Origin of the sequence: Mucilaginibacter sp. SG538B (assembly GCF_013376065.1) — a bacterium.
GTDB classification, from domain to species: Bacteria; Bacteroidota; Bacteroidia; order Sphingobacteriales; family Sphingobacteriaceae; genus Mucilaginibacter; species Mucilaginibacter rubeus.
In genome coordinates this window covers 64,001-179,343 of the sequence record NZ_JABMJI010000001.1, presented here as the reverse complement: position 1 = coordinate 179,343, position 115,343 = coordinate 64,001, and the positions used below count along the sequence as shown (strand labels likewise).

Here is a 115,343-nt window from a genome sequence, read left to right as displayed (position 1 = left end):
CCCCCTTTTGCCGCCTGGCCATGCGTATTTGACCTGTAAAACTTTTCGAAGATATGCTTCCCCGCTTCCGGGGATATTCCCGGGCCATTATCGGTCACATTGATCACCACCTCACCCGGCCCCGATTGCAGGCCAACGCACACGGCTTTCCCGGCTGGCGTATATTTAATAGCATTAGATATAAGATTAAACAGGATAATCTCAATCTTTTCCCTGTCTCCGTAAATCAGTACCGGCTCTTCCGGTACCTTTAATTCAAAACTGATACCCGAAAGCCTGGCCTGCTGCACAAAACATAAAAATACCTCCCGGCAAACAAGGGTAATGTCCATTGGCGCAATTTGCAGGACCCCGGCGCCAGAATCGGCCTTACGAAACAGCAGCAGCTGATCAACAAGGCTTAACAGCCGCCTTGAATTACGATAAACAATATTAAGTTCCGCACGGTTCTCAGGGCCAATTTTTGCAAGCAGATCCCTTAACGGGTTGATGATGAGCGAAAGGGGGGTACGAAACTCATGAGAAACGCCCGTGAAAAACTCTACGCGCCGGTCATTCAATTCGCGTTCCTTTTCCTGCAGGTCGCGCTGGTGTGCAGCGGCGGCATTGGCCAGTTGTACTTCATATTTAAGCCGCGTTTCCCTGAACCTATAACGCAGGTACCAATAAACAACTGCCGCAAGCAACATCGCGTAAATCATGTAAGCCCAGATGGTACGATACCAGGGCGGCAAAATAATGACATGAAGGAGGACTTCACGGCTGATCCATTGCCCTTCGGCATTGGTACAGTTAATTTTCAATGTATACGTACCGGGCGCTAAACGGGTATAAAGCGCATTACGCTGATGCGCTGCATACACCCATCCCCTGTCCCAGCCCTGGAGCGTATAACGGTAACCGATCCTATCCTGCGCGGTAAATTCGATAGCTGCGAAACTAACGGCTATTGATGCCTGATCGTAAGGAACCTCTAACGACCGGATAACATTCCCGGCAACCGTCTTCACATAGTCCGGATAAGTACTTATGGGCTTATTGTTAATTTTAATATCAGTTATAACAATGTTGGGAGCATCATGCAAGGGCAGGATTGCCTGCGGATGAAACATCGTGACACCATTGATTCCCCCAAACGCAAGCTGACCATTGTTTAGCCTTAAGCCAGCGTTAAAGTTAAACTCATTGCTCGCCAGGCCATCGCTTTCAAAAAAATTGGTAAAACTAACAGCTTTGGGATCAAAGCGGCAAAGCCCGTTGTAAGTGCTTAGCCACAAACGCTTTTGTGCGTCTTCCAAAATGGCCAGTACCGTATTATTACTAAGTCCGTTACTGGTGGTATAGTGGTGAATTATTTTTTCCTTAGACGCTGAAAAATACAACAAGCCGGCTTCTGTACCCAACCACATGTCGCCGTTGTTTGCTTTCTGCATTGATCTTACCGCTTTACCTACTGGATAAAACTTATGTGCGTTGCTTTTTTGATCAATCTTATAAACACCTTCAAAGTTTCCTGCCCAAAGGTTTCCAAAAAGGTCTTCGCCCATTGACAGGATGTTGGTCAGTGCCGCATCATACAACCTGAATTGGTTGTTGTGCTTATCATATAGAAACAGCCCGTCCTGTAAGCCGCTGGCCCAAAGATTTCCAGCATGGTCCAGGTACAGGCACCAGAACACTATCCGGCTGGCAACTCCCTGCCTGTCTATACCCCGAAATGTAGTGAATGTATTGGAACCCGGCTGGTACAGGTTAATACCGCCTCCATAAGTGGCAATCCAGGTCCTCCCTTCCCTATCCCCGGCAATACTGGTTACAAAATTTGAGCTTAGGGTTCCCGGCTGTGAAGCATCATGGCGAAAATTGGTGAAGTGATGCGCCTGCCGGTCCCAAATACTCAATCCGCCGCCGTCGGTACCTATCCACAGCCTGCCATCGGGGGCTTCATATAACGATTTAACAAAGTTACTGATAAGGCTATTGGCGTTCAGGTCATTATGCCTGATATTTACAAATCGTTCTTTCACCTCATCAATAACATTTACTCCGCCCCGTAATGTGCCGATCCACTTTCTGCCTTCGCGGTCTAAAAATAAAGCATAAACAGCACCACTTGAAAGTGAGTGCTCATCACTTCCCGCAGGCAGATAGCTGATCTTGTCGCGTCTGCTATCCAGGATCTGGATCCCGCCGCCATCAGTACTCACCCAAAGTGTACTATCGGGCATGACTTGCAGGCTCGTTATCCTGCCCGATTTGAAAGGCCCGTTAAACTCATCAAAAAGACGGTCATATTGCCCTGTTTTGAAATCATAATGGTGCAGGCCCTGGGTTGTGCCTACCCATAAACCATTGCCCTCCGGATAAATACAGGTAGCGCCGGTAACCGAAGGGTTCAATAACTTCAGACTACCGTGTGCGGCATCGTATTTAAAAAGGCCGGCGGCGCTGATCAGCGCATAGATCTCGTCGCCAGGCCCAACATACAACGCGTTAACGCTATAACCCTGTACAGCTTTTCCGTTATCATAGTATGGTATAACACGGCCGGTTCGTTTGCCCTTATCCATAACAATAAGGCCGTTGGAAAGAGTGGCAATGAAAATACGCCCGGAGCGGTCCGTTTTGATATCCCTGATAAAGGATGTCACGGGTGTTTCTTTGCCGGCCAAAATTGCATACGCCGGAGAAAACTCTTCTGTTACCGGGTTTAAGATACTTATGCCCTGGCGCGTACCTACCCATAAATTATTGGCCGCATCCTCTGCAATACAATTAATAAAATTATGAATAATTGATTGTTGCTTTTCGGGCTGATTGCGGTAAATACGGAAGTCATATCCGTTAAAACGGTTCAGGCCATCATAAGTGCCAAACCACATATAGCCCGAATGGTCCTGGAAAATACATCGTACTTCGCTGTTGGAAAGCCCGTCTTTGAGGCCAAGCCGCTGAATATTGGGTAAAGCAAGCGCCGCGGCATTGCTGTTTAAAATCAGTGCTCCTAAAATAATTACACAACACCAACGTGCGGCCGCTTTAAATGGCCGCATACAGGAGGATGCCGGTTGTTGAATACTGCTCAATTTGAATATAAGTGCCGCGAAACGTTTGGTTCTTGTTTCAAAAACTGTCCCGTCAGGTTAAACATTACTCCTGGCGCTTCTTTTTAGGTTCCTGATTTATTTTCTGAACAATTGAATTCCAGCTTTTTTTGATCGTTTGTTCGTCTGCTTTCGGATTCTTTATCTGAAATAGCTCTAAGGGTTCCGCTTCGTTTCGCTTTTTTTTCATAAATCGATACACTATCATGTCTGCACCCTGTAACATTTTACTCAAAACAAAAATATAATTATCTGACAAATAAAGAACAAGGATTATATCCGTGCCCCAACCGATCATTTTCCTCAATATTCCCTACTGTTTATCCTTAACAAAAAGGGCTTCCTTTCAGAAGCCTTATTATAACCAACTTAGCTAAACCGGACGGTTTATTAGGGGAGAGTTACAACAAAGACAATCCCAAACAGGTTTGATACTCATTTTTTTATTTTTTTTATTTCGGATAAATTACACCAGTAACCTTGCGGATGAATCCCTTATGATCAGTTTGGTTTTCAATAAAATATTTTGCGAATCGATCATGTGGTTATCCTGAAGCTCTTCCAATAAAATTTTGGTAACCCTGAGGCCGATCTCTTTAATTGGCTGGGCTACAGCGGTTATGGCCGGGTTAAAAAGGGCAAAATTGTTAATATCATCAAATACAGCAACACCGATGTCCCTGGCAATTATCAGTCCTGATTCTTTCAGGGCCTGCAGGCCGCTTAAGGCGAGATAGTTGGTTGCAAAAAAAATGGCATTTATATCCTTTTTACTTTTCAGGAGGCTTTTAAGGTTCTGGACGGTTTTGTGTGGATCTTCATTATAGATAATTTCTTTTAGGATAGATGGCAGCCCGTGTTTTTGGAGAGCCGCGTGATAACCGTTAACACGTTCGTTCATTTGATCCTGCCCGGCCGCAAGCGTAACCATGGCAATGTTCCGGAAGCCGTTATCTATCAAATGTAAAACAGCAGCCTCGCTGCCGCGAAAATTATCGACAAGTACTTTAGAACATTGCAGATCAGGCGAGGCGCGGTCGAACGCCACTACCGGGTAACCTTCCTTTACAAGCTGGTTGATATCATCGTCCAAGCCGGCAGTAGGCGCCACGATATACCCATCCACCTGGTAATTTTTAAAGGTTTGCAGCAGGTCACGGGCGATAACGGTCGAATTTTCAGAGCTGCCATAAATAACGCGGTAACCTTCTTTATAAATATGCTCTTCCACAACCCTGGCGATGGCCGAAAAAAAAGGATCGCTGATATCTTCCACAATCATGCCCACCGTTTTACTTTTTCCTGTCCGCAGGCTGGCTGCCAGCCGGTTTGGCCGGTAACCTACCTTTTCAACAAACCTCAGTATTTTATTTTCCAACGCCACGCTGATGCCATATTGCCTCGCCTTGCCATTAAGAACATAGGAAACAGATGCTTCTGACACTTTTAACGCGGCAGCAATATCTTTCAAAGCCAATTTTTTTTTCATTTCGCCCAAAGCAGGATCCTCCTTAAGTCAAACTAACACAATCATTAATAACGCAGCACAACAACATCTCCGCCCCCTATTTTATTTGAGGTCTTAAGATAACCGCCTGGCCCCCTTTTGCATCCAGGTCAACAACAAAAGCATCATTGTGCCTAAGCTCAACCTTTTTTACCTGTATGCCGCCCTGTCCGTCATCGCCATAAACAGTAGCGGTGTATACCTGATTTTTTTCCAGGAAATCGAGCTTGAAGCTTCCTCCCCATTTCTGAAGGCCTGCAGCGCTACCGAGGTACCAGATACGGCCTTTACGGCGTGCTACGGTAATGCCTTCGCCTATCTCTCCCTGTACATATTTGCTTTCGTCCCATACAGTGGGCACATATTTAAAAAATTCAATGTCTGCCTCATCCTTATAATCCTGCGACCGCCCGTACCAGAAAATCGCCTGGAGCGGGTCAAAGTATACAATGGTCAGGGCCATTTGCTGGGCTTTGCTCACCTGGATATTTTTACTGTAATCATTCACCTTGTTGGGGTAGCAAAAGGTAAAATCGGCAGGGCCGGCCAGGTAACGCGTAAATGGCAATACGGTATTATGGAAAGCATCAGGACTGTTTTCATCGCCTCTGATCCCTTCCTGGCTCAGCACACACGGATACCGGCGGCTTAAACCTGTGGGTTTATAATGATCATGTACGTTGAGTATCATGCCATAATCATTTCCTTTTTTCATGGCCGAATCAAGCCAGGCAAGGCCTTTCTGCGTGCCGCCATCTACAAACCCAAACTTTAGCCCGCTAACTCCCCACTTTTTATAAAGCGGCAATATGATATCTATCTTAGCTTTGAGCCCCACATAATTTACGTATAAAATAACGCCGATGCCTTTTTGCCGGGCATGGGCAATGATATCCGGCAAGTGGAAATCAGGTAAGTATCTGGTAGGATCAGAGGTAGTTCGAAATTCGGCACCGTACCAGCCTGCATCAACCAAAATGTATTGAAAGTTCATTTTTTGAGCAAAATCAATTCCATCAAGGGCGCCTTGCGTATTGATAGGTACCCTGAAAACCTTTCCGGGTTTTACATAATCAGGCACCTCATTACTAAGTGGTTTAACCAGTTTAAGATTAAGCTGACTAAACGCGTGCAAACCTATGGCAGTACTGCTGCAACTGATGGTTCGCCAGGGAGTAATGAGACTATCGGTGAACCGGATTAATGAATCCTTCCGAACCGATTTAACGCGATGGTCGCGGTAAATGGTATCCGTATAAAATTGTAACGACAGGCTATTGGGGCGGCTGCCGTGAACCAATACGCATTTGGTGTAATTGCGGTTATCGGCTTCGCCTATACTTATATATGACTGTGCGGCGGTAAGCGTTGAAGGAAGGTCACTGGTACCCGGCAATGAATCGACCATAACCGGCCGGAAAACAGATTCTTCGTGATACTGGTAAATGCGATAGCTTGTTGCAAGGTTAAACTCCGTTAGTTCCGATTTAAGTTGTACAATGCTATCACCAAGCTGCTTACAGACATACCTAAACGCCAGGCTTCCATCATATACCCTTACGATAATATCATAATTACCTCTGCCAGAGGTGCAATGAAGCATGAGCTCGTTACAATGGTTTACCAGGCTGGCATCTTCTCCCAGCGGCCACAAAAACTTTTCATTGATTTCTTTTTTGGCCGATCCCTTTAACGTGATACCCCGAACTAATGAAGAACCGGTAGTTTCGATCCCCAAACGCGACCAGTTAACAATTAACCGTGTATTGAAAATTAACCGATAATACAGCTGCCCTTGCTCATCCAGTGAAAATTGCGCCCGCGTACGGTTATCTGGTGAATAAAGCAGTGCAACAACCTTTTGTTTTGCGGACACAGCATTATTGCAAAAGGGAGAAAGGGCTATAAAAAAGGCAAAAAAAAGGTATTTATTCTTCATTGTTTAGGATACGGGGCAACAACAGTAATAAGGACAAGCAATGCTCTTAAATATACTCAAAGAGATTAGTGATTTAGTTCAAATTGTTCAGGGTATTTCATTAGGGCACATTATCTCCGGCAAATGCAGTTATTTTTTCGATATAGTTTTTTTATTGAGTATGAGAATCCGCCTTTATTGTCTTCCTCTATACACTATAAAAACTTCTATGAACAAATTCCTGGCACTGACATGTGCAGTCGTATTTTTATTAAAAACAGTCAAGGCAGAAATCATAACTTATAAAGCACCCGAAAGTAACTTAGTTAATCATACAATTAAAGTAGATGTGCGGCAGGGCACAGGCAACTGGCAGCCCTTAGATGTATATACCGCCGATGTAGCGGCTCGTTTTGACGCGCAGCGCATTATTAAAAAAACCACTTTTACTTATTTTGATTGTTCCGGTTCGATAAAGCTTCGGGTTAAGCTAAACCAGGGGAATATCAAAGAAGTAAGGATCAGACCTACGGCATACGGCATCAAGCCCGAGGTTAAAGGCAACGTTGTGGAATTTGAATTAAACGCTTCGCAATATGTTTCATTAGAGGTAAACGGCAACATTTTTGAAAACCTGCAGATTTTTGCTAATCCTATAGAAAACAGCCGTCCCACAAAAGCCAATGCGCAAACACTTTATTTCGGCCCGGGCATCCATAAAATCGGCCGGATGGTGATCCCCTCGGGTAAAACCGTGTATGTGGCCGGCGGCGCTATTGTTGAAGGCTCATTTGTTATAGATCATGCAGAGAACGTCAGGATCTGCGGCCGCGGAATCCTTACACAGCACCCGGTACAGGGCGACAGCGTTAAACCCCAAAATACTACAGGAACAATCTCAAAATTAAGGAATGACCATTTGATCATCCAGAACAGCAATAACGTCAGTGTCGACGGGATCATTGAATTACCAACGGGTTATTCTATTTTGATGGGCGAATCAAAGCATGTGAGTATAAGTAATTTCAAAGCTTTCAGTGCAACCGGTAATGCCGATGGTATCGACATCTTTTGCAGTCAGGATATTAAGCTTGATCATATATACATGCGAAACTCTGACGATTGCATCGCCATTTACGGTCACCGCTGGAACTATTACGGCAATACCTCAGATATCTCAATTAACAACGCCATTTTATGGGCTGATGTAGCCCATCCCCTGCTGATTGGTACGCACGGCGATACTGACCACCCGGATACCTTACAAAATATCCGGGTTCAGAATATGACTGTACTTGACCATAACGAAAACCAGCTTGATTACCAGGGCTGCATAGCACTTAATGCCGGCGACAGCAACCTGATCAGGAATGTCAGTTTTGAAAACGTGGAGATTGAGGATATCCGCAAGGGGCAACTGTTTAATTTAAGAGTGATGTACAACCGAAAATATAACACCTCTCCCGGGCTGGGGATCGAGAACATACTGTTCAGGAATGTTAATTATAACGGCAAGCGGGCTAATATGTCTGTTATAGCCGGCTACGATGACAAACGCGGCATCAGGAACGTTATATTTGAAAACCTGAAGATAAACGGCACCCTGATATTCGATAAGATGCCGGGCAAACCCGGCTTTTATAAAACAAGTGACATGGCCAATATATTTGTGGGTGAACATGTGGATGAGATCCAATTTTTGCGCAAGGATTGAGCCGGATAAACGTAAGGCTTATTGACCATCTCGTCATACGCATTATTTTCTTACGCCTCCAATTTCATAAACGGTGTTCGGAATAAAAAAGCGCAGCAGTGTGTGATTTTTTTCCTATCAATAATTGAAAAAATGTTCCGAACAGCTATGTCTTTTTCTCTTCTCCCCCCACTTAGCTCCCATACTAAAGAGACTTATTCCGAGCGATTTAAAGTCGAAAGCCTGGCTTAAAAATTTCAAAAACACCACGTTGCTGTGAGTATCATTTACAGCAGTCATTGTCTTTGATGTGTCCGATTATAAAACTGTTTTGTTCCACGTCCTTACACGACTTCCAAACATACCGGAACGGCAGTAAATATGTTTACCTAAACAATTAAACCATGAAAAAACTTTTTACGCTTTGTAATTATTTGACAGGTACGCACCGGCGGATAAGGCTGCTGTTGTTTTCGCTGTCGATGTTTGTCACGATGGGTGTATGCGCCCAACCTTTTGTCCATCCTGGCGTGGCCTTTAACCGGGCCGATTTGGATCAATTGAAAGCCAACATTAGCCGCGAACCATGGCTATCCGGTTATAATGCATTTAAAAACGACTCGCATTCACAATTGGGCTATGGGCAAAAGGGTCCTTTTGCAACGGTTACCAGGGCGCCCAATCTCAACAACAGCGCCTGGATTGATGATATGCAGGCTGTTCACAACCTGGCCTGGATGTGGTGGTTTACGGGCGACTCTACTTATGCCCGCAAAGCTACCAATATGTTGGATGCCTGGGCAGTAACCAATACTACCTGGGGCGGCGGAGAATCCATGCTGGATATTGGCGATTATGCCCAGTATTGGGGCGTAGGTGCTGAAATCCTTCGATCTACTTTTCCTGGTTGGACCCCAGCCAATACACAGCATGTAAAAAGTTATTTTGCCAATGTTTTGTTTCCAACTTCCTGGGTACCTAGCCCCTTGCGCGATGCGAATAAAGGGGCTCTTCAGTTAAAAATTGCCCTTGCCGCCTCGGTTTTTTGCGATGATGCAACCCGGTTTAACCAGGCGGTGGAAGTGTACCGGATGGATGCCGGAGGTGGGATGCGCAATTCATTGCCCGGTGGTGAAGTAGGAGATTCGGGCCGGGACGACCATTGGCGTGTGCAGGCAGCAGCATTGGCCTGGGGCGCAGAAGTTGCCTACAAGCAAGGTGCAGATATGTTTGCCGAATTGGATAACCGGGTATTAGCTATCGGTGAGTTGTATCATAAATACGCTTTTGACGGCGCAACAATGACCTTTATCCCGTTGGGAGGGTATGCAAGTTACTGGACCGGCTGGGGAATTCAGCCCGGAGCAAGGACCGGCGATATGACTAATCTTATTTACAGCGCTTATGCTGTACGCAAGGGCATACCTACTCCTAATACCGACAGGATGAGGGCTGCGTTAATGCAGCCCGGTGCAACCAATTATTCTCCGGCCGGCGGCAATTTCTTATACCTGAAATCATCAGATACGTCTACCGCTGTTAAATTGCCACAGGTGTATTATCCTGCTGATCATGTGCAGCCGGTGAGCAATCTAACAAATATAGATATCGGTAATACCGGATTGGCGGGCAGCGCCTCCTATAATAACGGGGTTTGGACACTTCAAGGTGCCGGAACTTCCACCAGTAATGCCTTCAGCTTTAATTTTAAGAAAATTAGCGGCGATGCGGGCCTGGTGGTAAAAGTTGAGAATATGTCGTTAAATACCGGTGGTTGCGGGGTCATGTTACGCCAATCGTTGGCGCCCGGTTCGGCTTTTTATGATATTTTCCTTAAAGCGACAGGCGGTGCCGGAAACCACTACCAACCCAAAGCCCCCTGGTGGTTAAAAATTGAGCGTGTAGGTACCCGCATATTTACATACCATTCGCAGGATGGCATTAGTTGGACCGGGCTCGGTTGCTGGTATTCTGCAACAGGTTTCCCCACTGATTTGTATGCCGGATTTTATACCCTTTCCAGTAATAACTCGGCACTAAATACCGCCACGTTCAGTAATGTGGCCTATAGTCAATCTGCACCTGCCGGGTCTCCGGAGATTAGCAGCGCTACCACCGCCACAGCTACCAGTGGTGCGCCTTTCAGTTATAACATCGTAGCCAGTGCTAATCCATCTTCTTATAGTGCCACTGGCTTACCATCGGGGCTTAGCATTGATGCGGTTACCGGTATCATCTCGGGTACACCTACCACGTTAGGGCAAAGCGAAATTACCATAGCAGCCACTAATGCCAGCGGCACCGGCACGGCAACGCTCATGCTGAATGTGGTCAATAACCAGGCGCCGGCAGCGCCCGCTTCAGCTGCGGCAGCGGTTGTTAACGCTACACAAATTAATATTTCCTGGGTAGCTTCAGCCAATGCTACCAGCTATTCGGTAAAACGGTCGTCGTCATCCAACGGGCCGTTTACCACTATACAATCAGGTATAACCAACACATCATATATAGATGCCAGCCCTGTACCCGAGGTAAGCAATTATTATGTTGTGACCGCGCTTGCCGGAACATTGGAAAGCGGAAACTCGAATGTTATTTTCTCATCCGTACCACCGGCTGCCCCGGCGCAGCCTGCGGCTGTTAATAAAAACAAGGAGGTTGACTTGAGCTGGAATGCAGCAGCAGGGGCGGCTACTTATAATGTAAAACGCGCTACCATAAGCGGCGGTCCTTATACTACCGTAGCCAATGTTTCAACTACGGTATACGCGGATCTGAATGTAAGCAACGGAAGCCCATACTATTATGTTGTTTCATCTGTTGGCCAAACCAAAGAAAGCTCCAATTCGGCCGAAACATTTGGCGTACCCGGCTCAAGCACTTCAACATGGAGCCAGCAGCCCGAGTCCGACTCGCTTACCCTGGCCCGGAACTGGCAGGAAAACGCGACACCTGTTAATCCAGCCATTATTACTTTTCAAAACAGTGCAGATACCGTACTGACCAACGACATCCCAAACCTTGTAGCCTCGAGAATTCAGTTTAATGCAAACGCCGGCAGCTATACCATTGACGGCGCAGCAATTCATTTGCGAAATGACCTGGTTAATAACAGTTCTGGCTACCAAACCCTGAAGATGCCTGTAACACTCGATACATTACTTAATGTAAACACCCCCAATGCGAGCGGCACTGTAGCATTAACCGGGCAAATAACAGGCACAGGCAGCCTGCTCAAGAACGGTATCGGGTTTCTGTATGCAGGGGGCAACAACACCTACTCCGGCGGTACTATCCTCAACGGAAACGGGCAAAGCTGGCCGCCGGTTTATGGCATGGAAGTATCGGGAACAAGTACAGGAGCGCCTTCCGCCCCTACATCAGGCCCGCTCGGTACCGGAAAAATAACCATGAACGGCGGCGCGCTTTTTTCGGCCAACGGCGATGCTACCTTGTACAACGATATTGAAATCGCTGCCGGAAAAACCAGTTATTTTTACCAAACCAGCAACGCCCTGAACCTTTACGGGCGGCTTACCGGCAGCGGAACAATTATTCAGGATGGTAACGTGTATGCCGGTTTACATTTGTTTGCCGATAACAGCAGCTTCACCGGGTACTTTGTATCCAAATTACGCAGCGGCAACTCACGTACCCGCTTTGAAGTACCCCAGTCAGGCAGCGCGAATGCTTCATGGAATCTTGACGCCAATGGTAATGATTGTCAGGGCATCATGTTCCCTACCGGTACTATCAGTTTTGGTGCGTTAAGCGGCCGCGGTGCTATCCGTACTGATGGTGGCGGCAGCCCAACCATCAGCATCGGTGCACTGAACATAACTACCACCTACGGCGGAACGATGACCGGCAGTATGAACGTAGAGAAAGTTGGTACAGCTATTCTGACATTTACCGGTAACCAGGCTTATTCCGGAACAACGACGATAAAAAACGGCACTTATTTGCTCAATAACGATCCTAACAGCGGCACATTCACCAGTCCGGTGGTTGCCACGGCCGGCACGTTTGGCGGCAGTGGCAAAAGCACGTCATCGGCTACTATTGGTACCGGTTCGGGTATAGGAGCGGTACTGGCACCCGGTAACCAGGCCATTGGCACCATAAAAGTGGGTACCCTCACCATGAATGCCGATGCCACCTATAAAGCAGAGTTAAGCACCAGTTCGGCCACCAATGATAAGGTAAGTACAGCCGTTGTTAATTTAGTGAACCAGCCTAAACTGCAGATCACGGCTATCGACTCGACCAGCCTGGCCCAGGGAAGTTCGTTCACTATCATTGATAACACCGGAAGCGCGGCAATATCCGGTACATTTAAAGGCTTGCCCGAACTTGCTCCGGTAACCGTTGGTAGTTTTACACTGCGCATCAGCTATAAAGGCGGTACGGGCAATGACGCTGTGCTGCTGGACGACCGGCCATTACCGGTAATTATCACCAGCGCGCCAACGGATACCACGCTGATAGGAAAACCTATGACTTATACGGTAACCGGAATTAAGTCGCCCAACCATTTTTCGGCCAGCGGATTGCCGGCCGGGTTACAAATTGATTCTTTATCAGGCAAAATTTCAGGAACACCAACGGAATCAGGCACCTTTAATGTAAGCCTGTCGGCAGGCAACGGCAGTACAACAGGTACTTCGACATTGGTACTCACGGTACTTAGCAGTGCTGTAAACTCTTTGACAGTTGCCGCGGGCGATGCCAAAAACATCCTTGAATGGCAATCACTTCCAGGCTACAGTTATAACGTTAAACGTTCAACAACTTCCGGCGGGCCATATACCGCACTTGGCTCGGTTAGTAACCTTACCTTCACCGACAGCAATGTAAGCAATGGCACAACCTATTTTTATGTGATAGCCCCTGCAGACAGTACCGGCGAAGGTACCAAAAGCACAGAAGTGGTTGCTAAACCCAATGCCGGGCAACGCGACTTTTATCAATTTGATGAGGTAAGCGGCAGCAAAGGCATTGATGCCTGGGGTGCCAATCATGCTGCACTCGCGGCAACAGCAAGTCGTGCTGCGGGTAAATATGGAAAATCTTTGCTGCTTGATGGTTCGGCGAACGCTTATGCAACATTGCCTGCCGGTATTTTCAGTACCTTGAACGATTTTACCATATCTGCCTGGGTGCGGATGGACGCCATAAGTACCTGGATGCGTGTTTTTGACTTTGGCTCAAGCACCACACAATACATGTTCCTTACTGTACAGGCCGGTGTTACCAACGGGCAGTCAACCATTCGTTACGCTACTAAAAACGGCTCGGCTGCAGAACAGAATATCAATTACAATTACACCTTCCCATTAAATACCTGGACCTACCTGGCGGTAACCCGGGCGGGCACTACTACTACACTTTATATAAATGGTACATCAGTTGCCTCCTCAACAAACATTACCATCAAACCATCGGCGCTCGGCAGCACCACACAAAATTACCTGGGCAAATCGCAGTTTGCCGATCCGATGTTCAAAGGCTCCATTGATAATTTCAAGATCTACGGCAGGGCATTAAGCAGCACCGAAATTGCTGCCGATATATTGGGCGATCAAACAATTACCTTCGCCTCCTTCAGCGGAAAAACATTCGGTGATGCAGATTTTGTACCCCCGGCGACAGTTTCATCAGGTTTAGCGGTTTCTTACAGCAGTTCAGATACTACTGTTGCCAGTGTGATCAATGGCAACATCCACATTAAAGCGGCCGGAACAACAACCATCACTGCTTCCCAGGCCGGAAACAGCAGTTTTAAAGCAGCTACTTCTATTAATCAAAGCCTCACCATTAGCCAAAACGCACAAACCATTACGTTTAATGCGATCCCTGCAAAAACAGTTGCCGACAGCGATTTTGCGGCCGGTGCTGTAGCCAGTTCTGGCCTTGCGGTAAGCTATAGCAGTTCGGACAGTACGGTAGTTCATATAGCGGGCGGAAAGTTGCACATAACCGGTGCGGGTACCGCCGTGATCACCGCGTCCCAGGGTGGGAATACTAATTATCTTGCGGCATCACCGGTTACACAAACACTTACCGTTAACAAGCTGAGCCAAAGCATCAGTTTTGCCGCGTTACCTCTAAGCAGGCCTGGCGATGCAGATGTCAGCCTGAATGCGACAGCTACTTCCGGGCTTACAGTTGTTTACACCAGCTCAAACTTAAACGTAGCTACGATAATCAATAATAAGCTGCATATTGTAGGCGCGGGCAGCAGTGCTATTACAGCGCAGCAAGGTGGCAACACTCGTTTTGACACGACAGCCTCAAGCAAAACCTTCATCGTATTGCCATACAATGTCCAGGTACAATCCTCCGACGGCGATAACAACCAGCCTGTAAACAATCTCATTAAGCCATTTCTGAAAATTGTTAACCAGGATTCTGTCGCCATTAATTTAAACGAACTGACCATGAGGTATTGGTTTACCGCGGAAAATTATGCCGGGATCAATTCGTGGATTGATTATGCCCAAATGGGGAACAGTAACGTTACCATGAAATATGTTCAGTTACCCAACCCGCGCACAGGCGCCCTGGGTTATATAGAATATGGTTTCTTGAATAACGGCCAGCTCAGCGCAGGCGGCAATTCCGGGGTTATTCAGTCGAGGTTTGCCAACCAGGACTGGTCAAACTTTTCGGAGGCCGATGATTATTCATACCTGCCATACACCGGGAGCTATGCCGCAAACAGCCATATCACCCTTTACCGCAACGGGCAGTTAATTTACGGTACCGAGCCTGCTGCAGTTACAGCTACCACGGCTTTTACTGTATCTTATCAAAACCAAAATCAAAGCACTTCCGGAAATACGATCAGTACCTACCTGGCGCTTAACAATACCGGAAACGTGCCTGTCAATTACAGCGATCTTTCCGTTCGTTATTGGTTTAGCCGCGAAGGCACAGCAGGATTGAATTTCTCGGTAAGCTATGCCAAACTGGGCAACAGCAAAATCAACAACCGGTTTGTTACTTTAAGTCCCCCTTTAACCGGGGCAGACACCTATCTTGAATTAACCATCGATCCATCGGCCGGTTCGCTTTACCCCTTAAGCAATACCGGTAACATTCAATGCCAGGTTAATAAAACAGACTGGTCGGCATTTAACGAGGCCAATGATTATTCGTTTGCTGCTAAAGCTGCTATGGCGCTTAACAGCCATATTACCGTTTACTATAAAGATCAGCTGATTTATGGAACTGAACCTACATTGCTCAGCAGCAATTCGCTGGCTTCAACCATAGGTCAAAAAACCGGTATTGTACAGGATAACAGCGTACCTATCGGTACTGTTCAAAACAATGTGATCTATCCAAACCCGGTGGCTGCACGCAGCTTCAACATTAAACTAACGCCCGACCTGGAGCAGAAAGAGATCAACCTGGTTATCCGGGATAATTTTGGCAAGGTTATGCAAAGCGGCAGGTATCGTGGTTTTGGCGGTAACCTTGGGGTTCAGTTAACCCGCTCGTATATGACCGGTGTTTACTTTGTTCAGATCAACAATCTGGCACCATTGCGCATGATAGTAAGCCCATGATTTTAGCTAAAAGCAGAATGCACGAAGCTTAAAGCTAAAAACTTTAAAACGCAAAAAGGGATGGCAGGGTTGCCGTCCCTTTTGCTTTTACAGAAATTCCCTTTGCCCCTGACAGAAACGCTTGGTTTATTAAATATTAATACTCGGTAGCCCCAATATCAAAAGCCGTACCCGATGGGCGTACAGCATTATAAAAATCAAATTTTATGCCGTATGATAAAACGTTTGCCCCCTGATCAATAAGCGGCGATGACGGTTGTAAATGGAAATCATCTCCGTTATAATCTACAAACCCGCAAACACTTACATCTGTGTTTATATAATTATTTGATTCGGTAAGTTTAACGCTGGTGCTTTTTAAAATTATCGGCTGTACCGATGCCGATTGTATGATAGCATTATTAATAACGGTATTCATGGGGATAGTTTCGGAGTTTAACTTTATACCTCCTAAAACAGAGCCCACAATGGTATTATTGATAAACTGAAAATCCGGGCCCGGCGTATACCGTGAATCAGCAAAAATACCGTAAGCTTTTGAGTCAATAATATAATTATTGAATACCTGGTTATCCCCAAGGCCAAGAACAATGATGCCGTTGCCGGGCGCATTCTTAACCAGGTTGTTATAGCATTGTCCGCCGGTACCTTCTCCTATTTGTATGCCATTATTTTGATAAGAAGCAAACGGACTTATCCCCGGATTTTTAACGGTGTTACTATAGATCATGCACCCCGACGTAGCACTGCCAACCTGGATCCCTTCGGCACCGGTAGAGTCAACAAGGTTTTTGTAGATCCTGGCATTCACGATATCGTGAGGTAAAACTGTACCGCAGGAAGTTGAAACGCCATTCTGATAAAAAGAATTTCCTATATAAAGGCCCTCCCCTCCTGTTTTGTGAACGTAATTATCATGAATTATTACATTACTCATGGTAAAATTGCCCCGCCAGGTTGCAGCGTCGCATGTTGGATCGGTTTTTGCCATGATCCCCGCAAACCCGCTGTTACGCACCTCAACATTCGCGATCTCAAAGTCCGAGCTCAGATAGTCCATCGTCATACCGATGTTGCCGCCGTTTATATCAAACCCGTACTTAATTGAGGAAACGCCATTTCCCATTACCTTAAAGTACTGGCAGTTTTGTGTCTTAAATGCATACGAGGCGGTAGTTTCAGCAGTGAATGACACCCTTCCGCCCTGGTTAACAATTAAGATAGGAGCGGCGGCTGTACCTTTAAAGTTTTTAAGCAGCAAAGCCCCGCGTTCACCGGCGGGAATATATATTATAGCCCCCGCGGGGATATTTGTACCGTCAACCATCCATTCGGTAGTTTTAACGGTATAAGTATAGGTAGTTACCGGCCTGGTTTTCAAACTTTGCAGTTTTCCATCCTGCTCCGGAATTGAACTTGCCGGTGTCTCAATTTTGTTTATACTTTTTGAACACGCCAAGCATGATATTACCAGCATACCAGCTATCATGCTTAGTAAGTAATTGTTATTTCCCATTTATTAATCTGAAAGAGTTTTGATAATCAACCTGTCCCTGTTGTGCGGAACCGGCAGTTCTACGTTATTTTTTCAAATATTGTTGCCCGCACAATTAAATCGCCCGCTTGCAACGTTTAGGGACTTCGGTAATAAACAAAAATTGTAAAAAAGGGGGTTACTTTAACAGCACATGCCTTGCAGAGGGCTATCGCCGATGCAAAAGGCTTGCAGCTTATAACTGAGTGGAATTACCCTCCCGGACGCCCGTATGATTATATAAAGACCATTGTCGCTGACTTAGCCCCAATGGTCCATCCTGGTAAGATTAAACCTGTTTTACTTTACTGCGCTTAGCCTGCTGGTATTCAGTTGGTGTTGTACCGAATTGTTTCAGGAAATTACGGCCCAGGTGTGATTGAGAACTGTAACCTACCATGTTGGCTACTTCGTAGATCTTATAATCACCTTCTTCCAGTAATTGCGCGGCAGCCTTGAGGCGGGTGATATTGATAAGCTCGTTAATAGTAAGATTGGATATAGCTTTAACCTTGCGGTACAGCGTTGGCTTACTCATATTCATGAGATTGGCTATCTGCTCTACATCAAGCTCGGCGTTTTGGATGTTTTTGTAGATAACACCGTTTAGCTTATCCAAAAAGCTTTCATCAGGTTTTGAGTAGGCCATCGACTTGATATGCGCCAGCGGCGAGCTCGCAAAATGCTCCTTAATTTTATTACGGTTAATAAGCAGGTTAGCTATCTGCACCTGCAAATGTTCGGGTGAAAACGGTTTTTCGATATAGGCATCGGCACCAACTTCCAGTCCTTCAATTTTACTTTGCAGGGTATTTTTAGCAGTGAGCAATATGATAGGGATGTGGCTGTAATCGAAATTGGTTTTAATGGTTTTGCACAGCTCAAACCCATCTATTCCCGGCATCATTACATCGCTTATAATAAGCTGGATGTTCTCGATGGCTATCATATCCAACGCTTCCTGTCCGTTAAGGGCTTTAATAACCGAATATTTGTCGCTCAGATCATCCGAAATAAAATCAAGTATTTCAGGGTTATCATCCACTAAAAGTATAACTGGTTTCATAAAGTCAATATTCTCCTCTCTGTTACTTAGGTCTGCCTGCTCATATTCATCGGGGGTAATATGAAGGTCGAATTCTTTTTCCTGGTGAACAGGCAAAGTAAGGTTAAATATATTAAAATCGTTAACAGATTTATTCAACACTAATAAACCTTTATGCAATTCGGCTAAAGAGCGCGATAACGAAAGTCCTATCCCGGTGCCAATTTGTTTTTCCGACCCTTTCATCCTGAAGAAAGGCTCAAAGATCTTTTCGCGCATTTCGTAAGGGATCAGGTGCCCGTTATTCCTTATTTCGATGGTAAAGGTAGGGTCGTTAACCGGGTGGTCAAGCAATTCGATCTCAACAACAGAGGTGCTATATTTGATCGCGTTGCTAATAAGGTTGCTTATAATTTTAGTGAATGCCTCGATATCGACATAAGCATAAACAGTTTTAGCCGGGTGTATGAAGGTATAACTGAGGTTCTTTTGCTCGGCGATAGGTTTAAACCGCATAAAAGTATCGGCAAGCAGATCGGTGATATCGGTTTTAACAAAGCTGAGACTGAAGCCATTAGTCTCGGTTTTACGGAAATCAAGCAGCTGATTGGTAAGGTCGAGCAGGCGGTTGGTGTTTTTTTCCATGATCTTCAGGTTGTTTTGAATATCCGGAACATGCTCCGCCCGCCTGATTACTTTTTCCATCGGCCCTTTAATAAGCGTTAAAGGTGTACGGATTTCATGGGCCACGTTGGTGAAAAATTCAATCTTAGCATTATAGATCTGTTTTTCCTTATCATTTTCAAGGGTTTCGATAATGCGCTTATTTTTTTCGCGGGTTTTACGGTGATAGCTTCTGAGCAGGTAGTAACCTGTTAGTAAAAATAACAGGCAGTAAGCAATGTATGCCCAAACGCTTTCCCAAAAAGAAGGTGCTATATCAATTTCAATACTTGTTTCTTTTTGGGTCCAGATGCCGTTATTGTTTGCCGCTTTTACTACAAAGGTGTAATGTCCGGGCTGCAGTTGCGTAAAATAAACTTTTCGGTTGCGTTTAAGTTCGGTCCAGCCTTTATCCAAACCTTTCATCGTGTATTTATATTGGGTCATTTCGGGCGATGGGAAGCTCAGCGCAGCAAAATCAATACTGAATGAAGATTGGTTATAATTAAGGTTGATCTTTTTTGTGGTGATGATAGATTGTTTTAATAATGAATCGGCACCATTAACAGAGATCTCTTTATTGTGCACCTGGAAACCGGTTATATAAACCGGGGCTATAAAGTAATTCTGCTTAAAACTGGCAGGGTTAAAGCTAACCATACCACGCACACAACCAAAGTACATGGTACCGTCGGCATCTTTAAAAGACGAGTTGTAGTTAAACTGGTCACTTAATAAACCGTTGGCTTTTGTATAAATTTTTATGCTCCCGGTATTATCATTAAAGCAAACCAGCCCCCGGGTAGTGCTGATCCATAGGTTTTTATGGCTGTCTTCTTCCAGTCTGAAAATGTAATTGCTCGGAAAGCCGTTATTGGTGTCATAAAACTTATAGCTATCCGCTTCGGGATCATATCTCCATAAACCCAAACCTTCGGTAGCAAACCATAGTTTGTGGTTACTATCCTCAAAAACGCCGTTAACCGTGGTGGTGTTAAGCACATTTTTAACGGGGTAACGATAGTTTAGCTTAGTGCTTGTATTGTTTGCCGGATTGTAGCAGTAAATACCATCCCTTACGGTGCCAACCCAAATTTTGCCCTTATGGTCTTCGGTTATGGCGTAAATGAAATCATATGGGGGTAATTTATCTATCAGGGTAAAATCCTTGCTTGCCAAATTATACCTGTAAATGCCACGGGTAGTACCAACAAAAATGAGCCCGCTGCGGGTTTTGCAAAAGCAAATTATAAAGTTGCTTTTGAGTTCATTATTTCTGCTTCCGGCCAGGTAAACGCGTTCAACCTTGCCGGTTTTAATGTTCATGATATCCAGTCCCCGTTCAAAAGTACCTACAAACAGTTCATTGCCTAATGCTAATATACCGTGGATGTTGGTATTGGAGATGCTGGCACTTCCGCCGGGATTATAATGGGTCCAGGTGTTATCGGGAGCCAATTTGTTTAACCCGTTATCTTCGGTGCCCATCCACAGGTTGCCATACATGTCTTTGGTAATTTCGCGCACCACGTTTCCTTTAAGGGAATTTGGCTCAGTGTCGGGGTAAAATTTGTTAAAGGTTGAATATTGTTTAGGGTAATAGTTGAGGCCGCCAAAATAAGTGCCTGCCCAAACCCCGCCTTCCGAATCCTTATAAAGGCAATAAACGGCATTATCCGATATGGAGTAAGGGTCATTGAAATGCTTTCTGAGATTAAGAAATGTGCCCTTTACCGGGTCATAAATAAATACGCCCGATTCTGTGGCTATCCAATATTCTGTATCGCTGTATTTTAAAAAATCGCGCACGTAAACAGCCGTTTTATCCGGGTTGTAGTTAAGCAGGTCCTTGTAGGTATAGGTTTCAGCATTAAATTCCTTAAAACCATGACTATTGGTACCTACAAATATTTTGTTGTTACCGGCATAATAAATCTTCTCAATAAACTTTGAGGTAACTTTATCAGTTGGCTTAAACACGTTGTAAGCGGTAAAAGTGCGGCTTGCCCGGTCAAATTTCTCCATTGCGCCGGTTGAAGAAGAAGCCCACACTGTACCATTAATGATTACTACAGACGTAGCCTCAAAATGCTGCGAAGGCCAGTAATCAGTTCTTTCGCCGGTTTTTGTGTTATATCTTATTAATGAAGCTCCGGCTACAAACCAGCAATTATCATGTTCATCAAAAGTGATACTGCGCACACCGTTAATATTTGCCGTATTGATATGTGTAAATGTTTCTGACAGGGGATCATACTTATCAAGGCCCTCGTCGGTACCTATCCAAAGCGTACCTTCTTTATCAAGGCACAGGGTATGCACCATGTTGTTGGAGATGGTGCTCTTATTTGCAGGGTTATGTCTGAACGTTTTAAAGGTATAACCATCAAAACGGTTCAGGCCGTCCTTAGTACCAAACCACAAAAAGCCGCGCCTGTCCTGCATGCTGCAGTAAACGGTATTATGCGATAACCCATGCTCAACCTGGTAATGCTTGAAGTAGTAGGTCTGGGCATTGCAAATACCGCATGATACTGTAAAAAATAATAGAAATATGTATAGTGGTTTCAAAATAATCAGCTTAACGCAAATATAGCCAATCTGTTGCAGCGTTTCCCTTCTCCCGAAAATTGATACTTTTTGACTAAGTATTGATATGATTTGGTTAAGCGCCGGGGCCAAAATCCTTTTTCTTTACAACATGATTTTAGATATGTCAATTGTACATTTTTAAAATCAAAACTTAACCAATTAATAGATCATTTATGAGAAAATTTTTACTACTCAGGCATGGGGGAAACCCTCATGTGCAGTGGCCGCCCAGTAAATGGAGCCCCAAAGTAATGCTAATCGCTTTTTTCATCATGACCGGTTTCCTTTTTTCGTTTAGCGCATCCGCGCAAAATAAAATTAAGGTAACAGGCAACGTGGTTGACACCACCGGCCAGGTACTTACCGGCGTAGCCGTACGGGTACAGGGCACACAGGGGGGCACCACAACCGATGCACAGGGCAATTTCAGCATTAACGTACCAGGTGCAAACAGCACTTTGGTTTTTACTTACATCGGTTTTACTACACTCGAATTACCATTAAACGGCCAAACAACCGTAAAAGTGCGTTTGCGTGCCACAAACTCGGCTTTGCAGGAGGTGGTTGTTACCGGTTACGGTACGCAAAAGAAGGCATCTATCACAGGTGCCATCTCAACTGTTACCAGTAAAGACCTCGACCGCGTACATGCCGGTTCAACTGTAAGTACAGGTTTGGCAGGTAAAATTCCGGGTGTAACTTTCAGGATGTCTGAAGGCAGGCCTGGTGCCAGCGCCAGCATCCAGATCCGTAACATGGGTACGCCTTTATATGTAATTGACGGGATCCAGCAGGATGAAGGCCAGTTTAACAACCTTGCTCCTAACGATGTGGAAAGCATTTCTGTTTTGAAAGACGCTTCGGCAGCTATCTACGGTGTACGTGCGGCTAACGGCGTAGTGGTGGTAACCACCAAAAAAGGCGCTGGTGAAGCCCGCATCAATATTGATGCTTACACCGGTTACCAAAACTGGTACAGGTTCCCCAACGTGTTAACCAATTCATATGATTACATGCGTTACCGCGCTGATGCCGAGGTTAACAGCAATGGCTCAACCAGTATTACCCAAGCCGAGCTTGATAAGTATAAAGCCGGCACCGAAAAAGGTTACCAAAGCTTTAACTGGCGTGATTATGTTTTGAAGGCCAATAACAACGCCCCGCAAAACTCGGTAAATGCCAATTTTACCGGCGGTAACGACAGGGTTAACTATTATGTTTCGGCAACTAACCTTTATCAAAATTCGCAGTTGGGTAAAGAGTATAAATTTAACCGTTCAAATATCCAGTCGAACGTTTCGGTTAAAGTGGCCAACGGTTTAAAAGTAAGCCTGGACATTAACGGGCGTATCGAAACCCGCGAAAACCCTGGTGTACCGGGTGGCGATGATTACTTCCTTGCCCGTTTTGCCGTATTAAGAAATACGCCTCTTGAGCGTCCTTATGCTAATGATAATCCCGCATACCTCAATGATATCGGTCATACTGAGTCAAACTATGCCTTCCTGAATAAAAAGCTTTCAGGACTTTATCACAGTGATTGGCGAGTACTTCAAAGTAACTTTGGCGTTGAGTATCAAATACCGGGAGTAAAAGGATTGAATGTGAGAGGTTTGTACTCTTATTATATTGCTGATTATTTGCTTAATAACCAGGAGTACACGTACAATGCGTATACCTACAAGCCGGCTACCGATACTTATGATGTAACCGGCGGCAGCACCAACCCATGGCGCGAACGTGAGCAGCGTAAAGAGTTTGCCAAAACTTACCAATGGCAAATTAATTATAACAACAGTTTTGGTAAACATACCATTGGCGCTACGTTTGTTTCTGAACGTATTGAGTTAAAACATTTACGTAACTGGATCCATGCTTCGCCAATTTCAAATAACCTGCCATTGATCTACTTCCCAACAGCCGATCAATACCAGGATAGTGATAATACCGAAACCCGCATAGGTTACATTGGCCGTGTAAACTATAACTATGACAACCGCTATTATTTGGAAGCTTCGGCAAGGCGGGATGCATCATACCTGTTTGCCCCTGATAAACGTGTGGGTTATTTCCCTGGTGTATCTGCCGGCTGGCGCATCACACAGGAAGGTTTCATGAAAAAACTATTAGGCGAAAACAGTATCCTGAATGATTTGAAATTCCGTGGTTCATACGGTGTGTTAGGTGACGACCGTGATCCGGGAAATTCAGCTAATCCTATTGTGGCCCCATATGCTTATTTGCCAGGTTACAACTACAACCAGGGCACTTATATTTTTGATGGCAACGCGGTTATCACTTCAAGGGATAAAGGGATCCCTGTAACCCGTATTTCATGGCTGAAAAGTAAAATTACCGATGTTGCTGCCGATTTCAGCTTGTTTAACAGTTCACTGAATGGTACTATCGATTATTTCTATCGTAAACGTACCGGCTTGTTAGGTACTAAAAATGATGTTGTGGTACCTATTGAAATAGGCTACTCTTTGCCGAAGGAAAACGCGAGCAGCGATTCGCAACGCGGTTTTGAGATCTCGCTTAACTATAACGGTAAAATTGGCAAAGCAAGCTATAATATAGGCGGTAACTTTGGCTACACCCGCCAAAAAAACCTGCAAAGCTATAACCCGCTATTCTTTAACTCATGGGATCAATACCGCAACTCGACCGAAAACAGGTACTCGCATATCGACTGGGGCTACCAGGTTATTGGCCAGTTTACGTCGCAGGAACAGATCAACAACTATACTATCAACAACGATGGCAAAGGTAACCGTACCTTATTGCCGGGCGACCTGATGTATAAAGATCAGAATGGCGATGGAAAAATTGACCAGTATGACGAGCGCCCTATAGGTTTCGGTTATGGTACACAGCCTAATATCAACTTCGGCTTTACAGTTGGTGCTGCTTATAAAGGCTTTGATTTCCATGCCGATTTTTCAGGTGGTGCAGGTTATACCTGGTTCCAGAATTATGAAACCCGCTGGGCGTTCCAGAACAATGGTAACCTGAACTCGATATTTGAAGACAGGTGGCACCGCCAGGATATGTTTGATTTAAACAGTCCGTGGGTACCGGGTAAATATCCGGCAAACAGGGTGAACCCAGGTTTTGGTCATAGCGATTACGAGCTAAACGGCCAGCGTAACTCAACTTTTTGGTTGCATAGTGTAAGGTATTTAAGGGCCAGGACTTTAGAACTGGGCTATTCATTGCCGACTGATATGCTTAAGAAAGTGAAGATCAGGAGAGCGAGATTTTATGTTAACGCGTACAACATGTTTTCATTTGATAACCTGAAACAGTATGGCGTTGACCCGGAAACTACCGATGATAATGGTTTACAGTTTCCGCAAAGTAAGGTACTCAACTTCGGCGTTAATTTAACCTTTTAATTAATTCCTAAAGTTTAAAAGCAAATGAAAAAGATTTCAATTATAACAATGCTGGCAATCTCGGTAGTAGCGGGATCGTGCAGAAAAGATAGTTCATTTTTAGATGTGCCGCCTAAACAGGTGCTGCCAACAGATCTGGCATTTTCAGACCCTGCCCTGGTACTTTCAATCCTTGGCGATCTTTATGACAGACAACGCGATTTCTCAAGTTTAGATGGTTATCCCTCAAGAGAATATCCTCAGTCACCAAATGGTGACAGGGAGCCGGGATGGCGCACATTCGCTGATTTCAGCGAGGCTTTCCCTTCAGAAAATGGCAGCAGCTTCCTTGTGCAACGTACAGGCTGGGGCTACGGCGAATGGGCAATATGGGATTATGGTTATATCCGCGACCTGAACCTTTTTATACAACGTGCAACCGCGGCCACCAAACTTACCGAAGGTGATAAAGCGCGTTTTATTGCCGAGGCCCGCTTTTTACGCGCTAACTATTATTTTGAAATGGTTAAACGTATGGGTGGCGTTCCGTTAATTACCGATCCGTTGGCTTATGATTACTCCGGTAACGTTACCCCGCTTCAAAGGCCGCGTGCTAAAGAATCAGAAGTATATGATTTTATTATCAGCGAAGCAGAGGCTATTAAATCAATACTCCCGGCAGATGTTAACCAAAAATCAAGGGCAACTAAAGCGGCAGCATTAGCCATGGAAGCAAGGGCTGCACTATATGCAGGTTCAATTGCAAAATATGGCGCCACTACGCCCCAGGTATCATTACCGGGGAACGAAGTTGGTATTCCTTCTACGCAGGCTAATGCTTATTATACCAAAGCATTGAGCGCTTCTCAGGAAATTATTAACGGTTCGGCAGGCAGCTACCAGTTATACAAAGTACTTCCTGACCTGAGCGATAACTTCGCTGCTATTTTCCTTGATAAAAGCAGTGTAAACCAGGAAGCTATATTTGTTGAGGACTTTAAAGCCAACGGCGGTAAAGTACACGGGTTTACCACTAATGATCAGCCATTCTCAATGTCCGACGAAGGTTTGGACGCAGGTCGTTTAAATCCGTCGTTGAACCTGGTTGAGGCTTTTGAAAAGCTGGATAATACCTACGCGCCAATTGCAACAAAAGATGCGGGAGGTAATCCTGTGTATTATACCAACCAGCTTGACGCTTTTGCAGGCAGGGATGCACGACTTGCAGGTACCGTATTGTTACCAAACGGCTTATTCAAAGGTAAAAGGACTGAGGTTTTTGCAGGCTACCAGCTTGGCGATGGTACAGTGATAAGCAGCGGCGACGCTACTATAACACAGGATGTACCGGGACTTGGTAAAAATATCCAGGTTGTTGGCAAAGACGGCCCTGTTAATGGATTGGAGTTTCGCACGCAAACCGGGTTTTATATCCGTAAGTATCTTGATCCAACGGTAGGCTCTGGCCGTCGCGGCCGCGGAAGCGACGTTAACTTTATCCGTTACCGTTATGCCGAAGTGCTGTTGAATGCTGCAGAGGCTGCCTTTGAACTTGGCCAAACAGGTACTGCGCTTGGTTATATTAACCAGGTAAGGTCACGTGCAGGATTAACCACTCCCCTGGCTGCACTCACCTTTGACAGGATAGTGCATGAGCGGAGGGTTGAGCTTGCATTTGAGGGGCACACCCTATATGATATGAAACGCTGGAGACTTGCCACAAGAGTTTGGGATGGTGCCCAAATGTCGGTTGCTGATCTGGTTAGCAATATTGGTAGTGCTACCAAACACAATACCCAGCCTTTCGGTTTATGGCCTTATAAGTATTTCAATCCGGGTAATCCTAATAGCGGAAAATGGATCTTTAAAGAAGTAAAACCGAGTGCTGTAACGGGTGCCAACAGGTTCCAGATAGGTAATTATTATTCACAAATAGGTGATGATATATTATCAGCAAATCCTAAAATTGTAAAGCAACCAAATCAATAGGTATTAATAATTAACCATCATGAAAATAAAATTTCATCATATCATACTTGGGCTCTTACTTGCTACCATGGGTTGCAAGAAGGATAACTATGATGCGCCCTCATCAAAACTTACCGGTCGTCTTACTTATAAAGGGGCGGCAATTAACGTTGAATATAATCAGGTCCCTTTCGAGCTTTATCAGCCGGGCTTTGGTAAAACAGGTGCAATTAAGGGCACCTTCCAACAGGATGGCAGTTACTCAACGCTTTTGTTTAACGGTAATTACAAATTTACCATTCCGCCAAATCAAGGCCCATTTATGTGGAAAGAACTTGCCTCGGGTAAAAGGGATACATTGGCTGTAACTGTCAGCGGTAGCCAAACTCTTGATATTGAGGTAACTCCATATTACCTTATTAATAATACCAAAATAACGGGTGCCAGTAAAGTTGTTACCGCCGTATTTGATTTACAAAAGGTTATAACCGATGCCAATGCCAAAAATATAGAAGCTGTTGTGTTGTATATTAACAAAACTCAGTTTGTATCAGCAGGTGATAATCAAATTGCATCTACTAATATTGCTGGTTCGGCAATTACAAACATGAATAACGTCAGCATAAGCGTAAATGTGCCAACTATAACACCTACGCAAAATTATGTGTTCGCTCGTGTAGGACTTAAAGTTGCAGATGTTGAAGATATGATTTTCTCGCCTGTAGTGAAGGTTAACTACTAAAATTATAATAAGGCCCCGCTTCATGGCGGGGCCATTTTTTTCTCCCTGCATAATTAATTACATAATATCCTTACACTTCAAAACTGATGAAGAAACTATCGCTTTGCCTGTCTCTTTTTATTACTACTTATCTATCTGCCAATGCACAGCAAGGCGAATGGCATTTGATAAAAGACAGGATCACTACCCCATGGGCCGAAAAGGTTGACCCTAAGGCACCGCTTCCCGAATATCCACGCCCGCAAATGGTACGTGGCAACTGGCAAAATCTTAATGGTTTATGGAACTATGCCATAGTGCCTAAAGCAACTACAGGGCCTGCCAAATATGAAGGAAAGATCCTGGTGCCTTTCGCGGTTGAATCTGCCCTGTCGGGAGTGGGTAAAACGGTGGGTAAGGATAGCATGTTGTGGTATAAAACAACCATCAGCTTAAATAAAACATTAAAAGGTAAAGATGTACTGCTGCATTTTGGTGCGGTTGACTGGCGTACCGAAGTATTTGTAAACGGTAAAAGTGCCGGCATCCATGAAGGCGGCTTTGATCCTTTTACATTTAACATTACCCCTTATTTAAAAGGCGGTTCAAAACAGGAAATTACCGTAAGCGTGTGGGACCCGACAGATGATGGTCCGCAGCCGCGTGGTAAACAGGTAAAAAAGCCCGAAGGAATCTGGTATACTCCTGTTACCGGCATCTGGCAAACTGTTTGGTTGGAAGGTGTAGCTAAAACACACATTGAAGCCACCAAACAAACCCCTAACATTGACGCTCACACACTATCGGTTTCGGCCGAAGTTACCAATAGCCAACCGGGCGATAAGCTGAAGATCAGTGCCTGGAACGGCAAAACCCTCGTATCCGAAAAAACAATTGACGCCGGCGAAACTGCCGTGCTGGATATCAAAGATCAGCACTTATGGTCAACTACCGATCCTTTTTTGTATGACCTGAAAGTTGCCGTTATCCGCAATAACAAAGCTGTTGATGAGGTAGGCAGCTACTTTGCCATGCGCAAAATTTCGCTTGGAGCTGATGCCAACGGCATTCAGCGCATGTTGCTGAACAACAAATTTGTGTTTCAATACGGCCCGCTTGATCAGGGCTGGTGGCCTGATGGCTTATACACCCCGCCAACATATGAGGCTATGAGCTTTGATATTGATAAGTTGAAGGAAATGGGCTTTAACATGATCCGCAAGCACATTAAGGTGGAGCCGGCACGTTATTATGCTTATTGCGATAAAACAGGTATGCTGCTTTGGCAGGATATGCCGAGCGGCGATTTAGGCAACCATTGGGAAAATCGTCCCGGCGTGCTTGACCGCGCAACTGACCAGCAACGTACTCCCGAATCTGAAAGCTACTATCGCAAAGAGTGGAACGCTATCATTAACTCATTATATAACTATCCATGCATCGTAGTCTGGACTCCGTTTAACGAGGCCTGGGGACAGTTTAAAACTGTGGAGATCACCGAATGGACGATGAAAAAAGACCCGTCACGTTTGGTGAACAGTGCCAGCGGTGGCAACTTCTACGATACCGGTAACATTGTCGATTTGCATAACTATCCGCACCCTGCTATGCCACGTCCTGAGATCTTCGGTAAAACTAAAGCGGTTGTTTTAGGCGAGTTTGGTGGTTTGGGCTGGCCGGTTGACGGACATACCTGGCAGGCCAATAAAAACTGGGGCTACCAAAACTTCAAAAACGGCGACGACCTGTTTAAAAGATATTCAACCTTTACCGATAGGCTGGAAGAATTGATTAAAGTTGGCCTTTCGGCAGCAGTATATACACAAACAACAGATGTGGAGGGCGAAGTAAACGGCTTCATGACCTATGATCGCAAGGTGATTAAAATGCCTGTTGAATTGTTACAAAAAGCCAACAGCAAACTGTACGATCCGGCCCTGGTGAAATAATATCTTTACGTATGACTATAAAAAATAGTATAAAACTGATGCGCAGGGAGGTTTGTCTTTCTGTGGCGATGATCTGTGCGGGCTTTGCAACTGTGAATGCCCAGAGCGTGAAAGCAACCACGGTAACAACGGTTGATAACAAAGGCGCGAATGCTTTTTATGTAAATAACCGAGCCCCCTTGCAGAGGCAATATTTTACCAAATTGCCTACCGGTAGCATTGAAGCCGGCGGCTGGCTTAAAAAGATGATGGAACTGCAGCGCGACGGTTTAACCGGTAACCTTGGCGAAATCAGTGCGTGGCTTTCAAAAACCAACAATGCGTGGCTTAATAAAGAGGGCAAAGGCGAATATGGTTGGGAAGAGTTGCCTTACTGGCTAAAGGGTTATGCTGATATAGCCTACATGCTGAAAGATAAAAAGATGATTGCCGAAACGAAATTCTGGATAGATGCCGTACTGAACAACCAGCGTGATAACGGCGATTTTGGTCCGGCGGTTGAACATAACGGCAACCGTGACCTTTGGACCAACATGCCTATGCTTTGGTGCCTGCAATCATATTATGAATACACTAAAGATCCCCGCGTTATCCCTTTCATGACCAAATACTTTAAGTATGAGTTAGCTACGCCTGATAATAAGTTTTTGGAAGATTACTGGGAAAACAGTCGCGGCGGCGATAACATGCTGAGTGTTTACTGGCTTTACAACCGCACCGGCGATAAGTTTTTGCTTGATCTGGCTACCAAGCTTGATAAAAATACTGCGGACTGGCGCCAGGCCAATAACCTGCCCAACTGGCACAATGTTAACGTGGCCCAGTGTTTCCGCGAGCCGGCAACTTATTACCTGCAAAGCCATGATAAAAAAGACCTGGATGCTACCTACAATGATTTTAAACTGATCCGTGATATCTATGGCCAGGTTCCGGGCGGTATGTTCGGTGCCGATGAAAATGCCCGTAAAGGTTACGATGATCCGCGCCAGGCGGTAGAAACCTGCGGTTTGGTTGAGCAGATGACATCCGATCAGATGTTGTTAGGTAATACCGGCGACCGTTTCTGGGCTGAAAACTGTGAAGACGTAGCTTTCAATACCTTCCCGGCTGCCTTTATGCCCGATTATCGTGCTTTACGTTATCTAACTGCACCTAACATGGTGGTGAGTGATGGTAAAAACCATCATCCGGGTATTGCCAATGAAGGTCCGTTTTTAATGATGAATCCTTTCGGCAGCCGTTGTTGCCAGCATAACCACGCTGCTGGTTGGGTATATTATGCCGAAAACAGCTGGATGGCTACTCCTGACAATGGCATAGCTGCCCTGCTTTATACCGAAGGTAAGGTGAACGCAAAAGTTGGTAACGGTACCACAGTAAGCATTGCCGAAACAAGTCATTACCCTTTCCAGGATGAGATCAATTTTACAGTTACTACACCAAAAGCAGTCAATTTTCCGCTTTACCTGCGTATCCCTGAGTGGTGCAAAGGCGCATCGGTAAAAGTTAATGGCGTAGCTGTGGATGTAAACACCTCAACTGGCGATTATATCCGTTTGGCAAAAAACTGGAAAAATGGCGATAAAGTAACGCTTCAGTTGCCAATGCAGCTTAAGGTGAAAGAATGGGCTAAAAACAAAAATAGCGTAAGTGTTAGCTATGGCCCGCTTACCTATTCTTTGAAAATAGAAGAGCAATATACCAAAGGAGATAACCTGAAAGATGCTCAGGGCGATTCGCACTGGCAGCCGGGTGCCGATCCTCAAAAATGGCCTTCTTACAATATCTACGCTGCATCGCCATGGAACTATGGTTTGCTTATAGATGAACAGCATCCTGAAAAATCAATAGAGGTTATTCACCGCGCATGGCCAAAGGATAATAATCCGTTCACCAATACCAATGCGCCGATAGAGTTGAAAGCAAAAGGTAAGCAGCTGCCCGGTTGGAAGATAGATGAAACAGGTTTATGCGGTGTATTGCCGCAAAGTCCGGTTAAAACTGAGGAACCTGCTAAAGAACTAACATTGGTACCTATGGGCGGGGCAAGGTTAAGGATCTCGGCTTTCCCGGTTGCTGAATAATGAAAAATGCAGATGGGGGCTTACAGTTACACAACCAAACGCACATCCATCCATGCCGCTGAATTGGAGTTTAACGGTGAAACACTGGTTTGCGACAGGGATAAGCCATTTAGTTTCTGGCTGGCCGACGTCAAATAAAATATCGACAGAAATAAAAAGAATATAATTGGTTATGCGGCAGATATTCATTTGGTTAATGGGTGTGTTTGCCCCGGTGATGGTTCTGGGGCAACACAATGCCGTTAACAATAAAACTATTGCCTGGGATCAAGCCACCTTAAAACAGGTAGGGAGCAAAAACGGCAATTACGCCCGCATGATCCAGTTAAGTAATGGTAACCTGTTTTGTGTTTATGAAAGTGCCGGAGGTATTGAATGCATTACAAGTACTGATTTAGGTAAAAGCTGGAAGCCTCCTGTAATAATTGCCCGGCCAGTGCCGGGCGTAAACATGGCAGTGCCCGAGATACTGGAGTTGAAAGACCATTCATTACTGGCATCATACAACCCACGCCCGCATAAAGTAAACAGTGCTTGGGATACAACCAAACACTTTGCCATCTGTACAAAAAAGAGCTACGATAAAGGCAAAACCTGGACGGATGAACGCCTGATTTATCAGGCGCGTTATAATTTTGATGATGGCTGCTGGGAGCCATCGCAGATTCAATTGCCATCGGGCGAGATCCAGTTGTTCTTTTCAAACGAGGGTGTGTACACCAAATCAAACGAGCAAAATATTTCCATATTCCGGTCGAAGGATAACGGCTTAAGCTGGACAAAACAGCCTCAAATTGTATCTTTCAGGCCGGGCCATAGAGATGGTATGCCGGTGCCAGTCATCCTGAAAAGAAAAAATGAGATTGCTTTTTCGATAGAGGATAATGCCGGTGCAACTTTTAAACCGTCTATCATCCGCAACAGCATCGGCCAAAATTGGAAAAAAACGGTTGGCCCCAATGATGCCGAACGCACATACGCGCTCACACCCAAATTGCAGGATACAGTTTACGCCGGAGCGCCTTATTTAAGGCAACTGCTCAGCGGTGAAACAGTGCTATCCTATCAAAGTACGCAAAACCGAAATCATAATTGGGAACAGGCGTGTATGCAGGTAGCTTTAGGGAATAGCGACGCTGAAAATTTTATGAGTGTACCAGCACCGTTCAATATTCCGGTTGATAAACACGGGCTTTGGAACTCGTTGTGTGTGCTTAATGATGATACCATTATTGCACTTACATCAACCAATGCCTTTGGGAATGGAACGGAGATATGGATGGTGAAGGGAAAAGTGGTAACAGAGAAATAAAGAATAAAAGCAAGGGCTGTGCGATTCCCCTCTTGAGAGGGGCGGAGGGGTGTGTTTATCCATGAGTCAATAAACGGCGCAGAAACAAACCCCTGTCATCACACCATCCTACGCTCCCCTCTCAAGAGGGGAATTAAAAAAGGAAAGAATTAAACTATTAAACTTTTATAAATGCAAACAAAATTAAAAGTATTGGCGCTTGCTTTGGCAATGCCATTGGGGATGAGGGTAATGGCGCAGCAAAAAGCGCCGGCGCAGGTATGGTCGCAGGAGAAGGCAAAAACCTGGTATGCGCAGCAGCAATGGCTGGTGGGTGCCGATTTTATTCCAAGTACAGCCATTAACCAGTTAGAAATGTGGCAGGCCGATACCTTCGATCCAAAAACAATAGATAGAGAATTAGGCTATGCGCAGGGTATTGGCATGAATGTAATGCGCGTTTTCCTGCATCATTTAGCCTGGGAGCAGGATCCGGAAGGTTTCAAAAAACGCATGGACGAGTACCTTGCCATTTCAAGTAAACACGGCGTAAAAACCATGTTTGTATTTTTTGATGACTGCTGGAATAAAGTACCTAAAGCGGGTAAACAACCGGAGCCAAAACCGGGAATCCATAACTCGGGCTGGATGCAGGACCCCGGACAGCCGGCATCTGATAACGCAGCAAATTCGCCGGTGCTTGAGAAATATGTGAAGGACGTATTGAAACGTTTCGCCAATGATAAACGCGTTTTACTTTGGGATTTGTACAATGAGCCGGGCAACTCAGATAAAGGCAACAAAACTTTGCCGTTGTTGAAAAGCGTGTTTAAATGGGCAAGGCAGATAAATCCAAGTCAACCAATTAGTGCCGGCGTTTGGCGCTGGGACCTGGAAGACCTGAACAAATTCCAGATAGCGAATTCCGACATTGTTACTTATCATGATTATACGCCTGAAGGAGATCACCTGAAAACAGTACAGTTTCTGAAAATGAACGGTCGCCCGTTGATTTGTACCGAGTACATGGCCCGTCCACGCAATAGCCTGTTTGGCACCGTATTGCCGATGCTTAAAAAAGAAAACGTAGGCGCTATAAACTGGGGCTTTGTAAGTGGTAAAACCAATACTATTTACGCCTGGGATACCCCAATGCCTGATGGTAAAGAACCTAAACTGTGGTTCCATGACATTTTCCGTAAGGATGGTACTGCCTACATCCCGGAAGAAACAAATCTGATCAAGAAATTGACCGGACGATAGGGTTTGGATGTGCGGACTTCAGATGCGCAGATGTGCAGATGATTTCCGAATGCTGAAACCAATGTTTTAAATAGGGCCGCGTCACATGCGCCTCCCGCGTTAACCTATCACACAAATCTGCTTATCACCTGAAATGCCGATTTATTACAGACTTACGAAGTTTTAAAAACTTCGTAAGTCTTGTTCCTCGCTAATACTCCCCTTAAACCAATTACACCTATGAAGCAGTTTTTTAATTATCTGATGCTGGGCCTGTTCGGCACTATAACCGCCTGCCGCAGCCATGCACAGCAAATTGAGCCAACTAAGCAGCCAGCGCCCTATAGTGGCCTTATCCATGTTGTGCTTGACAGGGATTTCCCCGATCCTACGGTGATCAGTTATAATGGCAAGTATTATGCTTACGCAACTCAATCGCTGGGAGGTGATGGAAAGATGATCAATATCCAGGTGGCCTGGTCAACCGATCATGAACACTGGACATATGCGGGTGACGCTTTGCCTCAAAAACCTTCATGGGCTACTAATACCCAAAACTTTTGGGCGCCGGATGTTTTCTTCGACGCCAAACTCAACAAATTCGTCATGTTCTTTTCCGCCGATCCAAACGAGTTAACTGGCAAATGGATGGGGATAGCTTATGCTGATAATCCGCTTGGGCCTTTTACCGATAGGGGCACACCATTTATGAAGGGCCCGAGTTTTCACTGCATCGACCCTAAAGCTTTTGTTGACCCTAAAACCGGGAAGCATTTTCTTTACTGGGGATCGGACTTTCAGCCATTGCGGGTACAGGAAATGAAAGATGACTGGTCGGACTTTAAAGAAGGTTCACAGCCAACAGTTGTAGTTGAACCGGGCAAGGATAAAAGCTACAGCAACCTGGTTGAAGGCTCATGGCTTGATTATGATAACGGTACGTATTACCTGTATTACTCGGGTGATAACTGTTGTGGTACCGGGGCCAATTATGCTGTGATGATAGCCAAAGCTGATAACCCACTCGGTCCGTTTGTAAGATTGGGAGAAAGCAATCAAACACTTAATAGCGCCATTTTAATAAAAGATGCTGTTTACACGGCTCCTGGTCATAATTCTATTTTTACCGACGAAAAGGGAAACAAACTTATAGCTTATCATGCAATTGAAATAGCCCATAAGGAAAAGGGAAGGGTAATGTGTATCAGCCCAATCAAATATCAAAGTGGCTGGCCGGTAATAACTAAATAAATACAACATGGTTCATCAATTAAAACATCTTGCACTTTGCGGATTACTGTCGCTGGCTTTTTTTAAAGTTCAGGCGCAGGTATCAGGCTATAAAAACTTAAAACCGGCGGCCGGCGTAAGTGTAATGGCAAATACCGCAAACGTAACGGTAACCTGGCCGGCAGGGATTAACAGCAAGGCTAAACTTGTTTTAAATTTAAAAAATGGCGAACCGCTATTTACCAGCGTACAGTTAAGTAAAAGAGGTATTTACAAGCCGATAATTGAAAATATCGATCCGCAGTTTATCCTCACAGAAGGCAAGCGCGACCTTATCTCTCAAAACGGCTGGAATATCTTTTTTGATAAAGTACCGCTGAAGCCGCACCATTCCTATAAGCTGGATTTTCATAAAAAGTCAGTCAATGTAAGCGGCAAAGGCACCCGAACTATAATTACCATATCCGGATTAGAAGCTCCCAATTTTAAAGGCGACCTGGAAATCACCCTGTACAACGGACAGCCCCTGTTTAATGTAGCTGCGGTTGTATCAACACCAATTGACTCAACTGCCATTTTGTACGATGCCGGTTTGATAGCTGCAACAAAACCGCCTAAGACTGTAAGTTACAGCGATGTGTATGAACACCTGCAAACAGATCAGATTGAACGGCCTGATACAGCTAAAAACCTCGCTGTAAAATACCGCACCATCATAGGCGCAAATGATAATGCCGCGATAGCCATATTCCCTGCACCGCACCAGTATTTTTATCCTTTGGATGAAGCTTTCAATCTCAAGTTTGTATGGTACGGTAACAATTACTGCAGTTTGCTTCCTGGTTTTGGGCTTGGTATCAGGCAGGAATTACAGGGCGATAAACGTTTCGTGCCCTGGTTTAATGCCCCTCCGGGAACCAAACAACGGCTTAACTTTTTTTGCCTGCTGGGCAATGATGGAGCAGACGCTTTGCTGAATAACGTAAAGCAATTCACCCATGATGACAGTTACAAACCTTTGCCGGGTTATAAAACCATGGCAAGTCATTTTCATAACGAGTTTATCATGAGCGTGGTGCTGGCGGGTAAGCCTGTGCCTGATAGTCCCTCCTTTGTGAAGGTTTTAAAGCGTCAAGGCATCAACATAGTTCATTTGGCTGAATTTCATTATACCGCCCATCCCAAAGGACCGGACGAGCAGCGCCTTAAAGAATTAAAAGCGCTGTTTGATCAGTGTAACCGCTTGTCTGATTCTAATTTTTTACTGCTGCCCGGCGAAGAGCCTAATGAATTTTTTGGCGGCCATTGGCTGGCATTTTTCCCTAAGCCGGTGTACTGGATTATGTCGCGCAAGGCGGGTACGCCTTTTGAAAGTACCGATGCCGAACATGGCAAAGTTTACCACATTGGTGACAAAGCCGATATGCTGAACCTGCTTAAAGCCGAAAATGGTTTGGCCTGGACAGCGCATGCCCGTACAAAGGGATCAACCGGTTTCCCGGATGCTTATAAGAAGGAAGATTTTTACCTGTCCGACAGATTTTTAGGAGCTGCCTGGAAAGCTTTACCTGCTGATCTTTCAGAGCCTCGTTTAGGCAAACGGGTATTTGATCTGATGGATGATATGAATAACTGGGGCCTGAAAAAGAAAGTACTTTCCGAAGCAGACTTGTTCAGCATCGAACCTGAAAACGAAATGTACGCCCATCTCAATGTAAACTACCTGAAACTTGCCAAACAGCCGCAATATAAAAATGGCTGGCAGCCGGTGCTTGATGTTTTGGAGCAAGGGAAATTTTTCTCTACCACCGGCGAAGTTTTAATAGAAGATTTTATCGTAAACGGCCATTCATCCGGCGAAACTATATCCATCCCGGCCGACAGTAAATGTACCGTCAACTTTAAGATCAGCTGGACATTCCCGCTCAATTTTGCCGAAATCATTTCAGGAGATGGGAAGAGGGTTTATCGTGAGCACATCGATCTTACGTCAACCCAGGCCTTCGGCACAAAAACATTTAGTAAAGTGTTAAACATGAAAGGCCGCAAATGGGCACGACTTGAGGTTTGGGATGCCGCCGTTGATGGTGCTTATACGCAGACGGTTTGGTTGAAATAAAGAATCAGATAAAAAATGTCATTGCGAGCGCAGCGTGGCAATCTCGTAGCCATGCGTATCCGATCTGTATAGCTACGAGCTTGCCACGTCGCCCCAGATGCTCTTTACCCATGCGGCGCCTCGCAATGACATCGCTTTTTTAGTCTCCGCCGTTGTTGGTGTTGTCACCAACAACTCTGCGCCATTCAATTATTGCGTTGCATGGGCAAATAATAATTCCGTGATTATAAGAGTAATAAGACGTGAAAAGTTGTTGGTATTGCCACCAACAACGGCATAGGTAATAACTCAAGCCTGAACCGCTGTTTCTCTTCTTAAATATTTCGGTGCATATTTTACAGGGATTTTAACCAGTGCCCGCTCTGTGAAAAGGCATTTTTCAGGGCTGCTACTTTCCCGGTGCGGATCAGATAACTGATGAATAAGGCAATTAACATAAATTTTCACTTAACAATACTTGCAAAACGTTGATAAAAGGCGGTAGGGCTGTCGGCGTGCTTGGGCTCATATTTACCTGCAATAATGGGGATATAGATTACCCTGCGGCGGCTTGCTTCACCAATTACGGTTGACTGGGCCACGCGGTGCCACAAGCGGCCGTCATGTATGGTCAGGTCGCCGGCTGTGGGGATAATAGCTACCTCATTTTCGTCGGTATCATGATCAAGGAAATACTTTTTACGGAAAAGCATCTGGTAAAGGTTTTGCTTATGTGTACCGGGAAGGATGCGTAAACCGCCGTTCTCGGGTTTCAGCGTGCTGAGATGGATGCCGACATTCAACATTGGGTTTAACTTTTGCCCGTGAAAAATATCGCGCAGGCCATCGGTATGCCAGCCCATTTTGGTAAAGCTACTTTCGGGGCCATTTACATAGTGGTTAAAAACCATGCCGTCCTTTTCTTCAGTTCCTAAACGCGAGCCTTCGCCTATGAGGTTAAGCAGTACCTCGAAACGCGGATCTTTGGTGAATTCATTTAACAGGTTATGGTGCTGATTAATAAAAGCAAAACGCTGCACAATAGGCGACCCGTCAAGATCTTTGCCGTATTTAATAGGTACGCCATTCACCTTCTCAGTTTTGTTGCTGATCCAGGCATTTTCAACCTGTTTTGATGCATTGATGATGTCGGTAACTGTTTCGGGCTTAATAAAGTTTTTAAAATGAATAAAGCCGTGATGATTAAAAAAAGCCTGCTGTTCGGACGTAATTGTTGAGCCTAATGTGAATTTTTGATATGACGCTGCCATGTGGTGGAAAAGATATTATTGTACCGGGAAATGAATTTGTAAACGCTGGGTACCGCCTGGGCGGTGGAAGAAAGGAGCGGATCCTTTAATGGGAAATTAACAACAACAGCTGCACATGACCCTTGTTATCAAGGGCATTCGCATTGGAGATGCAAATATTATGTTGTGCGCATTATTCAATGTATATTAAATCTATCTTTTTAGTAGATTAATACAAATGTAAACAAATTGTTAATCATACCAAATATTTCTGAAAATATTTCTTAATGCTTGTAAAGCCCGGCGGTTACGCGTTCAATCAGGCTTTTAGGACTGTATGTTGCCGCTGCGGCCGACAGTTTATTTAAAAATCCGGGGACTATTTCGGCCTTTTTATTGAACATTCCTTTTATGCCGATAGCCGCAACCTCATCTGCTGTCATGTTAAATTTGGCTGCCAGTTCGGCCAGGGCATCCATTCCCGCGCTGTGGGCAAAGCCCGTATCTGTAGGGCCAGGGCAAAGGCAGCTTACTGATACCGGCATATCCTTAAGCTCATATCTTAAAGCCCGGCTAAAGGATAAAACAAATGCTTTCGTGGCTGCATATACAGCCAGCGTTGGTACCGCCTGGTAAGCCGCGGTGCTGGCTACATTGAGGATAAAAGCCCGCTGCTGCAATTTTAAAAGCGGGATAAAATGATAGGAGAGCTCGGTAAGCGCATTCATATTGACCTGCATCATCCGGGTTTGTGCGCTCAGATCCAGCTCATCGAAATTTCCCCATGCACCATGCCCCGCGTTATTTATTAATATCGATACTGGTACATTTAAGTTTTTAGCCCAGTCAAAGACCCGGAGGGCCGCACCTGCGCCCGAAAGATCAATCGCGAGATAATCAGTCTTAACATGCAAGTTGGCTTTTATTTGGGCGGATACGGCAATGAGGTCATTCTCCGACCGGGAAACCAGCAGTAGGTTATATCCTTTTTGAGCCAGCAATATAGCCATTGACCGCCCGATGCCTTTACCTGCTCCCGTAATTAAAGCGTACTGAACCATCATTTTTATAAGTATATCTGCACTGCAAGTTTAAATAAAAATAATCTACTAAACTTGTAGACTATTTAAAATGTTATTACGTTTGTGTTGATATGAAAACTATACTGTCCCGTTTTCGTTTTTTAAGCTACAACCAGCAAGGTTATTGTTGTTGCCGGTAAATCGTAACCGCTCCCCTATTCCTTATTATATCTGTAACACAACAATTATCACAAGCTTAAAATTGATCATGACCGCTTATCGTACAAAATATTTATTCAGCGCCTTTGTAGTCATTGGTTCTATGTTATCTGTACTTCCTGCATCGGCCCAACTCTCGGCTTCGATAAGGTATAAGCTCAACCTGCGGCCCGATACATCTGCCCATAGTATAATTGATGATAGTTATTCGTCCAAACTGCTTGCGGGGGTATCAAACAAACCAGTTATTGATAAAGCCGACGCCGCTTTTGAGACGGATCTGGAAAGTGAACTGGACACCCATGCCGGCCGTAAAAAGGTGTTGAACTATTTAAAAGAGCTATCGGTCAACAATACCGGCGAAAGTAATTATAACCAGGCGAAAGTTAAATCATATTATAAGCTTGCCAATGTATTTGCCAGGCTGCATTTGTACCCTTTGGCCATGAAGTGCTTTTTTAAAGCGATGGTATCTAAAAAAGCGGGAGGTGATCTTGCACCTGCTGCTCCGGATTCTCTTATTTCTGATACAACCGGCCGGCAGTTACATTTAAACAGCGGCCTGTTGGCCATTAACGCGAGTGACGATTCGATATTTGTAAACACCCCGGTTCAGCTGAAAGATAAAAAAGAAAAGAAGAGCAAATCGATCACTTATAACCGCATCCTGAATACCTTTAATGATGGTAAAAAAGCGGCTGCTTACGCATTGTTATTTCATGTAAAACAGCCAAAACCGGGTAAACCGACTGTATTTGTACGAGCTAACACCGGTCATACTTTTATCACCCTCATCAAGTACAACACCGATTCAAGCTCGGTTTCTGTTTCCTTCGGATTTTATCCTAAAAAGGACAATATATTTTCAGCCACTCCATGGGAGCCGGAAACCTCGGGCACTTTCAAAAATGATGAGGCACACAAGTGGGATGAAGTAATGGGCAAGTTTATAACCGAACGCCGGTTTAAAAGAATCCTGAAGCTCACTCGTTTATACGATGGGTTGGAGTATCACCTGTCAAAAAATAACTGTACCGATTTTGCTTTACAGGCAGCTTCCTATGCCGGATTTGGGGTTACCAACTCAAAAGGCTCATGGCCGCTGGGCCAGGGAAACAATCCCGGAACAACCGGGCAAAGCATTATAGCAGGTGGTATTTATGATAATGATAAAGCCGATCTGTTTATTGATTTTGATGAAAATCTGAAATAAAGGTTAAACAGATTTAAGCACACTTCCTTCCGTTCCAACCTCAAGTATGTGCCTTACCCCGCATGTAAGGGCGAAATTGTTTCTTTGATGACCCACCGGAAAATCAAAGCAAACTGGATAGTCGTAGTCTTTTACTTTTTCGGTAACGATATCATAAATGCTGTGGCCAAATTCTTCGCCTTCAATATCGGGCGTTAGTTGAAAGCCTCCTATAATTAGCCCGGCCAGATGCGAAAGTTTACCGCATTGCTTTAGGTTCCAGAACATGCGGTCGATATTGTAAAGGCGTTCATGGGTATCTTCAACAAATAAGATTTTTCCATTCGTATCAAGGTCAGACGGCGTACCCGAAAGCGTCGCGATCAGGCTCAGGTTACCGCCAACCAACGTGGTTTCGGCTTTGCCGAGGCGGTTTTGGGAGCAGGCAGGTGACGAATAATTAAGACTTTCGCCGGTAAGCGCCTGCCTTATGGATTGGATAGTGGCTATCTGCATAGCATCGGCCTTTGCCCAGTCATCAGGAAAACTATTGCACATTTTTGAATGCAGGGTTGCGATACCAAAATTCCGGTTGATATGGCAATGCAGGGCAGTAATGTCGCTGAAGCCAATAATCCATTTAGGATTTTTCTTAAACTGTTTGAAATTGAGTCGGTCAATGATCCTCACCAATCCGTAACCCCCTCTTGCACACATAATGGCTTTAATCTCGGGGTTATCCAGCATCTGCTGCAGGTCTGCCACGCGTTCTTCATCTGTTCCTCCGTATATAAAATCCTTTTTGCCGGTGTTATTGCCAAGCTCTACCTTAAAGCCCCAGGTTTGCATAAGTTGTACAGCCGGCATAAGGTCGGCCAGGCTCATATATCCCGATGGACTAATAATGCCTATGGTATCTCCAGGTTGCAAATAAGGGGGGATTTTGTGACGGGCTTTAGTATAGGGATTGGGTGGCGTAACCGACCACGCCCCTGAGGTTGATAATGCGGCGCCGGCAGTGACTAAGGATGAGATGAAGCGTTTTCGGTTCATTTTATACCTGCTGCATTTTGATACAACAGGATTTATAAAAGTATAAAAAACGGGATAATAAGTGATGAATACCTGCCAGGTAAAATTCATTATCCTATAATCTTTACATAACCTATCGCCTGCTTTTACCTAAAGATCAGTAAGTTTGAATTTGATGAAGATAAAGTATATCCCAATTACCGGAATTAAATTATTTACAAGGTTTGCCCTGATGCTATTGTCGCTCGTTTTCCAGGCTTGCCACACCTCCGGCGATAAAAATGAAACTGATACCGCAACTTCAAGGCCTGCTCCTGCTACCTCTGCCACGGGTTTTAAAATTAAAGCAGCTATCTCCTGTACAAAAAACGGGATGATCAGGGAAGACAGTATTTTATACATGCACCAGGGCGGGGAGGCATTTAAACCCACAATAGTTAACTTGAACCGTACATCTGCCAATAAAGCTGATCGGGATATGGCATGGATTCCTGGTGGTACCTTTAGCATGGGTGGGGTTAATCCAAGGGGTATGACCGATGGCGGTATGGAAGCCATGGACGATGCCAGGCCTGTTCACCGGGTTTTTGTTGATGGTTTTTACATGGATAAAACCGAGGTAACCAATAACCAATTTGCCAAATTTGTAAAAGCTACCGGCTATATAACCGTGGCTGAACAAAAACCTACCGAGGCTGAATTTCCGGGTGTACCGGCCGAAAAACTGGTTGCCGGATCGGTGGTTTTTACCCCTCCGCACCAGAAAGTACAGTTAGATGATATTTCGCAATGGTGGTCGTACCAAAACGGGGCCGACTGGAAACACCCGCTTGGGCCGGGCTCCGACTTGATAGGGAAGGAAAATTATCCGGTAGTACAGGTAGCCTGGGAAGATGCTGCTGCCTATGCCAAATGGGCCGGAAAACGCCTGCCCACAGAGGCCGAATGGGAGTTTGCTGCAAGAGGAGGTAAAGCCGGTGAACTATATCCCTGGGGCAACCAGTTAAAACAGAACGGACGCTGGATGGCCAACACATTCCAGGGATCTTTTCCTGATCATGATAATGCCGAAGATGGTGAAACCGGCCTGGGGCCGGTAAAAAAATACCCGGCGAATGCTTACGGTTTGTATGATATGGCCGGCAACGCATGGGAATGGTGTGCTGACTGGTACCGAAATGATTATTATAATAGTTTTAATCCTAATATGGTTGCGCGCAATCCTAAAGGGCCTTCTGATTCTTCAGATCCGCAGGAGCCGGGGCAAAAAAAGAAAGTTCAAAGAGGAGGTTCATTTTTATGTACCGACCAGTACTGCACCCGCTATATGGTAGGCTCAAGAGGTAAAGGCGAATATCGCTCGGCAACAAACCACGTTGGCTTTAGATGTGTAAAGGATGTTAAGCATGGTAATAATACGACACAGGACACCAAAAAAGCACTTTAATATATTTCGTGATATTATATATAAGAGTTTATCGGGAACAATGGGTAACAAGTTCAAAAGCTTTCTGCTTTAAGCATTCCGCCTTCCGCTTCAAAAAGGGCATAAAAAAAAGAAGCACTCCTGATGGGCAGGAATGCGTTCTAACCAATTATAAACCTAAATTATGAGAAGAGATGTAAACCCGGAGTCGAACCGGCGGCGCTGCCTGTCAGCCATTCACATGATGTTACAAATATACGTGTAATCTTTACATTTATTGTCATCTTAGTATGAAAATTTTATTTTTATTGGTATTTTTTTATAGATAGCGATTGGTTTATGGATAATTGGCAATGAACTAATGAACATAGTCGTTAACTTAAAAAGTGGGGGATTGCGAGATTCCCTCTTAAGTTTAACTTAACCCATAAAATACTGGGACCATTTGAGTGGCAAAGCGCGTGGTTTTGTCCCTCTGGGGCAATGGAAAGCTGGAGGCGCTAATATGCTACAAACCTTTGCACCTCTGGTGCAGCTTGTCAATTCTTAACTTAACGGTATCGGGTATAGCGCTTTATAATCAGGTCCTGCGGCTTTCCACAGTGTATACGAAGCTTTCGGCTTTGTAATAGCCGAGGTTATACTCCATGGGGCGCTCGCCCTGATCGTAAACAAATCTTTTTCTGAACAATACGGGGCTGCCGGTTTCAATTTCAAGCTTGGCGGCAATAAACTTATTAGCTTCCAGTGCACTGATCTCTTCTTTTGACAGGTTTGCTATCGTAGAATATTCGTCCTCCAGCATTTCATAGAGCGGGCGTTTAAAATCCTCCTCGCCGGTAAGGCCTATCCGCGGGTGAAAATAAGAGATGAAATAAACAAAAGGATTGTCGCTGCTGCCACGTAACCGCTCCATTTTCACAATTTTTTTCTCTGTACTGATATCAAAAAAACTGGCAGTACTTTCATCAGGAAATACCCAGCTTACATGCAGCTCATAATTTTTTACGGTAATACCTCTCGCTTTCATTTCCTGCGAAAAACTGAGCCAGTTCATCGATTTTGAACTGATCCTCGAGTTAGCAACTTTGGTACCAAAACCCTTTTTGCGGATCAACAGTTCTTCGTAAACCAGTTTGTTAATAGCCTGGCGCAGTGTTGTGCGGGATATAGCCAGCTTTTTTGCCAGCTCTACCTCGTTAGGTAATAATTTACCCGCCTGGTAAACCGGGTCTTTGATCAGTTCGCGAAGCAATTGCTCGGCCTGTATATGGAGTGGAATAGGGCTTTTATGGTCGATGGCTAATTTCATAATGGCTTTTACTAACCTTAATGAGGAAATATATGGCTAAAGATAGTAAAAAGGTTAATTATGTATTTACATGGTTTAAGCGTGTGTTTTAATTCGCCAAACAGGATATTTATATATTGTATGGAACGTTAATAATTCAATGACTTTATTCTATTTCTACCAACCTAACTACGCAGCAGTGATTGGTATCGACTATTTACTTTCAGAGCTCCATAACTTAAATGTTCATACAAATAGTTATTTCATTGTTTAATATTATAAATTGTTCCATAATTACCCCTCGACTAAAGGTACAACTGATGGAAATAACCCTTTAATTACTTATAAATCACCTGATTATGTCGTTATGAATCTGGCGAAAGCGTTACTACTTTCATACTACTTGCTAATCCTGGTATCAGTATTTATATTCTGAACTGGCGCCGGGTTGGGCCATTCATAAAAACACGGTCGAAACCAGTCATCCGGCTACTTCTTAGTATGCAGTTTAGTTAATGCAAATTGCCCTATCCTATCGCCCTCATCTACACCGTTAGTTATGGATGGCATATAATGGATACCGCCATAAAACCTGCTGATAGCAGCCTCTTCGGCCGCGGCCTTAAAGGATTTAAAATTGCGCGCGGGGATAGCAAACTCCATTTCTGTAGAGTCAATGAACGAAAATTCATCGCCAAATAGTTTGCTTAACACGGCTGCTGATGCGGTAGATACAACACTATGCCCGCTGGTATACTCGGGGAAAGGCGGTGTTTGCAGCAATGGCATCCAGCTTTGATCAATATACTGGTTGATGTAGGTTTCGGGCCTGATCACCTTGCTCCGGTATTTTTCGTCCCAGCAGTTTATAAAACTATCTGCAATAACTACGGCTATACAGGCATAAGCTTCAGCGCTTTTCACGTAACCGGCCTTCGCTTTGCGACAGGCCAGCGCGGCGATATTGATCCAATGCCCTCCCGGCGAGATTTTTTTTGTGGCGAACATAGTATGCCCGTTAATATTCACCTTAAAGGGGTTATCATCCCAAAAGGTGGCGATAGTTGCCTCATCATCGGTGAGGTGCTTGCCGGTATCATATACTTCCATAGCCAGCTTGTAAAAATTACTACCGGGGATGTTGCTAAAGGTAAAGGGATGAGCTGGTTTAAATTGCGGTGCCGAATCAAGCACAAATGGGCGGATCTCGTTCCAGTGCGGTTCAATACCTTTCATGTAGGCCGGTGGGGTGGGCTTCCAGCTGGCATCATCGGTTTGCACATCATATTTTGATAATGAGCGGGTATGTTTATAGTTATCCTTACCCGCCCATTTTATGATCCTGTCGGCAATAAGTTTACCGTACGCTATCGAGTTATCATAAACACTATCGGGCATGCCGGTATTTTTAAACTCCTGCATCAGTTTGTCATGAAAACCCTCTATCCTGCCCTCACTCATCACCAGGATTTTGCCAACGGTTAAAATAGCGTGCGATGCCGATAACGTGAAGCAATATTTTTTACCGGCTATAGGCTTAGGCACCGAGTCGAGCCCTTTCAATTGCCCCTCAAGTGATTGGTAATGATTATCGCCATTTCGCGCAGCCTCGTATGCAGCCACACTGATATAGGCATAAATACGACTGGCAACCGGCGGCGAATAAATATCATGCCTTACCACATCAGTAACATCTTTGATAGACCGGTGGATAAAATCCGGATTTTCGGCCGGTTTTTCCCAGCTCTTTTTACCGCATGATGAGCAGGTTATAATAACGATAAGTGCAAAATATAGTCTCTTCATCATGATGAAACAGCAACGGCTTGATCAGTTTAATTGGTCTGCCCCTCAAATCAGGGGTTCAGATCAAAGCTAACAGATAATCAATATTTAAGTATGGGCCGATAGTAATTAACTAACTTTTGATACAATTTGCAGAAACCGGAATTGTAAAATCCGTTTTCTTTACAGTGGCTTATTGTATTATAACCAATAAGTTAAAGCTTAACCAAAGCATAAACCATCGTTCAATTATTAACCATATCTGCATGATAAAAAGTTTACCCCAGGCGTTTAAACTATCTACCTTTTTGTTACTTTTTTTTGGTGCCGGATGTTCAAAAAAGTCATCCGGCCCAACGCTTTTTAAGCTGCTTGATGCTTCACAAACCGGTATCGATTTTAAAAATACCATTACCGAAAGTGACAGCATCAACATACTTAATCACCCCTACCTGTATAATGGCGCCGGTGTTGGTATTGGCGATTTTAACCATGATGGCCTGCCCGATGTTTACTTTGCTGGCAACATGGTCGCCAATAAATTATACATTAACAAAGGCTCACTTACTTTTAAAGATGTTACCGATGCGGCGGGTGTAGCCGGTAATGGCGACTGGTACGCAGGTGTATCAGTAGTTGATATCAATAACGATGGCTGGCCGGACATATACGTTTGCTCATCATTTAAAAGCGATCCCAACCATCGCAAAAACCTGCTTTTCATTAACCAGGCAACTAATAAAGATGGCGTGCCAACCTTCAAAGAATCGGCAGCAGCCTATGGACTGCAGGATACCGGCTACAGCACACAAGCCGTATTTTTTGATTACGATCATGACGGAGACCTTGACATGTACCTGCTCACCAACTTTTTAGGTAAAGAAACTCCGGTGGCCTATCGCCCAAAATTAACCGATGGCAGCGCACAGAATAACGACCGCCTTTACCGCAACAACGGAAATGGCACCTTCACCAATGTAACCAAAGAAGCAGGGATATTGATAGAGGGCTTTGGCAACTCGGTTTCCATATGCGATGTGAATAACGATGGCTGGCCGGATGTTTATGTAGGTAACGACTTTATATCGAACGATGTACTGTGGGTGAACAATAAAAACGGCACGTTCAGCAACCGCGCGGGCGAGTATTTTAAACACACGGGCTGGTCGGTAATGGGATCGGATATGGTTGATATCAACAATGATGGCAAGGCCGACCTGGTATCGTTAGAGATGCTGCCCGAAGAAAACGTACGTAAAAAAACGATGCTTGTAGGCGATAATTACATTACCTATATCAACAATAACAAGTTCAAGTACGAGCACCAGTACATCCGCAATGTGCTGCAGCTTAATCAGGGACAAACTCCTGCCGGCCATCCGCAATACAGCGAAATAGCTTACCAGGCCGGTGTTTATCAAACCGACTGGAGCTGGACACCCCTTGTGGCCGATTTTGATAACGACGGTTATCGTGACATGATGATCACCAACGGTTATCCCCGCGATGTTACGGACCTTGATCACGCCCTGTACAGTAACGATCAGGGCCGTACCGTTAAAGAGAATACTACTTTAGCTGCTGCCGATTCATTTCCGGTTGTAAAAACGCCGAGCTATGCTTTCAGGAATGCGGGCGGGTATTTGTTTAAAGATCAATCGAAAGATTGGGGAATTGTGAAACCTACCTTTTCAACCGGCGGCGTTTATGCCGATCTGGATAATGACGGCGATCTTGACCTCGTGATCAATAATATCGACGACGATGCTTTTATTTATGAAAACACGGCTAACAGCAAAACGCAGGTAGCCAAAGATCACCACTACCTAACTGTTGCACTACAGGGCGACAGCAAAAATATTGACGGTATTGGTGCTACCATCCGTATCTATTACAAAGGCAAGCATCAGTTTTATGACCAGCAACCCTGTCGCGGCTATATGAGTACGGATGATGCCCGCGGGCATTTTGGCATAGGGGCCACTACATTTGTCGATTCATTGCGAGTACGCTGGCCCGATGGTAAAACCCAGTTGCTTACCAATGTTAAGGGAAACCAAACACTTACATTACAATATAAAAACGCGTCGGGCTATTTCCCGCCAGAGGCATCCGGCAAAATCATCCCGGTGTTTCAGGAGGCTAACAACCAAACAGGCATAAAATACGTGCACCAGGAAAAAGACGCTATCGATTATAATATCCAGCCTACCCTGCCGCACAAGCTAAGCCAGTACGGCCCGGCTATTGCCGTTGGCGATGTGGATGGCAATGGCTATGATGACCTTTTTATAGGAGGCTCCGCCGGTAACAAAGGGGTATTTTTCATGCAGGATGCAAACGGTCATTTCGCTATGGATAACAACCGTTTTGTGCACGAAGATTTTAAAGAAGAGGAAGACATGGGTGCATTATTGTTTGATGCCAATGGCGATGGCTTCCCTGATCTGTATATCGCAAGTGGTAGTTACGAATTCCAGAAAGGGCATACCACGGCTCAGGACAGGCTTTACATCAACGATAAAAAAGGCCATTTCACCCGCGACCTCGCCGCGGTGCCAGTGGAATACGATAACGGTTCATGCGTTCGCGCCGCCGATTTTGACGGCGATGGAGACCTTGACCTTTTTGTAGGTTCTAGATCGGTTTCAGGCGCTTACCCTTCATCACCCGTTAGCCATTTGCTCAGGAACGATGGCGGTAAATTTACCGATGTTACCAGCCAGCTTTGCCCCGACCTGATACATGGCGGCATGATCACCGACGCGCTTTGGTCGGATTTTGACAAGGATGGCAAGGCGGACCTGGTGGTGGTTGGCGAATGGATGCCGGTTACCTTTTACAAAAACACCGGCCATGGCCTTAGCAAGATCAAATCGGGCATTGATGATCATGTGGGCTGGTGGAACAGCATAGTTGCAGGTGACTTTAACAACGATGGTAATATCGATTATGTGGCCGGTAACCTGGGCCAAAACTCAAACTACAAAGCATCATTTGAGCAACCCATGACCATTATGGGTAAAGATCTGGATGGTAACGGCTCCTTCGATGCCATGATATTTTGCTTTATGAAGGATGAGGACGGCTCACAGAAACCCTTCCCCATGCATACCCGCGATGACCTCATCAGCCAGGTGATCTCCATCCGCAAAAAATATCCAAGCTATCGCGGCTTTGGTCATGCTACCATGAATGATCTGTGGACTGAGAAAGACAAAGAAGGCGGCGTAATCCTTAAGGCAACCGATATGAACACCAGCCTTATCACCGGTAAAGGCACTGGTACTTTTAGTATCAGTGCATTACCGCACTATGCACAAATGGCCCCGGTGTACGGCATGATAGCCGAAGATGTTGACCACGATGGCAATCTCGACCTGATAATGGTTGGTAACGATTTTGGTATGGAACCTTTTACCGGCAGGCATGATGCCTTTATGGGTTTATATATGAAAGGCAATGGAAAAGGCAGCTTTGCTCCGCTATCAGTAGCTAATAGCGGCATTTATATTGCGGGCGACGGTAAAGGGCTGGCAAGTGTGCAATCGGCAAAAGGAGGCGGGGTTTTAGTAGCTACCCAAAATCAGGATAGCATTAAAGTATTCCGGAAAACGGGCGTTAATTCTGCCAGGCGATATATTAAATTAAAGGCCGATGATTTTTATGCTAATATTACGCTCAAGAACGGAGGCAAAAAGCATATTGAATATTATTATGGATCAACCTACCTATCGCAATCGTCAAGGATATTGGAATTGGATGCTAATACAGCAGAGGTAATCATAACAAGCTATAACGGGAGGAAAAGGAAAGGGAGTTAATAATTGTAAATCCATGCACACATTCGTCATGCCATGCTAAACCCTGGGTGCCCGATAGCCAAAAGGAGGGGATATTGGTAACTTAAACTCCAATCTTCCTCCCTTAACCAACCAACTCACTCACAATTTTTGCCGACAGCAAACACAACGGGATCCCTCCTCCCGGGTGTACGCTTCCCCCGCAAAAATATAAACCTTTTATTTTTGAGGATTTATTGGCATGCCGTAAAAATGCGGCAAACCGGCTGTTGGAGCTGGTGCCATAAAGCGAGCCCTGGTATGAGGATGTACGGCTTTCGATACTCCGCGGATCAAGAATGCTTTCATTAGCAATAAGTTTACGGATGTCTTTACTTAGCAAACGGCTTAACTTATTTAATACATTTTCCCTCGCCCCGGCTATCAGTGCATCCCAATCCTGCCCGGTATTAGCAGGTACGTTGATCATCACAAACCAGTTTTCGCAACTCTCGGGAGCATCGTCTGGTTTATATTTGGAGCTGATGTTAAGGTAAACAGTTGGATCGTGATAAATCTCTTTTTCCTTCCAAATGTGATTAAACTCGGCCTCATAATCAGCACTGAAAAAAATATTATGCAGGTCAAGCTCCCTGAACTGATCCCGGATCCCCCAATAAAATATCAGGGCCGAACTGCTTCGTTCCTGGTTTAATATTTTTTGAGGATGAAGTTTGGGATGACTACTTAGCAGCTTGTGATAGGTGAACCAGATATCCATATTGGATACCACAAGATCCCCTTCAATTACGCCATCATTCGTCTTGATCCCTTTTACTTTGTATCCTTGCAATACAATTTCTGCTACCGGGTTATTGTAGTGAAATTTTATACCTAATGATTCGGCCAGCGCCACTAAGCAAGAAGGTATGTTATACATCCCACCCTCCGGAAAATAAGCGCCAAAATGCTGCTCCAGGTGCGGGATTACGTTCAGCGTGGCCGGCGCACTATAAGGGTTTGAACCGTTATAGGTTGCATACCTGTCGAAAAATTGCACTATTCTTTTATCCTTGAAAAAGACCTCATTGGCCTTGTGCATAGTGCGAAAGGCATCTATCTTACCAAACCTTAATATTGATTTGACGGTATCCCAGCACAGATAGGTTTTAAGCCGATGCAGGGAGCGCTCTAAAAAAACGTGGTTGGTAACGTTATAGACCATACTGCTGTTATCAAGGTAATGCTTTACAGCTGCGGCAGGTTCTCCTGTCTTTTCCTGTATCTCATCGCTAAACTTGCCTTCATTAGCGTAAGCGGTTAAACGCGTACCATCTTCATAAAAATATCTGCAAACAACATCCAGCTTTTGATACCTGAAATAATCAGACGGGTTTTTTCCGGCCAGCTTAAAAAGCTCGTTAACATATTGCGGCATGGTAAACAGGCTCGGCCCGGCATCAAAGCGGTAACCATCCTGCTCAAACTGGCTCAGCTTACCACCGGGGTAACTATTAGCCTCATAAACTTCAACCTGATATCCTTTTACCGCCAGGCGGATAGCTGTCGCAATACCCGCTATACCGGCACCAATAATCAAAGCTTTTTTGGGAAGAGGCATGGGGTAAAGATAACCGGGATTCGGGGGATTTTTAGGATTAACAGGATTTTTTCTGGCCTGATTAGAAAAATCCAACTAATGTCAAATCTTATAAAATTCCAATCACATTGATCAGATCTCTTTAAACCAGAGAAAAATCCTGTACTCCAAAAAATCCTATAAAAATCCCGGTTCAGAAACTACACATGATGAACGCCTTCGCCAATCTCTTCAATAGCTTTACGGTTAAATGCTTCCAAATCATCAGGGCGGCGACTTGTCACCAGGCCATTATCAACCACCACCTCTTCATCAGCCCAATCGGCGCCTGCGTTTTTAAGATCGGTTTGTAACGATGGGTATGAAGTTAACCGTCTCCCGTTGATCATACCTGTTTCTATCAGCAATTGCGGCCCGTGGCATATTGCCGCTACCGGTTTGCCCTCATCCAGAAACGCAGATGCAAAGGCAACCGCGTCTTTATTTTGTCTCAACTTATCGGGGTTAAGTACGCCGCCCGGTAAAACCAGCGCATCGTAATCATCAGGGCTTACTTCATTAAGCTGTTTATCAACATTGATCTCAATACCCCAATTGGTTTTATCCCAGGCTTTGATCTTCCCGCTTTTGGGTGATATTACGTGTACTGTTGCACCTGCCTGCTCAAGGGCTTGTTTTGGGCTTGTTAATTCAACCTGCTCAAATCCTTCTTCGGTAAGGATTGCCACCTTACGACCATTTAAACTTGCCATAATTTATAATTTATTAATTAATGATTATAAAAATTAAATACAATATAAATACAGGCAAAAATAAGGATGGTTTTAGGAATTTTAAAAGAGGCTATAACAACTTGATTAATACCAATCTTGAATTAGGCTCCTTAAATAGTTTTCTCGCAGAGAGGCGAAAACACAAAGTTTTTCCTGGCGATTTTGTGTACTTATTATTCAGATGAGTGTCCAATATGCTGCAACGCGTAGTTTATAAAGTTACTTGTCAGTCCATAATCTTCTGTCCCCTTACGACGGATAAAAAAGAAATCACGCTTAATTTTCAAACCTTCAATAGGCACTTCAACCAAATCACCTTCGGCCAGTTGCCGGATAATTGACGGGCGCGGCATAAAGCCAAGGCATTGATCGGCCAGCAGGAAGTTTTTTAAAGCCTCGGTACCACCAAGGCGGATCTTTACGGACAGATCGGCCGGTTTAATATGCAAAGCAGACAAGGCTTTTAATACGGCATTCAACGTGCCCGAACCTCGTTCACGTACGGCCAGGGGCGTTTTTACAAACTGCTTTAGTGTTAATGACTTGCCTGCCAGTGGACTTTTAGCCGAGCAAACCGGGATCACTTCATCACTCATAAACGGTTTATATGATACCGTTGTCAATTTATTATCAACCTCTATAATACCAATGTCAACCTCATGGTTAAGCAAGGCGTTCAGGATATATTCGCTGTTACGGTTTACAAGCTGTACATCAACATTGGCGTATTCGCGCTGAAAACCAGAAAGTATCGAAGGTAAAATATACAGGGCAATAGTTGTACTGGCGCCCAAACGCAAATGCCCGGCAGCTTGTGACAGATTACTTAATACCGAAAGGTCATACTCCACCTTCCGCTCTATCTCCGTTGCCTGCTGCAGGTATTCGTTTAGTTTGTTGCCGGCTTCGGTGAGTAAAATACTGTTGCCTTTGCGTTCAAACAAGGGCACTTTATATTGATCTTCAAGCGCTTTAACATGTTTACTGATGGCCGGCTGCGTAATAAACAGCACCTGGGCAGCCTTACTGAAACTCAGGTTGGCAGCAACTTCCATAAATACACGATGGGCGAAAGAGATCATGGGGCAAAGTTAATTTTTTACCCGTTCAAAGTACTTACCTGTAAATTTATATACGATATAGTCGCGGGTAACCTCTCGTTTTGCATTAACTAACGGACTATGGATGCTTTGTGTTTTAGCATCATAATAAATAGTCGGGATCACTTTCATATTAACTACCGAAAGGAAGTTATAATCAAAATAAAGCTTGCTATGCATCCCGGTTGGGGTTTTAACCAGTAACACGGTACCGTTTAACTTCCCATTTTCGATAGTAAAAAACTGGATGCCCTGGGTAGCATCAATACTTGAACGGACTGAATTATACGCTGCCAGGTAGTAAACTTTGGCATTCGCCTTAAGCGTATAAATTTTGGAGTACCAGTAAACCGGGTTATGTTTTTTGCCAACGGAATCCATTTTAAGCGATGACGATACTTTGCCGCTAACCTTATACTGCAAAACATTGTCAAAATCATAGCCGGTGCTGCCCAGCCTGGTATCCCACGAATAAGTACGGAACAAGCCATCGGCAGATGTGGCTATCACTACCCGCTCTTTCACCAGTTCGGTAAAGGGATAGTTAATTGTTCCGGGATATTTGGAGGTATAGTACTTCAGCTTAAAGCCAAAGATCTTGTTCATTTTTTCTAATGAATCAATTGCTTTCCACTCTTTTTTGTGAGTACCGTAATAGTTTACCCTTTTAAAAATCCGTAACAGGTCAGCTTCAATGGCCTGCGGACTCTGGGCAAACAAATTTGCTGAGTAAAAACAGCAGCAGAAAACAATTATTAACTTAAAGGTTTTCATCGGTAAACAAGATACACAAAAAAAGCAAATCCGGCAGACATTCTGTTACGATGATTGCCAGTTAGCTGTTTTTTAGCTTTTTATTTTTTCAAAGTACTGCCCGTTGAATTTGTAGGTGATAAATTTTGCTGTAACTTGTGCTTTGGCATTTACCAACGGTACATGTATAGTTTGCGTTGTTTGATCAAAAGTGATAGTAGGACGTTTTTCAAAAGGGATATCAACTACCGAAAAGAAATCATAATCATAATAGATCTTGCTTTTCAATCCCGAGCTTGTTTTAATGACCTTCGCATCATCATTAAGCTTCCCGTTTTCTATATCAAAAACCTTGATACCGGTGCCGGCATCTTTGCTTGAATATATCGTGCCGTAAATGCCCAGGTAGTAAGTTTTATCGCCCGTTTTAAAAGTGTAAAGGTTGCTGTAAAACGGTATATAAGTTTCCTGGCTGCCGGTAAGCAGCACTGATTTTGTTTTAGCGACAACTTTATACTGCAGCACATTAGCAAAATCGCGCATGGTACCTCCCTGCCAGGTCTCCCACGAGTAGATCCTGAACAAGCCATCTGCCGAAGTGAAAATATCAAGCTGCGCTTTTTTTAGCGAGTTAAAAGGCATACCGATGGAAGCTGGGTAGGTTTCCGCGTACTTTTTTAACTTGTTTCCAAATTCATCGTTAGCATTTCCTAAGGCATCGCTCGCGCCGTCGTCGCCTGTATCTTGTTTTTGATGCCAGTATTCAATCTTTTTAAATGATTTAAGCAGATCCGCCTCAACGGCCTGCGGTGTTTGCGCAACGAGTTTAGTAACTGTGATAAAACAGAATAGAGCAATCAGGTTCAAGGCTTTCATGACAAAAATTTACTGCATAAAAATAGGGATAATCAAACGACTATCCCTATCCTATTTATTTGAAAAGAAATATTCTGTTTACGCCTCAACCGGCTGCCCGATCAGGTGCTGAGCAGCAAGGTACTCGGCAATTTGTACCGCATTGGTAGCTGCACCTTTACGCAGGTTGTCAGATACAATCCAGCAGTTAAGCGTATTGTCCTGAGTTTCGTCACGACGGATGCGGCCTACAAATACCTCATCTTTATCATGCGCGTCAAGCGGCATAGGGTATTTCAGGTTAGCAGTATCGTCAACCACAACAATGCCCGGCGCGTTAGCTAACAGTTCACGAACTTCCGCCAGGTCAAAATCATTTGCAAACTCAATGTTAACCGACTCAGAGTGACCACCCATAACCGGGATCCGCACAGTGGTAGCAGTTACTTTGATGCTGTCATCGCCCATGATCTTTTTAGTTTCGAGGATCATTTTCATCTCCTCTTTAGTATAACCGTTTTCGGTAAATACATCAATCTGCGGGATCACGTTTAAATCGATGGTGTAAGGATAAACTTTCGGGCCGTCGATACCTTTACGCTCGTTAAATAACTGATCAACAGCTTTAACACCGGTACCGGTAACTGACTGGTAGGTTGAAACTACTACCCTTTTAATTTTATATTTATCGTGCAGTGGTTTTAAAGCCACTACCATTTGTATAGTTGAACAATTCGGGTTGGCGATGATCTTATCTTCGGCGGTAAGTACATCAGCGTTTACTTCGGGCACAACCAGCTTTTTGGTTGGATCCATACGCCATGCCGATGAATTATCAATAACAGTTGTACCAGCAGCTGCAAATAAAGGAGCCTGCTGTAATGAAGTGCTTCCGCCGGCCGAGAAAATTGCTACGTCCGGCTTCATCTTAATCGCATCCTCAACAGAAACCACCTTAAACTGCTTACCCTTAAAAGTAATTTCTTTACCAATACTTTTTTCTGAAGCTACGGGAATTAATTCTGTAACGGGGAAGTTGCGTTCTGCAAGAACCTGCAACATTTTGGTGCCTACTAATCCTGTAGCACCTACTACTGCGACTTTCATTTTTTAAATTGTTTTTGAAATGTATCAAGCTGCTTCACAGCGCCTGTTTTTAATTAATTATGTGTTTTAAAAGTTAAACCCTCAAATATGCACATTTTTTTGGTATCGGAGAAATATTAAGTCTATGGTTATTGTGGAGTTTATTTAAGTGAGTCGTTGACTGAGTTGATTAAGTGATTGGTTTGTTTGTCTGAATCAGAATTTTCAGGATTTGAGAATTAACAGCATGAAATCCCGATACTGGCGCAAGTCTTGAGCGAAGGCCAGCGGGTGGCAGACTTGTGACTTCTGCAAGCGATTAGTTTGACTGAACCGAAATTTTTAGAATTAAATGAATTAATAGAATGCCATGCAAAATTCCAATAATTCGTTTAATTCGAGTTCAGACAGAAACTAACTGCAAACTGCCTAATCAAAACTGCTAACTGAATCAGGGCGTTACCTTCGGCCCGCGCTATCCGCTCATACTACACAAGGCATTAGCCACAGGCCGGTATCCGCTACTATCGCTAACGCGGAAAAAGTCTGAAGTCTGATTGTCCGTAAGTCCGAAAGATTAAAATTGGCTTGGACTTCCAGACTTACGGACATCTGACTTTCGGACTCACTTCCACTCACTTAATAAACCAATTTCCTACCTTTGCGCGGTAAACTCAATATTGCATGAGCGAAAAGATCTTAGTGATAGGCGCCAACGGCCAGATCGGTACCGAACTGGTAATGGCTTTGAGAAATATACATGGGGCCGAAACGGTTATAGCTTCGGATATTAACAGCCCTACCTATGCCATGCGCGGAAGCAGCGGACCATTTGAATTGATCAATGTACTTGATAAAGACAACCTGCACCATATATTTGATAAGCACCGCCCCACACAAGTTTACCTGTTAGCTGCCATTCTTTCGGCAGTAGGCGAGCAAAAACCCAAAATGGCCTGGGACCTGAATATGACCGGTTTGCTGCATGTGCTTGATTTTGCAGTTGAGTTTAAGGTAAGTAAAGTTTTTTGGCCAAGCTCAATAGCGGTTTTCGGTCCGCATTCGCCGCAGCATAATACGCCGCAGTATTGTGTAATGGATCCTAACACGGTTTATGGTTTTAGTAAATTGGCCGGCGAGCGCTGGTGCGAATATTATTTTAATAAATACGGCCTTGATGTACGCAGTATCCGTTACCCGGGCCTGATAGGCTGGAAAGCAAACCCAGGCGGCGGCACTACCGATTATGCCGTACATATATTTCACCAGGCATTAAAAACCGGCAGCTATGAAAGCTTTCTGGCTGAAGGTACCGCCCTGCCCATGATGTATATGGATGATGCCATCAGAGCTACCATCAGTTTGATGGATGCACCTGCCGAACAGATCAGCATCCGCTCATCATATAACCTGGCTGGCATTAGCTTCACGCCCGAACAACTGGCAGCAGAGATCAAAAAACTGATCCCTAAATTTGAGATCAGTTACAGTAATAACGACCCGCGACAAGCCATCGCCGATAGCTGGCCAAAGTCAATAGACGACAGCTACGCGCAAAACGACTGGGGCTGGAAACTGGAATATGACTTACCAAAAATGGTGGCCGACATGTTGACCAATTTGAAAACGATAATTTAAGGTTAAAGGCGAAAGGATAAAGGATAAAGGTTTTTATCCGTCGTTATATAAACAAATATTATATTTACCGCCTTGTCTTTATAAGGCAAAGCTTTGTAATACAACAAGGTTGATCTATCACTATCAACCATGAACAATGAACTAAAAAAACATGGGAAGAGCATTTGAATTCCGCAAAGAAAGAAAGTTTAAGCGCTGGGCCAAAATGGCAGTGCAATTTACCCGTTTAGGTAAGGAAATTGTAATGGCTGTAAAAGCCGGCGGCGGCGATGTTAACACCAACTCACGCTTACGTACCGCGGTACAAAACGCCAAGGCTGTAAACATGCCTAAAGACCGTGTTGAAGCCGCCATTAAACGCGCCAGCAGCCGCGACGAAAAAGATTATGAAGAGCTTGTTTACGAAGGTTACGCACCTTACGGTGTTGCAGTGTTGGTTGAAACCGCTACCGATAACACTAACCGTACCGTTGCCAACGTACGCAGCTATTTTACCAAATACGGTGGCTCATTAGGCAAAACCGGCTCTCTTGATTTTATCTTTACCCGTAAATCAGTTTTCACTTTTGAGCCAGGCGACCGCGACCTGGAGGAGCTTGAACTTGAATTGATAGACGCAGGTTTGGAAGAAATATTTGTTGAAGCCGATGAAAATGGCAACGATATTGCGGTAATCCATACAGCTTTTGAAGATTTTGGTAAAATGCAAAAAGCGTTAGAAGAGATGGGTATCGAAGTAAAATCGGCCAAGCTGGAGCGTATCCCGCAATCATTCCACACTGTCAGCGAAGATCAGGTTCCTGAAATTATGAAACTGATTGACCGTTTGGAAGAAGACGACGACGTGCAGGCTGTTTACCATAACATGGCGGAGTAATCCTGGTATCGGATTCCGGAATTTCGATTTCGGATTTAGTTCCACTCAAACAATAAACACCATGTCATTGCGAGCGATGGCGTGGCAATCGCACAGAAGCATCATCGCTCTGTACAGCATGCGATTGCTTCGTCGTTCCTCCTCGCAATGACATAAAGAAGAAACATCATGCCACTATTCAACACACGTAAAGGAGAAAAAAAAGTAAAGGTTACCTTTGCTAACGGCCTTCTTTTTGTGGAAACTGATGGTGGCAAGCCGCAGGCTTTCCCATTGGAATGGTTTCCACAGTTATTAAACGCTACCGATGAGGAACGTGAAGACTGGAGCCAAACCGAAAAAGGCATCCGTTTTAACAAGCTGGGTGTAGATGTAACATTATAAGATTTGAGATATGAGACGTGAGATATGAGACAAGGCTCTAAACCTTCAATTATCTCAAATCTCATATCTAACATCTGATATCTAAACAAAATGGTTTTTGAAGAATTTTTAAAGAAGAAAAGAATTGATCTTGCCGCCCTGCAACAGGGCGAACCTGCTTTGTTTTCTGAATTTAAAGATCACTTTGAACAGATGGGCGAAAAAAGCTTCGACCATACCAAAAAATACTGGTTTAATAAACTAAGGCGGCGGTTCCCGGTTCCGCTTGAAGTTAAAACCGAAAAAGCACATATCAAAAACCCGCTGGCCGAACAAACCATAACCGAAAGTTTAACAGAACCCGCTACGCCGGCCAAAGTTGGCTTTACGCCTAAGTTCCGGCCGGCAACGACACCTAAGCCTTCTCCTTCTGCTGAGGAGCCTAAGGAACAAGCAACGGAGCCTACTGCATCAGAAGCTTCATCGCCTGAAACTACACCAAAACCAGCATTCAAGCCGCGTTTTAACCCTGCCATGGCGAAGGCTCAACCGGCGGAAAGCGAAACATCACCCGAAACAGATAAAGAGCCACAGACCGAAACTCCTGCTCCCACTGTTGAAATACCGGCAACACCAGCCAAACCCGGTTTCAAACCACGTTTCAACGCTGCAATGGTAAAACCGAAGCCAGCCGAAACTGAAGCACCGGCAGAGGATAAAAAAGAGGAAAACCCGGTGGCTGAACCACAGACGCCACCTGCAGAGACTCCAGCGCCTAAAATGGGCTTTAAACCACGCTTCAATGCCGGCATGGTAAAACCTAAGCCGATTGAAAACGATGTAACTGCTGAAGAGCAAAAAGAAGAAGCACCGGTAGTTGAAGAGCCTAAAATACAGGAGCCTGAATCACCTGCATCCAAAATGGTCTTTAAACCACGGTTTAATGCCGCTATGATGAAGCCGAAGTCAGCTGAATCAGAGCAGGAACCTGTTGAAAATAGCAAGGTAGAACCATTAGCCGAAACTCAGCAACCATCAGTTGAAGAAGAAAAACCGACTGCTGAGGTATCTGCGCCAAAACTTAGCTTTAAACCACGGTTTAACGCAGCAATGATAAAGCCTAAAGCTACTGAAGTTGAAGAAACACCTGTAGAAGAAAAAAAAGAAGAAACTCCATCGGAAGAGCCTCAGACACCATCCGCCGAAACTCCCGCACCTAAATTGGGATTCAAGCCACGTTTTAACGCCAAAAATCTTCCTAAAAAATCAGAGGGAGAAGAATAGGTTAATAGCTTTTCCAATCAAGCTAAAAATTCATGTCATTGAGAGCGTAGCGTGGCAACCGCACGGAAGCGTGACCGCCCTGTATAGCATGCGATTGCTTCGTCGTTCCTCCTCGCAATGACATGTTTTTTGTATTACCCGTCTCCTACTTACTATGCGAAAACAACCAATGCAACAGATCAGGCTCGTTGAACGCGTTGTCCCAACTGTTGTGCCCTACACCTGGATATAGCGTAAACCGCGGCTTGCCTCCCGCCTCTTTAATAGCATCAACCATTACCTGCGAGTGATCGGCAGGTACTACCGGGTCATTATTACCGTGAAAGATCCAGAGCGGAACTTTTTTAGCGTATTTCTTCGCGTTCAGCGTATTATCGCCGCCGCAAATGGCAAAGGCTGCTGCAAATACATTAGGTTCGCGGCCAATGATTTCAAATGTCCCCATACCACCCATGCTAAGGCCTCCCACATAAACTTTGTGCTTATCAACAAATGGCTTATCTAAAAACTGGTCAACCAGTCCCATCAGCATGATCATCGCCATTGTTGGCGGCGCATTTTCCTGGAAAATAAATTTGCGCTTATTGGTTGCCGAATCCGTAACCTGCTTTACATTGCTCCAGTAACTTTTTGCCGGGCATTGCGGAAAAACAATGATAGACTCGTATAACTCCCTGCAGCTGTCCTGTAAGAACCGTTGTGCCCCATAAGCCAGTTGCGACTCATTATTGTTTCCCCGTTCGCCCGAACCGTGTAACACAAACAATAAAGGGTACTTTTGACCCGGATTAAAATGTTTCGGAAATAAAATTCGGTATGGCAGTGTGTCTACTTTAAAAATAAAGCTGCCCCTGTCAAACGAGGTCAAATTTTGGGATCTGGCTAAAAAAGAGAATGCTAAGAGTAAGCTTAGCATTCCTGTAATTCGTATTGTTTTGATCATGGGTTAAAATGCTTCTTTGTTTTGCAACCGACGTAATTACCGCCGTTGCTTTAAAACAAATTTAACCTCTTTAACGGCCTTTTGTTTATTTTTTATGCCGAATTAATTTTTCACGATAGCGGGGCTTTCAAAACCCAGTTTTTTCAAACCACCCTGAACCTCGGGGCAGCTCATGAAAAGTTTCCAGAGCAAACCGGTCCGGTAGTTTTCAATCATCACAATGATCGGGCCCTGGTCGATGGCCAAATAAGAGTTAGCGTACCAGTTATGCGATTCGCTGAAGGCATCGGTAAAGCCATACTCGCCCCAGATCTTATCGCCCAGATCGTAATAAAAATGACGCAAGGCTTTCATCGAATATTCAGGCGTATACGGAAATGCCGAAAGCGCCGCCGTTGGTGTAATAACACCAAGATCATTTGTTGGTGAATGGGCATTGTATCCCTCAAAGTTATCACTGGCAGTTAAGCCCCAGCAATTTTCACCATAGCCTTTAAATTTTTTAGGATTATCAACGCAGTAAGCATGATTGATCAAAGTATGATTTTTATTTTGTTCCCAGTAGTCGGCATACTCGTCCTTTAATCCCTTAGGATTAAGGCCGAGGAAAGAATATTGCGAGAAGAATAGCGGACCGCCGTAATCAAAACCAAGCGGCAATTTAAAACCGTAAAAAGTTTTTCCGTTTTTAAAGAAATCGCTTTGCGCCCAACCATTATGGTAAACATTGGCACTAACGGGGTAACGTTCGGCAGATGCGGCAAGCACGTAAGTGATCAAACATTCGTTAAAACCGTGGATCGGGAAATTCATGGCCCAGCCATTGTTGGGGCTCCAGTGCCAGTAAAGGTAGTCGCGGCCATCACGGGTAAACCAGCTCCATTCCATTTCGCCCCACATCCAGTTAATCACATCGCGGATTCGGCGTTCTTTCGGATCATCGGCAGTAAAATACTGCCTCGCGCACAATAAACCCTGGAAAAGATAAGCTGATTCAACAATATCACCACCATCATCCTTACGGCCAAAACGGATCACTTTACCGGTTTCGCCGTTTAACCAGTGCGGGAAAGCGCCGTGAAAAGCATCGGCCTTGTATAAAAAGTTAACGATCTTAACCATACGGTCAACCGCCTGCTCATGGGTGATCCATTTGCGGCTATCGGCCACAATGAGCGACATGATGCCAAATCCCGAACCGCCGGTAGTCACCACCTCGTTACCGTAATCAAAAGAAGTGTTGCTGCGCTCACGGGCCAGACCGCTCACCGGGTGACCAAAGTCCCAGAAATAACGAAACGTTTGGCGTTGCACTACATCCAGCAAAGCGCTATCGGTAAGGTTTTTTATAATACCAACGGGCTTAATGCCGTCTTCTGATTTTTTTGTTTGCTTTTGGGCAAAGGCGCAAATGGCAGCCAATATAAATACCGGAGTAATAAATAGTTTTTTCATAAAGCTATTTGCATTTGGATATGAAAAACAGGGTTTTCATTAAAAAAAGAGAGGTTGCCCGTTAAACCCAACAAGGCAACCTCATCATCAATCAACTGTGTGTATTTTATTGGCTAATTAATAACCAGGGTTTTGTGTTAATGCGCCACCGCTCAGGTCAATTTCATTTTGTGGCACCGGCCAAACTTCGTTTTTGCCGGCTTTCCAACCGCGTGAGCCAAAAACTTCGGTACCCCTACCCTGACGGATCACGTCGAAATAACGTTCAAATTCCATAGCCAGTTCAACCCTTCTTTCCTGGTATATAGCTTTACGAAGGGTTGCCTGATCAGTTGTGGTTATCTTTGGTAAGATAGCGGCGTTACCGGCACGGGCACGGGCACGAACCTGCTCTAACGGAATTAAGGCAGCTGCAGAATTACCCAGCTCATTATTAGCTTCAGCGTTCATCAGCAATACATCGGCATAGCGTAAAACAATTTTATTTTGCTGGCAGCCTTCGTTAAAACCTGATACATACAGGCTGAAAGGCACGTATGATTTTTGGTTATACATCGGGTTATCTCCGCTGGCCGGGATCTTATCACCCTCTGGCGTAGTTTCGCCCCTGAAAATGATGGTAGCGTCACGTCGCGGATCGCCGGTTTCATAAGCTGCCGCCAGCTCCGGACTTGGCACATTAAAGCCCCAGCCACCACCGGTAACGCCACGTACACCCTGTACCTGCGAGTATTGTGAGTTTGACGCATCCGGGTTATTAGGGATCAATGCGCACTGGATTTCAAATATCGATTCCTGATTATTTTTATGATTGGTGCGGAACATTTGTTCATAATCAGGAAACAACGAATAGCCCATGCCCATTACCTGGTTGGTGTAATTCAATACATCGCTCCATTTTTTCAGGTATATGGCAACTTTTGCATGCAACGCAATAGCGGCACCTTTTGTAGCATGACCGATATCGGCAGCGCTGTAAGTTTGTGGCAATACATTAGCGGCATCAGTTAAATCAGTTTCTATAGCGGCCCAAACCTGTGCTTTTGCTGTACGCGGCAAATTATATTCAGATGCATCTTTAGGTAAGGTTAAACGCAGCGGCACATCGCCAAAAGCCCTAACCAACCTAAAATATGAATAAGCCCTGATAAACTTAGCTTCGGCCAGATACCTTGCCTTTAAAGTTTCATCCATGGTGATACCAGGCACGTTGGTCAAGATCTGGTTAGCAAAGTTGATGTTCTGGTACTGACCTTTCCAGAAACCACCCAGTTGGGCATCCCCCGCAGTAATGGTAAATTTGTGATAGTCATTAAAGAAGGTAGCATCACTGGCGGTACTGCCCTTTTCTACATCGTCAGAACCCATGCTCTCTACAGCAATAGGTGCAAAGGCTATGTTGTTCCACTCGCGCAGGTTAGCATACATGGCGCTAACCGCTTTTGTGGCATCATCCTGGGTTTTGAAAAACTGGGTGGCCGCGGTATTTTGAGCCGGATCGACATTTAAGAAGCTTTTTTTACAGCTTTGAAACGATATAATTGAAGCGATAAGACCTAAAGCAACGACCTTACGCGAATATTTTGTACTATTTTTCATCTTTATATTGATTAAAAAGTAACGTTAACACCAAAATTATAGGTAGCAAACAACGGATACACACTTGCATCAATACCACGGCTGCCTACATCACCACCAATCTCCGGCGAGAAGCCTTTGTAACCAAACAGGTTGATGGCGTTTTGTGCGTTTGCATAGATCCTGACTTTTGAAATATTCAGTTTCTTCAGGAATTCGCCCGGAATGGTATAGCCCAGCTGCGCGTTCCTCATCCTGAAGTATGCACCGCTTTCAACATAGAAAGAGTTAGGGGCGGCATTGCTGTTTTTACCAACGTTTACTGAAGGGTAGGTGTTTGAAGTACCAGCCCCGTGCCAGCGATGGTCATAAAAGTCCTGAGTGAAGTTTTCGTTACCAAAACGGTAAGCGATATTGGCATTATAAACACTTACACCGGCAACGCCCTGAAAATCTAACGCAAGGTCGAAGTTTTTGTAGGTGAATGATGTGTTTATACCGTAGTTATATTTTGGCAGCGGGCTACCCAGTGCAACGCGATCGCGGCTATCCAATATGCCGTCGTTATTGGTGTCCTGGTAAATGAAGTCGCCAGGGGCTGCGCCTGGTTGTTTTGAAGCCGCAACCTGCTGTGCTGTTTGGAAAATGCCTGTTACTTTGTATCCATAAAACTGGCCTATTGGCTGGCCAACCACGGTACGGGTAGCTAACGCACCGTTGGCAATACCTTCGCCACCATCATAAATTGGATTTTGGCCGGTTATTACATTAAGGACCTTATTGGTATTGATACCGAGGTTACCGCTGATACTATAAGTGAAATCCTTTGACGGATTATCTCTCCATCCTAATGAAAACTCCCAACCTTTATTCTGGATAGTTGCCTGGTTACCTATCAATGAACTGTTACTTGTACCTAATGAACCAGCCACTGGAATTGCGAAAATAGCATGTTCAGTTTTACGATCGTAATAATCACCTTCGAAAGTAAGTTTGCCATCAAACAAGCCGCCCTCGATACCAAAATCTGACGACGCGGTGTTTTCCCAAACGATAGATGGAGGTACTATGGAGTTAATACTTGCACCCGGATAAGTTTTAAGCGGGTTACCAAATAAGCCCGTGAGGTAAGGATCGGTGGCAATAACTTGTACTGTCGGGTTAATAGGCACACCAGAGTTGCCTATCTTTCCCCAGCTTCCCCGAACCTTTAACGAACTGAATACCTTCTGATTTTTCATAAAATCCTCGTTGGTAATTACCCAACCGGCACCAATTGATGGGAAATTACCATAAGTATGCTGGCCATAAAACTGCGAGGCACCGTCATGACGAATAGAGGCGTTCAACAAATATCTGTCTTTAAACGAGTAATTGACACGTGCAAATTGTGATAATGCGCGGTTGTGAGCCTGGCTACCGGGAGTTGGAAAGAAATTTATATTGGCGGTATCAGGGAATGAACTCCTGATACTGCCGTTTTTTACATACGGAACGTTATCGGCCTTACCATCTATTTGTTTAGTTCGGTAATTTTGAGCACTGTAACCCACCAGGGCTGTAATTTTATGATCTTTTATTTTAACATCATAAGTAAGGGTGTTTTCCCAGATCCAGTTACGTACATCGGTATGGTTGATGTCCAGATTGGTTTTATTACTCTGTTGTTTTAAGGTAGCAAAGTATTGAGGAGAATATCCCCGTACTTCATTCTGGCTGATATCGCCGCCAAAGCTCGACTTAAATTTGAAGTTTTTAAGGAAGGTAACTTCGCCATAAGCGTTATAAGTAAAACGCTTGTTTTTTGTGCGCTGATTAAAAAAATCAATAGTAGCCTGCGGGTTATAGTTATTACCATCGCCGGTTCCATAGTCGTTAGGATCGCCATAACTGCCATCAGCTTTGCGTACAGGTAGTGTAGGGGCCGCGCCAAATAACTGGTGAAAGATATCGCCATTTACATCGCGCGATACATCAGACAGGCCACTTGCTGTATAACCTAATTTTAAGTTTTTAGTTGGCTTAAAATCATTTGACAAGTGAACTGTGTAACGCTGATAATTGTTGGTTTTGGCTAATCCATCCTGGTTAAGGTAACCAAACGAATAGTTATAGGTATACTTATCGGTACCACCACTTATTGAAGCCTCATGGTTTGTAGTAAATGCCTTGCGCAATATTTGTTTATACCAGTCTGTTCCTTTACCGTATGATGAAGGATTGCTGAATATCGGATCGCCACCATTTAATGCCGAAAGCTCATTTACCGCAGTGGCATATTCATTGGCATTTGCCATTTTTACCTGGTTGGTAACAGCCTGCAAACCTACATAGCCATTATAATTAATAACCGGTTTACCTTTTGTACCACGTTTAGTACCTATCAAAACTACACCGTTAGCTGCACGGATACCATAGATAGCTGTACTTGACGCGTCTTTCAAAATGCTGAAGCTTTCGATATCCTGCGGATTAAGGAAGCTGATATCATCATACCAAACACCGTCAACAACAAACAGCGGTTTGGTATTACCATAAATAGTACCTAAACCACGAATAGTAATGTCTGGTGATTTACCCGGTGTACCGCTGTTGGTGATTTGTACACCTGATACTTTACCCTGTAAACCGCTCAATGCGTTAGGTGAAGCTTGTTTGGCAACATCGGCGCCTTTAACAGTAGCTATCGAACCGGTTACGTCAAGCTTTCGCTGCGTACCATAACCAATAACAACTACCTGTTGCAATTCGTTTGTCTTTGGCTGCAGGGCTACGTTTATGGTTGTTTGCCCGTTAACTGCTACCTCTTGTGTAGCATAACCTATATAAGCAATTGATAAAGTTGCATTACCCGGTGCCTGGAGGGTAAAGGCTCCGTTTACGTCTGTTTGGGTACCTATAGTTGTTCCTTTAACTGAAACAGACACGCCTATTAAAGCCTCGCCTGTTTTTCCGTCAGTTATTTTACCTTTTAGTGTAACGTTTTGTGCAAACGCCGCGTCATAGCAAAACAACAGTAACAACATCAACCCTGAAATAGTAAATATTCTTTTCATAGTGGTTAATAAATAATACGGATCGAAAAATAATTGGTTTATTGATTTGCAAAGCTGTACAGATAATCAGCCTTTAGCAAATAATGTAACTCAACATTAATACATCAGCATAAGAATACTTTCACACGAAATGTTTTTATAAAACACAAACACCTATTTAACAGACAGTTAAAATAAAACCAACTACTACACAGCCCGCTTAGTACCCAATACCACTAAATAGCACAATGAGAGGTAATGATGTAGTGTTAAAGCTCGATGAGAAACTCGGTGAGGTTTTTATCATGCTCCAGATTGAGCTTTTTGCGCAGCCTGTAACGACGAATTTCGACCCCGCGCAAAGAGATGTTGAGCAGTGACGCTATCTCCTTGCTATTCATATTCATGCGCAGGTACGCGCATAGCTTAAGGTCATTTGGCACCAGGTCGGGGTGACCGGCTTTTAGTTTTTTAAAGAAGTTTTCGTGCGCTTCGTTAAAACTGGTTTCAAATATGTTCCAGTCACGCTCATCGCTCATACCTTCATCAATCACTTTCTGGATGCGGCGCAATTGTTCGTCGGCAAGTTTCTTACCATCGCCCCCTTTCAGGTGGGTTAGCTCGTCGCTTATCTTTTGCAGCAGCTCATTTTTGTAAACTATGTTCATGGCCGAATTTGCGAGTTCACGGCTTTTACTGGCCAGGTCGGCTTGCAGCTGCTCGTTCTTTATATTGATGATGTGCTGCTCATTTGCAATAGCTTCCTGCTTCAAAAATTCTTCCTTCTCTTTCTGCAGCTTTTGTTGAATCTGCTGCTGATGTTTTTTCAATTTAAGCCCGTAGTAATACCTGATCACATAAAATAGCAATACAGCCAGCAACACATAAAACACCAGCGCTATTTTTCCGGCATACCATGGCGGCAATACCGTAAAAGTTATTGTTGAAACAGCAGATTGGTACTGATCATTGATCTTAGCCCTCACCTTAAAATTATAAGTACCCTGGTTAAGATTCGTAAACTCCTTTTGGCTTTGCGGCATCCACTCGCTCCATTGATGCGAATAGCCTTCCAGATAATACTGAAACCTGATTTTAGCCTGGGTATAATAAGGCAGAGAATAACTTATACGGATGTTATTTTCGGCATAAGGTATTTCAATGTTATTGCTCTGTTCTGCTGCTTCAGTTATCAACGATACCTTATCGGTAACATTCTCTATCCTCCTGATCAAAACATCAGGTATTTTGATCCTATTGGGCAGTTGAGCATCTGCATCGTTTAATATCACAAACCCGTCATCAACACTTATCAAATAGGTTGAGTTGTTGATACGGTTAATGGTTTCATAATGCTGTACCATCTGTCCGTTCAGGATAGAAAACCTGTTGGTATCGATGGTTAGCTTCCCGGTAACAGACATATCGGCCAAACCAACCCTGCCCTGGTTAATGAACCAGTATTTTTTACCTATAGCCTTAATGATCTTACTTGAGGTGGCAAATGTGCCCAGTTTGCTGTTAAGCTGCTGATATTTATAAAACCTGTCGGTAATATCGTCATACACATAAAAACCCAAATCTGACGAGAAAACCGTGCGGTTATCGAGATCAAATACATTAATGTTGTAACTACCCGGCAAACCATGTTTTTGGTCGTAATAAACGTGTGATACCACAGTGCGCTGATCGGCGCTTAAAGTAAGTTTATAAATACCCTTATAAGCGTGGCTTACCCAAATTTGACCTTTGGCATCACGTTCAACATAGCGTGAAGGTTCACTGAAACCCGCTAATTTATGGCTGAATTGCCAATTGCCCGCGGCATCTTTCCGGTAGATCACCAGGCCGGTATAAGTGCCCTGCATGAGCATATCGGGGGCCATTTTCTTAATGGTCCAACCGCCTGTTACATCCGAGATCTTTTTTAACGAAGCTCCATTTACCTGGTAGGTTCCGTCGTTATGGCCGCAAAGCAACCTGTTATCCTGTAACGACAAATCCCACACCTGCCCCTGCGAACCGGGAATCAGTTTAAAGTCGAATGTTTGAAAGGGGCTGTTATGATTATCGGGCAGCCAATCGCTGTAAAACAGCCCCTGGTTAGTGCCGAGATAGATCTTTTTATCAAAAATGATACTTGAATAAACCGTACCGAATTTCCCGGTTTTATCGAAATAAAAATACAAAGGCGAGTTAACCTCAATTCTATCGATACCATTATCCAGTCCGGCCCAAAGGTTTTGGCTGGCATCGGTATAAAGGCTTAACACCGTATTGTTTTGCATACCGCTGGCTTTATTGATATGCTGCACTACACGACCGGCAGTATCAACGATCACAATACCATTAAGAATGGTACCATAGGCGAAATACTTATCGGCGATGGCCGCGCCATTATTCAGCTGGTAGGTTTTTAAAAAATCATTTGCCTGGCTCACCCATGGCTTAACTGTTTTACCATCGTAGATAAATAAACCATTTTTTGCCGTACCAATGAGATATTTACGCTGTTGAAATGGCAAAATAGATAACACACCACTTGCGCCTAAAATACTGCTGCCTTCAATATATTCAGTCTTTGAACCTTTAAGCTCAAAAAGCCCTTTGGTTAATTGCTCTACAAAAAAGCGGCTATCACATTTAAAAAGAAACAAATACGGCTCATGTGTTTTTACCACTTCAATTTTACCAGCCGAATAAATATAGATAGCACCAAATGATTGGAAAAGCACCCTGTTGTTATCGCAATATATTTTCCAGATCTCTTCGGTTACCGGTAAAAAGTTTTTGGGTACCAGGTTAACGAGTGAGGTATATTTTAAAATGCCCTTACCATCGTTATGCCAATAGCCAAATTCACCATATCCGCCGGCATACACCCTGCCCCTGCCATCAGCACTAACTGAGCGTACAATTAAGCCGTTGGGCATGTGGTATTGCTGCCAGTATTTACCATCAAAGGTGAGCAGGCCTTCGGCATTACCAAAGTACATGATATCGTGCTCATCGCGCGTTACCGACCAGTTTTGGTTACCAAACTGGTAAGTTGCCTTGGTATAGTTTTGAATATAAGGAACACCTACACTTTTAATATCTACCGACCACGCGGGCCAAACTGATATAAAAACAAGAACGATAATAATACACAGGATTTTACGCATGGGATGTAGCGGCTCAATTTGCTAAAGTAGTGTTTGTACCCGACAAAATAAAAAAGCCTACCCTTGAGGGTAAGCCTTATATAATTAATTGTGCCACAGCTGTTATGCTATTGGCTGCAGTTTGTTTTTACTCACATTTACCGGTTGAGGTACTTTTACATAATACCCGGTACCATCATAAACCCGTTTACGCGGATGCTCTTTACAAGCCTCGCTGCAGCAACCGTCCATAGCGGTTCCGCATTCATCGCACTGGGTAAAATGTTCGTTGCACTCGGGGTTGGCGCAATTGATCATTTTTGGTGTGGTTTTGCCGCAATTGAAGCAGGTTGAAATAACAACAGGGTTAACGCTGTTCACATCAACCGAAAGGCGGTTATCAAACACATAGCATTTGCCTTCAAAATCCTCGCCGCCCGCTTCTTTACCATATTTAATGATGCCGCCATGCAACTGGTACACTTCCGGGAAACCCTCGTGCAACAACAAGGCAGATGCTTTTTCGCATTTGATGCCGCCGGTGCAGTATGTCAGGATCTTTTTATCCTTGTACTTGGCCAGCTCGTTGATCATGGCCGGAAAATCACGGAAGTTATCAATATCAAGGGTCACCGCGTTTTTGAACTTGCCTAAAGAGTGTTCGTAATTTGAACGTACATCCAAAACAACCACATCTTCCCTGTCTTTCATCGCCAAAAACTCTTTCGGCTCCAGGTGTTTACCGGTTTTTTGTTTCGGGTCGATCAGATTCCGATCACGAAGACCTGAATGTACAATCTCTGATTTATAACGCACATGCATTTTTACAAAGGAAGGCGTATCTACTTCATCAATTTTAAAGTCGATACCGGCAAAACGCTCGTCGGCGTGTACAGTATCCATATAAGTTTTACATGCCTCAACAGTACCCGAAACAGTACCGTTAAGCCCTTCATCGGCCACAATAATGCGCCCGGTTAAACCTAAGCTTTTACAAAATTTTAAATGATCGGCAGCAAATTGCTCCGCATTAGCTATTGTCGAATAACAATAGTATAGTAGGGTATTATACATTTTCATAAAATCATTGATACTGCTGCAAACAGTGTTAAATGAGCGGCGCAAAGATACGAACTTTGTTCGAAGTCCGAAAGTCTGAAGTCCGAAAGTCCGTAAGTAAGAAGTCAACCATTAAATCAAGAGCAAAAACTTTCGGACTTAAGCGGACTTTCCGACTTTCGGACTCCCTCCTACCTTATCCCGTAAAAGATCCTGAAGCCTTGGATGTATTTTTTATCGCCGGCGTAGGAGATACCATAGTCAACACGGAAAATTAGGCGCTGTACGCCTACGTAAAACTCGCGGTAATTGCGGTTATTTTTCGTGGTGAGGTAGTTGGCACCGATAATTTCTTCAAGCTTCCACTTTCTTAACAACGGGATATGATTAAATAGTGAACCTGCAAAATTATGTTGGTAATGCGCCTCTAAAAACGCACCGTTGGTACTATAGGTATAAAAAGGCAGGAAGTGGAAACTACCTACATAGGTAGGATCAAAAGTGGTACCCTGGTTACCTAAAAAGTGGTTATAATCCATGTAGTACAGGTTGTTGTTATTGAAAAAGCCTCCGCCCGATACTTTAAATGATGAATAGCCCGAAAGACCGACACGGATATGGTCCTGCGAAAGATCGACAGAGGCAAAATCGTAATCTACATCCGAGCCGATGATATTTTTAAACCCTTTACGGTAGTTTACCGTTAAGGTTGGATATTTTGACGGCAGGTTAAACTTGCCGGTGGGCCGGGTTTCGTACCGCTGATCGAATGTAAAAGTAGCCGAGGCGTTAAATACCAGTGCCTGGTTATCTGGAAACAAAAACGAATGGTCATCTGCCGGAGTACCCGGCGGAGCTAATGGATTATTTGATGTAAACTGGCGATCTTTAATATCCTTTATCTTGCTAAAAGACGTATTGTAAAGCTGCGAACGACTTGAATACGACAAACCTCCTTTTAAAAACACGCCGTTTAACACTTCGCGCTGATAGCCGAAATCGCCATAATGGCTTCGGTAATATTTAACATAGTTATTTTCGCTCAGAAGCGTACTCAGCGTGTTGAAATATAACGAACGCGTGCCTACATTGTTAAGATCAAGCACATCGCTGCCAAAATCAGCATAAAACTTAGCGTTATGGAAAGGATCGTTCTTATACTCAAAACCTATGTTGGCGCTGAAGATTTTGTTAGAGAAACCATAACGCAAGGCGGGTGTAATTGTCAATGAATGAAAATCATCAATGGTACGGATATAGCTTACCTTTGCATTAATGCCAAAGCCCTCAACCGTGTTGTAATAAAAGGTTTGTATAAACGGAAAAATATACAATGAATCCCTGTTGCTTTTATTGCTGGCAGCATAACCAAAAATCAGGTAGCCAGGATAGTTGATATGATTTTTATGATGCTGAAGCGAATCCAGATAAGTATCCGTCTTTTTATATTCTTCAAAGGCATCCTTTTTTTTGTAATCACGATCCTCAAAAGCAGTTAAGGGTATGGGCCTCGCATCGGCCCAGTAGCCCGGCTTTTTACTATTAGCTACCGTATCAATTTTCAGGATCTCACCGGTAAAAAAGTTATCAGGAAATGTCGGGTTGATTTTATAGTTATTATAAACAGCCGCATAATATCCGCCAAATTTAAATCCGAAGACGGCCCCTTTAAAACTGTATTGGGTTGATGCAGGCATCCATACGCTATCGGTTATGGCTACGTATTGCTGCCTGATCTTTAATGTATCAACCAGATTGAGGTTGCTCGTTTTATTTTCAACAAACAGGTCAACGCTGTAAATGCGCCAGTCGCCGTCAACAATATAAATATCGCCCTGAAAATACTGACCATGCCCGCGTTTCGGAATCACCTGGATTTTGTGGATGGTATGGCCATTTTCAACTGAGGTTCCAAGCAATTTGTAATTATAAAACCTGGGACCATATGAAGCAACCGGAGAAACAAAGCCACGGGTAGCTAACCCGTTTATAGTAAATACATTCTGGTAAAAATTAGCCTGTAGATCAGATGCCTTTTTGTAGCCAAATGCTGTATTCTGGCCAGCCATCCGGTTGGCGATAGTAATCTCCCGTACCTTGTTTGGTTTTTGAAAATTGTATTCAGATATTGATTCGGACTGGTAGAGTATCCCCCTACCGTTTGTATCCAAATCGAGCGTTTTCCTTACCTCCTGGCCCAACAATGATTTAGGTACGCTCAGTAATTTTTGTACACCTTTGATATAAACAGCACAGGAGTATGAAGTGGCCTCCTCAATATAGTATTTGCGCTTTTTCAGCACTTGCTTCATGATGGTATCGGCAGCATCCCGGTTTTTACGATAGGTTTCGGCTACCCTGTTGGTGGCAAATACTTCATCGGCCATTTGTACATTATGTTCCTGATCCTGATCTGTTATGGTGACCTGCTCTATCTTTTCAGTATATCCAACATAGCGGTATATGACGTTATAGGTACCGGGAGCAAGTTTAAACTGGTAAATTCCGTTTTCGTTGGCGGTAGTACCATAGGTGGAATTACGGATATAAATAGAAACAAAAGGAATGGCCTGTCCATCCTTATCGGTTATTTTTCCTGTCAAAAGCGATTGCTGCGCGGAGGCCGTTATTACGCTTAAAGCAATGGCCAATAGTAGTATATATTTTCTCATATGTTACTTATGCGTAATACTTTAGAGCTTAAAAATGTTTTATTATCTACTTAATAATTATTTAAGGTTTAATAAACCTTATCAAATGCCCGCGAATGCTTAATTTTGCCCTCTTTAAAACACGCATGCTATGTACAACACACTAAAGCCGGTTTTGCAACAGGAGTTAACCGAAATTGAAAATGCCGGGTTATACAAAAAGGAACGGATCATCACTTCGCCCCAGGGCGCAGATATTACTGTTCAGGGCGGTGCCGAAGTAATTAACTTTTGCGCCAATAACTACCTCGGCCTATCGGGTAATGCCAAAGTGGTACAGGCCGCCAAAGATGCCATGGATACGCATGGTTACGGTTTATCGTCTGTACGGTTTATATGTGGTACACAGGACATACACAAAGAGCTTGAAAAAAAGATAGCTGAATTTTTGGGCACTGAAGATACCATACTTTACGCTGCGGCTTTTGATGCCAACGGCGGCGTGTTTGAACCTTTATTTAACGATCAGGACGCTATTATATCTGACGAACTGAACCATGCTTCGATCATTGACGGTGTGCGCCTTTGCAAGGCCCAGCGCTACCGTTACAGGCACGATGATATGGCCGACCTGGAAGAAAAATTAAAAGCTACGCAGGAACTGCGTCATCGAATCATCGTTACCGATGGCGCTTTCAGCATGGACGGCACCATTGCCCAGTTAGATAAGATCTGCGACCTGGCCGATAAATACAACGCGCTGATCATGATCGATGAGAGCCATTGTTCGGGCTTTATGGGCAAAAATGGCCGCGGTACGCATGAACATCATAATGTGATGGGAAGGATTGATATCATCACCGGTACATTAGGTAAAGCTTTGGGTGGCGCATCGGGTGGTTTTACATCTGGTCGTAAAGAAATTATTGATATGCTACGCCAGCGCTCACGCCCGTATTTGTTCTCAAATACTTTGGCACCAGCAATTACCGGTGCTTCAATTGCGGTACTGGATATGTTAAACGAAACCACAGAGCTTCGCGACAAACTGGAAAGCAATACGCAATACTTCCGTCAAAAAATGACCGAAGCTGGTTTTGACATTAAACCCGGCGTGCATCCTATAGTCCCGGTTATGTTATATGATGCCAAGCTGGCCCAGGAGTTTGCTGCAAAAATGCTTGACGAAGGTATTTATGTAATAGGCTTTTACTATCCGGTAGTACCGCAAGGTAAAGCAAGGATCAGGGTACAGATCTCGGCAGCGCATGATATGCACCATTTGGATAAAGCTATTGCAGCGTTTACTAAGGTGGGTAAGGAACTGGGAGTGCTTAAATAGTCGTATATTTGCTGCCCTGCGCACAAATATCAATCTATAACAGCTATCTCCTTAGCCACCAATAATCAGGGAGCAGAGATAACAACAAAAAGAATTACAAACAATACATTATAATGCAAGCTCAGATAGACCAATATACCGCCGAGATCAATGCTTTTTCGCCAGCTAATGCTGATGAACTGGAGGCGTTCCGTATTAAATTTTTAGGCACCAAGGGTATTATTAAAGACCTTTTTGAGCAGTTTAAAAGCGTTAGTCCGGAAGAGAAACGCACTTTCGGAAAGGTACTTAACGAGTTTAAACAACTGGCCGAGGCTAAATATAACGAGCTGAAGGAAAACATTGGCACAGGCACGCAAAGCAAAGGCAATGATCTTGACCTTACTTTACCCGGCGATGGCTTTACTGTTGGCTCACGCCATCCGTTGTCATTGGTGCGTAACGAGATCATCGATATCTTTAAGCGCTTAGGCTTCGTTGTTGCCGAAGGTCCGGAAATTGAAGACGACTGGCATAACTTCTCGGCCCTGAACTTCCCTGATGAACACCCGGCACGTGACATGCAGGATACCTTCTTTATTAAAAAGAATAATGGTAAAGATGATATTGCGCTGCGTACCCACACCTCATCGGTACAGGTACGGATGATGGAAGCCGGCAAACCACCGTTCCGTGCAATTATGCCGGGCAGGGTTTATCGTAACGAGGCTATTTCGGCCCGCGCGCATTGCTTTTTCCACCAGGTTGAAGGTTTGTATGTTGATGAGAATGTATCTTTCTCTGATCTGAAACAAACCCTTTACCACTTTGTGCAGGAGCTTTATGGCGAAGGTACAAGGGTACGTTTCCGTCCGTCATACTTCCCGTTCACCGAGCCATCAGCCGAGATGGATATTTCGTGTACCATTTGCGGCGGTGCCGGTTGTAACATGTGTAAACACAGTGGCTGGGTGGAAATTTTAGGCTGCGGTATGGTTGATCCTAACGTTTTGGAAAACTGCGGTATCGACAGTAAAAAATATACAGGCTTTGCCTTTGGTATGGGTATGGAGCGTATCGCCAACTTAAAATATGTAATCCGCGACCTGCGCCTGTTTTCAGAAAACGATGTACGTTTCCTTAAACAGTTCCAAACTGAAATGTTATGAGGAAACTCACTATAATATTATTGGTAGTTATCGGTTGCTTTTCGTGCGGAAAAGCAACCGATAATGTACCGAGTGTACCTGTTAATTTCCAGGCCGCATTGGGCACACCGGCATTGAGCCCCCTTAACGTTGCGGGCGGCGCGGTGGCCGTTAATGGTTATGGTGTGTCCGGATTGATCATTTACCGTAAAGTGAACGGCACTTATGCGGCCTACGACCGGTGTAGCAGCTATCAGCCCGAAAAAAAATGCGCCGTAACAATTGACAATACAGGCTTTACGGTAACCGATCCCTGCAGCGGTTCAAAGTTTAGCCTTGAAGATGGCACACCGGTAAAAGCCCCGGCCACAAAGGCATTAAGAACCTATAGGGTAGCTGTTACCCAGTTTGAAATTCAAGTAACTAATTAATGGAAGCCGATAAAATAAAAGATAGTATTAAGCGGGCGGCACAGGAACTTTTCCGCAAATTCGGGTACCATAAAACCAGTGTTAACGAGATTGCCAAAAAGGCAAAAATTGCCAAGGCAACCATCTATAAATACTTCGATAGCAAAGAGGCCGTATTACACGTACTGCTGATGGACTACATTAAAGCCAGCGTTGACGACCTGGTACAAAGCAATTGGAATGATATTGATGAAGAGGTTTATCTCAATAACCTCATCATGAAAACCTGCCGCCTCTCCTATACTGTTTGTAACGAGTTTATCGGCTGGGATTTCATCCGCGAGTCAACTAACTCACAGGATTTTTTAAAGAACCTATCTAACGAACTGGAAGAACTGCTCATGGCATCGTTTATCCAATTGCCCGGCATCCGCAAGCACGAAACTTACCAACAGCGCTTACGCTTCCTGATCAAGTGCAGTAAAAGCATCGTGTTTAGCTTTGCATTTACTTCGGTAAGTGATTCGGATGTGCGGAAAAATTTTGTTTCTTTTCAGAAAGAGATCCTGCCCTATCTGGTTAAGGCGGCGGTTTCGGTTTAAGTAGCTAATTGGCGGCACATTAACAGAATATTGTGCAAGACATTATGAATATATCCGTTACTAACATATAAAATATGACAGTTGCCCTCATCATCAAAAACGGATAACTTATCCCATTCTTTTTTATTTCATGTTTCTATTGGTTTGAAAGGCCTCTATTTTAGCAATATTCTGAAAATTGATTCTGAAAATATTTTCTCCGCTACAACCTATCACCTGTTTCGTACAAAGTAATGTCCATTGGTTTGAAGATTTAGTAAAGAAAAGCACCGGGATCCCGCTCAAACCTGCTATTAAATTAGATTTCAGGTATAATTTAATCGGTTCTGAAAGATCGTTGAAAAAAGATGTATGGTCATCTAACATTGTACAAATCTCATGTTTGTCAGCTTTCCACATTATTCTATTCAACATATATTCATCGGTCTTTTTCATCAGCAATAAAACTATCAAAAAATGGTGATCTGGTACATATCATTAAAGAAGAGAGTTTCTAATCCTAAAAAAATCGACAATTACTTTGAAATACAAAGTACTTTACATTATATTTGTCACAGGCTTAAGCAAAGCCTTTCTTTTTAATCAGAAACTTTGAAATACAAAGTACTTTATATCCAAGCAATCATGATAGAGGAACAATCACCAAAACAAACAACATTGGGCTGGCTCAGGGAGTCGGCAACATTTAAATTGATCTTTATCGGGCTATTGGCGCTTTTACTCTTAATTCCATCAGCCTTCGTCCAAAACCTGGTGACCGAACGTGCAGTCAGACAGGGTGAAACGGCCAAAGAGGTATCAGAAAGCTGGTCGGCCAGCCAGATCATTAAAGGTCCAATATTGGTTATCCCTTATAAAAAAGGAATAAATATGACCGATACAGCTAAGCAGACGCTTATAGAAAACCTGTACATTTTGCCCGACAACCTTCACATTAAGGCAGGCCTTACAACACAGCTTAGGCACCGGGGCATTTTTGATGTAGCTGTATATAATACGCAGGTAAAAATAAGCGGCAATTTTGCCAAACTTGATCTCTCCTCACTCGGTATAAATATAAACCAGCTCCTTTTAAATAAAGCCAGGTTTGAATTTAGTGTGAGCGACCTGAAAGGTTTGAAAAGCAACCCGGTTATAAAAACCACTCAACCCATACTTGGCGCCGAGCCTTCATTTGAATCCGTATTTGGCAATGGTTTGCAAGCCGGTGTTGACCTTTCAGCAATAAACAATAACGAAATTCCATTTGATTACACGCTTGATCTGAAAGGCAGTGAAGGATTAAGCTTTTTACAAATGGGTAAAACTACCGATGTGCGGGTAAATGGCAACTGGAGCAGCCCGAGCTTTGATGGCAATTTCCTCCCCGATGATTCTAAAGTTGATACCGGCGGCTTTAGCGCCAGCTGGCGGATGATGTATTACAACCGGCCATTCCCGCAACAGTGGACAGGTCAGCAAAAAACGTTGGATAACGACAAAAAACTGGAAGAGGCCACTTTTGGTGTAAAACTTCGTCTCCCGGTTGATCAGTACCAGAAAACCATGCGTACCAGTAAGTATGCGATATTCATTATCCTGCTTACCTTTATCTCCTTGTTTTTAACCGAGGTTATCCGCAAGCAACCGATACATATGTTCAATTACATACTGATTGGTGCGGCTATGGTTATTTACTACACACTGCTATTATCGTTTTCAGAGCAGGTTGGCTACAACATGGCTTATCTTATTGCTTCTGTATCAACCATAGCACTTATATCCATATTTATATCATCCCTGCTCAAAAACGGCAAGGCAGCCATACTGTTCGCTTTTATTTTGACCGTGTTTTATGCCTTCATCTTTGTGATCATTCAACTGGAAGATCTTGCCTTAATGGTTGGCAGTATCGCGCTGTTTATCATTATAGCGGTGTTGATGTACTTTTCGCGCAAGATAAACTGGGATAAAAATTAAGCATTGCATATACCAATCAGCAAAGATTTATGAAATCTTTGCTGATTACAAATTAAACCTTATACCGATTTGGTTTTTAGTTTAAAAATTACTATGTTAGCATAGTAATTTTTTATTTTATGAGCCGCGAACTAACAGAACTTTCCGACCTGATTGATGAGCAATTTGAGATAGAAGATATTACCGTTGACGATAATATGGTTAACTATCTGCTAAGTTTATTTGCTTAGAGATCCTGCTTAAGATCGTAACGTCTTTTAAAGGCGACCGGCTTTCTTTTGTCCCTCCTCTCCTATTTTCAGGATTAAATAAATAGGGTTAACTTTGCAGCCTGATGAGTAAAGCTAACAAACCAAAGTTTTTTGAGAACGTACAGATCATTGACATTGCCGAAGAAGGCAAAGGCGTAGGCAAAGCCGATGACTTTGTGCTTTTTGTAGATAAGGCCGTACCCGGCGATGTGGCCGATGTACAGGTATACCGTAGTAAGAAAAACTTCGGCGAAGGCAAGATCACCGAATTAAAACAAGCTTCTGAATACCGAACGCAAGCTTTTTGCGAGCATTTCGGCACCTGCGGTGGCTGCAAATGGCAACACATGACCTACGAGGCCCAGCTTAAATTTAAACAAAAGTCAGTTGTAGATGCCTTAAGTCGCCTGGCTAAGATCAACGTTGAAGGTATCATGCCTATCGTGCCTTCGCCGGCCGACAGGTATTATCGCAACAAGCTTGAATTTACCTTCTCCAACAAACGCTGGCTTTACGATGGTGAAAACAAAGAAGATGGTACACTGAACATGAATGCTCTGGGTTTTCATATTCCGGGCAGGTTTGATAAGATCCTGGACGTAAACCATTGCTATCTGCAGGCTGAGCCCTCCAACAGTCTGCGTAACGAGATCCGTGATTTTACCATTCAACAGGGTTATACGTATTACGATCTGCGTAATCACAGCGGTATGCTCCGCAATTTGGTTGTACGTACCTCATCAATCGGCGAGATCATGGTGATTGTAGTTTTCGCTTACGCAGAACAAAGCGAGATTGATAACCTGATGAGCCACATTGACGCCCGTTTCCCGGAAATAACTTCATTGTTATATATCGTAAACCAGAAAAAGAACGATACTATTTTTGACCAGGATGTTGTAGCCTTTAAAGGCCCCGAATATATCCACGAGGAAATGAATGGCATCAAGTTCCGCATAGGGCCTAAGTCATTTTACCAGACCAACTCTGTACAGGCACTTCGTCTGTATGAAATAACCCGCGATTTTGCGGGTTTTAAAGGCGATGAACTGGTTTATGACCTTTACACCGGCGCCGGCACCATTGCCAACTTTGTTGCCGGTCACGTGCGTGAAGTTGTTGGTGTTGAGTATGTACCAACTGCTATTGAAGATGCTAAGGTAAATTCGGCCATTAACAATATCACCAACACCAAGTTTTATGCGGGTGATATGAAAGATGTATTGGTGGCCGATTTCGTAGCTGAGCATGGCAAGCCGGATGTGATCATTACCGACCCGCCACGTGCAGGCATGCACCCTGATGTAGTAGCCCGCTTAATGGAAATTGAAGCTCCTAAAATTGTTTATGTAAGCTGCAATGCCGCCACCCAGGCCCGTGACCTGCTGGTGCTAAAAGAAAAATATGATACGGTTAAAATTCAGCCGGTAGATATGTTTCCGCATACCCAGCACGTGGAGAATGTGGTGTTGCTTGTTTTGAGAGATTAGAGGTTGGAGGTTAGAGATTAGTTTTTCTTAGCGTATAGTTCATTGTTGATAGTTCATAGCCATGATGTTTAAGAATCGGTACGATCACAAAAACAAATCGGTGTAATCATCTAATAATCGGTGTAATCCCAAAAAAATCAACGAAATCAGCGTAATCAAAAAAATCAACGGTCATGAACCCTGAAGAACTGCTTAACGAAGGAAATGAACGCAACAAACCGGCGGCTGAGAGTCCGCTGATAAGTTTGGAGCGTGACCTGAAATATTTTAACGACTCAATTAAAGAGATAGCCGAAGAGATCATTAACGAAGGACTCTCTTCCTACCCTATTTTCATAGCTCATCAGCACGAACTTAGTTTAGGCGAATTAATCCTTGATCGTCATGATTTAAACTCGGAATGGAGTATTCATGCTTCTACATTGGAAGAATTTGTAGAACGAGACGTTATAAAGCCTGTACTGAAAGAACGCTTTGTTAACAGCTACAAAGATCCGTACCAATTTATGTGCGTATTTGTAGTGGTTCCCGAAGGCGCAAACTTTGTGTTTTTCCCTTACGCTAAGTAAGTTTTATTTATATAAATTTGAGACGTGCGGGAAATAAACCTAATGTAGTTTTATCACCATTCCGCATAAAAGCTCTTTTAAAAAGAGCAACAAATAATGCTGATAAAAATGCCTGAAAAAAAGCTTCTCATATTAAATAAGCAACAGATCCAGCAAAAGCTCGACAGGATGGCCTACCAGATACTGGAGGACAACTTTGACGAGGATGAAATATTGATAGCCGGTATCCTGCCGCGTGGCAACCACATTGCCGAGCGCCTGAAAACCATCCTCGATGGCATTGCGCCTTTCAAAAGCCGCCTGCTTACTATCGAACTTGAAAAACAAAGCAGCAGCTTAAGCGCCAATATTGATTTTGAGGTAGAAGAATGCAGTAATAAAGTGGTGATACTGGTTGATGATGTGCTGAACAGCGGTAAAACCCTTGCTTACGGCTTTGGTGTATTTTTGGATGTTCCGCTGAAAAAGCTCCGTACCGCGGTATTGGTTGACCGCAATCATAAAAGTTTCCCTATCACTACGGATTTTGCCGGTGTAGCCCTTTCAACCGTTATCAAAGAGCATGTTGATGTAGTGCTTGATGAAGAAGATGGCGAAGAGGATGCGGTTTATTTGAGGTAGGATAATTAATTTTGTTATTTACACTCGTCATTGCGAGGAACGAAGCAATCCCCTATTAGCAGGTCCGCCCTGTATAGTTAGCGATTGCTTCGTTCCTCGCAATGACGGAAATATAATTCTCTCTTTCCTGATTATTACACCCCCAGCGCCTCTTCCAGCTTCTCAACCGACATATCTATCCCTTCAACGATGTTGCTTGCCTGCAGGTAGAAACCTTCACGCTCGGCCAGTTTGCCGGTGATAAATTCTACCAGTTCATCGCCTTTTTTCCCTTGCAATACCGGACGAATGGTTTTGCTGTTCTCCAACCTGTCGGCCAGGGTTTTGGGAGATAGCTTTATGTAGAGAGTTTTACCGTTGGCATTCATCCAATCCATGTTATCAAAAAAACAAGGCAATCCTCCACCGGTCGATACCACCGTATTTTCGGCATATTCAGTTTCTTTTAATACCTGCGATTCCAGTTTACGGAATGCATCCTCGCCAAATGAGGAAAAATATTCGGCTATGCTCATGCCTGCTTTGGCTTCGAGCACATGATCAAGATCAATAAATGCGTAGCCCCATTTGGCGGCAAGTTTGCGGCTCCAGGTTGTTTTGCCACACCCCATAAAGCCCACAATAAAATATTTCATAAAAATTTCTTCAGCTTAATTTTACCCGAGGGTCAATCCAAACATAGATAACATCCACCAGTATACTGATCACCACAAATATAAACGCGATAAACAATATAGAGCCCATCACCACCGGAAAATCCGACATTTCCAAAGCATCAACAGTAGCTTTGCCTAATCCGTTATAACCAAAAATGTATTCCACAAAAAACGAACCTGCCAAAAGCGACGCAAACCAGTTGGCAATGGCGGTAATTACCGGGTTCATGGCATTTTTAAGCGCGTGACGATAAATAATCGTCCGGTTACTTAATCCTTTCGCTTTGGCAGTTCGGATGTAATCCTGCCCCAAAACATCGAGCATGGCGTTACGGGTAAGCTGCACAATGATAGCCAATGGCCTTAAGCCTAAAGTGATAACCGGTAATATTAGGTTTTTAAGTGTAATCACTTCGCCTTTAAACGGATCATAGCTATACAAACTGCCCGACATGTTTAAATGCGTGTAATTACTCAGCACAAAACCAAAGATCCAGGCAATAATGATCCCTGCAAAAAAAGAGGGCGCAGAAATGCCCAGTGTTGAAAAACTAATAGCCAGCTTATCAATCCAGGTATCTTTGTTCACCGCGCTTGCCACGCCCAAAAAAACACCGATAATAATAGCGAAGATCATAGCGGCAGCTGCAAGCACTAACGTATTCGGGATCACTTCCATCAATAATGAAGCTACATCTTTACGGGTTTGGTATGAACGCCTTAAATAAGGCCATTTCAGTGCAAGTACTTTACTCTTGCTTACCGGGAACAGTTTTACATAGCCGTAGCGCTGTTGCTCGTCGGCCGTATTAAGATGGATACCTAATGGGGAAAGATCATTCAGATAATAGGCAAATTGCACCGGTACTGGTTTATCCAGCCCAAACTCTTTGCGTACGGCCTGAAGCGATTGTACGTCGGCACGCTGCCCCTGGGTCATACGGGCAGGGTCGACAGGTAAAATATTGAACAGGAAAAAAACAACAAACACTACCCCCAGCATTACTGCCAGCCCATATAGTAATTTGCGGAGCAGGTAGGGGATCATTTTGCTATTTCTGTAAGTATTCCTTTACTATGTCTTCGTATTTAGGCACCGAATGATAATGCCACTTATTAATAACGGTGCCATTCTTAATTAACAAAACGCCCGGATTGGAACGCACCATTGATTTCAGCGGAACGCCATCTGCATAAAAGATTTCGCTGATCAGCTTATGCTCTTTGGCAAACGCTTTGGCATCGGCTGCGGAATTTGAGGTGAGCAGTACGGTACGGATATTATAATTATCGGTTAAATTGATTGCCAATGCGTTGAGACGGTTGATCGCATCTTTATCTGTTTCGCTCAAATCATAGGCTACAATGAACAGGCTATAAAAAGGGCTCGAAAGTAATTCTTTGGTATAATCGTTCCGCTGTTCATCCTGGATAGCCAGGTCACGAATTTTAGGCTCATATCCCTTTTTCACCAGGCGGTTTTCCGGGTCACCAACAACTTCCCAACTGGCGTCCTTCCAGATATTACTTTTAAGGTATTCCTTATCGTTCATCACCTTGGTAGCGCCAGTCTTTTTGTTTTTGAGGTGATAGGTAAGTTCAAACTCGTCAAGAGGTGCACCGGGCGGGATCTTCATTTCGTCGGGCAGGTTAGCACCTATTTTGTATGGCAGAAAATCAATGACCGGCGAAAAGTTGTAGGTGTATACGCCGAAGCCAACCGAAACTACGGCAGCGCATATCAGCCACTTATCGCCAACCTTCGCGCTAAATAATGGCTTAATTTCTTTGCGCTTTACAAACAATACCAGCACCAGAGCAAGCAAAACCATATCCTTACTGAAGGACTGCCATGGTGTTAAGGGAATGGCATCGCCAAAGCAGCCGCAGGTTTGCACCACTTTAAAAAAGGCCGAGTAAAAAGTTAAAAAGCCAAAAAAGATAATCAACAATAACAAGCCCCAGGCAACTTTAACAGCGCGGGCACCTATTAGTAAAGCGAAACCCAGCAACATTTCAAGCGCGCATAACACAATAGCCATCGTAAGCGCAAGCCCATTGAGGAAAGTCATATGAAAAACCTCAAAATACTCAACCAGCTTATACGAAAAGCCCAGCGGATCATTGGCTTTGATCGCTCCCGAAAATATAAACAATAAGCCCACCAATAAGCGTGGGATCCATATTACAGCGCTATTTGATGATGTATTTTTCATAAGCTTTATTTGCCCAGATGTATATTAAGCTTGATCAGCGCGAAAACGGCATAGTTCAGCATATCCTGGTAATTGGCTTTTACACCTTCTGAAGCTTCTGTAAGGCCCTGATTATCTTCTATCTGTTTTACGCGGAGCAGTTTCATCAGTATCAGATCTGTCAATGAACTTATGCGCATATCGCGCCATGCTTCGCCGTAATCATGATTTTTGGCAAACATCAGCTCTTTGGTTTCATTCACCTTCTCGTCAAACATCTGGCTCACATGATCAGGGTTAAGCTCGGTCGACATTTCGGGGCCGCATTCCAGCTGCATCATGGCTATCACACAATAGTTAACAATGCCGATGTATTCGCCGGTGATATCATCGCCCACTTTTGAAATTTTTTTCTCTTCTAAAGTGCGGATTCGCTGGGCCTTGATAAAAATCTGATCGGTAATGGATTGCGGACGGAGGATGCGCCATGCGGTGCCGTAATCGCGGGTCTTTTTCATGAAAAGGCCTTTACATATATTAATTACGCCTTCGTATTCTGCTGCTGTATTAGTCAAAAGATGCTATGTTTTGTTTGTTGTAACGTTGTAAAGCTTAAATGTTGGGAGGTTTTGAAGCCTGCGCCTGTAAAGTTAGTTAACTTTGCCGTATTATAACTTTGCAACACTTAACTAACCGTGACTAAAAATACATTTTTCCGTAAAAAAGTTACACTTAATGCCGGGGGCCGATTGATTGATCTTTCATCGCCAAAAGTGATGGGCATTATCAATATTACACCCGATTCGTTTTTTGCCGATAGCCGCAAACCCGGCGTTGATGAAGCCTTAAAACAAGCAGAAAAAATGCTGACCGATGGTGCAACGTTTTTAGACATTGGCGCGTATTCATCACGCCCCGGAGCGGTTGATATTTCAGCACAGGAAGAAACAGACAGGCTATTGCCTGTTGTTGAAACTATAACTGCCCAATTCCCGGAGGCTATTATGTCGATAGATACCTTCCGGGCAAAGGTTGCCGAAGCGGCTGTAAAGGGCGGCGCACATATTATCAATGATATATCAGGCGGCATGCTTGATGGTGACATGTTTGCTACTGTTGCCCGCCTGCAAGTGCCATATATTTTGATGCACATGAAAGGCACGCCGCAAACCATGAACCAACTGACCGAATATGATGATGTATTTCGCGAAGTGTTTGATTATTTTCTCTCGAAATACAGCGAATTAAAACGGCTTGGCGTACATGACGTGATCCTCGACCCGGGCTTTGGCTTTGCCAAAAAAGCGGAGCATAGCTATGAACTGATGAGCCGGATGAATGAATTTAATATGTTGGGTTTACCGGTGCTTACTGGTATCTCCCGTAAAAGGATGATCTACGGTTTACTGGGCAATACCGCCGCTGAGGCGTTGAATGGTACCACCGCATTAAATACTATTGCGCTTATGAAAGGCACCAATATTTTAAGGGTGCATGATGTGAAGGAGGCTGTGGAAGCGGTGAAGATTTGGGAGGCTTGCCAGATTTGAGCTACGGTGGCCGGGAGGCCGCTTGATAGTTTGGCACTCGGCAGGAGCCGAGCGCCGGCGCTTTTTGTTTATTCCCCTACATACACCAAGCTGACGCTCGGCTCCAGCCGAGTGGTAACTATCCCCAGGCCTCCGGCCTGCTACTCACTATAACAACTTTATATTTTTCTTGCTTCTTAATTCTTAAAGTCCTGATTCTGAAAAGCCCCCTCCATCATTTTCAAAATAGCGTCCACATATTCCCTGTCATTAGCCAGGCGTGGTACCTTATGCTGACCGCCCAATTTTCCTTTTTCTCTCATCCAGTTAAAGAAAGTACCATCAGGTGCGCGGCGTACTATCGGGCGGCGCAGTGCAAGGTCTTTAAAACGCTTGGCGTCATAGTCGGAGTTGATGCGGCGCAGGGTTTCATCCAACAGGTCAACAAAACGCTCAAACTCGGCCGGTTTCTTTTCAAATTCAATAATCCACTCATGGGCACCGCATTCATTGCCGTTAAAATAAACAGGAGCTGCCGTGTATTCCCTGATAACGGCACCGGTTTGTGAACAGGCTTCGTCCAATGCACGTTCGGCATTGTCAATGATTACCTCCTCGCCAAAGGCATTGATAAAATGTTTGGTACGACCTGTGATCTGGATCCTGAACGGCGAAAGCGACGAAAACTTAATGGTATCCCCTATCATGTAGCGCCACAGGCCCGCATTGGTTGATATGATGAGCGCGTAGTTTTTGTTCAGTTCCACCTCATCAAGGGTAAGCGTTTCAGGGTTTTCATCGTGAAGGTTTTCGATCGGTAAAAACTCGTAAAAAACACCGTAATCAAGCATCAGCAGCATATCGCCGGGCTCTTTGGTATCTTGTATGCCGAAGAAGCCTTCGGAAGCGTTATAATTTTCGAGGTAATACATATCCTCGTGAGGGATCAGCTTTTTAAACTGCTCGCGGTAAGGTGTAAAATTCACCGCGCCATGGAAATACATTTCCAGGTTGGGCCAAATTTCAAGCAGGTTATTTTTGCCGGTGATCTCCAGGATGCGTTTAAATAACACCAGGTTCCAGGTGGGTACGCCGCTGATACTGGTAACATTAACATCCTTGGTAGCATGGGCTATCTTCTCAATTTTTTCCTCAAAGTTTTCGAGCAGGGCGATGTCTAAATGCGGTGTACGGTGAAATTCGGCCCACATGGGCAGGTTTTTCATGATCACCGCCGAAAGATCTCCAAAGGAAGTATCCGGACTTAACTGACTGATCTGGTGACTGCCCCCAAGTGTTAGGATCTTCCCCGTAAACATACGGGCGTTAGGCTGATTATTGAAATAAATGGTAAGTAGGTCCTTACCGCCTTTAAAGTGGCATTCTTCCAACGCTTCTTCACTTACCGGGATAAATTTGCTCCTGTCGCTGGTAGTACCTGATGATTTGGCAAACCAACGGATCTCTGAAGGCCACAGCACATTTTTTTCACCTTTAAGCATCCGCTCAATGTAAGGCTTTAACGTATCGTAATTTTGTATAGGCACCCGTTCCTTGAACTGGTTCAGGTTTTCGATACTTTTATATTGGTATTTTTTTCCCCACTCTGTATTTTCGGCAACCGATACCAGTTGCTCAAACCATTCTTCCTGCACTTCATTAGGATACTTCATAAAAAGCTCTATCTGGTGGATACGCTTTTTCATGAACCAGGTAAATACGGAGTTAAAGAGGGTCATAGGGTTATTATTGAGGAAAAACCTTTCGTTTAAGCACAAAGTTTGCCCCAAGATACACTTTCCTCACCATTTCATTCTCAGCCAATACCTCGGGCACGCCTGATTCTAATATTTTACCTTCAAAAAGCAGGTATGCGCGGTCGGTAATCGACAGCGTTTCCTGCACGTTGTGGTCGGTTATTAATATACCGATGTTGCGGGTACGCAGTTTGGCCACCATCGCCTGGATCTCCTCTACCGCGATCGGGTCAACCCCGGCAAAAGGCTCATCCAACAGGATAAAGTTTGGCTCGGCAGCAAGCGCGCGGGCTATTTCTGTACGGCGGCGCTCACCACCCGATAGCAGGTCGCCCCGGTTTTTACGCACTTTGTGCAAGCTAAACTCATCGATCAGCTCTTCCAGCTTATCTTTTTGCTTTTCTTTAGACATATCGCCCATTTCCAGCACGGCCTTGATGTTATCCTCAACCGAAAGCTTTCTGAATACCGATGCTTCCTGCGCCAGATAGCCTATGCCCTTTTGGGCACGGCGGTACATGGGGTCCTGGGTTATGTTTTCATTATCCAGGTGAATAGTGCCTTCGTTAGGTTTTATCAAACCTACTATCATATAAAATGATGTGGTTTTACCCGCGCCGTTAGGCCCAAGTAAACCAACAATTTCGCCCTGTGCCACATCAAAAGACACGTCGTTAACAACGGTACGCTGCTTGTATTTCTTAACTAAATTATCTGCTCTTAGTATCATTTTTTGTCTGAACCATGATTTATGGGACTCATGGATTACCCTGATATTTAACCGTTGATGATTTTGATTTTGCTGATTCTGTTGATTAAAATTTCAGACTATGAACCATGATCTATCAACCATGAACCAAGCCAACTAATCTCCAATCACCAACCTCTAATCTCCAAATCGTATCCCCTTCACATTCAACTGTATCGTTCTTCTTTCGCGCCAAACATTTTCTTCTATCGAATAGCACATTTCGAACGGAACACCCGGCCTTAATTGTTCCAGGTACTGGCCGTGGTTAAAGGCTATGCAATCAAATGCTGCCGATCCTTCCTGCATTACGCTCATTTTAATGTGCGAGCCGCCAACCAAACCGGCGTTACCACTAACATACACATTTTTACTTATGAAAACCGGCGCCATATTTTCGGGCCCGAAAGGAGCAAATTGGCTCAGGATCCTGAAAAATTTTGGTTCTATCTGGCTTAAACGTAATTCGGCGTCAATTTGTATTTGCTGTATCAATTGTTCGGGTTTTATGGTAGAGCTTACCACCTCTTCAAACCTTTCAATAAAAGCTTCAAGGTTTTCGGGGGCCATGGTAAGGCCGGCCGCATACTTATGCCCTCCAAACTGGATCAGCAGGTCCTTGCAGCCACAAAGCGCTTCATACAGATCATATCCTAAAACAGAACGAGCCGACCCGGCTACATGCCCGTTTGAACGGGTAAGCACAATGGTTGGTCGGTAATATTTTTCGGTTAGTCGCGAAGCCACAATACCGATAACACCTTTGTGCCAGTCTTCATTAAAAACCACCGTCGATTTACGGGCAATCAACACCTCATCACTTTCTATCATGCCAAGCGCTTCGTCGGTAATGTTAAGATCGTGCCCTTTTCGCTCGGTATTGCGCACGTTGATCATGGCGCTTTTTTCTTTGGCAACGTCTTTATCGGTAGCTATCAGCAATTCAACCGCATGTTTGGCGTCGTCTATCCTGCCGGCTGCATTAATGCGCGGACCCAGCGAAAATACTACATCTGATATAGTATATGTCCCTGTCTTGCCTGCTATCTCCATTAAAGCTTTAACGCCTATACACGGATCGGTATTTATTTTTTGCAGGCCGAAGTGAGCCAGCACCCTGTTCTCGCCGGTGATGTGAACTATATCACATGAGATGCTGATCACCACCAGGTCGAGATAGCAGTTTACTTCTTCAACCGGGATATCATTCTTTTCGGCGTAGGCCTGGATCAGCTTGAAGCCAATGCCGCAGCCGGATAATTCCTTATATGGATATTCGCAATCTTCGCGTTTGGGGTCAAGCACCGCTACCGCGTTCGGGATAGACGCTCCGGGTAAATGGTGATCACAGATGATAAAATCAATGCCTTTTTCATTGGCATAGTCAATTTTATCAACTGATTTAATGCCGCAGTCCAGCGCTATGATCAGGGTAATACCGTGCTCAGCAGCATAGTCAATTCCCTGGGTAGATATCCCATATCCTTCTTTATAACGGTCGGGGATATAATATTCAATATTGGTATACAACTTTCTGAAAAAACTGTAGGTTAGCGCCACCGCTGTGGTGCCATCCACATCGTAATCACCGTAGATCATGATCTTTTCGCCTGTTGTCATAGCCTGCTCAATACGGAGGATGGCCTTTTCCATATCCTTCATCAGGAATGGGTCATGCAGGTGCCGGTGATCGGGCCTAAAAAAATAGCGGGCATCTTCAAAGGTGGTAATACCACGCTGCACAAGCATAGCGCTTAGTACGGTATCAATGTTGAGTTGGGCGGCTAATTTTATTACATCATCATGGTTTGTATTATCCTTTAGCGCCCAACGTTTATTCATATCTTTGCAGCTTGAAACAGTAAATATACTTATGCTCTGTTAAAGAGCCAAAGGTACATTCAAAATCTGATACTACGTTTACTATGGAATTTTTTGCTTTAGGTGAGGGCTCATATTCGGTTGATGCAACCAAGAAATTTATCCCGTTCAATCCCGAAACCGATAACCCCAAAGATCGCCCGGCTTCGTTGTTTATTCACGTTAACCCCTTCCTCATCAAAACAAAAACCGATCTGATTGTATTGGATACCGGTCTGGGCTTTAAAGATACCCGCGACGAGCTCATGCTGCACCAAAACATCCGTAATGCGGGTTTCGATCCGGATGACGTAACCCTGGTGATGATGTCGCACCTGCATTATGACCACTCTGGCGGTTTGGTAGTTGAGCGGAACGGTAAATTAGTACCCAGCTTCCCGCAGGCCGAACATGTGATCAATAAACAGGAATGGGAGTTTGGGATCAGCGGGAAAGGCTCATCATACCATGTTGAAATATTTGAAGCATTACAGGCCGGAGCTAAGATAACTTTCGTTGAAGGCAGCGGTGAGTTTAAACCAGGCATCAGGTATGAACATTCGGGTGGTCATTGCCCGGCGCATCAGGTATTTTGGTTTGATATAGAAAGCGAAAAAGTATTTTTTGGCGGTGATGAGCTTCCCGAACCAGAGCAACTGTTGAGGAAATTCATAGCCAAATACGATATGGACGGCCGCAAGGCTATGATGCTGCGCGAAGAATATGGTAAAAAGGCTGCCGCCGAAGGATGGAAATGCCTGTTTTACCATGCTAAATCATTCACTATCGGAACCGTTGAAACAGAAGGAGACCATTTTAAGGTTAAACCGGCTTAATTTTCGGCAGCTACCTCAAAAAGTTCTTTTATCTTTTCAACGTTGAGCGGCTTGGAGATAAAATCTTTAACCAACGGATATGAACGCGCTTTGTTAATATCGTTGCTGAAAACAGATGATGAAATAATATAGATCTTGCTTTTGCCCAGGGGATCGAGGTTGAGGCGCTTATACTCATCCAAAAATTCCCAGCCATTCATAATGGGCATATTAATATCAAGCAAAATATAATCGGGTAGTTTATTAGGGTCTTTTCTCTGGATATCAGAAAGTTGCTCAATCGCATATTTTCCGTTCAGGCAGGCCATAATTTCTGTATTAAGTAAAGCTTTCTTTATCAGTTTTATGGAGATAAAGTTATTTATCTCATCATCATCAACCAGCAATACACTTATGGCTTTATTGTTAACATTCATATCTAAAATTTAAGCGCGTTGTTTTATACGAGACCACAATTCAAAAGGTTATATTCCTTATAGTTGTAAATTATAAAAAACAATACATTAAAACGGCTCCGCAACGTGAATATTTTATTTAATCTGGCCAATTAAATAAAGTTCAAAAAAACACGGAACAGGAATTAGCCATTGAATTTAAAAGGCGTAGTCATGCTCCACCCGGCAAATGCGTACTTTATAATTCAGGTACCATTTATCGCGCCCCTGCTGCTGGGCAAACAGGTGCCGGGCATTAGCTTTCCAGTTCTTAATAGCTTCTACCGACTGCCAATAAGACACCGTTATTCCAACATTGTTACGCGCCGATTCAACGCCCAGAAAACCTTCCTGCTGCCGCGCGAGTTCAACCATTTCAACAGCCATATCGCCATAGCCTTCCTCTACACCGGTACGTACCGATGTGAATATTACGGCATAATAAGGGGGCTGTGGTGTTTGAGCGATAAGCCCCTCTAAATCTCCTTTGAAGGGAGAGACTTTTGAATTACCTTCGTGATTAGCTGAACTCATAATATATATTTGTGTGAAAAATAAAAACCCTCCTTGTTTAGGGGAGGGTTGATTTAAAAGCTATTCAATCACGCTTTCTTCAAACTCATACTCTTCCAGCGGGGGGCATGAGCAGATCAGCGTTCTGTCGCCATAAGTGTCATTAACCCTGCCTACCGAAGGCCAGAATTTATTGGCAGCTACGTAAGGCAGCGGGAATGCCGCTTTTTGACGGGTATAAGGATGCTCCCACTCGTTGCCGGTAATTACAGCTACAGTATGTGGCGCATTTTTTAACGGATTGTTTGTTTTATCAGATAAACCATCAACCACATCGGCAATTTCATGACGAATAGAGATCATGGCATCGCAAAAACGGTCGAGCTCATGCTTAGGCTCTGATTCAGTCGGCTCAACCATTACCGTACCCGCAACCGGGAATGATACGGTTGGTGCATGGAAACCATAATCCATTAAACGTTTAGCAATATCCGTAACCTCGATACCTGCCGATTTAAATGAGCGGCAATCCAGGATCATTTCATGCGCGCAACGGCCATTAGCACCAGCATATAGTACAGGGTAATGTTCCTGTAACCTGGCTTTAATGTAGTTGGCATTCAGGATAGCATAACGGGTAGCGTTAGTCAAGCCTTCGGCACCCATCATGGCAACGTAAGCATGTGATATGATGAGGATAGATGCAGAACCCCATGGCGCTGCAGAAACAGCATGGATTGATTTACCTCTGTCGATATCAACCACAGCATGACCCGGCAAATAAGGAACCAAATGTTTTGCAACACCGATCGGGCCCATGCCGGGGCCACCGCCACCGTGAGGGATACAGAATGTTTTATGCAGGTTGAGGTGACAAACGTCGGCACCGATATTGGCCGGACTTGTTAAACCTACCTGCGCGTTCATGTTAGCACCGTCCATATAAACCTGGCCGCCGTTTTCATGAATAATTTCGCAAATTTCAATGATGCTTTCTTCAAATACGCCGTGAGTTGATGGGTAAGTAACCATCAGGCATGAAAGCTCGTTTTTGTATTGCTCAGCTTTGGCGCGCATGTCGGCAACATCAATGTTTCCGTTATCATCGCACTTAACCACCACTATCTTCATGCCGGCCATAGCTGCAGATGCAGGGTTGGTACCGTGTGCCGATGAAGGGATCAGAGCAATATTACGGTGGCTATCGCCCCTGTCATTGTGATAAGCGCGGATTACCATTAAACCGGCATATTCGCCTTGCGCACCGGCGTTTGGCTGCAGGCTCATGGCTGCAAAACCGGTGATTTCGCTTAGCCAATTGTTGATCTCATCAAACAGCTGCATATAACCGCCAACCTGGTCGGTTGGGGCAAATGGATGAATTTTACTGAACTCGGCCCAGGTAACAGGTACCATTTCGGTGGTAGCGTTCAGTTTCATGGTACAAGAGCCTAAAGCTATCATAGAGTGGCAAAGCGAAAGATCTTTCGCCTCCAATGATTTGATATAACGCAACATTTCATGTTCAGACCGGTGGGTATTGAACAGACTGTGCGTTAAATATGCAGAAGTACGCTGAAGTTCTGTAGGAATAACAGTTTCAAGGCTTGCATTAACGCCATCGAAATCAACATCGTTAAATGTTTTACCCTTAACTTTGGCAAAGAACCTTACCATGGTTTTGATATCCTCAACCGAAGTGGTTTCATCAATTGCTATAGTTACTATTGAACCTTCGTAGTTAAGGTTCATTTCGTTATTTAATGCTTCCGAATGGATAGGACCAACAAGGTTACCCACATCAAACTTAACGGTATCAAAGTAAGCATCGTTCAATTGCTCATAGCCAAGTTGCCCTAAGGTTTTGGCTAATAATATTGCTAAGCCGTGAATGCGCTCTGCTATAAGCTTAATACCATCCGGACCATGATATACGGCATACATACCAGCCATAATAGCTAACAGTGCCTGTGCGGTGCAGATATTTGATGTAGCTTTATCGCGGCGGATGTGCTGCTCGCGGGTTTGCAGGGCCATGCGCAGGGCATAATTATTGGCGCTGTCGATAGTAACACCGATGATACGGCCCGGGATAGAACGTTTATACTCTTCTTTAGTAGCGAAGAAAGCAGCATGCGGGCCGCCAAAACCCATCGGTACACCAAAACGTTGCGATGAACCAACAACGATATCGGCACCCCACTCGCCCGGAGGGGTTAATAGCGCAAGACTCATGATATCGGCAACAACGGTAAGCTTAATACCTTTTTCATGACCTTTTGCAGCAAAATCGGCGTAGTTATAAACCGCGCCATTGCCGGCAGGATATTGTACAATAGCGCCAAACATATCGTCGGTTAATTCAACGGTACGGTGGTCGCCTATTCTCAGTTCAATGCCATAAGGCTCTGAACGGGTTTTTAAGATATCAATAGTTTGCGGGAACACTTCTTCGGAAACGAAGAAAACGTTGGCGCTGTTGTTTTTACGCAAGGTATATTGCATAAACATAGCCTCGGCAGCGGCAGTACCTTCATCAAGCAAAGAAGCATTGGCAATTTCCATACCGGTAAGGTCGATAACCATGGTTTGGAAGTTTAACAAAGCCTGCAGGCGGCCCTGTGCAATTTCGGCCTGGTATGGGGTGTACTGCGTGTACCATCCGGGGTTTTCAAGAATATTGCGCTGAATAACGCCCGGTACAATCACATCATAGTAACCTTTGCCGATGAATGACTTGAAAACTTTGTTTTTTGAAGCCGTTTGCTTTAAGGTGTTCAGGTAATCGAACTCGCTTTTTGCCGCGGACAGGTTAAGCGGTTTGGCAAGCCTGATCTTTTGCGGTATGGTTTGCTCTATTAATTCATCAAGCGTACTTACACCGATGGTTTTTAACATTTTGGCCGTGTCGGCCGCGCTTGGAGCAATGTGCCTCGACTGAAACTGCTCCTGATAGGTTGTATTCAACTTCATGAATTAATCGTCCCTCTTAAATTTACCGCAAAGGTACGATTTTGCAACATGAGTAACAATTAGCTAATATGATATTGACAATGCATTTACAGGAAAAAAATGTAATTTGGCTCTTGAATACCTAAACATGACGGGCAGGCGAGTTTTACTCTTTATCACTATTTTTCTTTTCATCAGCTTTAAAAGCTTTTCGGCTGTTTTCACGGTAACCAGTAATGCTGATTCGGGACCTGGGACCTTGCGCGAGGCACTCACCCTGGCGGCAGCCAATGGCAGTGCGGAGAAGGATTATATTTATTTTAATTTACCGGATTTGAGCGAGGCGGGAAGGACGATAACAATGTTAACCCAATTGCCGGATGTTTCATCAAACCTAATTATTGACGGCAGCACACAACCGGGTGATAAATTTGGCATAAGTGACGCTAAAGTTGCACTTTTTCAAACGGCCGATTATACACAGGAGGTCTCGGGCTTGTTCATTCATGATCAAACTGATGTAGCCGTACTTGGCTTATATATTAAGTGCGCAACCTATACAATTACGCAAACCAACTATTTCTGGCAAGGTATCAATATAGAAAACAGTAAAAATATACAAATTGGCCAGGCAGGAAAAGGTAATATTATCGTTGGATTTTATTTCCCGATAGCTACTAACTTTGACCATAAAAGTCAAACCTGTGAAAACATCTCTTTAAAAGATAATATCTGCGACATTGAAATTGACGGAATTACCACATCACCCAATTTACAATATAACCAAGGCGCTTATTTTTTCTTTCTTGCCGGACAAATAGACATTGGTGGCACGACTGGCGAAGGTAATTTATTTGCCAATGGTTTGACCATTTATCAGTGGAACTCCTACGATGATTCACCGCCTGCTAATTTTCTGATCAGGAATAACAAGGTCGGTGTAAATTACCTGGTTAACGATATTATACCCTCATGTATTGGGCTTAACATAGGAAGTGGAAGTCCTGCCGGAAAAAACACTATTACTATAGCGGATAACGAGCTAGCGGGTTTCCAGGGACCTTTATTTGCCTCTAATTGTATCGGTAAACTCACCATATTAAGAAACTATATTGGTATAGATAAAACGCTCACTCATAAGCTAAATATACCGGGTGCAGGAATAGCTGTTTTTTACTATCAGGGTGATGTGCAAATAGGCACTACCGACCCTAAAGATGCCAATGTAGTTGGATATTGTAAACCATTACAATTAACAGAAACTCTTAAGGTGTCTTTTAACAAAAACAGTTTTTTTTGCGCCAAAGATTTTTACCCCATTTACAGCTATAGCCTGTACAGTCCGCTGCCGCAGGCAAGCATCACTAATGTTACCAATAACAGCATTGGCGGTACCGCAACTCCACACTCATCTATCGAATTATTTTATGCAGATGACTGTGGCACTTGTTCTCCCAAAACATATTTTGCATCAACGATTGCCGATAATAACGGAAAATGGGTTTACAACACCCATTTAACCGGCTCGGTTTTAGCTACCGCAACCATAAACGGAACCACGTCCGAATATACGCAACCCTCTTTGTCGGCCAATGTAGATGACAGTCAAATAAATAAGCACACACCCGATTGCAATGGAAGTAATGGTTCAATAACTAATATCAGGGTCTCCTCCTTTACCCAGCCAACTGATATTTATACCTACACATGGACTAATAGCCAAAATCAGGTCGTTGGTCATAATCTAGACCTCAACGGGGTACCAGAAGAAACGTATACCTTAAAAATTACCGGCCCCGGCTGCGGCACGATAACAACTGCCCCTATAACGCTAAAGTCAAAAACAATAACGATTGATTTAACAAACATCCATAAATCAAATGCAGGCTGTAATGGACCAACCGGTTCAATTACCGGCATAACCGCGCCAAACGCAACCCATTATCAATGGATAAATAAAATCAACAACCAAATTGCAAGTAATTCAAGCGATCTTAGGGATGTTGGACCTGGTACTTATCAGCTGATTGCAAGCAATGATTTTAGCTGTAGCGAGAAAAGTCCGGAATACACTATTGATGCTACTCCTGCAACCGTCTATCCAAATTATAACACTAATATTAACAACAGTTGCACAGGTGAAAACAACGGCTCAATTACCGTAATACCTACAGATAACCTTGTTAAAACAGCACGCTGGATTGACGCCGAAGGGCAACCTGCAGGTACGGGGTTAAATGTCCCAAACCTTAAGCCCGGCACTTATAAAGTTTACTTTACCGATGCCAGCGGCTGCGAAACACTTTATCCGCATGATTTTACCGTTAACGAAATTGATCCCTTGCAAATAGTGGCAAACTCAGAAACCCGTACCGATGATCAATGCGGATTAAATACGGGGGGTATAAAAAACATTCAGGTTAAAGGCGGCACACAGCCCTACACCTATTTATGGCTTAATGTAGCCGGTGAGCATTTAGTTACATCGCAAGATCTTACAGACGTCGGTGCCGGGGATTACACGCTGCAGGTTCAGGACGCCAGTGGTTGCGGCGTTATGGCAAGTCGCATTTATACTGTTTTAAATGAAAACAGCAGCATAGATGCGCCGGTAATTGCCCCCTTGCAATTATGCGCCCCGGGCGAAGCTTTGCTATCCGTCAGTTCTCCATCTGCCGGGAATACCTATCGTCTTTATGATTCGCAAACAAGCACTCAATACCAGGATGAACAAACCAATGGCATCTTCAAAATCAAAGCAAACCCCAATAGCACTTATTATATAAGCCAGGTTAGCGGCCAGTGCGAAAGCGAACGAACCCAGGCGCAAATAACCATCAGCTTATCTGCTATTGATATCCCAAATGCGTTCACACCTAATGGCGACGGTAAAAATGACTACTGGAAAATAAACAATGCTCAAAACTATCCGCAGGCAATAGTCCAGATATTTAACAGGTACGGGCAAAAAGTATTTGAATCAAAAGGTTATAGCGTACCATTTGACGGAACTTATAATGGCACCAGACTTCCTTCGGGAGTGTACTATTATATTTTAAATCTCGGTAAAAGCTGCAATTTGCTCTCAGGCAGTTTGTCAATCATCAGGTAACCATACAGCATTTCACTATTTTGATGTTGTTTATTGTATAACCACCACCTGATCAATATAATATTCACAGTGTACTTACAGCAAAAAAGTGTATTTTGCAGCTGATTACCTAAATCAATGTTTGTTAAGAAATTATCACTTTTAGTACTACTAATATCGATCTTGTTTTGCAATGTAGCCTCAGGCGCTACATTTATAGTAACCAGCAATGCCGATACCGGTCCGGGAACGCTGCGCGAGGCTTTAACCAACGCCGCGGCTAATGGCACTGCGACGCCTGATATCATCCAGTTTAAATTACCGGGAACGCTTGTATCTGACCGCACCATCAGGTTAAGAAGCCAGTTGCCTGCTATTACATCTAACGTTGTTATTGATGGCACAAGTCAAGCTGGCATAGCTTTTGGCGTATCTGATGCACGGGTTATCATTGAGCCTGAAACAACGCCTGTAAATTTCAGCGGTCTTTTTATTAACGGCGATCCAAACTCGGGAGGGGCGGTAGCAAAAAGCATTGAGATCTACGGCCTGTATATCCGCAACTTTGCCAAGATCACCAATTTCTCCAATCCCGATTTTAACCAGGGTTCGGGTATTTATATTTTAGGTGATGCCTCAAATATCATAATAGGCGCGCCGGGCAAAGGCAACGTTATATGCGGAAACCTTAATGGTATTGTTAATTATTCAAACTACTATAACGTTAACGGCCTTGCCGATGCAAGCATTCAAAGCAATATAATCGGTTTACTTGACGACGGCTATACAGCCGCCAGCAATTTTGACGGATTGAACCTTTTCATCAGCAAAACTGTTAACATAGGTGGTGCAAATGCCAATATGGGCAACATCATATCGGCCAACGCTGTAAACATCGGTATCGGCAACACGTCCAATTTTACTGTGGTGCCAGGGACTATCAATATTCAAAATAACAAAATAGGCACTGATTATACCGGCAAAAAGGATTTTAAAAACATCCCGATATTTCAGCAGAACGCGTTTATGAAGGCTTATGGCATCAGTATCAATGCTACTAATACTACGGCTAATATCAGCGCCAATATTATTTCGGGGCAGCGTTTTGCAGGGATCGCTATTGAGCAGGCTACATTTAATATTACAGGTAATAAGATAGGTACTGATATAACCGGCACGGCCGATCTGGGAAACGGCGAAGGCATCAGGGTTGGCGAAAGTTCGTCGGGCACCATTGGAGGGCCGAATGCAGCAAATAAAAACTACATTGGTTATAATCAGTATGGCATTGAATCCCTTAACAGCAGGCATACACTCATAACCCGGAACAGCATTTTTTGTAATAAAGATTATGGCATAAGCGTCATAAGTAATTATTACACCGTTCCTTTTGTGCAGGTGCTCAATTTTGGCAGTACAGCGGTATCGGGAGTAGCTACACCAAACTCGGCTATCGAACTTTTCTTCTCAGACGATTGCGGAACTATATGTCAGGGCAAAACCTACATTACCACTGTTCAGTCGGATGCAAGCGGCAAATGGACATATTCAGGCAGTATCGCCAAAGCAGTAATAGCCACTGCTACCGATGGTAGTAACAACACTTCTCCGTTTTCATCATTGGTAATACGTGATGATGATATAGTTGTTAAACATTATACCTGTACCCCCGGCAGCATCACTATAAAGCAAGACAGAAGCGGGTTATTATTTCACTGGGACAAAAAGGAGCAGAACGGCAGCCTAACGTCAATAAAAGATGGTCAGAATGTTTCGGGCCTTTTACCCGGCACCTATCAGCTCACGGTTCAATACCCGGGTGGCTGCCAGAAGGTAACACAACTTTTTGAAATAAAAGATCTTCGGATCAAGATCCAAAACGTAATTGTTCCGGTTCCGGAATGCCGCCAAAAACTGTTCCCTTTTAATGTAAACTTTACCGGTGGTGCAGGCAATCTCACTTTTACATGGAAGGACAAGAACGGCAAAGTAGTGGCCAATACCCAGGCCCCCTACCTACCCGAAGGCTCATTTACTGTAACTATTCAGGACGAGGCCGGCTGTTCGGCAACATCAACCCTTACGCCACCTATAAAAGCCAAACCGGGCCCCGATTATGACTTATCTACAATGGCTGTGACCCCTGCCCGTTGCGGTATAGCCGACGGCAGCATAAAAAACATTACACCCATCCCCTCAGGGATAGGTACACTTACCTACAAATGGCTGGATGCCGCGGGCAAAACCGTTAGGACTTCAAAAGATCTGGTAGGAGTTAAAGGCGGTACCTATACCCTCGTACTCACAGATCAAAGCGAGTGCAGTCCTTATTCTACCCCGCCGATAACCATTACAGAAACATACTCGGTAATCTTTTATGGCGGGGCTGTAACCCCCGCGAAATGTGGGGAAAATAACGGGGCAATAACGGGGGTTTATGTTCAAAATGCAGACAAATATCAGTGGTATGATCCAAATGGCAATCCCATCACTACTAACCAGACTAACCTTGATATTTTTGATCTCGCCGATGGTACATACCGGCTAAATGCGTTAAATACTCATACGCAATGCAGCAACGACGCCTATTTTACGGTTAACCGTTTGGCACCCGAGGTATTTACCATTAAAAACCTTATTAACACACCTACTACCTGCGGGCTCAACAATGGCAGCCTGCATATTGATTTTGAGGGAACTATAAAGCCAAGTTCTTATCAATGGGTTGATGCAGCCGGTACAACAGTAAGTTACGGTACCGATGTTCCAAACGCCGCCCCCGGTTCATATACGCTTCATGTAACCGATAAAAATGGATGTGCTTCTGTATTGGGCACCTGGGTAATACAGGCAACCCCTTTGTTACAATTTTCGGCAAATAATGCCCCGGTAGCCAAAACAGATGAGTGCGACCAGCTATTGGGCAGCATTACAGGCATTGATGTTTCCGGCGGTGTACCTCCATATAAATTTATCTGGACCGACGCCACCGGCAATACCGTGGGGAACGATAAAGATTTAATAAATGTGGGCAAAGGCACTTATTCATTGACAGTTACTGATAACACTACCTGTGCAATTCCGTTACCATTCAGCAAGGAGGTTGGCAACCAAAAATTTATCCCAGACGCACCGGTATTAAACGACCAAAGGATCTGCCTGCCCGGAAAGGTGGGCCTGTCTGTTTTAAACAAAACTACAGGCATGTATAATTTATATGCCGATGCTACATCAACAACGCCGCTTCAAACCAGTAATACCGGCAATTTTGAAGTATTAATAACCGAAACCAGTGATTATTATATCTCATACAGCATAGGATCATGCGAAAGCCCGCGCACCAAAACACATATCGAAGTTGTATTGGTCGACGTAAAATTCTCCAATACCATAACCCCCAACGGCGATGGTATAAATGATTACTGGAAGATAGAAGGCCTTGAAAAATTCCCCGGCACCTTAGTTCAGATCTTTAACCGTTACGGAAAAAGGGTGTTCGAGTCAAAAGAATACGCCACACCATTTTCAGGGCAGTTTAATGGCTGGCTGCTGCCTTCGGGAGTGTATTACTATATCATTAACCTCAATACTCCTTGTAAGCTGCTATCGGGCAACCTTACCTTGATCAGGTAATTTTTTAACAACATCATGAATAACCTGCCGCTCCCTTTTGCGGCGGGTATATTATTTATAAAGGATATTAAACAAAAATCGTAACTTACTGGCAGGCAATATCAACCAATATTAACGAACCAGTTTATTGCCCAAATCAATTTATAAACTAACATTCCAGATTGTGTTGCCGCCATGAAACACAAGTTGTTTCTGTTTACGCTATTTTTATTGCTGACCTGTTTAAATGCAGAGGCCACGGTATTTACCGTTACAAGTAATGCTGATGCAGGAACAGGTACACTGCGCGAGGCCCTTACTAAGGCAGCCGCCAACGGAACAATTCAGCAGGATATTATTAATTTTAACCTGCCGGGCAGCGTGACCATCACACTTTTTACGCAGCTCCCCGAGGTTACCTCTAATTTATTTATCGACGGCAGCACGCAGCCAACGCCCAAACTCGGCAGAAGTGACGCCAGGGTTTATATCATACCCGATATAAGCTATACTTTTCCGGGGACTAAGGCAGCAGCTCTGTTGATGACCGAAGTTACCAATGTGGAAATATATGGCTTATGCATAAAAGGTTACAGCAGCAAACTCACAAACTTTAACGGCAACCTGCTTTTCACCGCTATATCGGCTTATGATTGTACCAATATTACCATAGGCGCACCAGATAAAGGAAATGTTTTTTGCGATAACATCTACGGTGTGTATTGCGGCACCAACTCACTAACCGACTCAAAGAATAATGATAATATCAATATCCAATCAAATTTTATTGGTTATGACGAATCGGGAACAAATGTTGTTGAATTAGGGTATGCACTTGATATAACCGCCGATAACTCATTAGTGGGTGGCCCTACCTTCAAAGAAAGAAACTATTTTGCTACCGCGATAGCCCTGAACGGAATTGATAATAAGTTTATCAACAACTCGCTTTCACTTGATGTGAACGGGCAGGACAACCGCGTAAACGGGGCATCCATACTTGTACGGTTTCAGGGAAGCAATACGCAGGTAGCCGACAATGATTTTTGTTCTACACAATTTCAGTTTATATCGGTAAACAGCTTCACTTTTATGCGTAATAAGCAAAGCAGTATACCGGGTAATTCGGGTATGTACTTATTTAAATGCAATAATGCTTTTATTGGCGATGATAATGATAACGATATCAATATCTTTAGTAATGACGGCGGCGCTTTCTATGCGGTCGAATCTAACAATATTACTATAGCCAAAAACAGTATCTCATGTAATACAACACCATACCTGATATCAAGTGGCACAGCCATTCCCAACATTAATATAGTTGTAAACAGTGCTGCCGAATTTTCAGGAACGGCATCGCCGGGAGCTGCTATTTATATTTATAATGACAATACAGATTGTTCTGTTTGCAATCCGGTACAGTACCTGGTTACGGTTGTTGCAGATGCAGCGGGTAACTGGAAGTTTACCGGCGATTTTCACAATAAAAAACTGGTGGCAAATGCTACACTTAATAACAGCTCATCTGAATTTACCCAACCGGTGATTTCGACATCGGCCGCCGATTATGTGAAGGTTAATCCAACTTGTTTTAAAAACAACGGATCAATCACCCTGCAAAATTTAAAGAATGTTATTGGCATCGACTGGTATAATGACCAGGATCAATTAGTACAGTCCGGCGGCCCTAAACTGGATGGCGTTGGCGTTGGCACCTATTACGCCAAATGCTATAACGGAAATTGTTTTGCCAAATCTATTCTCATCACCTTAACCAGTTCAAATCCCGGCATTGATGATTCAGGGCTTCAAAAAGTGAATGCTTCCTGCGATGCAGCGAATGGCAGCATCAGTAATTTAAAGCTTATCAATACAAACGGCGGTACACCACCATTAAGGTGGACAAATGAAGCCGGAGATGTAATACGCAACACACTGGATATCGACGGGCTTCCCGGCGGAACATATACGCTAACCATAGATCCGGACGGCTGCGCTGTGCCCTATCACATTACCCTGCTTAACCAGGAGCTTGTTATCGATCCGCCTGTGATAAGCAGCTTTCAATTGTGCGGCCCGGGCGAAACAATAATACCAGTAAAAAACCCAGTAGCAACGTCAACCTACAGGCTTTATGATAGTGAAACCAGCACTACTCCGCTTGATGAAGAGCCTAATGGCAAATTTAAAGTAAACGTTACCGCCAACCGAAGCTATTATATAAGCCGTTTTAGCAACGCTTGTGAAAGCACCCGCACAAAGGTTGATGTAAGCGTGGGCCTTTCAAACCTTAATATCGCCAATGTAATTACGCCCAATAACGACGGTATCAATGATTACTGGCAAATAGTCGGCATGGAGAACTATCCGGCGGCAACCGTAAAAATATTTAACCGGTATGGCAAAAATATTTTTAACTCCATAGGATACGCCCGCCCGTTTAACGGCACCTATAATGGCAAACCATTACCTACGGGAAGCTATTATTATATCATTAACCTAAGCTCGGGCTGTGGCTTATTATCGGGCAGCTTAAGCATTATCCGTTAACGATAATTGCCTCAGGTACATTTGGATAGTGTTTTCCAGGCCATAGTACAAGGCATCACTTACCAGGGCATGACCAATGCTTACTTCGAGCAGGCCAGGTATATTTTCTGCAAAATATTTCAGGTTATGTAAATCCAGATCGTGACCGGCATTAAGGCCTAATCCCGCCTGTTGCGCAACTTTTGCGGCCTCGATATAAGGAGCAATAGCAAGTTCTTTCCCCTGCGGAAAATGAGTAGCATAGCCTTCGGTATAAAGTTCTACACGGTCAGTACCTGTTTTGGCGGCGCCCTCAACCATTGCAGGTATTGGATCAACAAAAATAGATACCCGGATGCCGGCTTCTTTAAATACCGCTATCATATCTTTTAAATAATGATAGTTGGTGATGGTATCCCAGCCATGATTAGAGGTGATCTGCCCTAATACATCAGGTACCAGGGTAACCTGCTCGGGCTTATTGGCCAGCACCAGGTCGATAAATTTTTGTTCCTGGCAATTACCTTCAATATTAAACTCGGTAGTAACAATTTTCTTAAGCTCAAACACATCGTTATAACGGATGTGGCGCTCATCGGGCCGGGGGTGCACCGTTATTCCCTGCGCGCCAAAACGTTCACAGTCTTTAGCAACCTGGATCAGGTCGGGATTATTGCCACCCCGCGAATTACGCAAAGTGGCTATTTTGTTGATGTTGACAGATAGACGGGTCATACTTCAAAGTTATAGATCATTTAGGTAAATTGACGGATATATTTAACTTTAAACCATGAAGCCTAAACAAATCATTATCGAACTGGGCGTACTGTTTGCCATATATGCGCTGGCCTTTTTTTGTTAGCCTGTTTTTTTGAAATAGTAAAAAGAAGCGTAATCTATGATTTCAATTTGCACGATACCTACTTTGTAATATCGACCTCACCGTGGGATTATTTAGTAATATGGGCTTTTTCGTCCATAAGTACATTAGTTTATTTTAGCAGGGCCATTATCCGTCGTTATAAAATAACATTGTGAATGCCATCTTAATTGGCAGCAACTTTCTGTTAAGCATTACATTGATAAAGGTTTACCGTATGATTTTGATTTGAGAGAGAAGCATGATATCAAACTCCCAGAATTTAACAAGGTACTCCACTCCTTCGGGATTAAATACCATGCCGCCATCAAAAGTTGAACATCAATATTTTGATAATTTACATGTTTGTTCCAATAACCATTTTTATGTTGATATTAGTTGTAAGCAGTATACTTACCGGCAGAAACTGGAAAACAAATGCCCATGAACAAACACCTTCTTAAAATAACGCTATCACTTTTTATTCTACTGCCTCTTTGCCACGAGGCCTTTGCACAAACCGTTTACCGCAAAATCGGGAACTACAAGGTTTACTATGGCTGGGCGCACAACTATCCGCAGGACTGGATGATCCTTCGCCGCTTTGATAATGAAGGGCGCAATTATCTGTTGATGGTGAACCCGCAAACACTGGAAACCAAAATAAACGAAAGCAGCTTTTATCAGATCAAACCCTTGACGATGGAGCAGGCGCGTGAGTTTTTTAAAAGTACACCTTATCAAAAGGCGCTCAGTAAAGCCGAAAAACAATCTGTCAACATTCAGGACGCAGGCATCGAAAGCGGCATCCCCAAACAAACAGGCATCAGCCTTACTGCCGACCTATGCCCATCGCACCGCCCGTTGGATAAACGCATTTTTACCGACATTTTCACTGAATTTAAAAAGGTAGAGCGCCCTGTACCAATAGCACTTTCCATAACCGGCATCTGGATGCGCCAGCACCCGCAGGACCTGGACTGGCTAAAACAAATGCAGGCCAACCGTGAGATCTACATCACCTGGATCAATCATTCCTTCAATCACCGGGTTAGCCTGAAAGCTCCGCTTAAAGAAAACTTTTTACTTGAACCAGGAACAGATATTAGTTATGAAGTACTGGAAACAGAACAGGCCATGCTGCGTAATGGGCTATTACCATCCGTATTTTTCAGGTTTCCCGGCCTGGTATCTGATCAGCAACTGGTATACCGGATTACCGGTTTCGGCTTGATCCCGGTTGGTACCGATGCATGGCTGGCTAAAGGCCAACAACCCCAAAATGGCAGTATTGTGCTCATACACGGAAACGGCAATGAACCTGTAGGCGTTAACGATTTCATTAAACTACTGCAGTCAAAAACACGATCAATTGCCGGTAAGCAATGGTTACTGTATGATTTACGCGAAAGTGTGGATGAAGAGTTTAGTGAAGCGCCATGAGGGAAGCCGGCAGTGCACAGTGGCAGTTAGCAGTGCAAATGCGCAGACTTACGAAATTTAGTTTTTAAGTTTTTTGAGTATGATACCCTAAAATAAAAGCCCCATAGCACTCGCTGCATGGGGCTTTAAACCTAAACCTTATCACAAATCCGGGTTTGGATACCCGTAATTGAATTGTAAATATAAACATGATTTTTAATAATTTCATGGGCTTTGTTACAATTTAATTCTTTTGCACCATATAACATCCATTTATATAAATCTCATATTTTTTTCACCTTAATTTAACAGTATATTCACAATAGAGGCCTGCATCTATCTATCCGGATACGGAAAGCATATGTTTCCCAAGATTCACGCTACGGGAAGCAGCAATGACCTTTTAATTATCTACTCATTCAGCATAAACTTGTCAATCCCGTATGCCGGTTGCCACTTATCTCCAGGTTCAAAATAATGCCAAAGCAGCGCCGATACTTTTTTGATCAGCAATCCAGCTTCATTGTCGGGTGTCCAACTGGTATCCTTGTTATGATTAGTAATGATCGAAAACACATAATCTCCATGCGGGGCATTTACCAGCACAGTTTCCGACCTTGATTCATCAACCGCCCCCTGTTTGGAAATGGTATGTACATAAGGCGGAATTTGCGACAACGCGTGCTCATCCCAGTAAATGCGGCCCATGTTACGGTACATCCGCTCGCTGGCTGCCGGGCTTACCGCCTTACCTTCGCGGATCATGGTGAACAGGCGGCACATTTCGCGCGGGGTACTTACTCCCCAACCATAGATCCTGCGGATAGCTTCCCTGCCCGGCACACGTGAATTCACCCGCATTACCTTAAAGTCATTTTGATTGAGCCAGTTGTTGATATATTCGCCGCCCACCAGCTTTTGCAGCCACAAACTTGCGGTATTATCGCTCATGGTGATCATGAGCATAGCCACTTTACTCAATTGTACAGTGTCTTTATCTTTGAACGAGCCCAGCAAATCCTCACCTGCATAAAGCAATGAATCACGGTAAATTAATTTTTGATTATACTTCAGCTCACCTTTTTCTATCTTATCCATCACCCCGCATTGAATGCTCACTTTAATCATACTGGCCGTAGGGAATAAGGTATCGGCATTGATTTCGGCTGTTTTACCGGTTTTTAGGTTATGTACATAAATGCCAACCTGGCCCTGAAAATCTTTGACAGCTTCATTTAATTTAGCGCTGAGTTTACTATCGGTTTGTGCAAATGCCGGTGCAGCTAACAATGTTAACAACAGTAAGGTAAGTTTATGTTTCATGTGATGGCGATCTAAAAAAATGAAAATACAAATTTTAATATAACAGACAATCACTCCTTTATATTTGCTAAAACATCCGTTAGCCCATGAACCAGTTCGTTGATATTACCAACCGCAAAGTGTTATACCGCTTAATGCTCAACCTGCGGCCCGAAGCAGCGCCACTTTGGGGCAAAATGAAACCGCAGCAAATGATCGAACACCTTATTGACCAGGTTCAGTATACCAACGGTGTAAAAATACCAACCTGGGATGGCCCGGATGATAATACAGCAGCACGTAAACACTCCGCCGTTTATACCGATGCCGAAATACCCCGTAATACCTTTTTGGAAGAATTGGCTGATACCTTAATCTACCCTAATTTGGAAACTGCTATTAATCAGCTAATGAAAGAACTTGACACTTTCGACAGGTATTTCAATACCCCCGATGTTAAAGTGATCCACGGTGCCTTCGGCCCTATGGATTATTATGAGTGGATCATATGGCACGGAAAGCATTTTACGCATCATTTGAAGCAGTTTGGGGTGATAGACTGATAGTAAATCGACATCAAATATTAACTTTGTTGTTCTTCAGAAATTTAAAAGAAGAAAGACGTCATTGCGAGGTACGAAGCAATCCCAAACTATACAGAGGGGCTTGCACTGCTGACCTGCACATCGGGGATTGCTTCGTACCTCGCAATGACGGCCCGCAAAATCATTTATGAAATTCCTCCGCTGGCTTTTAATCCCGTTTTCGCTGATCTATGCCCTGGTTACGGCTATTCGCAACTGGTGTTATAACCGGGGGATCTTTAAAAGTACCGGGTTTGATATGCCCATAATCGTAGTCGGCAACCTGGATGTTGGCGGTGCCGGCAAAAGCCCTATGACCGAATATCTGATCAGGCTGTTGAAGGGTAATTATAAAATTGCCACGCTTAGCCGTGGCTACGGTCGTATTACCAAAGGTTTTTTACTGGCATCAGCCGAAAGCAAAGCCTCGGATATCGGCGATGAACCTGCACAGTTCAAACATAAATTCCCGGATCTTGATGTGGCCGTTTGCGAAAAGCGGGTTGATGGCGTTGAGCAGTTAAAAGACGGTCATGATGTTATTATTTTGGATGATGCCTACCAACACCGCGCGCTTGAACCGGGCATGAGCATTTTGCTTTTTGATTACAGCCGTGTTAACGAACCTCATTTCCTGCTCCCGGCGGGTAACCTGCGCGAACCATTCGGCGGGCGTAAAAGGGCGGATGTCATCATCATCAGTAAATGCCCTGCTTCGCTTAGCGATCTGGAACAAGGCCGCGTGATTAAACGGGTCAAACCGTATCCGCACCAGTCGCTATTTTTTACCACCATAAACTATCTGCCGGCCCAAACTATCTATGGCGCCCCGGTTACAAGTGCCATCGACGATCAAACCGCGGTTTTCCTCCTTACGGGAATAGCTAATCCAAAACCCTTATTGGCACATCTAAAAAAGCAAACACCACTGGTTGTTCATCATAATTATCCCGACCATCACCGTTTTAGCTTAAAAAATATCAGTAAACTTGCCGATGAATTTTCGGCCTGTGCATCACAAAAAAAAGTGATCATCACAACAGAAAAGGATGCGCAGCGTTTAGGTGAACAGGACCTGCTTCCGATGGTTAAAAAACTGCCCATTTTGGTGCTGCCCATAGGCATTAGTTTTTTAAATAACGGGCAACAACAATTTGACGAATTAGTACAAACATATGTTAGACAATATTGAAGGCACCGCCCGGTATATCAAAAACCGGATAGGCGATTTTGAACCCGAAGTGGGTATAATTTTAGGTACCGGCCTTGGTGGCCTGGTAAAAGAAATTGAGGTTGAAAAACAGCTCATGTATTCCAACATTCCTGATTTCCCTATCTCAACATTGGAATTTCACTCGGGTAAGCTGATTTTTGGTACCCTTGCAGGCGTTAAAGTGGTGGCCATGCAGGGCCGTTTGCATTATTACGAAGGCTACAATATGCAGCAGATCACCTTCCCGGTTAGGGTGATGAAATACCTGGGCATCAAAACGCTATATGTATCAAACGCCAGCGGCTCGCTTAACCCCGATTTTAAAAAGGGCGACCTGATGATCATTGAAGATCATATTAACCTGCAGCCTCAAAACCCGCTGGTTGGCCGCAATTATGAAGAGCTTGGCCCACGGTTCCCGGATATGAGCGAACCTTACCGCCATGATATGATCGAAAAGGGTTTAGCCATCGCTCAGAAAAATAACATCACCTGCCATAAAGGGGTATACGTAGCCGTAACCGGCCCTAACCTGGAAACCCGTGCCGAATACAAATACCTGCGTATCATTGGCGGCGATGCCGTTGGCATGAGCACCGTGCCCGAGGTTATTGTTGCTAATCACATGGGGATCCCGACGTTTGCTATTTCGGTATTAACAGATGAAGGCTTCCCGGAAGTGCTTAAGCCCATAACATTGGAGGAGATTATTGCTATTGCGCAGGAAGCCGAACCCAAAATGACCCTGATACTTAAAGAACTGATAGCCGGTAATTAATGCGCCAAAAGCTCAAATATATTTTTTTATTGCTGATGTGCCTGTCGGTACAGGCTGCTTTTGCGCAGTATGGCAACCGCACTAACCCGCGTAACCTGCCTACCCGTGATACCGCGCGCCGGCAGGAAAAACAAATGACCGACGATCAGCTGCTGGACAGTTTAAGGCGAAAGGAAGAAAACAAAAAAGATTCGGTAGTTTTTAGCTCCAAATTTATCCGCGTTACCAACGAGCGTTTGCTGAATGATAGTACACAACTGTTTCCGATTGATACGGGCATTACGAATTTCGAGATCTATAGCCCGCTTATTGATCCGCGCAGTCCCCGAATTCATTTAGGTAATATTGGTTTGTCACAACGGCCTCTGCTTTTTGAGCCCAGCAGGACCATAGGCTTTGACCTGGGCTTGCATGCGCTTGATATTTACGCTTTAAAGCCTCAGGATATTAATTATTATAACACGCGTGTACCTTATACCAAGCTTACATTATATAATGCCTTTGGCGGCTCGGCCATTCAGTTGTTCAATATCGTTCATACGCAAAATATAAAACCCAACTGGAATATTGGTTTTAACCTTAATTTCAACGGATCAAGGGGTTTCTACAATTTTAACAATGTGCTTGGCCAAAACGTGAGCGATTTGAATGCTTCTATTTTTACGTGGTACGAATCAAAAAGCAAACGGTATAACCTGCTGGCCAACCTTTTGTTCAACAATCTTAAGGCCCCCGAAACCGGCAGCATTCTCAACGATTCGGTATTTACCAGTACCAATGTAAACAACGCCTTTTCAAAAGACAGGGCAGCGGTACGTTTACCGTATAGTTATGAAAACTGGAACGATAAGGGCCTTTACATTAAGCAGTTTTATTATTTAGGCCGGATAGATAGTTTGAATAAGGGGAAGGACAATTCAAAGATCCTGCCTACCCAACGCGTGTCACATACCCTTCATGTATCAAACAGCAGGTACCTGTACAAGCAAAGCGGTGTTGATACCTATAATGTATTCCCTGACTATTATTACAGCAATAACCGGTCAAGGGATTCAACAGTCGTCACGCATATTCAAAATGAGTTTTCGTATAGCTTTTATCTGCGAAGTAAATCGGTAAAATTTGTAAAGAACGAGCTTAAGCTTGACCTCGGCCTTGTGCATGATTTTTATTCGTACAACCAGTATGTTAGCGATACCACCCTTAACCAGTATGGTGCAAAATATATTCATCAGGATAAAGTACAGCACAATACTTTCCAGGACATTACGCTGAAAGCTAAATTGGGCTACCGTTTCAGCGATCGTATAGCCCTTGATGCCGATTTCAGGCAAATTGCCCAGGGCCGCGACTTTGGCAATTATTTATATGATGCCAAACTTACCCTGGCAGGCGGCAAAAAAACCGGCAAGATCATTTTAGAAGCCTATTCACAAAACAGCTCGCCCCCGCTGGTTTATAATAACTGGATCTCCAATCATTATATTTTTCATAATGATTTCAGCAATCAAAAAACAACCAGCGCATCGTTTAATTACATTAACAACGCCCTGCAAATTGATTTAAAAGCCGAATACTTTTTGATCAGCAATTACCTGTATTTTTCAGCGCAGGATGGCGGTACCGATGTGCGCCCGGCTCAGCTTAACAACTCTATCAACCTGTTAAAAGTAAGTTTGGGTAAAAACTTCACTTACCGGAGCCTGCATTTTGATAACTATGTAGTATATCAAAAAACCGACTATCAGAATACGCTTCGTACCCCGGAAGTATATGCTTACAGCAGCTTATATATTAACAGGGTTTTGCTTAATGTACTGCATGCCAGTATGGGTATAAATGGAAGGTATAATACAGAATATGTTGCCCCTTCATATGCCACGGGATTGGGCCAGTTTTATAACGGCGCGAACGTAACGTTTTCATCATACCCTATATTTGGCGTATTTTTCAAAGCAACCTTGCAGCGTACCAACCTGTTTGTTGCTTATGATTACATCAACCAGCGTGCCTGGAGTAAAGGCTATTACACGGTTAACCGTTACCCACAACAGGATGCCATCCTGAAATTCGGCGTTTCATGGACATTTTATAATTAATAGGATCATCGGATACTAAAAAGCATTTTCTGGCGCCTTTTCTGGCGCAAGTCTTGTGTGGCTGGCATGAGGGTGGATGACTTGTGCCTTTGGGACAGCAAGACATATTGTCGAAGCACAAGTCTCCAGCTACGCATCCCCGGGGGCTCAAGACTTGCGCTAAAACTCAAAAAAAATGTAAATTAATATGCTACTTCAACTTCCCACAAAATGCCGCCCTTTTCTTCATAATTAGAGGCGCTACTATAAACATATGCTGAAGATTCGTTAACCCATCCTGCTTTAACAGGATTTTGGTGAATATAATTCAACTTTTGATCAAACATATTTGAGTGTGGCTCAATTTCTATTGGGTGGTTTTCTTGTTGCCATAACTGATAATGGGTATTATTCGTATTTGCTTTTCCTGTGTCAGCAAAGAGTTTAAGCATCCAGAGTTTTCGGCTTTCTACCGGATTTTCTATGATCTCCCTGATAATCTTAACAGATGAAAACTTTTTCATATCCCGCATGATGGCTGATAGACTTTGATCCGCTTTTTTGCCTATAAGCAAATGAACATGATTGCTCATAATAACAAACCCATAAATAATTAAACCTTTTTCCTTTATACAATAACGAAAACTATCAAGTAAGATATCACGATAAATGTTTCTTGTAAAAACATCGACCCAATGAACACCGGCGAAAGTCACGAAGTATATCCCCTCCGGATTAGCGAATTTGTATTTAGTACTCACGCACTGAAAATAGTTAAATACAATTATAAAAGTATAAAGAAAGCACAAGTGAGCGCCCCCTCCAGCCAACCACACAACACTTGCGCTAAAACGGAAGGATCAACAGGCTTACCTCTTCAACTCCTCACTAAAGGTCAACCGGTTGCCAAAAGGGTCATGAACAGTCATGGTGATAGCCCGGTCATTCCATTCGGGCACCTCCAAACCAGGACGGTTATATTTATATTTTTTGGCGATGAGGTGGGCGTGGTAATCCCTTAGCTCACTAAAGTCATCGATTGCTATGTGGCTGCCCGGACTGGCATCGCCATGATGTTCGGAAAGGTAAAGCACTACATCGCGCATGGAAATTTGGATGTATACCGGCACCCCTTCGGGTTTGTGTTCCCAATCGGTTTTAAAGCCAAGCCAGTTGATATAAAATTCGATGGCTTTATCATAATCAAAAATTCGGAGGATGGGTTTTGTTATTGACATA

75 protein-coding genes (1 of these 75 cut by a window edge) are annotated in these 115,343 nt (G+C 44.0%); 37 read left to right on the top strand and 38 right to left on the bottom strand.

Translation table 11 applies throughout. The features are described from left to right. The 3 genes from FHW88_RS00640 to FHW88_RS00630 all read right to left on the bottom strand — a co-directional run. On the bottom strand, positions 1 to 3,053 hold the 5' portion of the coding sequence (locus FHW88_RS00640; protein WP_176622359.1) for a two-component regulator propeller domain-containing protein. Its footprint begins 1,054 nt before the window's first position; only the first 3,053 of its 4,107 coding nucleotides appear in the window; it begins with the start codon at positions 3,051 to 3,053; the stop codon falls past the left edge of the window. 517 nt (positions 3,054 to 3,570) lie between these two features. Continuing rightward, entirely contained in the window at positions 3,571 to 4,593 is a 1,023-nt protein-coding gene (locus tag FHW88_RS00635) for a substrate-binding domain-containing protein (RefSeq protein ID WP_176622357.1), read from the bottom strand. Positions 4,594 to 4,669: 76 nt separating this feature from the next. After that, positions 4,670 to 6,550 (bottom strand): glycoside hydrolase family 97 protein, encoded by a 1,881-nt coding sequence (locus FHW88_RS00630; RefSeq protein ID WP_176622355.1) that lies wholly within the window; start codon positions 6,548 to 6,550, stop codon positions 4,670 to 4,672. Between the two features lie 208 nt (positions 6,551 to 6,758). Here FHW88_RS00630 and FHW88_RS00625 point away from each other — a divergent pair, with 208 nt between their 5' ends. Both FHW88_RS00625 and FHW88_RS00620 read left to right on the top strand, forming a co-directional pair. Next, positions 6,759 to 8,243 (top strand): glycosyl hydrolase family 28 protein, encoded by a 1,485-nt coding sequence (locus FHW88_RS00625; protein WP_176622353.1) that lies wholly within the window; start codon positions 6,759 to 6,761, stop codon positions 8,241 to 8,243. A 383-nt stretch (positions 8,244 to 8,626) separates the two neighbouring features. Further along, positions 8,627 to 15,796 (top strand): cellulose binding domain-containing protein, encoded by a 7,170-nt coding sequence (locus FHW88_RS00620; protein WP_176622352.1) that lies wholly within the window; start codon positions 8,627 to 8,629, stop codon positions 15,794 to 15,796. 136 nt (positions 15,797 to 15,932) lie between these two features. Here FHW88_RS00620 and FHW88_RS00615 read toward each other — a convergent pair whose 3' ends face one another. Together FHW88_RS00615 and FHW88_RS00610 are read right to left on the bottom strand one after the other, a co-directional pair. Continuing rightward, positions 15,933 to 17,312 carry a right-handed parallel beta-helix repeat-containing protein gene (locus FHW88_RS00615; protein ID WP_176622350.1) on the bottom strand — a complete coding sequence of 460 codons (1,380 nt, stop codon included), beginning with the start codon at positions 17,310 to 17,312 and terminating at the stop codon, positions 15,933 to 15,935. Between the two features lie 307 nt (positions 17,313 to 17,619). Beyond that, positions 17,620 to 21,609, bottom strand: coding sequence for a hybrid sensor histidine kinase/response regulator transcription factor (locus FHW88_RS00610; RefSeq protein ID WP_255485187.1), 3,990 nt, complete (start codon positions 21,607 to 21,609; stop codon positions 17,620 to 17,622). Positions 21,610 to 21,803: 194 nt separating this feature from the next. Between FHW88_RS00610 and FHW88_RS00605 the strand changes: the two genes are divergently transcribed. The 10 genes from FHW88_RS00605 to FHW88_RS00565 all read left to right on the top strand — a co-directional run bounded on the left by FHW88_RS00605 (position 21,804) and on the right by FHW88_RS00565 (position 37,611). Continuing rightward, on the top strand, positions 21,804 to 25,028 hold the full coding sequence (locus FHW88_RS00605) for a SusC/RagA family TonB-linked outer membrane protein (protein WP_255485186.1): 3,225 nt from the start codon (positions 21,804 to 21,806) through the stop codon (positions 25,026 to 25,028). Between the two features lie 24 nt (positions 25,029 to 25,052). Continuing rightward, the gene (locus FHW88_RS00600) at positions 25,053 to 26,996 is read left to right on the top strand and encodes a RagB/SusD family nutrient uptake outer membrane protein (RefSeq protein WP_176622348.1); all 1,944 of its coding nucleotides are present in this window, start codon (positions 25,053 to 25,055) and stop codon (positions 26,994 to 26,996) included. A 19-nt stretch (positions 26,997 to 27,015) separates the two neighbouring features. Further along, positions 27,016 to 27,717 carry a DUF3823 domain-containing protein gene (locus FHW88_RS00595; RefSeq protein ID WP_176622346.1) on the top strand — a complete coding sequence of 234 codons (702 nt, stop codon included), beginning with the start codon at positions 27,016 to 27,018 and terminating at the stop codon, positions 27,715 to 27,717. A gap of 86 nt (positions 27,718 to 27,803) precedes the next feature. Further along, on the top strand, positions 27,804 to 29,645 hold the full coding sequence (locus tag FHW88_RS00590) for a glycoside hydrolase family 2 protein (protein ID WP_176622344.1): 1,842 nt from the start codon (positions 27,804 to 27,806) through the stop codon (positions 29,643 to 29,645). Positions 29,646 to 29,656: 11 nt separating this feature from the next. Beyond that, complete coding sequence (locus FHW88_RS00585; protein WP_255485185.1) at positions 29,657 to 31,729, top strand: beta-L-arabinofuranosidase domain-containing protein; 2,073 nt, start codon at positions 29,657 to 29,659, stop codon at positions 31,727 to 31,729. Positions 31,730 to 31,741: 12 nt separating this feature from the next. After that, complete coding sequence (locus tag FHW88_RS30095) at positions 31,742 to 31,867, top strand: hypothetical protein (protein ID WP_255485184.1); 126 nt, start codon at positions 31,742 to 31,744, stop codon at positions 31,865 to 31,867. A gap of 34 nt (positions 31,868 to 31,901) precedes the next feature. Beyond that, a complete protein-coding gene (locus tag FHW88_RS00580; RefSeq protein ID WP_176622342.1) occupies positions 31,902 to 33,041 on the top strand; it encodes a sialidase family protein in 1,140 nt (379 codons plus the stop codon). Positions 33,042 to 33,212: 171 nt separating this feature from the next. Further along, positions 33,213 to 34,283, top strand: a complete 1,071-nt coding sequence (locus tag FHW88_RS00575; protein ID WP_218117109.1) for a cellulase family glycosylhydrolase — start codon at positions 33,213 to 33,215, stop codon at positions 34,281 to 34,283. Positions 34,284 to 34,502: 219 nt separating this feature from the next. Next, on the top strand, positions 34,503 to 35,513 hold the full coding sequence (locus FHW88_RS00570; RefSeq protein WP_176622340.1) for a glycoside hydrolase family 43 protein: 1,011 nt from the start codon (positions 34,503 to 34,505) through the stop codon (positions 35,511 to 35,513). Between the two features lie 7 nt (positions 35,514 to 35,520). Next, entirely contained in the window at positions 35,521 to 37,611 is a 2,091-nt protein-coding gene (locus FHW88_RS00565) for a hypothetical protein (RefSeq protein WP_176622338.1), read from the top strand. 443 nt (positions 37,612 to 38,054) lie between these two features. On the opposite strand, the gene FHW88_RS00560 is transcribed toward FHW88_RS00565, so the two are convergent. Together FHW88_RS00560 and FHW88_RS00555 are read right to left on the bottom strand one after the other, a co-directional pair. After that, positions 38,055 to 38,861, bottom strand: coding sequence for a phytanoyl-CoA dioxygenase family protein (locus FHW88_RS00560; RefSeq protein ID WP_176622336.1), 807 nt, complete (start codon positions 38,859 to 38,861; stop codon positions 38,055 to 38,057). A 263-nt stretch (positions 38,862 to 39,124) separates the two neighbouring features. Next, entirely contained in the window at positions 39,125 to 39,904 is a 780-nt protein-coding gene (locus tag FHW88_RS00555; RefSeq protein WP_255485183.1) for an SDR family NAD(P)-dependent oxidoreductase, read from the bottom strand. Between the two features lie 226 nt (positions 39,905 to 40,130). On the opposite strand from FHW88_RS00555, the gene FHW88_RS00550 reads away from it, so the two are divergent. Further along, positions 40,131 to 41,294, top strand: a complete 1,164-nt coding sequence (locus FHW88_RS00550) for a hypothetical protein (protein ID WP_176622334.1) — start codon at positions 40,131 to 40,133, stop codon at positions 41,292 to 41,294. A 3-nt stretch (positions 41,295 to 41,297) separates the two neighbouring features. Here the strand turns inward: FHW88_RS00550 and FHW88_RS00545 are convergent, their stop codons facing one another. After that, positions 41,298 to 42,416 carry an LD-carboxypeptidase gene (locus FHW88_RS00545; protein WP_255485182.1) on the bottom strand — a complete coding sequence of 373 codons (1,119 nt, stop codon included), beginning with the start codon at positions 42,414 to 42,416 and terminating at the stop codon, positions 41,298 to 41,300. A 64-nt stretch (positions 42,417 to 42,480) separates the two neighbouring features. On the opposite strand from FHW88_RS00545, the gene FHW88_RS00540 reads away from it, so the two are divergent. Further along, positions 42,481 to 43,752, top strand: coding sequence for a formylglycine-generating enzyme family protein (locus FHW88_RS00540; protein ID WP_255485181.1), 1,272 nt, complete (start codon positions 42,481 to 42,483; stop codon positions 43,750 to 43,752). 559 nt (positions 43,753 to 44,311) lie between these two features. Here FHW88_RS00540 and FHW88_RS00535 read toward each other — a convergent pair. Next, positions 44,312 to 45,043 carry a GntR family transcriptional regulator gene (locus FHW88_RS00535; protein WP_090534090.1) on the bottom strand — a complete coding sequence of 244 codons (732 nt, stop codon included), beginning with the start codon at positions 45,041 to 45,043 and terminating at the stop codon, positions 44,312 to 44,314. Positions 45,044 to 45,511: 468 nt separating this feature from the next. Next, positions 45,512 to 46,831: a vanadium-dependent haloperoxidase gene (locus tag FHW88_RS00530; RefSeq protein WP_218117108.1), complete on the bottom strand. Its 1,320-nt coding sequence runs from the start codon at positions 46,829 to 46,831 to the stop codon at positions 45,512 to 45,514. A 242-nt stretch (positions 46,832 to 47,073) separates the two neighbouring features. On the opposite strand from FHW88_RS00530, the gene FHW88_RS00525 reads away from it, so the two are divergent. Continuing rightward, positions 47,074 to 50,631, top strand: a complete 3,558-nt coding sequence (locus FHW88_RS00525; RefSeq protein WP_176622332.1) for a VCBS repeat-containing protein — start codon at positions 47,074 to 47,076, stop codon at positions 50,629 to 50,631. 103 nt (positions 50,632 to 50,734) lie between these two features. Here FHW88_RS00525 and crtD read toward each other — a convergent pair whose 3' ends face one another. The 6 genes from crtD to FHW88_RS00495 form a co-directional block, all read right to left on the bottom strand. Then, the gene (gene crtD / locus FHW88_RS00520) at positions 50,735 to 52,210 is read right to left on the bottom strand and encodes a 1-hydroxycarotenoid 3,4-desaturase CrtD (RefSeq protein WP_176622330.1); all 1,476 of its coding nucleotides are present in this window, start codon (positions 52,208 to 52,210) and stop codon (positions 50,735 to 50,737) included. Between the two features lie 179 nt (positions 52,211 to 52,389). Continuing rightward, positions 52,390 to 52,941 (bottom strand): type 1 glutamine amidotransferase domain-containing protein, encoded by a 552-nt coding sequence (locus FHW88_RS00515; RefSeq protein ID WP_176622328.1) that lies wholly within the window; start codon positions 52,939 to 52,941, stop codon positions 52,390 to 52,392. A gap of 194 nt (positions 52,942 to 53,135) precedes the next feature. Continuing rightward, positions 53,136 to 54,044 carry a LysR substrate-binding domain-containing protein gene (locus tag FHW88_RS00510; RefSeq protein WP_176622326.1) on the bottom strand — a complete coding sequence of 303 codons (909 nt, stop codon included), beginning with the start codon at positions 54,042 to 54,044 and terminating at the stop codon, positions 53,136 to 53,138. 9 nt (positions 54,045 to 54,053) lie between these two features. Then, positions 54,054 to 54,836, bottom strand: coding sequence for a hypothetical protein (locus FHW88_RS00505; protein WP_176622324.1), 783 nt, complete (start codon positions 54,834 to 54,836; stop codon positions 54,054 to 54,056). A gap of 72 nt (positions 54,837 to 54,908) precedes the next feature. After that, on the bottom strand, positions 54,909 to 55,691 hold the full coding sequence (locus tag FHW88_RS00500; protein WP_176622322.1) for a hypothetical protein: 783 nt from the start codon (positions 55,689 to 55,691) through the stop codon (positions 54,909 to 54,911). 78 nt (positions 55,692 to 55,769) lie between these two features. Continuing rightward, positions 55,770 to 56,777 (bottom strand): aspartate-semialdehyde dehydrogenase, encoded by a 1,008-nt coding sequence (locus FHW88_RS00495; RefSeq protein ID WP_090534105.1) that lies wholly within the window; start codon positions 56,775 to 56,777, stop codon positions 55,770 to 55,772. A gap of 663 nt (positions 56,778 to 57,440) precedes the next feature. On the opposite strand from FHW88_RS00495, the gene FHW88_RS00490 reads away from it, so the two are divergent. From FHW88_RS00490 to FHW88_RS00475, 4 genes are all read left to right on the top strand, one after another. Further along, the gene (locus FHW88_RS00490) at positions 57,441 to 58,394 is read left to right on the top strand and encodes an NAD-dependent epimerase/dehydratase family protein (RefSeq protein ID WP_090534131.1); all 954 of its coding nucleotides are present in this window, start codon (positions 57,441 to 57,443) and stop codon (positions 58,392 to 58,394) included. A 151-nt stretch (positions 58,395 to 58,545) separates the two neighbouring features. Beyond that, positions 58,546 to 59,271 carry a YebC/PmpR family DNA-binding transcriptional regulator gene (locus FHW88_RS00485; RefSeq protein WP_176622320.1) on the top strand — a complete coding sequence of 242 codons (726 nt, stop codon included), beginning with the start codon at positions 58,546 to 58,548 and terminating at the stop codon, positions 59,269 to 59,271. A 168-nt stretch (positions 59,272 to 59,439) separates the two neighbouring features. Further along, positions 59,440 to 59,655, top strand: a complete 216-nt coding sequence (locus FHW88_RS00480) for a DUF2442 domain-containing protein (protein ID WP_112652665.1) — start codon at positions 59,440 to 59,442, stop codon at positions 59,653 to 59,655. Positions 59,656 to 59,745: 90 nt separating this feature from the next. Then, positions 59,746 to 60,918 carry a hypothetical protein gene (locus tag FHW88_RS00475; protein WP_176622318.1) on the top strand — a complete coding sequence of 391 codons (1,173 nt, stop codon included), beginning with the start codon at positions 59,746 to 59,748 and terminating at the stop codon, positions 60,916 to 60,918. Positions 60,919 to 61,063: 145 nt separating this feature from the next. Here the strand turns inward: FHW88_RS00475 and FHW88_RS00470 are convergent, their stop codons facing one another. The 7 genes from FHW88_RS00470 to FHW88_RS00440 form a co-directional block, all read right to left on the bottom strand. Next, entirely contained in the window at positions 61,064 to 61,834 is a 771-nt protein-coding gene (locus tag FHW88_RS00470; RefSeq protein WP_410505614.1) for a dienelactone hydrolase family protein, read from the bottom strand. Between the two features lie 129 nt (positions 61,835 to 61,963). Further along, the gene (locus FHW88_RS00465) at positions 61,964 to 63,316 is read right to left on the bottom strand and encodes a glucoamylase family protein (protein WP_176622313.1); all 1,353 of its coding nucleotides are present in this window, start codon (positions 63,314 to 63,316) and stop codon (positions 61,964 to 61,966) included. 117 nt (positions 63,317 to 63,433) lie between these two features. Further along, a complete protein-coding gene (locus FHW88_RS00460; RefSeq protein ID WP_176622311.1) occupies positions 63,434 to 64,915 on the bottom strand; it encodes a RagB/SusD family nutrient uptake outer membrane protein in 1,482 nt (493 codons plus the stop codon). 11 nt (positions 64,916 to 64,926) lie between these two features. Further along, entirely contained in the window at positions 64,927 to 67,950 is a 3,024-nt protein-coding gene (locus FHW88_RS00455; RefSeq protein WP_176622309.1) for a SusC/RagA family TonB-linked outer membrane protein, read from the bottom strand. A 248-nt stretch (positions 67,951 to 68,198) separates the two neighbouring features. Continuing rightward, a complete protein-coding gene (locus FHW88_RS00450; protein ID WP_176622307.1) occupies positions 68,199 to 71,093 on the bottom strand; it encodes a triple tyrosine motif-containing protein in 2,895 nt (964 codons plus the stop codon). A gap of 102 nt (positions 71,094 to 71,195) precedes the next feature. Further along, positions 71,196 to 72,152 (bottom strand): rhodanese-related sulfurtransferase, encoded by a 957-nt coding sequence (locus FHW88_RS00445; RefSeq protein WP_176622305.1) that lies wholly within the window; start codon positions 72,150 to 72,152, stop codon positions 71,196 to 71,198. Positions 72,153 to 72,322: 170 nt separating this feature from the next. Beyond that, entirely contained in the window at positions 72,323 to 74,803 is a 2,481-nt protein-coding gene (locus tag FHW88_RS00440) for a DUF5686 and carboxypeptidase regulatory-like domain-containing protein (RefSeq protein WP_176622303.1), read from the bottom strand. A gap of 130 nt (positions 74,804 to 74,933) precedes the next feature. Here FHW88_RS00440 and kbl point away from each other — a divergent pair, with 130 nt between their 5' ends. From kbl to FHW88_RS00420, 4 genes are all read left to right on the top strand, one after another. Continuing rightward, positions 74,934 to 76,124 (top strand): glycine C-acetyltransferase, encoded by a 1,191-nt coding sequence (gene kbl / locus FHW88_RS00435; RefSeq protein ID WP_176622301.1) that lies wholly within the window; start codon positions 74,934 to 74,936, stop codon positions 76,122 to 76,124. 113 nt (positions 76,125 to 76,237) lie between these two features. Further along, a complete protein-coding gene (gene pheS / locus FHW88_RS00430; protein WP_176622300.1) occupies positions 76,238 to 77,272 on the top strand; it encodes a phenylalanine--tRNA ligase subunit alpha in 1,035 nt (344 codons plus the stop codon). Further along, the gene (locus FHW88_RS00425) at positions 77,269 to 77,682 is read left to right on the top strand and encodes a Rieske (2Fe-2S) protein (RefSeq protein WP_090534154.1); all 414 of its coding nucleotides are present in this window, start codon (positions 77,269 to 77,271) and stop codon (positions 77,680 to 77,682) included. The genes pheS and FHW88_RS00425 overlap by 4 nt, the downstream gene beginning before the upstream one ends. After that, positions 77,682 to 78,263, top strand: coding sequence for a TetR/AcrR family transcriptional regulator (locus FHW88_RS00420; protein WP_090534155.1), 582 nt, complete (start codon positions 77,682 to 77,684; stop codon positions 78,261 to 78,263). Before FHW88_RS00425 ends, FHW88_RS00420 begins: the two co-directional genes overlap by 1 nt. A gap of 123 nt (positions 78,264 to 78,386) precedes the next feature. On the opposite strand, the gene FHW88_RS00415 is transcribed toward FHW88_RS00420, so the two are convergent. Continuing rightward, positions 78,387 to 78,698: a hypothetical protein gene (locus FHW88_RS00415; protein WP_090534157.1), complete on the bottom strand. Its 312-nt coding sequence runs from the start codon at positions 78,696 to 78,698 to the stop codon at positions 78,387 to 78,389. Positions 78,699 to 78,887: 189 nt separating this feature from the next. Here FHW88_RS00415 and creD point away from each other — a divergent pair, with 189 nt between their 5' ends. From creD to FHW88_RS00395, 4 genes are all read left to right on the top strand, one after another. Then, on the top strand, positions 78,888 to 80,222 hold the full coding sequence (gene creD, locus FHW88_RS00410; RefSeq protein WP_176622297.1) for a cell envelope integrity protein CreD: 1,335 nt from the start codon (positions 78,888 to 78,890) through the stop codon (positions 80,220 to 80,222). 334 nt (positions 80,223 to 80,556) lie between these two features. Then, positions 80,557 to 81,963, top strand: coding sequence for a 23S rRNA (uracil(1939)-C(5))-methyltransferase RlmD (gene rlmD, locus FHW88_RS00405; protein ID WP_176622295.1), 1,407 nt, complete (start codon positions 80,557 to 80,559; stop codon positions 81,961 to 81,963). Between the two features lie 173 nt (positions 81,964 to 82,136). Next, positions 82,137 to 82,532, top strand: coding sequence for a hypothetical protein (locus FHW88_RS00400; protein WP_112652683.1), 396 nt, complete (start codon positions 82,137 to 82,139; stop codon positions 82,530 to 82,532). A gap of 108 nt (positions 82,533 to 82,640) precedes the next feature. Continuing rightward, the gene (locus tag FHW88_RS00395) at positions 82,641 to 83,153 is read left to right on the top strand and encodes a phosphoribosyltransferase family protein (RefSeq protein ID WP_090534299.1); all 513 of its coding nucleotides are present in this window, start codon (positions 82,641 to 82,643) and stop codon (positions 83,151 to 83,153) included. A gap of 134 nt (positions 83,154 to 83,287) precedes the next feature. Here FHW88_RS00395 and FHW88_RS00390 read toward each other — a convergent pair whose 3' ends face one another. The 4 genes from FHW88_RS00390 to FHW88_RS00375 are packed head-to-tail and all read right to left on the bottom strand — an operon-like array spanning position 83,288 to position 86,522. Then, a complete protein-coding gene (locus tag FHW88_RS00390; RefSeq protein ID WP_176622293.1) occupies positions 83,288 to 83,788 on the bottom strand; it encodes a shikimate kinase in 501 nt (166 codons plus the stop codon). Positions 83,789 to 83,798: 10 nt separating this feature from the next. Then, positions 83,799 to 84,857 (bottom strand): ABC transporter permease, encoded by a 1,059-nt coding sequence (locus FHW88_RS00385; RefSeq protein WP_176622291.1) that lies wholly within the window; start codon positions 84,855 to 84,857, stop codon positions 83,799 to 83,801. 4 nt (positions 84,858 to 84,861) lie between these two features. After that, complete coding sequence (locus tag FHW88_RS00380; RefSeq protein ID WP_176622290.1) at positions 84,862 to 86,025, bottom strand: BT_3928 family protein; 1,164 nt, start codon at positions 86,023 to 86,025, stop codon at positions 84,862 to 84,864. A gap of 5 nt (positions 86,026 to 86,030) precedes the next feature. Continuing rightward, positions 86,031 to 86,522 carry a DUF1599 domain-containing protein gene (locus tag FHW88_RS00375; RefSeq protein WP_090534301.1) on the bottom strand — a complete coding sequence of 164 codons (492 nt, stop codon included), beginning with the start codon at positions 86,520 to 86,522 and terminating at the stop codon, positions 86,031 to 86,033. A 177-nt stretch (positions 86,523 to 86,699) separates the two neighbouring features. Here FHW88_RS00375 and folP point away from each other — a divergent pair, with 177 nt between their 5' ends. Further along, positions 86,700 to 87,554 carry a dihydropteroate synthase gene (gene folP, locus FHW88_RS00370; protein ID WP_317171289.1) on the top strand — a complete coding sequence of 285 codons (855 nt, stop codon included), beginning with the start codon at positions 86,700 to 86,702 and terminating at the stop codon, positions 87,552 to 87,554. Positions 87,555 to 87,730: 176 nt separating this feature from the next. Here the strand turns inward: folP and FHW88_RS00365 are convergent, their stop codons facing one another. The 3 genes from FHW88_RS00365 to recJ form a co-directional block, all read right to left on the bottom strand. Continuing rightward, positions 87,731 to 89,272, bottom strand: coding sequence for a GH3 auxin-responsive promoter family protein (locus tag FHW88_RS00365; RefSeq protein ID WP_090534172.1), 1,542 nt, complete (start codon positions 89,270 to 89,272; stop codon positions 87,731 to 87,733). Positions 89,273 to 89,279: 7 nt separating this feature from the next. Further along, positions 89,280 to 90,020 carry an LPS export ABC transporter ATP-binding protein gene (gene lptB / locus FHW88_RS00360; RefSeq protein ID WP_090534174.1) on the bottom strand — a complete coding sequence of 247 codons (741 nt, stop codon included), beginning with the start codon at positions 90,018 to 90,020 and terminating at the stop codon, positions 89,280 to 89,282. Between the two features lie 156 nt (positions 90,021 to 90,176). Beyond that, a complete protein-coding gene (gene recJ, locus FHW88_RS00355) occupies positions 90,177 to 91,880 on the bottom strand; it encodes a single-stranded-DNA-specific exonuclease RecJ (RefSeq protein WP_090534176.1) in 1,704 nt (567 codons plus the stop codon). Positions 91,881 to 91,963: 83 nt separating this feature from the next. Between recJ and FHW88_RS00350 the strand changes: the two genes are divergently transcribed. After that, on the top strand, positions 91,964 to 92,734 hold the full coding sequence (locus tag FHW88_RS00350) for an MBL fold metallo-hydrolase (protein WP_090534178.1): 771 nt from the start codon (positions 91,964 to 91,966) through the stop codon (positions 92,732 to 92,734). On the opposite strand, the gene FHW88_RS00345 is transcribed toward FHW88_RS00350, so the two are convergent. The 3 genes from FHW88_RS00345 to gcvP form a co-directional block, all read right to left on the bottom strand. Beyond that, positions 92,731 to 93,150 carry a response regulator gene (locus FHW88_RS00345; RefSeq protein ID WP_090534180.1) on the bottom strand — a complete coding sequence of 140 codons (420 nt, stop codon included), beginning with the start codon at positions 93,148 to 93,150 and terminating at the stop codon, positions 92,731 to 92,733. The two genes, FHW88_RS00350 and FHW88_RS00345, sit on opposite strands and share 4 nt — an antisense overlap. Positions 93,151 to 93,327: 177 nt before the next feature. Next, positions 93,328 to 93,702 (bottom strand): antibiotic biosynthesis monooxygenase family protein, encoded by a 375-nt coding sequence (locus tag FHW88_RS00340; RefSeq protein ID WP_139160066.1) that lies wholly within the window; start codon positions 93,700 to 93,702, stop codon positions 93,328 to 93,330. Positions 93,703 to 93,762: 60 nt separating this feature from the next. After that, positions 93,763 to 96,654, bottom strand: coding sequence for an aminomethyl-transferring glycine dehydrogenase (gene gcvP, locus FHW88_RS00335; RefSeq protein ID WP_176622289.1), 2,892 nt, complete (start codon positions 96,652 to 96,654; stop codon positions 93,763 to 93,765). Positions 96,655 to 96,781: 127 nt separating this feature from the next. On the opposite strand from gcvP, the gene FHW88_RS00330 reads away from it, so the two are divergent. The 3 genes from FHW88_RS00330 to FHW88_RS00320 all read left to right on the top strand — a co-directional run bounded on the left by FHW88_RS00330 (position 96,782) and on the right by FHW88_RS00320 (position 105,889). Beyond that, the gene (locus FHW88_RS00330; RefSeq protein ID WP_176622287.1) at positions 96,782 to 99,745 is read left to right on the top strand and encodes a gliding motility-associated C-terminal domain-containing protein; all 2,964 of its coding nucleotides are present in this window, start codon (positions 96,782 to 96,784) and stop codon (positions 99,743 to 99,745) included. A gap of 117 nt (positions 99,746 to 99,862) precedes the next feature. Continuing rightward, the gene (locus tag FHW88_RS00325; RefSeq protein ID WP_176622285.1) at positions 99,863 to 103,357 is read left to right on the top strand and encodes a gliding motility-associated C-terminal domain-containing protein; all 3,495 of its coding nucleotides are present in this window, start codon (positions 99,863 to 99,865) and stop codon (positions 103,355 to 103,357) included. Positions 103,358 to 103,531: 174 nt separating this feature from the next. Beyond that, complete coding sequence (locus tag FHW88_RS00320) at positions 103,532 to 105,889, top strand: gliding motility-associated C-terminal domain-containing protein (protein WP_176622282.1); 2,358 nt, start codon at positions 103,532 to 103,534, stop codon at positions 105,887 to 105,889. On the opposite strand, the gene FHW88_RS00315 is transcribed toward FHW88_RS00320, so the two are convergent. Next, positions 105,872 to 106,603, bottom strand: a complete 732-nt coding sequence (locus FHW88_RS00315; protein WP_176622280.1) for a pyridoxine 5'-phosphate synthase — start codon at positions 106,601 to 106,603, stop codon at positions 105,872 to 105,874. The two genes, FHW88_RS00320 and FHW88_RS00315, sit on opposite strands and share 18 nt — an antisense overlap. Before the next feature lie 568 nt (positions 106,604 to 107,171). On the opposite strand from FHW88_RS00315, the gene FHW88_RS00310 reads away from it, so the two are divergent. Then, positions 107,172 to 108,170, top strand: a complete 999-nt coding sequence (locus tag FHW88_RS00310; protein WP_176622278.1) for a polysaccharide deacetylase family protein — start codon at positions 107,172 to 107,174, stop codon at positions 108,168 to 108,170. Positions 108,171 to 108,560: 390 nt separating this feature from the next. Here FHW88_RS00310 and FHW88_RS00305 read toward each other — a convergent pair whose 3' ends face one another. Then, complete coding sequence (locus FHW88_RS00305) at positions 108,561 to 109,472, bottom strand: serine hydrolase (protein ID WP_176622276.1); 912 nt, start codon at positions 109,470 to 109,472, stop codon at positions 108,561 to 108,563. 86 nt (positions 109,473 to 109,558) lie between these two features. Between FHW88_RS00305 and FHW88_RS00300 the strand changes: the two genes are divergently transcribed. The 4 genes from FHW88_RS00300 to FHW88_RS00285 all read left to right on the top strand — a co-directional run bounded on the left by FHW88_RS00300 (position 109,559) and on the right by FHW88_RS00285 (position 114,125). Next, the gene (locus tag FHW88_RS00300) at positions 109,559 to 110,014 is read left to right on the top strand and encodes a hypothetical protein (RefSeq protein ID WP_176622274.1); all 456 of its coding nucleotides are present in this window, start codon (positions 109,559 to 109,561) and stop codon (positions 110,012 to 110,014) included. A 169-nt stretch (positions 110,015 to 110,183) separates the two neighbouring features. Continuing rightward, the gene (lpxK, locus tag FHW88_RS00295; RefSeq protein WP_176622272.1) at positions 110,184 to 111,227 is read left to right on the top strand and encodes a tetraacyldisaccharide 4'-kinase; all 1,044 of its coding nucleotides are present in this window, start codon (positions 110,184 to 110,186) and stop codon (positions 111,225 to 111,227) included. Next, on the top strand, positions 111,211 to 112,026 hold the full coding sequence (locus FHW88_RS00290) for a purine-nucleoside phosphorylase (protein ID WP_090534201.1): 816 nt from the start codon (positions 111,211 to 111,213) through the stop codon (positions 112,024 to 112,026). The genes lpxK and FHW88_RS00290 overlap by 17 nt, the downstream gene beginning before the upstream one ends. Beyond that, the gene (locus tag FHW88_RS00285; protein WP_229701766.1) at positions 112,026 to 114,125 is read left to right on the top strand and encodes a putative porin; all 2,100 of its coding nucleotides are present in this window, start codon (positions 112,026 to 112,028) and stop codon (positions 114,123 to 114,125) included. Before FHW88_RS00290 ends, FHW88_RS00285 begins: the two co-directional genes overlap by 1 nt. A gap of 182 nt (positions 114,126 to 114,307) precedes the next feature. On the opposite strand, the gene FHW88_RS00280 is transcribed toward FHW88_RS00285, so the two are convergent. Both FHW88_RS00280 and FHW88_RS00275 read right to left on the bottom strand, forming a co-directional pair. After that, positions 114,308 to 114,865 (bottom strand): REP-associated tyrosine transposase, encoded by a 558-nt coding sequence (locus FHW88_RS00280; protein WP_176622270.1) that lies wholly within the window; start codon positions 114,863 to 114,865, stop codon positions 114,308 to 114,310. Between the two features lie 108 nt (positions 114,866 to 114,973). Further along, positions 114,974 to 115,342: a glyoxalase superfamily protein gene (locus FHW88_RS00275; protein WP_176622268.1), complete on the bottom strand. Its 369-nt coding sequence runs from the start codon at positions 115,340 to 115,342 to the stop codon at positions 114,974 to 114,976. Position 115,343: the final 1 nt, after the last annotated feature.

Excerpts from the sequence above, each read along its gene's own strand:
- FHW88_RS00575 (WP_218117109.1), top strand. The coding sequence starts at position 33,213 with ATGCAAACAAAATTAAAAGTATTGGCGCTTGCTTTGGCAATGCCATTG.
- FHW88_RS00350 (WP_090534178.1), top strand. The coding sequence starts at position 91,964 with ATGGAATTTTTTGCTTTAGGTGAGGGCTCATATTCGGTTGATGCAACC.
- FHW88_RS00290 (WP_090534201.1), top strand. The coding sequence starts at position 111,211 with ATGTTAGACAATATTGAAGGCACCGCCCGGTATATCAAAAACCGGATA.
- FHW88_RS00300 (WP_176622274.1), top strand. The coding sequence starts at position 109,559 with ATGAACCAGTTCGTTGATATTACCAACCGCAAAGTGTTATACCGCTTA.
- FHW88_RS00285 (WP_229701766.1), top strand. The coding sequence starts at position 112,026 with ATGCGCCAAAAGCTCAAATATATTTTTTTATTGCTGATGTGCCTGTCG.
- FHW88_RS00380 (WP_176622290.1), bottom strand. The coding sequence starts at position 86,025 with ATGAAAAATACATCATCAAATAGCGCTGTAATATGGATCCCACGCTTA.
- FHW88_RS00450 (WP_176622307.1), bottom strand. The coding sequence starts at position 71,093 with ATGCGTAAAATCCTGTGTATTATTATCGTTCTTGTTTTTATATCAGTT.
- FHW88_RS00525 (WP_176622332.1), top strand. The coding sequence starts at position 47,074 with ATGATAAAAAGTTTACCCCAGGCGTTTAAACTATCTACCTTTTTGTTA.
- FHW88_RS00605 (WP_255485186.1), top strand. The coding sequence starts at position 21,804 with ATGAGAAAATTTTTACTACTCAGGCATGGGGGAAACCCTCATGTGCAG.
- FHW88_RS00495 (WP_090534105.1), bottom strand. The coding sequence starts at position 56,777 with ATGAAAGTCGCAGTAGTAGGTGCTACAGGATTAGTAGGCACCAAAATG.
- FHW88_RS00590 (WP_176622344.1), top strand. The coding sequence starts at position 27,804 with ATGAAGAAACTATCGCTTTGCCTGTCTCTTTTTATTACTACTTATCTA.
- FHW88_RS00470 (WP_410505614.1), bottom strand. The coding sequence starts at position 61,834 with ATGCTAAGCTTACTCTTAGCATTCTCTTTTTTAGCCAGATCCCAAAAT.
- gcvP (WP_176622289.1), bottom strand. The coding sequence starts at position 96,654 with ATGAAGTTGAATACAACCTATCAGGAGCAGTTTCAGTCGAGGCACATT.
- lpxK (WP_176622272.1), top strand. The coding sequence starts at position 110,184 with ATGAAATTCCTCCGCTGGCTTTTAATCCCGTTTTCGCTGATCTATGCC.
- FHW88_RS00620 (WP_176622352.1), top strand. The coding sequence starts at position 8,627 with ATGAAAAAACTTTTTACGCTTTGTAATTATTTGACAGGTACGCACCGG.
- FHW88_RS00325 (WP_176622285.1), top strand. The coding sequence starts at position 99,863 with ATGTTTGTTAAGAAATTATCACTTTTAGTACTACTAATATCGATCTTG.
- recJ (WP_090534176.1), bottom strand. The coding sequence starts at position 91,880 with ATGAATAAACGTTGGGCGCTAAAGGATAATACAAACCATGATGATGTA.
- FHW88_RS00580 (WP_176622342.1), top strand. The coding sequence starts at position 31,902 with ATGCGGCAGATATTCATTTGGTTAATGGGTGTGTTTGCCCCGGTGATG.
- FHW88_RS00415 (WP_090534157.1), bottom strand. The coding sequence starts at position 78,698 with ATGAAAAAGACCGATGAATATATGTTGAATAGAATAATGTGGAAAGCT.
- FHW88_RS00615 (WP_176622350.1), bottom strand. The coding sequence starts at position 17,312 with ATGGGAAATAACAATTACTTACTAAGCATGATAGCTGGTATGCTGGTA.
- FHW88_RS00460 (WP_176622311.1), bottom strand. The coding sequence starts at position 64,915 with ATGAAAAATAGTACAAAATATTCGCGTAAGGTCGTTGCTTTAGGTCTT.
- FHW88_RS00500 (WP_176622322.1), bottom strand. The coding sequence starts at position 55,691 with ATGAAAGCCTTGAACCTGATTGCTCTATTCTGTTTTATCACAGTTACT.
- FHW88_RS00565 (WP_176622338.1), top strand. The coding sequence starts at position 35,521 with ATGGTTCATCAATTAAAACATCTTGCACTTTGCGGATTACTGTCGCTG.
- FHW88_RS00550 (WP_176622334.1), top strand. The coding sequence starts at position 40,131 with ATGACCGCTTATCGTACAAAATATTTATTCAGCGCCTTTGTAGTCATT.
- FHW88_RS00600 (WP_176622348.1), top strand. The coding sequence starts at position 25,053 with ATGAAAAAGATTTCAATTATAACAATGCTGGCAATCTCGGTAGTAGCG.
- FHW88_RS00440 (WP_176622303.1), bottom strand. The coding sequence starts at position 74,803 with ATGAGAAAATATATACTACTATTGGCCATTGCTTTAAGCGTAATAACG.
- rlmD (WP_176622295.1), top strand. The coding sequence starts at position 80,557 with ATGAGTAAAGCTAACAAACCAAAGTTTTTTGAGAACGTACAGATCATT.
- FHW88_RS00510 (WP_176622326.1), bottom strand. The coding sequence starts at position 54,044 with ATGATCTCTTTCGCCCATCGTGTATTTATGGAAGTTGCTGCCAACCTG.
- FHW88_RS00400 (WP_112652683.1), top strand. The coding sequence starts at position 82,137 with ATGAACCCTGAAGAACTGCTTAACGAAGGAAATGAACGCAACAAACCG.
- FHW88_RS00535 (WP_090534090.1), bottom strand. The coding sequence starts at position 45,043 with ATGAAATTAGCCATCGACCATAAAAGCCCTATTCCACTCCATATACAG.
- FHW88_RS00455 (WP_176622309.1), bottom strand. The coding sequence starts at position 67,950 with ATGAAAAGAATATTTACTATTTCAGGGTTGATGTTGTTACTGTTGTTT.
- FHW88_RS00395 (WP_090534299.1), top strand. The coding sequence starts at position 82,641 with ATGCCTGAAAAAAAGCTTCTCATATTAAATAAGCAACAGATCCAGCAA.
- FHW88_RS00365 (WP_090534172.1), bottom strand. The coding sequence starts at position 89,272 with ATGACCCTCTTTAACTCCGTATTTACCTGGTTCATGAAAAAGCGTATC.
- FHW88_RS00480 (WP_112652665.1), top strand. The coding sequence starts at position 59,440 with ATGCCACTATTCAACACACGTAAAGGAGAAAAAAAAGTAAAGGTTACC.
- FHW88_RS00320 (WP_176622282.1), top strand. The coding sequence starts at position 103,532 with ATGAAACACAAGTTGTTTCTGTTTACGCTATTTTTATTGCTGACCTGT.
- FHW88_RS00490 (WP_090534131.1), top strand. The coding sequence starts at position 57,441 with ATGAGCGAAAAGATCTTAGTGATAGGCGCCAACGGCCAGATCGGTACC.
- FHW88_RS00560 (WP_176622336.1), bottom strand. The coding sequence starts at position 38,861 with ATGGCAGCGTCATATCAAAAATTCACATTAGGCTCAACAATTACGTCC.
- FHW88_RS00445 (WP_176622305.1), bottom strand. The coding sequence starts at position 72,152 with ATGAAAATGTATAATACCCTACTATACTATTGTTATTCGACAATAGCT.
- creD (WP_176622297.1), top strand. The coding sequence starts at position 78,888 with ATGATAGAGGAACAATCACCAAAACAAACAACATTGGGCTGGCTCAGG.
- FHW88_RS00275 (WP_176622268.1), bottom strand. The coding sequence starts at position 115,342 with ATGTCAATAACAAAACCCATCCTCCGAATTTTTGATTATGATAAAGCC.
- FHW88_RS00315 (WP_176622280.1), bottom strand. The coding sequence starts at position 106,603 with ATGACCCGTCTATCTGTCAACATCAACAAAATAGCCACTTTGCGTAAT.
- FHW88_RS00385 (WP_176622291.1), bottom strand. The coding sequence starts at position 84,857 with ATGATCCCCTACCTGCTCCGCAAATTACTATATGGGCTGGCAGTAATG.
- FHW88_RS00545 (WP_255485182.1), bottom strand. The coding sequence starts at position 42,416 with ATGAATTTTACCTGGCAGGTATTCATCACTTATTATCCCGTTTTTTAT.
- FHW88_RS00505 (WP_176622324.1), bottom strand. The coding sequence starts at position 54,836 with ATGAAAACCTTTAAGTTAATAATTGTTTTCTGCTGCTGTTTTTACTCA.
- FHW88_RS00330 (WP_176622287.1), top strand. The coding sequence starts at position 96,782 with ATGACGGGCAGGCGAGTTTTACTCTTTATCACTATTTTTCTTTTCATC.
- FHW88_RS00485 (WP_176622320.1), top strand. The coding sequence starts at position 58,546 with ATGGGAAGAGCATTTGAATTCCGCAAAGAAAGAAAGTTTAAGCGCTGG.
- FHW88_RS00425 (WP_090534154.1), top strand. The coding sequence starts at position 77,269 with ATGAGGAAACTCACTATAATATTATTGGTAGTTATCGGTTGCTTTTCG.
- FHW88_RS00305 (WP_176622276.1), bottom strand. The coding sequence starts at position 109,472 with ATGAAACATAAACTTACCTTACTGTTGTTAACATTGTTAGCTGCACCG.
- FHW88_RS00420 (WP_090534155.1), top strand. The coding sequence starts at position 77,682 with ATGGAAGCCGATAAAATAAAAGATAGTATTAAGCGGGCGGCACAGGAA.
- FHW88_RS00625 (WP_176622353.1), top strand. The coding sequence starts at position 6,759 with ATGAACAAATTCCTGGCACTGACATGTGCAGTCGTATTTTTATTAAAA.
- FHW88_RS00345 (WP_090534180.1), bottom strand. The coding sequence starts at position 93,150 with ATGAATGTTAACAATAAAGCCATAAGTGTATTGCTGGTTGATGATGAT.
- FHW88_RS00340 (WP_139160066.1), bottom strand. The coding sequence starts at position 93,702 with ATGAGTTCAGCTAATCACGAAGGTAATTCAAAAGTCTCTCCCTTCAAA.
- kbl (WP_176622301.1), top strand. The coding sequence starts at position 74,934 with ATGTACAACACACTAAAGCCGGTTTTGCAACAGGAGTTAACCGAAATT.
- FHW88_RS00585 (WP_255485185.1), top strand. The coding sequence starts at position 29,657 with ATGACTATAAAAAATAGTATAAAACTGATGCGCAGGGAGGTTTGTCTT.
- FHW88_RS00630 (WP_176622355.1), bottom strand. The coding sequence starts at position 6,550 with ATGAAGAATAAATACCTTTTTTTTGCCTTTTTTATAGCCCTTTCTCCC.
- FHW88_RS00310 (WP_176622278.1), top strand. The coding sequence starts at position 107,172 with ATGAACAAACACCTTCTTAAAATAACGCTATCACTTTTTATTCTACTG.
- FHW88_RS00375 (WP_090534301.1), bottom strand. The coding sequence starts at position 86,522 with ATGAAAAAGACCCGCGATTACGGCACCGCATGGCGCATCCTCCGTCCG.
- FHW88_RS00595 (WP_176622346.1), top strand. The coding sequence starts at position 27,016 with ATGAAAATAAAATTTCATCATATCATACTTGGGCTCTTACTTGCTACC.
- FHW88_RS30095 (WP_255485184.1), top strand. The coding sequence starts at position 31,742 with ATGGGGGCTTACAGTTACACAACCAAACGCACATCCATCCATGCCGCT.
- lptB (WP_090534174.1), bottom strand. The coding sequence starts at position 90,020 with ATGATACTAAGAGCAGATAATTTAGTTAAGAAATACAAGCAGCGTACC.
- crtD (WP_176622330.1), bottom strand. The coding sequence starts at position 52,210 with ATGCCTCTTCCCAAAAAAGCTTTGATTATTGGTGCCGGTATAGCGGGT.
- FHW88_RS00465 (WP_176622313.1), bottom strand. The coding sequence starts at position 63,316 with ATGAAAAAACTATTTATTACTCCGGTATTTATATTGGCTGCCATTTGC.
- FHW88_RS00530 (WP_218117108.1), bottom strand. The coding sequence starts at position 46,831 with ATGATGAAGAGACTATATTTTGCACTTATCGTTATTATAACCTGCTCA.
- FHW88_RS00635 (WP_176622357.1), bottom strand. The coding sequence starts at position 4,593 with ATGAAAAAAAAATTGGCTTTGAAAGATATTGCTGCCGCGTTAAAAGTG.
- FHW88_RS00390 (WP_176622293.1), bottom strand. The coding sequence starts at position 83,788 with ATGAAATATTTTATTGTGGGCTTTATGGGGTGTGGCAAAACAACCTGG.
- FHW88_RS00540 (WP_255485181.1), top strand. The coding sequence starts at position 42,481 with ATGAAGATAAAGTATATCCCAATTACCGGAATTAAATTATTTACAAGG.
- FHW88_RS00475 (WP_176622318.1), top strand. The coding sequence starts at position 59,746 with ATGGTTTTTGAAGAATTTTTAAAGAAGAAAAGAATTGATCTTGCCGCC.
- FHW88_RS00570 (WP_176622340.1), top strand. The coding sequence starts at position 34,503 with ATGAAGCAGTTTTTTAATTATCTGATGCTGGGCCTGTTCGGCACTATA.
- pheS (WP_176622300.1), top strand. The coding sequence starts at position 76,238 with ATGCAAGCTCAGATAGACCAATATACCGCCGAGATCAATGCTTTTTCG.
- FHW88_RS00515 (WP_176622328.1), bottom strand. The coding sequence starts at position 52,941 with ATGGCAAGTTTAAATGGTCGTAAGGTGGCAATCCTTACCGAAGAAGGA.
- FHW88_RS00555 (WP_255485183.1), bottom strand. The coding sequence starts at position 39,904 with ATGATGGTTCAGTACGCTTTAATTACGGGAGCAGGTAAAGGCATCGGG.